Source organism: Klebsiella sp. GB_Kp056 (genome assembly GCF_040064755.1).
Classification (GTDB): Bacteria; Pseudomonadota; Gammaproteobacteria; order Enterobacterales; family Enterobacteriaceae; genus Klebsiella; species Klebsiella quasipneumoniae.
Map to the genome: position 1 here is coordinate 1 of NZ_JBEAJA010000038.1, position 113,148 is coordinate 113,148.

General features: G+C 56.7%; 111 protein-coding genes, 2 tRNA genes, 1 rRNA gene and 1 pseudogene (1 of these 115 only partly in view). 64 read left to right on the forward strand and 51 right to left on the reverse strand.

From position 1 onward, the window contains the following. Positions 1-90 precede the first annotated feature (90 nt). Positions 91-206, forward strand: a 5S ribosomal RNA gene (gene rrf, locus ABLV52_RS05335). Between the two features lie 220 nt (positions 207-426). Here rrf and ABLV52_RS05340 read toward each other — a convergent pair. From ABLV52_RS05340 to ABLV52_RS05350, 3 genes are all read right to left on the reverse strand, one after another. After that, positions 427-648: a membrane protein gene (locus tag ABLV52_RS05340; RefSeq protein ID WP_004206262.1), complete on the reverse strand. Its 222-nt coding sequence runs from the start codon at positions 646-648 to the stop codon at positions 427-429. Positions 649-940: 292 nt separating this feature from the next. Next, positions 941-4,051: an efflux RND transporter permease subunit gene (locus ABLV52_RS05345; RefSeq protein WP_023291164.1), complete on the reverse strand. Its 3,111-nt coding sequence runs from the start codon at positions 4,049-4,051 to the stop codon at positions 941-943. A gap of 12 nt (positions 4,052-4,063) precedes the next feature. Beyond that, positions 4,064-5,203, reverse strand: coding sequence for an efflux RND transporter periplasmic adaptor subunit (locus ABLV52_RS05350; RefSeq protein WP_348890123.1), 1,140 nt, complete (start codon positions 5,201-5,203; stop codon positions 4,064-4,066). Positions 5,204-5,579: 376 nt separating this feature from the next. On the opposite strand from ABLV52_RS05350, the gene envR reads away from it, so the two are divergent. After that, the gene (gene envR, locus ABLV52_RS05355) at positions 5,580-6,233 is read left to right on the forward strand and encodes an acrEF/envCD operon transcriptional regulator (protein WP_023291162.1); all 654 of its coding nucleotides are present in this window, start codon (positions 5,580-5,582) and stop codon (positions 6,231-6,233) included. An 84-nt stretch (positions 6,234-6,317) separates the two neighbouring features. Here the strand turns inward: envR and fis are convergent, their stop codons facing one another. The 10 genes and pseudogenes from fis to msrP form a co-directional block, all read right to left on the reverse strand. Next, positions 6,318-6,614 (reverse strand): DNA-binding transcriptional regulator Fis, encoded by a 297-nt coding sequence (fis, locus tag ABLV52_RS05360; protein WP_000462905.1) that lies wholly within the window; start codon positions 6,612-6,614, stop codon positions 6,318-6,320. Continuing rightward, positions 6,596-7,604, reverse strand: a pseudogene (gene dusB / locus ABLV52_RS05365) (tRNA dihydrouridine synthase DusB). The gene fis and the pseudogene dusB overlap by 19 nt, the downstream one beginning before the upstream one ends. A gap of 357 nt (positions 7,605-7,961) precedes the next feature. After that, complete coding sequence (gene prmA, locus ABLV52_RS05370; RefSeq protein ID WP_004144971.1) at positions 7,962-8,843, reverse strand: 50S ribosomal protein L11 methyltransferase; 882 nt, start codon at positions 8,841-8,843, stop codon at positions 7,962-7,964. 11 nt (positions 8,844-8,854) lie between these two features. Continuing rightward, the gene (gene panF / locus ABLV52_RS05375) at positions 8,855-10,306 is read right to left on the reverse strand and encodes a sodium/pantothenate symporter (RefSeq protein WP_348890159.1); all 1,452 of its coding nucleotides are present in this window, start codon (positions 10,304-10,306) and stop codon (positions 8,855-8,857) included. Further along, positions 10,296-10,538, reverse strand: coding sequence for a DUF997 family protein (locus ABLV52_RS05380; protein WP_004206253.1), 243 nt, complete (start codon positions 10,536-10,538; stop codon positions 10,296-10,298). The genes panF and ABLV52_RS05380 overlap by 11 nt, the downstream gene beginning before the upstream one ends. A 110-nt stretch (positions 10,539-10,648) precedes the next feature. Next, entirely contained in the window at positions 10,649-11,998 is a 1,350-nt protein-coding gene (accC, locus tag ABLV52_RS05385) for an acetyl-CoA carboxylase biotin carboxylase subunit (protein WP_004174096.1), read from the reverse strand. A gap of 10 nt (positions 11,999-12,008) precedes the next feature. Then, positions 12,009-12,476: an acetyl-CoA carboxylase biotin carboxyl carrier protein gene (accB, locus tag ABLV52_RS05390; RefSeq protein ID WP_004206250.1), complete on the reverse strand. Its 468-nt coding sequence runs from the start codon at positions 12,474-12,476 to the stop codon at positions 12,009-12,011. Positions 12,477-12,498: 22 nt separating this feature from the next. Continuing rightward, positions 12,499-12,951, reverse strand: coding sequence for a type II 3-dehydroquinate dehydratase (gene aroQ, locus ABLV52_RS05395; protein WP_023291159.1), 453 nt, complete (start codon positions 12,949-12,951; stop codon positions 12,499-12,501). A gap of 232 nt (positions 12,952-13,183) precedes the next feature. After that, positions 13,184-13,783, reverse strand: coding sequence for a protein-methionine-sulfoxide reductase heme-binding subunit MsrQ (gene msrQ, locus ABLV52_RS05400; RefSeq protein ID WP_050534350.1), 600 nt, complete (start codon positions 13,781-13,783; stop codon positions 13,184-13,186). Beyond that, on the reverse strand, positions 13,783-14,784 hold the full coding sequence (gene msrP, locus ABLV52_RS05405; protein ID WP_348890125.1) for a protein-methionine-sulfoxide reductase catalytic subunit MsrP: 1,002 nt from the start codon (positions 14,782-14,784) through the stop codon (positions 13,783-13,785). The genes msrQ and msrP overlap by 1 nt, the downstream gene beginning before the upstream one ends. 230 nt (positions 14,785-15,014) lie before the next feature. Here msrP and ABLV52_RS05410 point away from each other — a divergent pair, with 230 nt between their 5' ends. The 9 genes from ABLV52_RS05410 (at position 15,015) to tldD (ending at position 27,556) form a co-directional block, all read left to right on the forward strand. Further along, entirely contained in the window at positions 15,015-15,206 is a 192-nt protein-coding gene (locus ABLV52_RS05410) for a hypothetical protein (RefSeq protein WP_032429221.1), read from the forward strand. 79 nt (positions 15,207-15,285) lie between these two features. Next, on the forward strand, positions 15,286-17,226 hold the full coding sequence (csrD, locus tag ABLV52_RS05415) for an RNase E specificity factor CsrD (protein ID WP_044524921.1): 1,941 nt from the start codon (positions 15,286-15,288) through the stop codon (positions 17,224-17,226). A 305-nt stretch (positions 17,227-17,531) separates the two neighbouring features. Then, entirely contained in the window at positions 17,532-18,575 is a 1,044-nt protein-coding gene (mreB, locus tag ABLV52_RS05420) for a rod shape-determining protein MreB (RefSeq protein ID WP_002918653.1), read from the forward strand. A 70-nt stretch (positions 18,576-18,645) separates the two neighbouring features. Beyond that, on the forward strand, positions 18,646-19,638 hold the full coding sequence (gene mreC, locus ABLV52_RS05425; protein WP_004206242.1) for a rod shape-determining protein MreC: 993 nt from the start codon (positions 18,646-18,648) through the stop codon (positions 19,636-19,638). Continuing rightward, positions 19,638-20,126, forward strand: a complete 489-nt coding sequence (mreD, locus tag ABLV52_RS05430) for a rod shape-determining protein MreD (protein ID WP_002918648.1) — start codon at positions 19,638-19,640, stop codon at positions 20,124-20,126. Before mreC ends, mreD begins: the two co-directional genes overlap by 1 nt. A gap of 7 nt (positions 20,127-20,133) precedes the next feature. Then, positions 20,134-20,715 (forward strand): nucleoside triphosphate pyrophosphatase, encoded by a 582-nt coding sequence (locus ABLV52_RS05435; protein WP_023291155.1) that lies wholly within the window; start codon positions 20,134-20,136, stop codon positions 20,713-20,715. Between the two features lie 2 nt (positions 20,716-20,717). Next, complete coding sequence (gene rng / locus ABLV52_RS05440; protein ID WP_004206239.1) at positions 20,718-22,187, forward strand: ribonuclease G; 1,470 nt, start codon at positions 20,718-20,720, stop codon at positions 22,185-22,187. Between the two features lie 37 nt (positions 22,188-22,224). Continuing rightward, complete coding sequence (gene yhdP, locus ABLV52_RS05445) at positions 22,225-26,022, forward strand: AsmA2 domain-containing protein YhdP (RefSeq protein WP_348890126.1); 3,798 nt, start codon at positions 22,225-22,227, stop codon at positions 26,020-26,022. A gap of 88 nt (positions 26,023-26,110) precedes the next feature. Then, entirely contained in the window at positions 26,111-27,556 is a 1,446-nt protein-coding gene (gene tldD, locus ABLV52_RS05450; protein ID WP_004206236.1) for a metalloprotease TldD, read from the forward strand. A gap of 35 nt (positions 27,557-27,591) precedes the next feature. Here the strand turns inward: tldD and aaeR are convergent, their stop codons facing one another. Continuing rightward, positions 27,592-28,521 (reverse strand): HTH-type transcriptional activator AaeR, encoded by a 930-nt coding sequence (gene aaeR / locus ABLV52_RS05455; protein WP_002918641.1) that lies wholly within the window; start codon positions 28,519-28,521, stop codon positions 27,592-27,594. A gap of 131 nt (positions 28,522-28,652) precedes the next feature. Here aaeR and aaeX point away from each other — a divergent pair, with 131 nt between their 5' ends. The 4 genes from aaeX (at position 28,653) to ABLV52_RS05475 (ending at position 32,124) form a co-directional block, all read left to right on the forward strand. Further along, a complete protein-coding gene (aaeX, locus tag ABLV52_RS05460) occupies positions 28,653-28,856 on the forward strand; it encodes a p-hydroxybenzoic acid efflux pump operon protein AaeX (RefSeq protein WP_002918640.1) in 204 nt (67 codons plus the stop codon). Positions 28,857-28,863: 7 nt separating this feature from the next. Next, positions 28,864-29,796: a p-hydroxybenzoic acid efflux pump subunit AaeA gene (gene aaeA / locus ABLV52_RS05465; protein ID WP_023291152.1), complete on the forward strand. Its 933-nt coding sequence runs from the start codon at positions 28,864-28,866 to the stop codon at positions 29,794-29,796. Between the two features lie 5 nt (positions 29,797-29,801). Next, entirely contained in the window at positions 29,802-31,769 is a 1,968-nt protein-coding gene (gene aaeB, locus ABLV52_RS05470) for a p-hydroxybenzoic acid efflux pump subunit AaeB (protein ID WP_023291151.1), read from the forward strand. Positions 31,770-31,848: 79 nt separating this feature from the next. Then, positions 31,849-32,124 carry a barstar family protein gene (locus ABLV52_RS05475; RefSeq protein WP_002918629.1) on the forward strand — a complete coding sequence of 92 codons (276 nt, stop codon included), beginning with the start codon at positions 31,849-31,851 and terminating at the stop codon, positions 32,122-32,124. Positions 32,125-32,174: 50 nt separating this feature from the next. Here the strand turns inward: ABLV52_RS05475 and yhcN-B are convergent, their stop codons facing one another. From yhcN-B to argR, 3 genes are all read right to left on the reverse strand, one after another. Further along, complete coding sequence (gene yhcN-B / locus ABLV52_RS05480; protein WP_002918627.1) at positions 32,175-32,441, reverse strand: DUF1471 family stress response protein YhcN-B; 267 nt, start codon at positions 32,439-32,441, stop codon at positions 32,175-32,177. Between the two features lie 99 nt (positions 32,442-32,540). Next, entirely contained in the window at positions 32,541-32,804 is a 264-nt protein-coding gene (gene yhcN / locus ABLV52_RS05485) for a peroxide/acid stress response protein YhcN (RefSeq protein WP_017899932.1), read from the reverse strand. A 375-nt stretch (positions 32,805-33,179) separates the two neighbouring features. Next, positions 33,180-33,650, reverse strand: a complete 471-nt coding sequence (argR, locus tag ABLV52_RS05490; RefSeq protein WP_002918625.1) for a transcriptional regulator ArgR — start codon at positions 33,648-33,650, stop codon at positions 33,180-33,182. Between the two features lie 414 nt (positions 33,651-34,064). On the opposite strand from argR, the gene mdh reads away from it, so the two are divergent. After that, positions 34,065-35,003, forward strand: a complete 939-nt coding sequence (gene mdh, locus ABLV52_RS05495) for a malate dehydrogenase (RefSeq protein ID WP_117132943.1) — start codon at positions 34,065-34,067, stop codon at positions 35,001-35,003. 136 nt (positions 35,004-35,139) lie between these two features. On the opposite strand, the gene degS is transcribed toward mdh, so the two are convergent. From degS to zapG, 3 genes are all read right to left on the reverse strand, one after another. Then, positions 35,140-36,198, reverse strand: coding sequence for an outer membrane-stress sensor serine endopeptidase DegS (gene degS, locus ABLV52_RS05500; protein ID WP_002918568.1), 1,059 nt, complete (start codon positions 36,196-36,198; stop codon positions 35,140-35,142). Between the two features lie 87 nt (positions 36,199-36,285). Further along, entirely contained in the window at positions 36,286-37,653 is a 1,368-nt protein-coding gene (gene degQ, locus ABLV52_RS05505; RefSeq protein ID WP_348890128.1) for a serine endoprotease DegQ, read from the reverse strand. 174 nt (positions 37,654-37,827) lie between these two features. Then, positions 37,828-38,226 (reverse strand): Z-ring associated protein ZapG, encoded by a 399-nt coding sequence (gene zapG, locus ABLV52_RS05510; protein WP_012540461.1) that lies wholly within the window; start codon positions 38,224-38,226, stop codon positions 37,828-37,830. A 190-nt stretch (positions 38,227-38,416) separates the two neighbouring features. Here zapG and zapE point away from each other — a divergent pair, with 190 nt between their 5' ends. The 7 genes from zapE to ABLV52_RS05545 all read left to right on the forward strand — a co-directional run bounded on the left by zapE (position 38,417) and on the right by ABLV52_RS05545 (position 42,924). After that, on the forward strand, positions 38,417-39,544 hold the full coding sequence (gene zapE / locus ABLV52_RS05515) for a cell division protein ZapE (RefSeq protein WP_023291141.1): 1,128 nt from the start codon (positions 38,417-38,419) through the stop codon (positions 39,542-39,544). Between the two features lie 266 nt (positions 39,545-39,810). Further along, positions 39,811-40,239 (forward strand): 50S ribosomal protein L13, encoded by a 429-nt coding sequence (gene rplM / locus ABLV52_RS05520; protein WP_002918559.1) that lies wholly within the window; start codon positions 39,811-39,813, stop codon positions 40,237-40,239. A gap of 15 nt (positions 40,240-40,254) precedes the next feature. Continuing rightward, positions 40,255-40,647, forward strand: a complete 393-nt coding sequence (rpsI, locus tag ABLV52_RS05525) for a 30S ribosomal protein S9 (RefSeq protein ID WP_000829818.1) — start codon at positions 40,255-40,257, stop codon at positions 40,645-40,647. Positions 40,648-40,704: 57 nt separating this feature from the next. Beyond that, positions 40,705-40,989: a hypothetical protein gene (locus ABLV52_RS05530; protein WP_136070768.1), complete on the forward strand. Its 285-nt coding sequence runs from the start codon at positions 40,705-40,707 to the stop codon at positions 40,987-40,989. After that, entirely contained in the window at positions 40,959-41,597 is a 639-nt protein-coding gene (gene sspA / locus ABLV52_RS05535; protein WP_002918467.1) for a stringent starvation protein SspA, read from the forward strand. The genes ABLV52_RS05530 and sspA overlap by 31 nt, the downstream gene beginning before the upstream one ends. 3 nt (positions 41,598-41,600) lie before the next feature. After that, on the forward strand, positions 41,601-42,095 hold the full coding sequence (gene sspB / locus ABLV52_RS05540; protein WP_002918465.1) for a ClpXP protease specificity-enhancing factor: 495 nt from the start codon (positions 41,601-41,603) through the stop codon (positions 42,093-42,095). Between the two features lie 124 nt (positions 42,096-42,219). Beyond that, positions 42,220-42,924: an N-acetylmannosamine-6-phosphate 2-epimerase gene (locus tag ABLV52_RS05545; RefSeq protein WP_348890130.1), complete on the forward strand. Its 705-nt coding sequence runs from the start codon at positions 42,220-42,222 to the stop codon at positions 42,922-42,924. A 55-nt stretch (positions 42,925-42,979) separates the two neighbouring features. On the opposite strand, the gene gltD is transcribed toward ABLV52_RS05545, so the two are convergent. Both gltD and gltB read right to left on the reverse strand, forming a co-directional pair. After that, entirely contained in the window at positions 42,980-44,398 is a 1,419-nt protein-coding gene (gene gltD, locus ABLV52_RS05550) for a glutamate synthase subunit GltD (protein WP_032454181.1), read from the reverse strand. Between the two features lie 9 nt (positions 44,399-44,407). Beyond that, positions 44,408-48,868: a glutamate synthase large subunit gene (gene gltB, locus ABLV52_RS05555; RefSeq protein WP_044524842.1), complete on the reverse strand. Its 4,461-nt coding sequence runs from the start codon at positions 48,866-48,868 to the stop codon at positions 44,408-44,410. A gap of 673 nt (positions 48,869-49,541) precedes the next feature. Between gltB and ABLV52_RS05560 the strand changes: the two genes are divergently transcribed. Next, on the forward strand, positions 49,542-50,477 hold the full coding sequence (locus ABLV52_RS05560) for a TIGR01212 family radical SAM protein (protein ID WP_023291137.1): 936 nt from the start codon (positions 49,542-49,544) through the stop codon (positions 50,475-50,477). A gap of 52 nt (positions 50,478-50,529) precedes the next feature. Here the strand turns inward: ABLV52_RS05560 and ABLV52_RS05565 are convergent, their stop codons facing one another. Both ABLV52_RS05565 and ABLV52_RS05570 read right to left on the reverse strand, forming a co-directional pair. After that, positions 50,530-51,813: an MFS transporter gene (locus ABLV52_RS05565; RefSeq protein WP_023291136.1), complete on the reverse strand. Its 1,284-nt coding sequence runs from the start codon at positions 51,811-51,813 to the stop codon at positions 50,530-50,532. A 76-nt stretch (positions 51,814-51,889) separates the two neighbouring features. Beyond that, positions 51,890-52,906, reverse strand: a complete 1,017-nt coding sequence (locus tag ABLV52_RS05570) for a Zn-dependent oxidoreductase (RefSeq protein WP_348890132.1) — start codon at positions 52,904-52,906, stop codon at positions 51,890-51,892. Positions 52,907-53,203: 297 nt separating this feature from the next. Here ABLV52_RS05570 and uxuA point away from each other — a divergent pair, with 297 nt between their 5' ends. The 4 genes from uxuA (at position 53,204) to mtgA (ending at position 58,365) form a co-directional block, all read left to right on the forward strand. Beyond that, positions 53,204-54,268, forward strand: a complete 1,065-nt coding sequence (gene uxuA, locus ABLV52_RS05575; protein ID WP_323110870.1) for a mannonate dehydratase — start codon at positions 53,204-53,206, stop codon at positions 54,266-54,268. A 148-nt stretch (positions 54,269-54,416) separates the two neighbouring features. Further along, on the forward strand, positions 54,417-56,756 hold the full coding sequence (arcB, locus tag ABLV52_RS05580; RefSeq protein ID WP_064155360.1) for an aerobic respiration two-component sensor histidine kinase ArcB: 2,340 nt from the start codon (positions 54,417-54,419) through the stop codon (positions 56,754-56,756). A gap of 233 nt (positions 56,757-56,989) precedes the next feature. Continuing rightward, the gene (elbB, locus tag ABLV52_RS05585) at positions 56,990-57,643 is read left to right on the forward strand and encodes an isoprenoid biosynthesis glyoxalase ElbB (protein ID WP_060589657.1); all 654 of its coding nucleotides are present in this window, start codon (positions 56,990-56,992) and stop codon (positions 57,641-57,643) included. Further along, entirely contained in the window at positions 57,640-58,365 is a 726-nt protein-coding gene (gene mtgA / locus ABLV52_RS05590) for a monofunctional biosynthetic peptidoglycan transglycosylase (RefSeq protein ID WP_348890133.1), read from the forward strand. Before elbB ends, mtgA begins: the two co-directional genes overlap by 4 nt. A 63-nt stretch (positions 58,366-58,428) precedes the next feature. Here mtgA and npr read toward each other — a convergent pair whose 3' ends face one another. The 11 genes from npr to ABLV52_RS05645 form a co-directional block, all read right to left on the reverse strand. Beyond that, on the reverse strand, positions 58,429-58,701 hold the full coding sequence (gene npr, locus ABLV52_RS05595; RefSeq protein WP_002918431.1) for a PTS phosphocarrier protein NPr: 273 nt from the start codon (positions 58,699-58,701) through the stop codon (positions 58,429-58,431). Then, a complete protein-coding gene (rapZ, locus tag ABLV52_RS05600) occupies positions 58,698-59,552 on the reverse strand; it encodes an RNase adapter RapZ (RefSeq protein WP_004206208.1) in 855 nt (284 codons plus the stop codon). The genes npr and rapZ overlap by 4 nt, the downstream gene beginning before the upstream one ends. Positions 59,553-59,597: 45 nt before the next feature. After that, positions 59,598-60,086: a PTS IIA-like nitrogen regulatory protein PtsN gene (ptsN, locus tag ABLV52_RS05605; protein WP_004144926.1), complete on the reverse strand. Its 489-nt coding sequence runs from the start codon at positions 60,084-60,086 to the stop codon at positions 59,598-59,600. A 69-nt stretch (positions 60,087-60,155) separates the two neighbouring features. Continuing rightward, a complete protein-coding gene (gene hpf / locus ABLV52_RS05610; RefSeq protein WP_004206206.1) occupies positions 60,156-60,443 on the reverse strand; it encodes a ribosome hibernation promoting factor in 288 nt (95 codons plus the stop codon). Between the two features lie 22 nt (positions 60,444-60,465). Continuing rightward, positions 60,466-61,899, reverse strand: coding sequence for an RNA polymerase factor sigma-54 (gene rpoN, locus ABLV52_RS05615; RefSeq protein WP_004206204.1), 1,434 nt, complete (start codon positions 61,897-61,899; stop codon positions 60,466-60,468). 47 nt (positions 61,900-61,946) lie between these two features. Further along, positions 61,947-62,672: an LPS export ABC transporter ATP-binding protein gene (gene lptB, locus ABLV52_RS05620; RefSeq protein WP_004206203.1), complete on the reverse strand. Its 726-nt coding sequence runs from the start codon at positions 62,670-62,672 to the stop codon at positions 61,947-61,949. 6 nt (positions 62,673-62,678) lie between these two features. Next, a complete protein-coding gene (lptA, locus tag ABLV52_RS05625) occupies positions 62,679-63,224 on the reverse strand; it encodes a lipopolysaccharide ABC transporter substrate-binding protein LptA (protein ID WP_002918415.1) in 546 nt (181 codons plus the stop codon). Next, entirely contained in the window at positions 63,193-63,768 is a 576-nt protein-coding gene (gene lptC / locus ABLV52_RS05630) for an LPS export ABC transporter periplasmic protein LptC (protein WP_002918413.1), read from the reverse strand. Before lptC ends, lptA begins: the two co-directional genes overlap by 32 nt. After that, a complete protein-coding gene (gene kdsC / locus ABLV52_RS05635) occupies positions 63,765-64,331 on the reverse strand; it encodes a 3-deoxy-manno-octulosonate-8-phosphatase KdsC (protein ID WP_072420650.1) in 567 nt (188 codons plus the stop codon). The genes lptC and kdsC overlap by 4 nt, the downstream gene beginning before the upstream one ends. 14 nt (positions 64,332-64,345) lie before the next feature. Beyond that, positions 64,346-65,332 carry an arabinose-5-phosphate isomerase KdsD gene (gene kdsD, locus ABLV52_RS05640; RefSeq protein WP_348890134.1) on the reverse strand — a complete coding sequence of 329 codons (987 nt, stop codon included), beginning with the start codon at positions 65,330-65,332 and terminating at the stop codon, positions 64,346-64,348. Positions 65,333-65,346: 14 nt separating this feature from the next. Next, on the reverse strand, positions 65,347-66,324 hold the full coding sequence (locus tag ABLV52_RS05645; RefSeq protein WP_023291127.1) for a calcium/sodium antiporter: 978 nt from the start codon (positions 66,322-66,324) through the stop codon (positions 65,347-65,349). A gap of 209 nt (positions 66,325-66,533) precedes the next feature. Between ABLV52_RS05645 and mlaF the strand changes: the two genes are divergently transcribed. From mlaF to murA, 7 genes are all read left to right on the forward strand, one after another. Beyond that, positions 66,534-67,346: a phospholipid ABC transporter ATP-binding protein MlaF gene (gene mlaF, locus ABLV52_RS05650; RefSeq protein ID WP_004206196.1), complete on the forward strand. Its 813-nt coding sequence runs from the start codon at positions 66,534-66,536 to the stop codon at positions 67,344-67,346. A gap of 7 nt (positions 67,347-67,353) precedes the next feature. Next, on the forward strand, positions 67,354-68,136 hold the full coding sequence (gene mlaE / locus ABLV52_RS05655; protein ID WP_004150949.1) for a lipid asymmetry maintenance ABC transporter permease subunit MlaE: 783 nt from the start codon (positions 67,354-67,356) through the stop codon (positions 68,134-68,136). 4 nt (positions 68,137-68,140) lie between these two features. Then, positions 68,141-68,692, forward strand: a complete 552-nt coding sequence (gene mlaD, locus ABLV52_RS05660) for an outer membrane lipid asymmetry maintenance protein MlaD (RefSeq protein WP_004206195.1) — start codon at positions 68,141-68,143, stop codon at positions 68,690-68,692. An 18-nt stretch (positions 68,693-68,710) separates the two neighbouring features. Continuing rightward, positions 68,711-69,346, forward strand: a complete 636-nt coding sequence (gene mlaC / locus ABLV52_RS05665; protein ID WP_023291126.1) for a phospholipid-binding protein MlaC — start codon at positions 68,711-68,713, stop codon at positions 69,344-69,346. Beyond that, positions 69,346-69,636 (forward strand): lipid asymmetry maintenance protein MlaB, encoded by a 291-nt coding sequence (mlaB, locus tag ABLV52_RS05670; RefSeq protein ID WP_023291125.1) that lies wholly within the window; start codon positions 69,346-69,348, stop codon positions 69,634-69,636. Before mlaC ends, mlaB begins: the two co-directional genes overlap by 1 nt. A 136-nt stretch (positions 69,637-69,772) precedes the next feature. Beyond that, positions 69,773-70,027: a BolA family iron metabolism protein IbaG gene (ibaG, locus tag ABLV52_RS05675; RefSeq protein ID WP_004144910.1), complete on the forward strand. Its 255-nt coding sequence runs from the start codon at positions 69,773-69,775 to the stop codon at positions 70,025-70,027. 53 nt (positions 70,028-70,080) lie between these two features. Further along, positions 70,081-71,340 (forward strand): UDP-N-acetylglucosamine 1-carboxyvinyltransferase, encoded by a 1,260-nt coding sequence (gene murA, locus ABLV52_RS05680; protein WP_023291124.1) that lies wholly within the window; start codon positions 70,081-70,083, stop codon positions 71,338-71,340. A 54-nt stretch (positions 71,341-71,394) separates the two neighbouring features. On the opposite strand, the gene sfsB is transcribed toward murA, so the two are convergent. Beyond that, a complete protein-coding gene (gene sfsB, locus ABLV52_RS05685; RefSeq protein WP_004206189.1) occupies positions 71,395-71,667 on the reverse strand; it encodes a DNA-binding transcriptional regulator SfsB in 273 nt (90 codons plus the stop codon). A gap of 197 nt (positions 71,668-71,864) precedes the next feature. Next, a complete protein-coding gene (ispB, locus tag ABLV52_RS05690) occupies positions 71,865-72,836 on the reverse strand; it encodes an octaprenyl diphosphate synthase (RefSeq protein ID WP_023291123.1) in 972 nt (323 codons plus the stop codon). Between the two features lie 260 nt (positions 72,837-73,096). Here ispB and rplU point away from each other — a divergent pair, with 260 nt between their 5' ends. The 4 genes from rplU to cgtA all read left to right on the forward strand — a co-directional run bounded on the left by rplU (position 73,097) and on the right by cgtA (position 75,939). After that, positions 73,097-73,408, forward strand: coding sequence for a 50S ribosomal protein L21 (rplU, locus tag ABLV52_RS05695; protein ID WP_002918379.1), 312 nt, complete (start codon positions 73,097-73,099; stop codon positions 73,406-73,408). Positions 73,409-73,428: 20 nt separating this feature from the next. Beyond that, complete coding sequence (rpmA, locus tag ABLV52_RS05700; protein ID WP_002434222.1) at positions 73,429-73,686, forward strand: 50S ribosomal protein L27; 258 nt, start codon at positions 73,429-73,431, stop codon at positions 73,684-73,686. Between the two features lie 93 nt (positions 73,687-73,779). Then, on the forward strand, positions 73,780-74,745 hold the full coding sequence (locus ABLV52_RS05705) for a DMT family transporter (protein ID WP_004206187.1): 966 nt from the start codon (positions 73,780-73,782) through the stop codon (positions 74,743-74,745). 15 nt (positions 74,746-74,760) lie between these two features. After that, a complete protein-coding gene (gene cgtA, locus ABLV52_RS05710) occupies positions 74,761-75,939 on the forward strand; it encodes an Obg family GTPase CgtA (RefSeq protein ID WP_004206186.1) in 1,179 nt (392 codons plus the stop codon). A gap of 52 nt (positions 75,940-75,991) precedes the next feature. Here cgtA and dacB read toward each other — a convergent pair whose 3' ends face one another. Further along, positions 75,992-77,425 (reverse strand): serine-type D-Ala-D-Ala carboxypeptidase, encoded by a 1,434-nt coding sequence (gene dacB / locus ABLV52_RS05715; RefSeq protein WP_060589659.1) that lies wholly within the window; start codon positions 77,423-77,425, stop codon positions 75,992-75,994. A 235-nt stretch (positions 77,426-77,660) separates the two neighbouring features. On the opposite strand from dacB, the gene greA reads away from it, so the two are divergent. After that, a complete protein-coding gene (gene greA, locus ABLV52_RS05720) occupies positions 77,661-78,137 on the forward strand; it encodes a transcription elongation factor GreA (RefSeq protein ID WP_002918375.1) in 477 nt (158 codons plus the stop codon). A 152-nt stretch (positions 78,138-78,289) separates the two neighbouring features. Here greA and yhbY read toward each other — a convergent pair whose 3' ends face one another. Then, complete coding sequence (gene yhbY, locus ABLV52_RS05725; RefSeq protein WP_002918374.1) at positions 78,290-78,583, reverse strand: ribosome assembly RNA-binding protein YhbY; 294 nt, start codon at positions 78,581-78,583, stop codon at positions 78,290-78,292. A 123-nt stretch (positions 78,584-78,706) separates the two neighbouring features. Between yhbY and rlmE the strand changes: the two genes are divergently transcribed. The 7 genes from rlmE (at position 78,707) to ABLV52_RS05760 (ending at position 84,846) form a co-directional block, all read left to right on the forward strand. After that, the gene (rlmE, locus tag ABLV52_RS05730) at positions 78,707-79,336 is read left to right on the forward strand and encodes a 23S rRNA (uridine(2552)-2'-O)-methyltransferase RlmE (RefSeq protein WP_008806638.1); all 630 of its coding nucleotides are present in this window, start codon (positions 78,707-78,709) and stop codon (positions 79,334-79,336) included. 99 nt (positions 79,337-79,435) lie between these two features. Further along, positions 79,436-81,370 (forward strand): ATP-dependent zinc metalloprotease FtsH, encoded by a 1,935-nt coding sequence (gene ftsH, locus ABLV52_RS05735; RefSeq protein ID WP_004206183.1) that lies wholly within the window; start codon positions 79,436-79,438, stop codon positions 81,368-81,370. 96 nt (positions 81,371-81,466) lie between these two features. Beyond that, complete coding sequence (gene folP, locus ABLV52_RS05740; protein WP_182962423.1) at positions 81,467-82,315, forward strand: dihydropteroate synthase; 849 nt, start codon at positions 81,467-81,469, stop codon at positions 82,313-82,315. Beyond that, positions 82,308-83,645, forward strand: a complete 1,338-nt coding sequence (gene glmM, locus ABLV52_RS05745) for a phosphoglucosamine mutase (protein WP_004206179.1) — start codon at positions 82,308-82,310, stop codon at positions 83,643-83,645. Before folP ends, glmM begins: the two co-directional genes overlap by 8 nt. Before the next feature lie 229 nt (positions 83,646-83,874). Next, complete coding sequence (secG, locus tag ABLV52_RS05750; protein ID WP_002918369.1) at positions 83,875-84,204, forward strand: preprotein translocase subunit SecG; 330 nt, start codon at positions 83,875-83,877, stop codon at positions 84,202-84,204. 9 nt (positions 84,205-84,213) lie between these two features. Continuing rightward, positions 84,214-84,300 (forward strand) — tRNA-Leu (locus tag ABLV52_RS05755). A 297-nt stretch (positions 84,301-84,597) separates the two neighbouring features. Next, a complete protein-coding gene (locus ABLV52_RS05760; RefSeq protein WP_072420646.1) occupies positions 84,598-84,846 on the forward strand; it encodes a hypothetical protein in 249 nt (82 codons plus the stop codon). Positions 84,847-84,888: 42 nt separating this feature from the next. Here the strand turns inward: ABLV52_RS05760 and ABLV52_RS05765 are convergent, their stop codons facing one another. The 3 genes from ABLV52_RS05765 to argG form a co-directional block, all read right to left on the reverse strand. Then, positions 84,889-85,440 carry a YfaZ family outer membrane protein gene (locus tag ABLV52_RS05765; protein WP_032454172.1) on the reverse strand — a complete coding sequence of 184 codons (552 nt, stop codon included), beginning with the start codon at positions 85,438-85,440 and terminating at the stop codon, positions 84,889-84,891. A gap of 348 nt (positions 85,441-85,788) precedes the next feature. Further along, positions 85,789-86,418, reverse strand: coding sequence for a helix-turn-helix domain-containing protein (locus ABLV52_RS05770; protein WP_348890137.1), 630 nt, complete (start codon positions 86,416-86,418; stop codon positions 85,789-85,791). A 172-nt stretch (positions 86,419-86,590) separates the two neighbouring features. Further along, the gene (argG, locus tag ABLV52_RS05775; RefSeq protein WP_004144895.1) at positions 86,591-87,934 is read right to left on the reverse strand and encodes an argininosuccinate synthase; all 1,344 of its coding nucleotides are present in this window, start codon (positions 87,932-87,934) and stop codon (positions 86,591-86,593) included. A 307-nt stretch (positions 87,935-88,241) separates the two neighbouring features. Here argG and ABLV52_RS05780 point away from each other — a divergent pair. The 12 genes from ABLV52_RS05780 (at position 88,242) to mtr (ending at position 101,942) form a co-directional block, all read left to right on the forward strand. After that, positions 88,242-88,318, forward strand: a tRNA-Met gene (locus ABLV52_RS05780). A 208-nt stretch (positions 88,319-88,526) separates the two neighbouring features. Further along, on the forward strand, positions 88,527-88,979 hold the full coding sequence (gene rimP, locus ABLV52_RS05785; protein WP_002918364.1) for a ribosome maturation factor RimP: 453 nt from the start codon (positions 88,527-88,529) through the stop codon (positions 88,977-88,979). 27 nt (positions 88,980-89,006) lie between these two features. Next, positions 89,007-90,494 carry a transcription termination factor NusA gene (gene nusA, locus ABLV52_RS05790; protein WP_002918252.1) on the forward strand — a complete coding sequence of 496 codons (1,488 nt, stop codon included), beginning with the start codon at positions 89,007-89,009 and terminating at the stop codon, positions 90,492-90,494. A 24-nt stretch (positions 90,495-90,518) separates the two neighbouring features. Beyond that, positions 90,519-93,209 (forward strand): translation initiation factor IF-2, encoded by a 2,691-nt coding sequence (infB, locus tag ABLV52_RS05795; RefSeq protein WP_023291117.1) that lies wholly within the window; start codon positions 90,519-90,521, stop codon positions 93,207-93,209. A gap of 102 nt (positions 93,210-93,311) precedes the next feature. Then, a complete protein-coding gene (gene rbfA, locus ABLV52_RS05800; RefSeq protein ID WP_002918248.1) occupies positions 93,312-93,713 on the forward strand; it encodes a 30S ribosome-binding factor RbfA in 402 nt (133 codons plus the stop codon). After that, positions 93,713-94,657 carry a tRNA pseudouridine(55) synthase TruB gene (gene truB / locus ABLV52_RS05805; RefSeq protein ID WP_023291116.1) on the forward strand — a complete coding sequence of 315 codons (945 nt, stop codon included), beginning with the start codon at positions 93,713-93,715 and terminating at the stop codon, positions 94,655-94,657. The genes rbfA and truB overlap by 1 nt, the downstream gene beginning before the upstream one ends. A gap of 147 nt (positions 94,658-94,804) precedes the next feature. Then, positions 94,805-95,074 (forward strand): 30S ribosomal protein S15, encoded by a 270-nt coding sequence (rpsO, locus tag ABLV52_RS05810; RefSeq protein ID WP_002918244.1) that lies wholly within the window; start codon positions 94,805-94,807, stop codon positions 95,072-95,074. A gap of 242 nt (positions 95,075-95,316) precedes the next feature. Further along, a complete protein-coding gene (gene pnp, locus ABLV52_RS05815; protein WP_023291115.1) occupies positions 95,317-97,452 on the forward strand; it encodes a polyribonucleotide nucleotidyltransferase in 2,136 nt (711 codons plus the stop codon). A gap of 108 nt (positions 97,453-97,560) precedes the next feature. After that, positions 97,561-98,445 carry a lipoprotein NlpI gene (gene nlpI, locus ABLV52_RS05820; RefSeq protein ID WP_004206169.1) on the forward strand — a complete coding sequence of 295 codons (885 nt, stop codon included), beginning with the start codon at positions 97,561-97,563 and terminating at the stop codon, positions 98,443-98,445. Positions 98,446-98,549: 104 nt separating this feature from the next. After that, positions 98,550-98,630 carry a protein YrbN gene (yrbN, locus tag ABLV52_RS05825; RefSeq protein ID WP_085903200.1) on the forward strand — a complete coding sequence of 27 codons (81 nt, stop codon included), beginning with the start codon at positions 98,550-98,552 and terminating at the stop codon, positions 98,628-98,630. Then, entirely contained in the window at positions 98,623-100,554 is a 1,932-nt protein-coding gene (gene deaD / locus ABLV52_RS05830) for an ATP-dependent RNA helicase DeaD (protein ID WP_348890139.1), read from the forward strand. Before yrbN ends, deaD begins: the two co-directional genes overlap by 8 nt. A gap of 143 nt (positions 100,555-100,697) precedes the next feature. Further along, a complete protein-coding gene (mtr, locus tag ABLV52_RS05835; RefSeq protein WP_032454170.1) occupies positions 100,698-101,942 on the forward strand; it encodes a tryptophan permease in 1,245 nt (414 codons plus the stop codon). A 44-nt stretch (positions 101,943-101,986) separates the two neighbouring features. Here mtr and ABLV52_RS05840 read toward each other — a convergent pair whose 3' ends face one another. The 3 genes from ABLV52_RS05840 to ABLV52_RS05850 form a co-directional block, all read right to left on the reverse strand. Then, positions 101,987-102,994: an LLM class flavin-dependent oxidoreductase gene (locus ABLV52_RS05840; protein WP_017899898.1), complete on the reverse strand. Its 1,008-nt coding sequence runs from the start codon at positions 102,992-102,994 to the stop codon at positions 101,987-101,989. Positions 102,995-103,137: 143 nt separating this feature from the next. Further along, positions 103,138-104,016: a U32 family peptidase gene (locus ABLV52_RS05845; protein ID WP_023291112.1), complete on the reverse strand. Its 879-nt coding sequence runs from the start codon at positions 104,014-104,016 to the stop codon at positions 103,138-103,140. Positions 104,017-104,021: 5 nt separating this feature from the next. Beyond that, on the reverse strand, positions 104,022-105,017 hold the full coding sequence (locus ABLV52_RS05850; protein ID WP_004206164.1) for a peptidase U32 family protein: 996 nt from the start codon (positions 105,015-105,017) through the stop codon (positions 104,022-104,024). Positions 105,018-105,238: 221 nt separating this feature from the next. Between ABLV52_RS05850 and ABLV52_RS05855 the strand changes: the two genes are divergently transcribed. Continuing rightward, positions 105,239-105,763: an SCP2 domain-containing protein gene (locus ABLV52_RS05855; RefSeq protein ID WP_002918231.1), complete on the forward strand. Its 525-nt coding sequence runs from the start codon at positions 105,239-105,241 to the stop codon at positions 105,761-105,763. Beyond that, on the forward strand, positions 105,757-106,260 hold the full coding sequence (locus ABLV52_RS05860; RefSeq protein WP_023291110.1) for an N-acetyltransferase: 504 nt from the start codon (positions 105,757-105,759) through the stop codon (positions 106,258-106,260). Before ABLV52_RS05855 ends, ABLV52_RS05860 begins: the two co-directional genes overlap by 7 nt. Here the strand turns inward: ABLV52_RS05860 and ABLV52_RS05865 are convergent. Then, positions 106,247-106,537 carry a GIY-YIG nuclease family protein gene (locus ABLV52_RS05865; RefSeq protein ID WP_074186135.1) on the reverse strand — a complete coding sequence of 97 codons (291 nt, stop codon included), beginning with the start codon at positions 106,535-106,537 and terminating at the stop codon, positions 106,247-106,249. The genes ABLV52_RS05860 and ABLV52_RS05865 overlap by 14 nt on opposite strands. Before the next feature lie 49 nt (positions 106,538-106,586). On the opposite strand from ABLV52_RS05865, the gene ABLV52_RS05870 reads away from it, so the two are divergent. Continuing rightward, entirely contained in the window at positions 106,587-107,030 is a 444-nt protein-coding gene (locus ABLV52_RS05870; RefSeq protein ID WP_023291108.1) for a YhbP family protein, read from the forward strand. On the opposite strand, the gene ABLV52_RS05875 is transcribed toward ABLV52_RS05870, so the two are convergent. Continuing rightward, the gene (locus ABLV52_RS05875) at positions 106,992-107,528 is read right to left on the reverse strand and encodes a type 1 glutamine amidotransferase domain-containing protein (RefSeq protein WP_004206160.1); all 537 of its coding nucleotides are present in this window, start codon (positions 107,526-107,528) and stop codon (positions 106,992-106,994) included. The genes ABLV52_RS05870 and ABLV52_RS05875 overlap by 39 nt on opposite strands. A gap of 128 nt (positions 107,529-107,656) precedes the next feature. Here ABLV52_RS05875 and ABLV52_RS05880 point away from each other — a divergent pair, with 128 nt between their 5' ends. Beyond that, positions 107,657-108,304 carry an NAD(P)H-binding protein gene (locus ABLV52_RS05880; RefSeq protein WP_348890141.1) on the forward strand — a complete coding sequence of 216 codons (648 nt, stop codon included), beginning with the start codon at positions 107,657-107,659 and terminating at the stop codon, positions 108,302-108,304. 75 nt (positions 108,305-108,379) lie between these two features. Further along, a complete protein-coding gene (locus tag ABLV52_RS05885) occupies positions 108,380-109,420 on the forward strand; it encodes a permease (RefSeq protein ID WP_023291106.1) in 1,041 nt (346 codons plus the stop codon). 120 nt (positions 109,421-109,540) lie between these two features. Here ABLV52_RS05885 and dolP read toward each other — a convergent pair whose 3' ends face one another. The 4 genes in view from dolP to ABLV52_RS05905 are tightly spaced (at most 25 nt apart) and all read right to left on the reverse strand, a layout consistent with a single transcriptional unit that may run on beyond the window. Further along, complete coding sequence (dolP, locus tag ABLV52_RS05890) at positions 109,541-110,116, reverse strand: division/outer membrane stress-associated lipid-binding lipoprotein (protein WP_023291105.1); 576 nt, start codon at positions 110,114-110,116, stop codon at positions 109,541-109,543. 9 nt (positions 110,117-110,125) lie between these two features. Then, entirely contained in the window at positions 110,126-110,716 is a 591-nt protein-coding gene (gene diaA / locus ABLV52_RS05895; RefSeq protein ID WP_072046048.1) for a DnaA initiator-associating protein DiaA, read from the reverse strand. 25 nt (positions 110,717-110,741) lie between these two features. After that, positions 110,742-111,128 carry a YraN family protein gene (locus ABLV52_RS05900; RefSeq protein WP_044524830.1) on the reverse strand — a complete coding sequence of 129 codons (387 nt, stop codon included), beginning with the start codon at positions 111,126-111,128 and terminating at the stop codon, positions 110,742-110,744. After that, positions 111,086-113,148, reverse strand: partial view of a penicillin-binding protein activator gene (locus tag ABLV52_RS05905; protein ID WP_050533704.1) — the 3' portion only. Its footprint extends 46 nt past the window's final position; the window shows 2,063 of its 2,109 coding nt (coding positions 47-2,109); the start codon falls outside the window, past its right edge; it ends in the stop codon at positions 111,086-111,088. Before ABLV52_RS05905 ends, ABLV52_RS05900 begins: the two co-directional genes overlap by 43 nt.

Below are 113,148 nucleotides of genomic sequence, written 5' to 3' on the forward strand. Positions count from 1 at the left end.
CGCACCCTTGGTAAGGGTGAGGTCCCCAGTTCGACTCTGGGTATCAGCACCACTTTTTAGGTTAAAGTTCGGCACGTTGTAAAGAATTTGCCTGGCGACAATAGCGCGGCGGTCCCACCTGACCCCATGCCGAACTCAGAAGTGAAACGTCGTAGCGCCGATGGTAGTGTGGGGTCTCCCCATGTGAGAGTAGGGAATCGCCAGGCATCAAATAAAGCAGAAGGCCCAGTCGAAAGACTGGGCCTTCTGCTTTTGTGTTATCTGTTGATAAGCAGTCCTGCCGCCAGGGGGAAACCCGTCAAAGCCGATTTGCGCGTAATGCAGCAAGGGACAGTGAGTTTGTTTGTTCGGTTGTCATGTGGATGATGCGCAGAAGAGCAGATACAGGTTCGACGCTAGCCCCTGTATCTGCTGGTCGGGGGAGAATTAGCGGGTCAGCGCGACGATCCCTAACGTGAGGCCGGCTACCGCGGCGGCGCCCCCAGCGATCGCGCCTGCGGTGTCCCAGTTGTCTTCTGTTGTGCCTTTCATACAGGTATTGGTGTGGACTAAGCGGCCTTGCGAGTCATACACCGGCACGCAGGGAGAGTCATGGGCACAGCCTGCCAGCAGAGAGGCCAGCAGCGCCACGATTAAATACTTTTTCATGATATTACCTCTGGATAATCCGCAGGGTTGTACTGAGAGCCAGTGCAGAACGGAATGGCTTATTTTATCACCGCGGATTGTCCGGCCCGGATGCCGAAATCATCTCAATATATGAGCCACGTAAATATCGTGAAGATAAGCAGGGGAATATGCAGAAAAGATGGAGAGAACGATCGTATCCCATCGCTGCCGCGCGCGATAGCGGTTGTCAGATAGCGGTAAGCTGTAGTGGTTGCTCATATACCAGGCGAAAAAAAAGCGCCCGCAGGGGCGCCTTTAATACCAGGCCGGGTTATTCAGCGTGCCGGGTAAAACGTCGTCTGACGACCACAAAGAAGACCGGAACAAAGAAGATCGCCAGCAGTGTCGCGGTTAGCATCCCGCCCATGACACCGGTACCCACCGCATTCTGCGCCCCGCTGCCGGCACCATGGCTAATCACCAGCGGCATGACCCCGAGAATAAAAGCCAGAGAGGTCATCAGAATGGGTCGCAGGCGCATCCGCGATGCCTCCAGGGTTGCTTCAATGATCCCTTTCCCTTCTTTCTCCATCAGATCCTTGGCGAATTCGACGATCAGGATCGCGTTCTTCGCCGACAAACCGATCGTGGTCAGAAGGCCTACCTGGAAGTAAACGTCATTATTCAGCCCACGCAGCGTGGCGGCTAACAGCGCGCCGATCACACCCAGCGGAACCACTAGCATGACTGAGAACGGAATCGACCAGCTCTCATACAGCGCCGCCAGGCACAGGAAGACGACAATCAGCGAGATGGCATAGAGCGCGGGAGCTTGGTTGCCGGAAAGGCGTTCCTGGTAAGACATCCCGGTCCAGTCGTAACCAATACCGCTCGGCAGTTTACTGGCCAGCGCTTCCATCAGCGCCATGGCTTCCCCGGTACTCTTGCCCGGCGAGGCTTCACCGAGGATCTCCATGGAGGGTAAACCGTTGTAGCGTTCCAGACGCGGCGAGCCATATATCCAGCGCGAAGTGACGAAGGCGGAGAACGGAACCATTTCGCCATTGGCGCTACGAACATACATATTGTTAATGTCGCTCGGCAGCATACGGAAATGGGCATCAGCCTGGACGTACACTTTCTTGACGCGACCACGGTCAATAAAGTCATTGACGTAGTACCCGCCCAGCGCAGCGGATATAGTTTCATTGATATCGGAGAGCGATACGCCCAGCGCCTGCGCTTTTTCCTGGTCGACATCCAGTTTGAACTGCGGCGTATCTTCCAGCCCATTAGGCCGTACCCGTACCAGCTGATCCGGATGCTGTTTCACCATGCCCAGCAGTTGATTGCGCGCCTGCGTCAGGGCAGTATGACCTAGCCCGCCCTGGTCGATCAGCTCAAAGTCGAAGCCGGTGGCGGTACCCAGCTCAATAATGGCAGGCATGTTGAACGGGAAAACCATGGCGTCTTTGATCTGGCTGAAGGCCACGGTGGCTCGCTTGATGATGGACTCCACGCTGTTTTTATCACCGCTGCGCGCTTCCCATGGTTTCAGACTGACAAACGCCATGCCGGAGTTTTGTCCCTGGCCGCTGAAGCTGAAGCCGTTAACGGTAAAGACGCTTTCGACGTTAGCCTTCTCGTTATGCAGATAGTAGTCGGTCACGGTATCCAGCACTTTCTGAGTCCGCTCCTGGGTAGCGCCGGAAGGCAGCTGGATCATGGTCAGGAAGACCCCCTGGTCTTCATCGGGTAGAAAGGATGTCGGAAGACGCATAAACAGCACGGCCATTCCCACGACGATCAGCAGATAGATCACCAGGTAACGGCCGGTTCCACGCAAAATACCGCTGACGCTGTTGGTGTAGTGGTTAACGCTCTGGTCAAAACGGGCGTTAAACCAGCCGAAAAATCCTTTTTTCTCATGGTGTTCAGCTGAGGCTGGCTTCAACAACGTGGCGCAGAGCGCTGGCGTCAGCACCAGGGCAACCAGCACGGAGAGCGCCATGGCGGAAACGATGGTGATCGAAAACTGGCGATAAATCGCGCCGGTGGAACCGCCGAAGAAGGCCATCGGCACGAAAACCGCAGAGAGCACCATGGCGATACCCACCAGCGCCCCCTGGATCTGCGACATCGACTTTTCCGTCGCTTCTTTTGGCGAGAGCTTCTCCTCAACCATCACACGTTCGACGTTTTCCACCACCACAATGGCGTCATCGACCAGCAGACCTATCGCCAGCACCATACCAAACATCGTCAGGGTGTTGATGGAGTAGCCAAACATCGACAGTACCGCGAAGGTACCCAACAGCACGACGGGCACGGCAATGGTCGGAATGAGCGTAGCGCGCATGTTCTGCAGGAACAGATACATGACAAGGAAGACGAGAATAATCGCTTCAAAGAGCGTTTTGACCACTTCGTGAATAGAGATTTTGACGAAAGGGGTCGTATCGTACGGATAGACCACCTTCATTCCCTGGGGGAAGTAAGGCTGCAGTTCGGCCAGCTTCGCTTTAATCGCGGTGGCAGTATCCAGCGCGTTGGCGCCGGTCGCGAGCTTAATACCCAGACCAGAGGCGGGCTTACCGTTAATTCTGGCGACGACATTGTAGTTCTCTCCGCCCAGCTCAACGCGGGCGACATCTTTCAAATGGACGACAGAACCATCGGCATTGACCCGCAGCGTGACCTTGCCAAACTCCTGCGGATCTTTAAGCCGCGTCTGGGCAATGATCGACGCGTTCAACTGCTGGCCTTTCAGCGCTGGCGTACCGCCCAGCTGGCCGGCGGCAATCTGATCGTTCTGAACCTGCAGCGCATTGATGACGTCCACCGGCGTCAGGTTGTATTTGTTCAGCAGGTTGCCATCCAGCCAGATGCGCATGGCGTACTGCGCGCCGAACAGCTGTACATCGCCCACACCGTTGAGTCGGCTGATGGGATCTTTAACATTAGAGGCGACATAGTCGGAAATATCATCCTGGGTGGTGACCGGGTTATCAGAGATAAAGCCGGCCACCAGCAGGAAGCTGCTGCTGGACTTCTCTACGCTAATTCCCTGCTGCTGGACTTCCTGAGGCAGCAGCGGGGTGGCCAGCTGCAGTTTGTTTTGCACCTGCACCTGGGCGATATCCGGATCGGTGCCGGACTTAAAGGTAAGCGTGATGGTTACTGAGCCGGCGGAATCGCTGGTCGACGACATATACATCAGGTTGTCGATACCGTTCATGTTCTGCTCAATAACCTGAGTGACCGTGTCCTGCACGGTCTGAGCATCCGCACCGGGATAGGTGGCGGAGATCGCCACCGCAGGGGGCGCAATCGTCGGATACTGCGCTATCGGCAGCTGGAGAATGGCCAGACCGCCGGCAATCATCATGATGATGGCCAGCACCCAGGCAAAGACCGGTCGATGGATAAAAAACTTAGACATGGCTGGGTATCCTTATTGCGCGACCGGTGCCGCACGCTCCACTTCTGCTTTAACGGTGACGCCGGGACGGACTTTCTGTAAGCCGCTGACAATCACCTTATCGCCCGGCTTCAGCCCGCTGGTGATAAGCCACTTATCGCCCACGGCCTGGGAAGCCACCACTTGACGGGTTTCAACCTGATTTTTGTCATTCACCAGCATGACGGAGGCATCGCCCCGCGGCGTTCGAGTCACCCCCTGCTGCGGCACCAGGATGGCCTGCGGATCGGTGCCTTCATCGATGCGGGCGCGGACGAACATCCCCGGCAGCAGGACATGCTGCGGGTTAGGGAAGATAGCGCGCAGGGTAATTGAACCTGTACTTTCATCGACAGTGACGTCGGAGAACTGCAGCGAACCCTTAAGCGGATAGGCCTGACCGTTCTCCATCAGCAGTTCAACGCTTTTGGTGTCGCCGCCGCGTTGCAGGCTTTCCTGCTTAAGGCGCATGAAGTCATTGCTGGATTCCGTCACGTCGACGTAGATCGGATCGAGCTGCTGGACGGTGGCCAGGGCATCTGACTGACCGTTGGTAACCAATGCCCCCTCGGTGACGCTCGATTTACCGATGCGTCCGCTAATGGGAGAGGTCACTTTGGTGTAGGCCAGGTTGATGCGGGCGCTTTCCAAGGAGGCTTTGGTAGCGATGACGTCGGCATCGGCCTGGCGGGCGGTGGCCACCGCCTGATCGTATTCCTGTTGACTGATATACTTGGTACCCAGCAGCGGAACGTAGCGTTTCACCGTCAAGTGGGCGATGGCGGCTGCGGCTTCGGCTTTTGCTTCATCGCCCTTGGCGCTGTTCCACGCCGCCTGGTAGGTTGCCGGATCGATCTGATAGAGCGACTGGCCTGCTTCGACATCGCTTCCTTCAACAAAGTTACGCTTCAGGATAATACCGCTTACCTGAGGGCGGACTTCCGCCACGCGAAAAGCTGAAGTTCGGCCTGGCAGTTCGGTGGTGACCGACAGCGGCGCGCTGTTCACGACATGGACCGTCACCTGCGGCGCCTGGGCATGGGGTTGCGGATTGTCCGAATTATCGCAGCCGGTAAGCAATAAGGCCGAGATAATTAAACCGGATAAAAGTGTCACTCTGGCGTGAGTAGTCATGGCGGTTCCTTATAGATTACGTGCCAAATTCGGCGGCGAATCTGTGAAAGAAAGAGGGAATTAAAAAGCAGTTTGCCATCCTACAAATAAACGCCGCTGGATGTAAGGGATAGTTATTTTGGGACAATCAGCAAGGCACGCAAAAACAAAAAAACGCGCTGCCTTTTTATTCTGTTTACCTTAATTGTAAAACTTAATAAATAGACATCAATTCTGTGAATGAGTTATTTATTAATATTGATTTAGGTAATTTATTTGACGATGGCGTCAGAATTAACTTGTCTGCATTTTTGCTAAAAAATATTCCATGACAAATGTTAGGTTAAGCGATCTTCAGAAAATCCTAAATATCCTGTCTGGCGGGAAGGGGGCTTGTATGGCAAGAAAAACGAAAGAAGAGGCGCTACGCACGCGGCAGCTCCTGATTGAGTCCGCGATCCAGCAGTTCGCTCTGCGGGGGGTGACCAACACGACCCTGACGGATATTGCTGATGCGGCGGGAGTGACCCGCGGCGCCGTCTACTGGCATTTTGCCAGTAAGACCGAGCTGTTTAATGAAATGTGGCAGCAGCAGCCACCGCTCAGGGATTTGATTCAGCATAGCCTCGCAACAGAGAATGAACAGGAGCCTTTAAATGCGTTGCGCGAGCGGTTTATTACCGGGCTCCGCTATATTGCTGCGAATCCTCGCCAGCGCGCGCTGATGCAAATTCTTTATCAGCGCTGCGAGTTTGCCAATGATATGCTTTCGGAAAATGAAATTCGCCAGCGCATTGGCTTTAATTATTCGCTCATCGGCGGCATGCTGCAGTGCTGTGTGCGTAACAATATATTGCCAGCCGAAACAAATATTGAAGTGATATTAATTGTTTTACACAGCGCCTTTTCCGGACTAATTAAAAACTGGCTGCTCGATCCGCAACGCGTCGATCTTTATCAGCAGGCGCCTGCGCTGGTGGATAATATTATGGCGGTAGTCTGTGCTGCTCGTGTATCGGAGACGCCGGTACTGCGGGCGGTGAATCAGTAATGTGTCCCGCTGCCGCAGGTAATAAAAAAGGCGCTTCCCCATGCCGAAGAGCGCCTTTTATATCAAGCAAGCAACTGACTAGTATCAGTTCATGCCGTATTTTTTCAGTTTTTTACGCAGCGTACCGCGGTTGATGCCCATCATCAGGGCAGCGCGGGTCTGGTTACCACGGGTGTATTGCATCACCATGTCCAACAGGGGCTGTTCAACTTCAGCCAGTACCAGCTCATACAGGTCATTCACATCCTGACCGTTCAGTTGAGCAAAATAGTTCTTCAGTGCCTGTTTAACCGAGTCACGCAGGGGCTTTTGAGTTACCTGATCCTGAGAGTTAACGGTAGAAACGGTCAGTACGTCAGAATTTACGCGTTGTTCGAACATAGTTCTGTCAGCTCTTTATTTCTATTACGCAAAATTTTCGAAGTATGCCTCCAACGCCTCCAGCTGTTCGCTGGCATCCTCAATGGCGTTGAATGTGCGCCGAAACTGGTCATCTGGAGCATGTTCCTGAAGATACCAGGAGACGTGTTTACGCGCGATTCGGTACCCTTTTGCCTGACCATAAAAGTCATGCAATTCCCGAACGTGCGCACAAAGCAAGCGCTTGACCTCTGCCAGCGGCAGCGGGGGCAGCAGCTCTCCAGTGTCCAGATAATGCTGGATTTCCCGAAAGATCCAGGGTCTTCCCTGAGCTGCACGGCCTATCATCAGGGCATCAGCCCCTGTATAGTCGAGCACAGCTCTGGCTTTAAGCGGGTCAGTAATGTCGCCATTCGCGATAATCGGAATGGAAACTTTCTGCTTAACTGCCCGAATACTGTCGTACTCAGCGTCTCCGTTAAACAAGCAGGCGCGGGTGCGTCCGTGAATAGTCAGAGCCTGAATGCCACACTCTTCGGCCAGTTGGGCAATCTCTACGCAGTTACGGTGTTCCGGTTCCCAACCGGTGCGAATCTTGAGAGTCACAGGAACGTCCACCGCATTCACGACCGCCGTCAGGATCGACTTCACCTGGTCGGGGTACTGCAAGAGGGCTGAACCTGCAAGCTTGCGATTCACCTTTTTCGCCGGGCATCCCATATTGATATCAATAATCTGGGCGCCGCTTTCCACGTTAATCCGCGCGGCGGCAGCCATCTCTTCCGGCACGCTACCGGCGATTTGCACGGTACGAATACCGGGCTCATCAATATGCACCATCCGTAAACGGGACTTGTCGCTCTCCCACACCTGTGGGTTAGAGGACATCATCTCGGAAACGGTTAAACCCGCTCCCATCTCGTAGCACAGCGTCCGGAATGGTCTGTCAGTAATGCCAGCCATGGGCGCTGCGATCAGGCGATTTCTGAGCTGGTGGTGTCCGATGCGCATGAGTTAAGAAATGACCATACTGTGACTGCAAGGCGGCGTATATTACGCATTTTTTGCACGAGATGAAAGGCCAAACTTTGAGCAATCCTCTGTTGCAGATCAATGAATCCGGGACTAACGTAAAAGGAATGAATAAATACTTATATTAATCATTGATTTAATGGATGATGGATAATTTGTGTCCATTTATAAAATCATAAAACTTCTCGATTTTTCTTAGACAAACTCGCTACCAGGCGATATAAAACGCTGTTTTTATAGCCAAAAAAGTGCTCTGTAGTGCGATCTGCCTCTCATTTCCTGGCATTATTTGGTGGCTACTGGAAACAAAAATGCGGCCCACAGGCCGCATTGCGCTTAGTTTTTCCGGCCGGTGATCCGGCACCACTCCTCTTTCTCGACCACCGGGTCAAGGGTGAAGAGATCGGCGTAGGCTTCACAGACGCTCTCCGCCTGGCTGGCAAGGATGCCGGAAAGTCCCAGCAAACCGCCTGAAACGGGCAGGACGCTGATTAACGGCGCCAGCTCACGTAACGGGCCAGCCAGGATATTGGCGACCACGACGTCGGCTTTCATCGACTCCGGCTGGTCCTGAGGAAGATAGAGCTCCAGACGCTCAGAGACGCCGTTACGCTGCGCGTTATCGCGGCTGGCCTGAATAGCCTGCGGGTCGATATCAATGCCGATCGCTTTTGCGGCCCCCAGCTTCAGCGCGGCAATCGCCAGGATGCCGGAACCGCAGCCGAAATCAATGACCGTTTTTCCGTTGAGGTCGAGTCCATCGAGCCACTGCAGGCACAGGGATGTCGTCGGGTGCGTGCCGGTACCGAAGGCCAGACCCGGATCGAGCATCACGTTGACGGCATTTTCATCCGGAACGTCGCGCCAGCTCGGGCAGATCCACAGCCGCTCACCGAAACGCATCGGATGGAAGTTATCCATCCATTCCCGCTCCCAGTCTTTATCTTCCAGCTGCTCGATCTTATGCGCGAAGCCGGCGCCCAGCAGCGGGTGCTGCTCCAGTTGGGCAACGACCGCTTTCATATCGGTTTCGGCATCGAACAGGCCGATCACGTCGGTATCGCCCCACAGCCGGGTTTCCCCGGGCAACGGCTCAAATACCGGCGTATCGTGCGTATCCTGGAAGGTGATCGAGACCGATCCGGCCTCCATCAGCGCATCGCTAAGATCTTCAGCGTTCGCGCCGGTGGTATTTAGTTTCAGTTGGATCCATGGCATAGCAAAACTCTTTATTTATCAGTAGTCAAAATAGGTGGCTGTGGTGCGGGACGGCCGAAACGGTTCCCTGCCACAAACGCCAGTAAACTCAGCAGCAGCGCGGGAACGATCGGGTGGAAGCCGAGAAACTGCACTTTCAGCGTGGCAAGTACGGCATACAGCACGCCGCCCACGATCATCGCGCTCAGCGCGCCAGCCGCGTTAGCACGTTCCCAATACAGGCCCAGTACCAGCGGCCACAGGAAGACGGCTTCCAGGCCGCCGAAGGCCAGCAGATTCAGCCAGATAATCATCTCCGGCGGTCGCCAGGCCGCGAGCAGCAGCAGAACACCCAACAGGAGCGTGATGCCGGCGGACATGCGTTTTAGCCGCTTTTCGTTAGTCGCCTGATCCGGACGCCAGTTCAGATACAGATCCTTGATGATCGTAGCGGAACTTTGCAGAAGCTGGGCATTGATCGTCGACATAATCGCCGCCATCGGCGCGGCCAGAAAGATCCCTGCCGCAAAGGGCGGGAGCACTTTGACCATCAGCGTCGGGATCACCAGATCCGGTACGGTTAAGTCGGGGAGCACCGCCCGACCTAACGCGCCGGCCAGGTGCATGCCAAACATCAGGATCGCCACTACGATGGTGCCGATCATAATGCCGCGATGCACGGCTTTGCTGTCTTTGTAGGAGATACAGCGAACGGCGGTATGCGGCAGGCCAATGACGCCGAAGCAGACCAGCACCCAAAACGAGGCCATAAAGGTTGGCGAGAGGATATCTTCCGCCCCCTGCGGGGACACCAGCTTGATGTCGATCGACTGCAGAGTCTCTACCGCATGGCCAATCCCGCCGGCGGCGTGGATCACCCCCACCAGCAGCACGATCGTGCCGATCAGCATCACCATGCCCTGCATGGTATCGTTGAGCACGCTGGCGCGAAAGCCGCCATAGGCGGTATACAGCGCGATGCTGATGCCGAAGATCAGCAGACCGGTATCGTAGGGAATACCCGCAGCTGTCTCCAGCAGGCGGGCGCCGCCGATAAACTGGACGGTCATGGCGCCAACGAAGGCTACCAGCAGGCTCAGGCTGGCCAGCCAGACCAGCAGACGGCTCTGGTAGCGCGCAAACAGCATGTCATTGAGGGTGACGGCATTATAACGACGCGCAAGAATGGCGAATTTTTTTCCCAGTACGCCCAGCGACAGCCAGATGGCGGGGAGCTGGATCATCGCCAGCAGTACCCAGCCCAGGCCGTATTTATAGGCGGCGCCGGGTCCGCCGATAAATGAGCTGGCGCTGATATAGGTGGCGGTTAGCGTCATGGCCAGCACGAAGCCGCCCATCGAGCGGCTGCCGAGAAAGTACTCATTAAGAAAGCTTCCTGAGGCGCGTTTTCTCATGGCGTAAAGGGATAAGCCGAACACCACTACCAGATAGGCGATCAGGGGAATAATGACCTCAAACTGCATCATCGTCCTCCAGAGGAATGTCGCGGAAAACCAGTTTGACCATCGCCCAGCACAGCAGAATAAACAGCAGCGGAACCAGCAGGCAGGCCATTTCAAACCAGTGGGGCAGGCCGGTAAAACCGATAGCCACCCCCGGCAGATAGGCGGCGGCCAGCCAGGCGGCAAGATAGAGAAGGGTCAGCCACAGCGCCCAGCGCGCTTCTTTGTGGGCCTGAACAAAGCGTTTGTCCATTTTTTGTCCCTTGAGGATAAAGAAAGCGGGGATTGTACCGCATGGTATAGATGAGGAGAGAGAAAAAGAAAAAAGGCCGGAAAATCCGGCCTTTTGCTGAGAGAGCAGAATTATTTTTCCTGCAAGCCGAGTTTTTTCTCCAGATAGTGGATGTTGGTGCCACCATGCTGGAAGTTCTCGTCGCTCATAATGCGCATCTGCAGATCGACGTTGGTCTTGATGCCATCGATGATCAGCTCCTGCAGCGCATTCTTCATGCGGGCAATCGCCACGTCACGGCTTTCGCCGTAGCAGATCAGTTTGCCGATCATGGAGTCATAGTACGGCGGTACGGTGTAGCCGGCGTAAATATGGGACTCCCAGCGCACGCCAAAGCCGCCCGGCGCGTGGAAACGGGTAATTTTACCCGGGCTCGGCAGGAAGGTGTTCGGGTCTTCGGCGTTGATACGGCATTCCACCGCATGGCCGCGAACCACCACTTCATCCTGCTTGATGGACAGCGGCTGGCCGGCTGCGATACGCAGCTGCTCTTTGATCAGGTCAACGCCGGTGATCATTTCAGTTACCGGATGCTCTACCTGGATACGGGTGTTCATTTCAATGAAGTAGAACTCGCCGTTTTCGAACAGGAACTCAAAGGTACCCGCCCCGCGGTAGCCGATATCGACACAGGCTTTCGCGCAACGCTCGCCGATGTAGCGACGCAGTTCCGGAGTGATGCCCGGCGCCGGCGCTTCTTCGACCACTTTCTGGTGACGACGCTGCATGGAGCAGTCACGTTCAGCCAGATAGATAGCGTTGCCCTGACCGTCCGCCAGTACCTGAATTTCAATGTGACGTGGGTTTTCCAGGTATTTCTCCATGTAGACCATATCGTTGTTGAAAGCCGCTTTGGCTTCCGCTTTGGTCATGGAGATGGACTGGGCCAGTTCAGCGTCGCTGCGCACAACGCGCATACCGCGACCGCCGCCGCCGCCGGAGGCCTTGATGATCACCGGATAGCCGATGCGTTTAGCATGGGCGCGGTTAGCGTCCATGTCGTCGGTCAGCGGGCCGTCAGAACCAGGTACGGTCGGGACGCCGGCTTTTTTCATGGCGGTGATCGCGGACACTTTGTCGCCCATCAGGCGGATAGTGTCGGCTTTCGGGCCGATGAAGATAAAGCCGGAGCGCTCAACCTGCTCAGCAAAGTTGGCGTTCTCGGAGAGGAAGCCATACCCCGGGTGAATCGCTACCGCGCCGGTGATCTCAGCGGCGCTAATGATAGCTGGGATGTTCAGATAGCTTTTTACGGACGGAGCCGGACCGATACAGACCGTCTCATCCGCTAACAATACGTGTTTTAGATCGCGATCCGCGGTGGAATGCACAGCAACGGTCTTGATGCCCAGTTCTTTACAGGCACGAAGGATGCGCAGTGCGATCTCGCCACGGTTAGCGATGACAATTTTATCCAGCATGTTCGCCTCGTTACTCGATAACTACCAGCGGCTCGTCGAATTCTACCGGTTGGCCGCTTTCGATCAGAATGGCTTTCACCACGCCGGCTTTGTCGGCTTCGATCTGGTTCATCATTTTCATCGCTTCGACGATGCACAGGGTGTCGCCCACGTTAACTTTCTGGCCAACTTCCACAAACGCTTTCGCGTCCGGGCTTGGCGTACGATAGAAAGTACCAACCATCGGGGAACGTACGATGTGACCACTGATTTCCGCTTTTGCCGGCGCTTCTGCTGCTGCAGCTGGCGCGGCAGCCGCGGCGGCAGGTGCCTGAGGCTGCATCATCGGCGCAGCATAAGCCTGCTGCATAACCGGATAGCTTGCGGCCGGTGCAGAGCGGCTGATGCGAACAGACTCTTCGCCTTCAGAAATTTCCAGTTCGGAGATACCTGATTCTTCAACCAGCTCGATCAGTTTTTTAATCTTACGAATATCCATGAGTGGGTTCCGTACTCTTTGTTTAGTGTGATTGTGACAGGCGTTTTACCGCCGTCTGTAAAGCGTATGAATAGCCGTCCGCCCCCAGTCCGCAGATGACGCCAGCGGCGACATCTGACAGATACGAATGCTGGCGGAAGGGTTCGCGTGCATGCACATTGCTCAGGTGAATCTCGATAAACGGGATGTTCACGGCAAGCAAAGCGTCACGGATTGCTACGCTGGTATGCGTGAACGCGGCCGGATTAATCAGGATATAGTCCACGTTGTCTTTAGCCTGATGAATTCGGTCGATTAACGCATGCTCCGCGTTGGACTGCAGGTGATCCAGGCTCACATTCAGCGCCGCCGCTTCAGATGTTAAATGGTTAACAATCTCCGCCAGCGTGAGCGGACCATACTTCTCAGGCTCGCGGGTACCGAGCATGTTAATGTTTGGACCATTCAAAAGCAAAATGTGAAACTTCTTTGCCATCGTGTGGCGATCTCCTGCCATTTTCGGGTAAAAAACAACATATACCTTCAATGCGCCCTTGTCACCTTTTCAGGGTCAGAAAACCCCGTCAGGAAAGCCAAAGTCGCACATTATAACGATTTCGTAGCAATTGGCAGCTAAATACTGGTCTTATCAGGGAAGATTATCAACCGCTATCTTAAAAAGAGTCACGGTTGATAAAGGATCTGCGGGAAACTGCACATTACGGGATTCAGCGCCACCACTGGCGGAACTTCTTGTAACGCCATGCCAGCAGCGCCACTGCCAGCAGGGCATAAATGATGGGCTGCGGCGAGAGGATCTTCACTGACCACAGGTAGTGAATCGGCGCGAGGATCGCCACCAGATAGACGAAGTTGTGTAAAAGTTGCCAGCGGCGGCCCAGTTTTCGCTGCATCGCCTGCGTCGACGTCACCGCCAGCGCCAGCAGGAGCGCCCAGCTGACCATGCCTAACGTCAGATAGGGGCGGTTGATAATCTCCGAGCCCAGCAGCGCCAGATTGTTAATGCCCAGCTCCAGCAGGGTATAGCTGGTCAGGTGCAGCGTCGCCCAGGCGAAACACCATAAACCTAACAGGCGACGAACGCGAATCAATAATGGTTGTTTCGCATAGCGCGCCAGCGGGGAGACCAGCAGCGTCGCCAGCAGAAACTTCAGCGCCATCCTGCCGGTAAAATGCTGGATATCCTTGGCCGGATCGGCGCTAAAGTAGCCCTGATGTCCGGCCCAGAATAGCCAGACCAGCGGCAAAAAACCCGCCAGATGAAGTAAAACCTTCAGCCAGGCGATCTGTTTGACGGTGAAACGCACTAGAAGTTCTCCCGCAGATTCATGCCGCGATACAACGACGCCACCTCGTCGGCATAGCCGTTAAACAGCAGGGTTGGCTGACGCTTGACATCGAGTACGCCGCCGGCGCCGATAAACCGCTCGCTGGCCTGCGACCAGCGGGGGTGATCGACGTGCGGATTGACGTTGGCGAAGAAGCCGTATTCGTCCGGTGCCGCCAGGTTCCAGGTGGTCGGCGGCCGCTCGCGGGTCAGTTCAATGCTGACGATGGATTTAATGCCTTTGAAACCGTACTTCCACGGCACAGTAAGGCGGACCGGCGCGCCATTTTGCGGCGGCAGCGCTTTGCCATACACCCCGACGGTGAGCAGCGTCAGCGGATGCATCGCTTCATCCAGCCGCAGCCCCTCCACGTAAGGGTAAGCCAGCCCCCCGCCGATAAACCGATCTTTCTGCCCGGGCATTTGATCCGGAGCATAGAGGGTTTTGAAGGCCACATAGCGCGCATTGCTGGTGGGCTCCACCAGCGCCAACAGCTTATGCAGCGGGAAGCCGACCCAGGGGACCACCATCGACCAGGCTTCCACGCAGCGCATACGATAAATACGCTCTTCCAGCGGGAAGCGTTTGGTCAGATCGTCATGGTCGAGAGTCAGCGGCTTCGCCACCTCACCGCCGATGGTCAATGTCCAGGGATCGGTGCGCAGGCTACCCGCGTTCGCCGCCGGATCGGCTTTATCGAGGCCGAATTCATAAAAGTTATTGTAGCCGGAGACTTTATCTTCCGGGGTAAGCGTCAGCTTAGCCTGCCATTCAGCGGGTTTAGCAAAGTCCAGGGCTTTGCCCGCCGGGGCTGGCGGACGGTCATGGCCTTTAAACCAGTCCAGCAGGTCGGCCTGCGCGGCGGCGGGAAGCGAAAGGGCGGTCGCGCTGATGCCCAGCACTTTCAGCACCTGGCGCCGCTGGAGCATAAAAACGGATTCGGCCGTGACGTCGGCTTCCGTCAGTTTTTTTCTTTTCATGGTGTCCTCCGTCATGCGTTTCCTTAAGCATGACGGAGGCGGCGATGAATCGCGAATATGTCACGAAAAATTGCACATTAGGAGCATGAGCCGCCGCCGAAGCAGGGGCGCGGTCGTCCAGGAATCATCGGAAAGTGGCGCAAGACGTTTCCTTTACCGCGCCTGACCCGGCATCTTTAGCAGGGAAAAAAGCGGACGGGAGGCTGGCAGGACGGAAAATCGGCAATAATGTGCGCCGCTGGCGCGGGTTTGCCATCCAGCGTCTAAAATTAAAGCGCTTCTGGCGCAGGCCGCAGGCGGGCGGCGATTGGCAAATTTTTTCTGCCGACTATACTCGCTATCGGCATACTTTCGCCGATAATACGCATTCCATTGCCAGACTCGCCATCTTTGATAGTATGCGTCGCGCTTTAAAAGGTTAATGCTAGCGTCAAGGCGCGCGCCGGCACGGGAGCCTGATGGTTCATCGGGCAGTCATTCACTCGCGGAGTTAACACAGGGATGCGATTAACGACGAAGTTCTCAGCCTTTATCACGCTGCTAACTAGCCTGACCATCTTTGTCACGCTGATTGGCGCTTCGCTGAGTTTTTACAACGGCATTGAGAACAAGGTCGAAAACCGGGTTCAGGCGGTGGCGACCATGCTGGATAACCGGCTCATCACCACCTCTTTTGATAAGCTTGAGCCGCAGCTGGATGAGCTGATGACGCCGATAGAGATCGTGCATATCGATTTCATGCTTAACGGTAAACCGCTCTACAGCCACTCCCGAACCGACAGCTATCGCCCGCTTGGCAGTCATGAGCAATTCCGTGAGATCACGGTCCCGTCGTTGAAACATCCCGGTATCTCTCTGCATCTGGTCTACGTTGACCCGATGGTGAACTATTTCCGTTCGCTGTCGATTACCGCGCCGCTGTCGATCTCCATCGGCTTCATGGTGGTGATTATTTTCTTCGCCGTCCGCTGGATCCGCCGCCAGCTGGCGGGTCAGGAGCTGCTTGAGCTTCGTTCCACGCGTATCCTGAGCGGCGAGCGCGGGCCGCAGGTGCGCGGCTCAGTCTATGAATGGCCTGCCAGCACCAGTAGCGCGCTGGATATGCTGCTGTCGGAGCTGCAGTTTGCCAGCGATCAGCGCAGCCGGATGGATACGCTGATTCGCTCCTATGCGGCACAGGATTCTAAAACCGGGCTGAATAATCGCCTGTTTTTTGACAATCAGCTGGCCACGCTGCTGGAAGATCAGGAGAAGGTGGGGGCGTACGGCATCGTGATGATGATCCGTCTACCGGAGTTTGATCTGCTACGGGACAACTGGGGGCGGGCGGCGGCCGAAGAACATTACTTCACGCTTATCAACCTGCTCTCTACCTTTATTATGCGTTACCCTGGCGCGCTGCTGGCGCGCTATCACCGTAGCGACTTCGCTGTGCTGCTGCCGCACCGCACGTTAAAAGAGGCGGATAGTATCGCCGGGCTGCTGCTGAAGGCCATGGACGCGCTGCCTCCGACGCGGATCCTCGATCGTGACGATATGATGCATATCGGCATCTGTTCTTTCCGCAGCGGACAATCGGCGGCGCAAGTGATGGAACATGCAGAAGCGGCAACGCGCAACGCGGTGCTGCAGGGCAGCAACAGCTGGTCGGTCTATGACGATACCCTTCCGGAGAAAGGCCGCGGCAACGTTCGCTGGCGGACGCTGATCGAACAGATGCTGAGCCGCGGCGGGCCGCGGTTGTACCAGAAGCCCGCCGTCACCCGCGACGGTCGGGTGCATCACCGTGAACTGATGTCGCGGATGTACGACGGTAAAGAAGAGGTAATTGCCGCCGAGTACATGCCGATGGTGCTGCAGTTTGGCCTGGCGGAGGAGTATGACCGCCTGCAGGTGACGCGCCTGCTGCCGTTTTTAGGCTTCTGGCCCGAGGAGAATCTGGCGCTGCAGCTGTCGGTGGAGTCGCTGATCCGTCCGCGTTTCCAGCGCTGGCTGCGCGATGCTCTGATGCAGTGTGAAAAATCGCAGCGTCAACGGATTATTTTTGAACTTGCTGAGGCAGATGTTTGTCAATATATCGGCCGTCTGCAGCCGGTTATGCGGTTGGTTAACGCGCTTGGCGTTCGGGTGGCGGTGGTTCAGGCAGGGTTAACCCTGGTGGGAACCAGCTGGATCAAGCAGCTGGATGCGGAGCTGATCAAACTGCATCCGGGCCTGGCGCGCAACATCGAAAAGCGCAGCGAGAACCAGCTGCTGGTGCAAAGCCTGGTGGAAGCCTGTAAAGGCATGCCTATGCAAGTTTTTGCGACGGGCGTACGCAGCCGCAGCGAGTGGCTGGTACTGTCCCAATGCGGTGTCACGGGCGGGCAGGGGGAATTTTTTGCCGCCTCACAGCCACTTGACACAAATGTGAAAAAATATTCGCAAAGATACTCGGTTTGATCTGCCGTTTAGCGTGATTTCACGTAGAATAACGCGCGCCATCGTGAAGGGGGTGTGCTTGTCTACCTGCCGGATCATCGCAATGTAAATGCCAGTGACCCTCCTTTGACAGGTTACAAATTCAGGCGTGGAGCGCTGCTGAAGATTTCAGCAATGAACGGAGTCGGAAAAATTTGTAACAAAGGAAATGAACTGCACTAATTTTCACCGCAGCAGGTGATTTTTGCGCCTTGTCGCTGCTGCGTGTGGTTGGTAAAGTAAGCGGATTTTGTTTTCCGCCCCAGCTTTCAGGATTATCCCTTAGTATGTTAAAAAAATTTCGTGGCATGTTTTCCAATGACCTGTCCATTGACCTGGGTACCGCGAATACCCTTATTTACGTAAAAGGACAAGGCATCGTATTGAATGAGCCTTCCGTGGTGGCCATTCGTCAGGATCGTGCCGGATCGCCGAAAAGCGTCGCCGCCGTGGGTCATGAAGCGAAGCAGATGCTCGGCCGTACCCCGGGTAATATCGCGGCGATTCGCCCGATGAAGGACGGCGTTATCGCTGACTTCTTCGTGACGGAAAAGATGCTGCAGCACTTTATCAAACAAGTGCACAGCAACAGCTTTATGCGCCCGAGCCCGCGCGTACTGGTCTGCGTGCCGGTTGGCGCCACCCAGGTTGAGCGTCGTGCTATCCGTGAATCCGCGCAGGGCGCTGGCGCTCGCGAAGTGTTCCTGATTGAAGAACCGATGGCGGCCGCGATCGGCGCTGGCCTGCCGGTTTCTGAAGCGACCGGTTCCATGGTGGTGGATATCGGCGGCGGTACCACCGAGGTAGCGGTTATCTCCCTGAACGGCGTGGTTTACTCTTCTTCCGTGCGTATCGGCGGCGACCGCTTCGACGAAGCCGTCATCAATTACGTGCGTCGTAACTACGGCTCCCTGATCGGTGAAGCGACCGCTGAGCGTATCAAACATGAAATCGGTTCGGCTTACCCGGGCGATGAAGTGCGTGAAATTGAAGTGCGCGGCCGTAACCTGGCGGAAGGCGTTCCACGCGGCTTCACCCTGAACTCAAACGAAATTCTTGAAGCGCTGCAGGAGCCGCTGACCGGCATCGTGAGCGCGGTCATGGTTGCCCTTGAGCAGTGCCCGCCGGAACTGGCGTCTGACATCTCCGAGCGCGGGATGGTTCTCACCGGCGGTGGTGCGCTGCTGCGCAACCTGGACCGTCTGTTAATGGAAGAAACCGGTATTCCAGTCGTGGTTGCTGAAGATCCGCTGACCTGCGTAGCGCGTGGCGGCGGCAAGGCGCTGGAAATGATCGACATGCACGGCGGCGACCTGTTTAGCGAAGAGTAGTCAGCCTGAAGGTCCGGGGTGGCTTCCGCGCTGCCCCTGGTCTTTACTGACACGAGAATACGCATAGCCTATGAAGCCAATTTTTAGCCGTGGCCCCTCGCTACAGATTCGCCTTATTCTGGCGGTGCTGGTGGCGCTTGGCGTGATTATCGCCGACAGCCGCCTGGGTACGTTCAGTCAAATCAGAACGTACATGGATACAGCCGTCAGCCCTTTCTACTTTGTCTCTAATGGTCCCCGGGAACTGCTTGACAGCGTATCGCAGACGCTGGCTACCCGTGACCAGCTCGAACTGGAAAACCGCGCGCTGCGTCAGGAGCTGTTGCTGAAAAACAGCGATCTGCTGATGCTGGGCCAGTACAAGCAGGAGAATGCGCGCCTGCGTGAACTGCTTGGCTCGCCGCTGCGCCAGGACGAGCAAAAAATGGTGACCCAGGTCATCTCAACGGTCAACGACCCCTACAGCGATCAGGTGGTTATCGATAAGGGCAGCGTCAACGGCGTCTACGAAGGCCAGCCGGTTATCAGTGATAAAGGCGTGGTGGGGCAGGTCGTAGCCGTGGCGAAAATGACCAGCCGGGTACTGCTGATCTGTGATGCCACCCATGCGTTGCCGATCCAGGTCCTGCGTAACGACATTCGCGTCATTGCCGCCGGTAACGGCTGCACCGACGACCTCCAGCTTGAGCATCTGCCGGCAAATACCGATATTCGCGTCGGCGATGTGCTGGTGACCTCCGGTCTGGGCGGTCGTTTCCCGGAAGGGTACCCGGTTGGGGTTGTCTCTTCAGTAAAACTGGACACCCAGCGCGCCTACACGGTGATCCAGGCGCGTCCGACGGCCGGTCTGCAGCGTTTGCGCTATCTGCTGCTGCTGTGGGGCGCCGATCGCAATGGCGCTAACCCGATGACCCCGGAAGAGGTCCATCGGGTGGCTAACGAACGCCTGATGCAGATGATGCCGCAGGTGTTGCCTGCGCCGGATGCGATGGGGCCGCAGATGCCGGCGCCCGCCACCGGGCTGACGCCGTCTCAGCCGTCGCAGCCTGCAGGGGGGCAATAGTGGCAAGTTACCGTAGCCAGGGACGCTGGGTTATCTGGCTCTCGTTTCTTATCGCGCTATTGCTGCAAATTATGCCCTGGCCGGCGGACATCAGCGTTTTCCGGCCCAACTGGGTATTATTGATCCTGCTGTACTGGATCCTCGCGCTGCCGCACCGGGTGAATGTGGGAACGGGCTTCGTGATGGGGGCTATTCTTGATCTCATCAGCGGCTCGACGCTGGGCGTTCGCGCGCTGTCCTTAAGCATCGTCGCCTATCTGGTGGCGCTGAAGTATCAGCTGTTCCGTAACCTGGCGCTGTGGCAACAGGCGCTGGTGGTCATGCTGTTATCCCTCGCCGTGGATATCATTGTTTTCTGGGCAGAGTTTTTAGTGATCAACGTCTCTTTCCGTCCGGAAGTATTCTGGAGTAGTGTAGTAAACGGTATCCTCTGGCCATGGCTCTTCCTGCTGATGCGTAAAGTGCGTCAGCAATTTGCAGTGCAATAAGGTTGATATGACAACTCTGTATCTTGCTTCTGGTTCCCCGCGTCGGCAGGAACTGCTGACTCAGCTTGGTCTCGCGTTCGAGCGTCTGGTTCCTGGTATCGAGGAGCAGCGCCAGCCGCAGGAGAGCGCGCAGCACTATGTCGTGCGCCTGGCGCGCGAAAAGGCGCAGGCCGGGGTGGCGCTGGCATCGCGGGATTTGCCGGTTTTGGGAGCGGATACGATTGTTATTTTGAACGGCGAAGTGCTGGAAAAACCGCGCGACGCCGAACACGCTGCAGCGATGCTGCGCCTGCTTTCTGGCCAAACCCATCAGGTCATGACCGCGGTGGCGCTGGCGGATAAGCAGCAGACGCTGGATTGTCTGGTGGTCACGGAAGTGACCTTCCGGCCGCTCAGCGAGCAGGATATCGCCGATTATGTGGCCAGCGGCGAGCCTTTAGATAAAGCAGGTGCATACGGTATTCAAGGGTTGGGTGGCTGTTTCGTCAGGAAGATTAATGGCAGCTATCACGCCGTAGTCGGCTTACCGCTGGTGGAAACGTATGAGTTGCTCAGTAACTTTAACTCACTGCGTAAAGAAAAGGGATAAAGATGACGGCTGAATTATTAGTGAACGTAACGCCATCCGAAACGCGCGTTGCGTATATTGATGGCGGTATTCTGCAGGAAATCCATATTGAGCGTGAAGCGCGACGCGGAATAGTAGGCAATATCTACAAAGGTCGTGTTAGCCGAGTGCTGCCGGGAATGCAGGCGGCTTTTGTAGATATTGGTCTGGATAAGGCGGCGTTCCTCCACGCCTCCGATATCATGCCGCATACCGAGTGCGTTGCCGGTGAGGAGCAAAAGCAGTTTACCGTGCGCGATATTTCGGAGCTGGTGCGCCAGGGCCAGGACCTGATGGTCCAGGTGGTTAAAGATCCGCTCGGCACCAAAGGCGCGCGTCTGACCACCGATATTACCCTGCCTTCCCGCTATCTGGTCTTTATGCCGGGCGCCTCCCACGTGGGGGTCTCTCAGCGCATTGAAAGCGAAGCCGAGCGCGAGCGGCTGAAAAAGGTCGTGGCAGAGTACTGCGACGAGCAGGGCGGATTTATCATTCGCACCGCCGCGGAAGGCGTTCACGAGCAAGAGATGGCCGCCGATGCCGCCTATCTTAAGCGCGTATGGACCAAGGTGATGGAGCGCAAAAAGCGCAACCAGACCCGCTATCAGCTGTACGGCGAGCTGGCCCTGGCCCAGCGCGTGCTGCGTGATTTTGCCGACGCGCATCTCGACCGGATTCGCGTCGATTCGCGGCTGACCTACGAGGCGCTGCTCGAATTTACCGCCGAATATATCCCGGAAATGACCAGCAAGCTGGAACACTACAGCGGCCGTCAGCCGATATTCGATCTCTTTGACGTTGAGAACGAAATTCAGCGCGCGCTGGAGCGTAAAGTCGAGCTCAAGTCCGGCGGGTATCTGATCATCGACCAGACCGAGGCGATGACCACCATCGATATCAACACCGGGGCGTTTGTTGGGCACCGCAATCTTGACGATACTATCTTCAATACCAATATCGAAGCCACCCAGGCGATAGCCCGCCAGCTGCGTTTGCGTAATCTCGGCGGCATTATCATCATTGATTTCATCGACATGAACAATGAAGACCATCGCCGGCGGGTGTTGCACTCCCTGGAGCAGGCCCTCAGTAAAGACCGGGTGAAGACCAGCATCAACGGTTTCTCCCAGTTGGGTCTGGTGGAGATGACCCGTAAACGCACCCGCGAAAGCGTGGAGCATGTGCTGTGCAACGAATGCCCGACCTGCCACGGACGCGGAACGGTAAAGTCCGTGGAAACGGTATGCTATGAGATTATGCGTGAGATCGTTCGCGTGCATCATGCTTATGATTCCGATCGCTTCCTGGTCTATGCTTCCCCTGCGGTGGCGGAAACCCTGAAAGGGGAAGAGTCGCATGCGCTGGCGGAAGTGGAGATCTTTGTCGGCAAGCAGGTGAAGGTACAAATTGAGCCGCTCTATAATCAAGAGCAGTTCGATGTGGTTATGATGTAAGACACTGCGTCATTGTGCGGCTGACAAGGAGAGAGGCGTGAGGCGACTGCCCGGGATTTTATTGCTCACCGTGGCAACACTGATTGTTATCGTCGCGCTGCTGGTGAGTGGCTTGCGTCTCGTGTTGCCGCAGCTCGATGCCTGGCGTCCGCAGCTGCTGGAGAAGATCTCCTCTCTCACCGGCACGCCGGTGGATGCCTCGCAGATCGCCGCCAGCTGGCAAACTTTTGGCCCAACATTAGATGTCCGCGATATTCATGTCGGGCTGAAAGATGGCGGGACAATGGCGGTCAAGCGCGTGACCCTGGCGCTGGACGTCTGGCAGAGTCTGTTGCATATGCGCTGGCAGTTCCGCGATCTCACCTTCTGGCAGCTGCAGATCCATACCAATACCCCTATTCAGACCAATGACGGCGGTGAAAGCCTGAAAACCGACCGCGTCAGCGATCTCTTTTTACGTCAGTTCGACCACTTTACTCTGCGCGACAGCCATCTGAGCTTCCTGACTATTTCCGGTCAGCGGGCGGAGCTGGCGGTCCCGCAGCTGACCTGGCTGAACGGCAGGAACCGTCACCGCGCCGAGGGGCAGCTCAGCCTTTCCAGTCTCACCGGCCAGCATGGCGTCATGCAGGTGCGGATGGATCTCCGCGATGAGGATGGCCTGCTGAACAAAGGCCGGGTCTGGCTGCAGGCTGACGATATTGACGTCAAGCCCTGGCTGGGCCGCTGGATGCAGGACAATATCGCCCTGAAAAGCGCCCGCTTCAGCCTCGAAGGCTGGATGACCATTGAAAAAGGCGATGTGGCCAGCGGCGACGTATGGTTGAAAAAAGGGGGCGCCAGCTGGCAGGGGGATAGCGAGGTTCATCACCTGTCAGTGGATAACCTGACGGCGCATCTCTCCCACGACAAGCAGAGCTGGGGCTTCTACATTCCCGATACGCGGATCGCGATCGACGATAAACCCTGGCCAAGCGGCGCGCTGGCGATGGCGTGGCTCCCGGCGCAGGATGTCGGTGGCGACGGTCATCAGCGTAGCGATGAATTACGTATTCGCGCCAGCAACTTAGCCCTCAGCGGCCTGAGCGGACTGCAGCCGTTTGCCGATAAGCTGGCGCCTTCATTGGGCGAACTCTGGCGCACCACGCAGCCCAGCGGCAAAATCAACCTGCTGGCTCTCGATATTCCCCTGCAGGCGACGGAGAAAACGCGCTTTCAGGCGCAGTGGAGCGATCTGGCGTGGAAGCAGTGGAAACTCCTGCCGGGAGCGGAACACTTTTCCGGCAGCCTGAATGGCAGCGTTGAGCATGGGGAACTGCGCGCCCGCATGACGAAGGCGCTGATGCCTTATACCGGTGTTTTCCGGGCCCCGCTGGAGATCGCCGCTGGCGAAGCCACCCTCAGCTGGGTGAAAAATGACAAAGGGTTCATGCTTGATGGCCGCGATATTGACGTGCAGGCGACGGGGGTACGCGCCCGCGGCGGCTTCCGCTATCTGCAACCGCAGGGGGACGATCCCTGGCTGGGCATTCTGGCGGGGATCAGCACCAACGATGGCGGCCAGGCGTGGCGTTACTTCCCGGAAAACCTGATGGGCAAAGCGCTGGTGGACTATCTCAGCGGCGCGATTAAAGCCGGACAGGCCCGCGATGCGACGCTGGTGTATGGCGGCAACCCACATCTGTTCCCGTATCCGCACAACGAAGGACAGTTCCAGGTTTACGTCCCGCTGAAGAATGCCACTTTCGCTTTTCAACCGGACTGGCCGGCGCTGACCGGGTTGAATATCGACCTTAATTTTATCAACAGCGGCCTGTGGATGCGGGCGGAGAAAGCGATGCTCGGCAACGTGACCGCCAGCAATCTCGATGCCGCGATCCCGGATTACGCGCAGGAAAAACTGCTGATTGATGCCGATATCAAAGGCCCGGGGAAAGAGGTGGGACCTTATTTCAACACCACGCCGCTGAAAGAGACCCTGGGAGCGGCGCTGGATTCCCTGCAGCTGGATGGTGATGTAAGCGCTCGCTTACATCTGAACATTCCCCTCGATGGCGAAATGACCACCGCGAAAGGCGATGTGCATCTGCAGAATAACAATCTGTTTATCAAACCGTTAGATACCACGCTGCAGAATCTGAGCGGTAATTTCAGCTTTGTGAATGGCGATCTTAATAGTCAAACGTTGAGCGCGACCTGGTTTAATCAGCCGCTGAACCTCAATTTTTCCACCCGCGAAGGCGAAAAAGCGTTTCTGGTGGATGTCGGGATGAACGCCAGCTGGCAACCGTCGCGCACCGGGCTGCTGCCGAAAGCGGTTAATGAGGCGCTGAGCGGTAGCGTTCCGTGGGAGGGTAAAGTCGCTATCGAACTGCCGTACCATGGCAATGCCAGCTATAAGGTTGATATCAATGGCGATCTGAAGAATGTGAGCAGTCACTTACCTTCCCCGGTCAACAAGCCCGCTGGCGAACCCCTGCCGGTCAAAATTAACGTTGCCGGCGGTCTGAGCAGCTTCGACCTGACCGGATCCGTTGGCGCGAAGAATCATATCAACAGCCGCTGGTTGCTGAACCGTAAGCTGACGCTGGACAGAGCGATCCTTACGACGGACAGCAAAGGACCCTCTCCGCTGCCCGACCAGCCCGGCGTTGAGCTCAATCTGCCGCCGATGGATGGCGCGCAGTGGCTGGCGCTGTTCCAGAAGGGCGCGGCGAATGAAGTCAGCAGCAGCGTCCTCTTTCCACCGCGCATTGTGCTGCGTACGCCGTCGCTGGCGCTGGCCGGCCAGCAATGGAACAACCTGAGTCTGATGTCGCAGCCGGTCACCGGCGGTTCACAGGTTGAGGCGCAGGGGCGCGAGATCAACGCCACCCTGACGATGCGCGACAATGCCCCGTGGCTGGCAAATGTGCGTTATCTCTATTTCAACCCGGCCAGCGCCAGCGGCAAGGGCGGAACGGAGAACGTGGCCTCGCAGGCGGAGACGCGGCTGGATTTCCACGGTTGGCCCGATCTGCAGCTGCGCTGCGCGGAATGCTGGCTGTGGGGGCAAAAATATGGCCGTATCGACGGCGATGTGGCGATCAAGGGCGATACCTTAACGCTCTCCAATGGCCTGGTGGATACCGGGTTTGGCCGGCTGACGACCGACGGCGTGTGGGTTAACGCCCCTTCCGGGGTGCGCACCTCGCTGAAAGGCAGACTGCATGGCAATAAAACGAATGAATTTGCGGATTTCTTTGGCGTTTCCACACCGGTGAAGGATTCGCCGTTTGATATCGACTACGATCTGCACTGGCGCGCGCCGCCCTGGTCACCCGATGTCGCCTCGCTCAATGGGATCATTAAAAGCCACCTCGGCAAGGGTCAGTTTACCGACCTGAGTACCGGACACGCAGGCCAGCTGCTGCGTTTGCTGAGCGTCGATGCCCTGCTGCGCAAACTGCGCTTCGACTTCAGCGATACCTTTAGCGAAGGATTTTACTTCGACTCGATTAACAGTACGGCCTGGATTAAGGATGGTGTACTGCATACCGATGATACGCTGGTGGATGGCCTGGAGGCGGACATTGCCATGAAAGGGTCGGTTGATCTGGTGCGTCGTCATCTGGACCTGCAGGCGGTGGTGGCGCCGGAGATCTCCGCGACCGTCGGTGTGGCGGCGGCCTTCGCCGTCAACCCGATTGTCGGCGCGGCGGTGTTTGCCGCCAGCAAGGTGCTGGGGCCGCTGTGGAACAAAGTCTCGATACTGCGCTATCGCATCACCGGCCCGATTGACCAGCCGCAGATCAATGAAGTGCTGCGCCAGGCGCGCAGCAACAAAAAGCAATGATTTGACGATTGCCGGGAATTGCCGCAATCTCAATAGATAGCCTTCTGTATTTCCGCCTGTCAGGCGGCAACAAACGAGTAGCATAACGATGAGTCTGAACCTGGTAAGTGAACAATTACTGTCGGCAAATGGCCTGAATCATCAGGACCTGTTTGCCATTCTTGGTCAACTGACCGAGCGCCGCCTCGATTACGGCGATCTCTATTTTCAGTCGAGCTATCACGAATCCTGGGTTCTGGAAGACAGCATCATTAAAGATGGGTCGTACAATATCGACCAGGGCGTAGGCGTGCGCGCCGTCAGCGGCGAAAAAACGGGCTTTGCCTACGCTGACCAGATCAGCAAGCTGGCGCTGGAGCAGAGCGCCCAGGCGGCGCGGACCATTGTGCGCGAGACTGGCAATGGCAAAGTACAGACCCTCGGCGCCGTAGAGCACAGCGCCCTCTATACCAGCATCGACCCGCTGCAGAGTATGAGCCGGGAAGAGAAGCTGGATATTCTCCGCCGGGTAGACAAAGTCGCCCGCGCGGCGGACCAGCGCGTGCAGGAGGTTTCGGCCAGCCTGAGCGGGGTCTATGAGCTGATTCTGGTGGCCGCCACCGACGGCACTCTGGCCGCCGACGTTCGTCCGCTGGTGCGCCTCTCGGTCAGCGTGCTGGTGGAAGAGGACGGCAAACGCGAGCGCGGCAGCAGCGGCGGCGGCGGGCGTTTTGGCTATGACTATTTCCTCGCCTCTCAGGAGGGCGAAGTACGGGCCGACGCCTGGGCGAAAGAAGCGGTGCGCATGGCGCTGGTTAACCTCTCGGCGGTCGCCGCCCCGGCGGGGATGCTGCCGGTGGTGCTCGGCGCCGGCTGGCCTGGCGTCCTGCTGCACGAAGCGGTTGGTCACGGCCTGGAAGGCGATTTCAATCGTCGCGGCACCTCGGTCTTTAGCGGCCATATGGGGGAATTAGTCGCCTCTGAGCTGTGCACCGTCGTGGACGACGGCACCATCGTCGACCGTCGTGGCTCGGTGGCCATCGATGACGAAGGCACGCCGGGTCAATACAATGTGCTGATCGAAAACGGCATCCTGAAAGGCTACATGCAGGATAAACTCAATGCGCGTCTGATGGGCGTCGCGCCGACCGGCAACGGCCGCCGTGAATCCTATGCCCATCTGCCGATGCCGCGTATGACCAACACCTATATGCTGGCGGGCCAGTCCACGCCGCAGGAGATTATCGAGTCGGTGGACTACGGTATCTTCGCGCCTAACTTCGGCGGCGGGCAGGTGGATATCACCTCCGGTAAGTTTGTCTTCTCCACCTCCGAGGCCTATCTGATCGAAAAAGGCAAGGTCACGAAGGCGGTGAAAGGCGCTACACTGATCGGCTCCGGGATTGAGACTATGCAGCAGATTTCGATGGTGGGTAACGATCTGCGTCTGGATAACGGCGTCGGCGTCTGTGGCAAAGAGGGCCAGAGCGTGCCGGTGGGCGTTGGCCAGCCGACCCTGAAGGTCGATAACCTCACCGTCGGCGGCACTGCCTGATCCTGAGCGGGTTCCCGGCGTCGCCGGGAACCGCTTCAGCGGGCGATCCCTCTGCCGTGCATCCCCTGATAGATCTTCGCCACGTCGACAAAATACTCCGTCAGATAATTGATACAGACCTGCACTTTCAGCGGCAGTTTATCCTTTTCGGTGTACAGGGCGTAGACCGGACGCGGATCGGACTGGTAGCTCGGCAGCAGGATCTCAAGCTCACCGCGATTGATCTCTTCGATCGCCCACATCAACGGCACATAGGCGATACCCACCCCGGCGGTCAGCCAGCGCACCAGCGTCATGGGGTCATTGGTCACAAAGCGCCCCTGCGGGGTCAGGCGGGTTGAGATCCCTTCCGGCGCGATAATGACAAACTCATTGTCCGGCCGCACGCTATATTCCAGCCAGGCATGCCCGGCAAGATCGGCCGGTTTCTCAGGATTGCCAGCCTGCGCCAGATAGCTTTTCGCGGCGCATAACACCATCGGCATTGAGCCCAGACGGCGGGAAAAAAGACTGGAATCCTGCAGGGCGCCCACGCGGATCACCACGTCAAGACCGTCGGCGATCAGGTCCGGCGCAGGTATGCCGGTGACCAGATTGACGGAGAGCCCGGGGTATTCTTTCAGCATTTTCGCCGTTATGCGCGCCAGAACATTCTGTGCCATAGTTGAAGAGCAGCCGATACGCAGCGTTCCGATGGGGGTGTTGTTAAATGCGTATAATTGCTCATGGACATCCTGTGCTTCAAACAGCATCCTACGGCAGCCCTGATAGTAAATTTTACCCGCTTCCGTTAAGCCAAGGCTGCGGGTGCTGCGGTTGAGCAGCTTCACCTGCAGTTCATCTTCCAGTTTGGCGACGGTCTGACTGATCGAGGAAACGCTCATCTGAAGCTGGCGGGCCGCTGCGGTGAAGGAACCTAATTCGACCACTTTGGCGAAAACGGACATGCGCTTTAATCGTTCCATTATTCACTCTGGCTTAAAAGTGATTTAGATCACACATTGTAGATAATGCGGCAATCGTTACGTTAATATATTGTTAGCTACATAATAAACGCATCTGCTCACTACCTGTACGCTTCTTATTCAAGGTCATCATGAGTCTGTTTCCTGTCATCGTGATTTTCGGCTTATCGTTTCCGCCGATCTTCTTCGAGTTGCTTTTGTCGCTGGCCATCTTCTGGCTGGTGCACCGATTGCTGGTTCCGACCGGCATTTACGATTTTGTCTGGCACCCTGCACTGTTTAATACGGCGCTATATTGCTGCCTTTTTTATTTGATATCGCGCTTGTTCGTTTGAGGTTGATGTGAAAACACTAACAAGAAATATCCTCCGTACCGCTATTACCGTGATACTGGTCATTTTGGCCTTCGTGGCGATTTTCCGCGCCTGGGTTTACTACACCGCCTCGCCGTGGACGCGGGATGCGCGCTTTAGCGCCGACATTGTGGCCATTGCTCCCGACGTCTCCGGGCTGATTTCCCAGGTAAACGTCAAGGATAACCAACTGGTTAAGAAAGACCAGGTATTGTTCGTTATTGACCAACCCCGTTACCAAAAAGCGCTGGCGCAGGCGGAAGCCGATGTCGCCTACTACCAGACCTTAGCCCAGGAAAAACGTGTCGAAGCCGGTCGGCGTAATAAGCTTGGCGTCCAGGCGATGTCGCGGGAAGAGATTGACCAGGCGAACAACGTGCTGCAGACCGTTGAGCATCAGCTGGCGAAAGCGGTGGCCAGCCGCGACCTGGCCAGACTGGACCTGCAGCGCACGGAGATTCGCGCCCCCGCGGATGGCTGGGTGACCAACCTTAACGTCTATACCGGGGAATTTATCACCCGCGGCTCCACGGCGGTGGCGCTGGTGAAAGAGAATACATTTTACGTCATGGCCTATCTGGAAGAGACCAAACTGGAAGGCGTCCGCCCTGGATACCGGGCGGAAATTACCCCGCTTGGCAGCAGCAAAACCATTAAAGGCACGGTGGACAGTATCGCTGCGGGGGTAACCAACGCCAGCAGCAGCAGCGACTCGAAAGGGATGGCTTCGGTGGATTCCAACCTTGAATGGGTGCGTCTGGCGCAGCGTGTGCCGGTTCGTATTCGCCTTGACCACCAGCAGGGGAATCTGTGGCCATCGGGCACGACGGCGACGGTGGTGATCACCGGTAAAGAAGACCGTGATACCAGCCAGGCCAACTTCTTCCAGAAACTGGCTATGCGCCTGCGCGAATTCGGTTAATCGCTATGGGGACATATACTATTGCTCCCCAGCATCTCCGCTTTGCTATTAAGCTTGCATGCGCGGTGGTGTTGGCGCTGTTCGTCGGCTTCCATTTTCAGCTCGAAACGCCGCGCTGGGCGGTGCTGACCGCGGCGATTGTCGCCGCTGGCCCGGCCTTTGCCGCCGGGGGAGAGCCGTACTCCGGCGCGATCCGCTATCGCGGCATGTTGCGTATTGCCGGGACCTTTATTGGCTGTATTGCGGCGCTGGTCATCATCATCCTGATGATCCGCGCCCCTCTGCTGATGATGCTGGTCTGCTGCCTGTGGGCCGGGTTTTGTACCTGGGTTTCGTCGCTGGTCAAGGTCGAAAACTCCTATGCCTGGGGGCTGGCCGGATACACCGCGCTGATTATCATTATTACCATCCACACCGATCCGATGCTGGCGCCGCAGTTTGCCGTTGAGCGCTGCAGCGAAATCGTCATCGGGATTGTCAGCGCCATCGTCGCCGATCTGCTGTTCTCCCCGCGTTCGATTAAAAAAGAGATCGACCTTGAACTGGATAACCTGCTGATTGCGCAGTATAAGCTGATGCAGTTATGCGTTGCGCACGGCGAAAAAGATGAAGTGGATCAGGCCTGGGGAGCGTTGGTGCGTCGCACCACGGCGCTGGAGGGAATGCGCAGTAACCTGATTATGGAGTCCTCTCGCTGGGCTAAGGCGAATCAACGCCTGAAGGCGATCAATACCCTCTCGCTAACGCTTATCACCCAGGCTTGCGAAACCTACCTGATTCAGAACTCGCGCCCGGAAATGGTGACGGACGACTACCGCGAGCTGTTCGCTGAGCCGGTTGAGACGGTGCAGGATGTTCACCAGCAGCTGAAGCGTATGCGTCGCTTCCTGACCTGGAAAGGCGAGCATAATACGCCGGTCACCATCTACAGCTGGGTAGGCGCAGCCACCCGTTACCTGCTGCTTAAGCGTGGCGTGGTGGGCAACACCAAAATCAGCCGCATCGAAGACGGTGTATTGCGCGGCGAAACGGTGGTTAAAGTGGAGTCCGCCGAGCGTCACCACGCGATGGTGAACTTCTGGCGTACCTCCGTCTCCTGTATCCTTGGGACGCTGTTCTGGCTGTGGACGGGCTGGACCTCAGGTAGCGGCGCGATGGTGATGATTGCCGTGGTTACCGCGCTGGCGATGCGCTTGCCTAACCCGCGAATGGTGGCGATAGACTTCCTCTACGGTACTCTGGCGGCGTTACCGCTGGGTACCCTGTACTTTCTGGTGATCATGCCGGCGACGCAGCAGAGTATGCTGTTGCTTTGTATCAGCCTGGCGGCGATGGCGTTTTTTATCGGTATCGAAGTGCAGAAAAGGCGCCTCGGATCGCTGGGGGCGCTGGCGAGCACCATCAACATTCTGGTGCTGGATAACCCGATGCAGTTCCAGTTCAGTCAGTTCCTCGATAGCGCGCTGGGGCAGATCGTCGGTTGTTTCCTCGCCCTGATGGTTATTCTCATTGTCAGGGATAACTCCCGGGCAAGAACCGGTCGGGTGCTGCTGAACCAGTTTGTCTCCGCGGCGGTCTCTTCGCTGACCACCAACTCGGCGCGTCGCAAAGAGAATCATCTGCCCGCGCTCTATCAGCAGCTGTTTTTATTGCTCAACAAATTCCCTGGCGATGTCGCCCGTTTCCGTCTGGCGTTGACGTTAATCATTGCCCACCAGCGCCTGCGCGACGCGCCCGTGCCGGTGAATGAGGATCTGTCGGCGTTCCATCGCCAGCTGCGACGTACCGCGGATCATGTTATCTCCGCCGGGAGCGATGATAAGCGTCGGCGCTACTTTACCCGGCTGCTGGCGGAGCTTGATGTTTATCAGGAGAAGCTGCGGGTCTGGGAGGCTTCGCCGCAGGTGACCGAGCCGGTACGGCGACTGGTTGAGATGTTGCACAAGTACCAGCATGTGCTGACCAGCAGTTAACCCATAAACCGACGCCCAGGCGTCGGTTTTTTTATCGCTATACTTAACGGCGACAGGAAGAGAAGCGGGAGGGGCTGCCATGACCACCTATACGTTTGATTTTGACGAAATCGCCGAGCAACAGGATTTCTACCGGGAGTTTTCCCGCACCTTCGAGCTGGCACAGGATAAGGTCAACAACCTTGATTCGCTATGGGACGCGGTGACCGGTGGGCTGCTGCCGCTGCCGCTGGACATTGAGTTCATCCATTTAAATGACAAGCAGCGTCGGCGCTTTGGGGCGTTAATTTTATTATTTGATGAAGCAGAGGAAGAGCTGGAGGGGGAGTTACGTTTTAACGCCCGGCAGGCATAAAAAAGCCCCCGGCAGGCGGGGGCAAGTCGTCGAAATAAGACGACGAGGGTTTATTTGTACAGCTCAGCGGTGGCGTGCCAGCTATCGCCGGTACGTGCTTCAATAATACGGTAGCTGCTGGCGCCTTCTTTCTCGGCTTTAGCGGCCAGTTCCTGACGCATATCCATTGGCGCACTACCTACCTGGGAAACCGAGATGGTGCCCATGGACTGCAGGTTCTGGGCTTGCTCAGCGTTCACTTGCTGAACGGCCGCGCTAGCGCCGAAAGAGAGAAGGGAAGCCAGGCCAAGGGATGCGATGATCATTGCGCGTTTCATAATCTTTACTCCAGTCTTTGTTTTTCCGCGGCGGGGCGATGAATGAGGCCGGGCCGCGGTAGAGAATTTTTGTCGGGTTAATCGTTGACGATCTAAAACTTATTTATACAGCTCAGCAGTGGCATGCCAGTGGTCACCAGTGCGGGCTTCGATAATGCGGTAAGAAGAAGCCCCTTCTTCCTGCGCTTTTTTGTTCAGCATTTCATGCATATCCATCGGGGAAGAGGCTACCGCGCCGACGGAAACTGTACCGATGGCCTCGCGGCCCTGGGCTTGCTCGCTGTTGATAACATCAGCGGCGAAAGCGCCAAACGACATGACGGACAGGATGCTGAGAGCTGCTACAGTGGTTTTGATTTTCATGATGTTCACCTCGTCGAATCTTTTTGTTGAGGGTCTTTGTTTCGTGACCCTCATCACAAAAACAAGTATACACTAATCACCAAAAATATTAATACCATGCTAATTGTTTTGTGCGTTAATAGTTACAATAAATTGCGCTTTTTATAACCGATAAGAATTAAAAATGACGAGTCACAGACAGAGATAAGTTTTATTTCTAATAAAATCATAAAGGTATACGATTTTGATCTTTCGTGCGTTTTAGGCGTTTCCCTTACGTAAAAGAACGTATAGACAGGCTAAATCACACGAAATGTTAAATTTTTGTTGAGTTGAAAGGGGGGAGAGGGAGAGAAGAGGGGGAATCACCCTCTGACGGTTGCCAGAGGGGAATGCTCAGAGTTCCTGTTCGAACAGCACCAGGATAGCGTCGTGCAGATCTTTCACTGTGAAACCGCGCGCTGGCGTGGTGAAGATGGTGTCATCCCCGGCGATGCTGCCAAGAATACCTTCCGCCTTGCCCAGCGAGTCGAGAAGACGGGCGATCAGCTGCGCTGCCCCGGGGCTGGTGTGAATCACCACGACGGCATCGTTATAATCGATATCCAGCACCAGATTTTTCAGCGGGCTGGAGGTGGTCGGCACGCCAAGCTCGGCAGGCAGGCAATAGACCATTTCCATTTTGGCGTTACGGGTACGAACCGCGCCAAATTTGGTGAGCATGCGGGAAACCTTCGATTGGTTGATATTCTCGAAGCCTTCTTCCTGCAGCGCCTGGACGATCTCTCCCTGCGAGCTGAATTTCTCTTCTTTAAGCAGCGCTTTAAACGCTTTAACCAGTTCTTCTTGTTTTGCCGAACTTCGCATAAGTCACCCAGATTATGGTGGTAAAATCAACATCATTATGCATAACCGTGAATTTTTATGCAAATAATCCGCGAGGGGATAGGTCAATAATGTTATGAAGGGGGCATATTTTAGCAAAAAAACCGTATAAGGAACATGTTCTCATCACAACGCTTAAAGGCATGTAAAAGTAAATGAAATGTTATTGAGTTGGTGTTGTTTTGCGCAACTGGCTGGGTGTATTGTAACCAATAGTCGATCCGGTACTTCGCTTTGCTGGATGGTCAGTCAGGAAGCATAAAGTGCGCCGCTGTTCTATTGCTACGCACAATAATGCATTCTTCAGCCATAATCATTGTAATTGTTCATCTTGTGAATTAAGGTCCAGGCGACGGAATAACGAAAGACTAAATTAACCATAATAAGGAGTTTAGGATGAAAGTTGCAGTCCTTGGCGCTGCCGGTGGTATCGGCCAGGCGCTTGCCCTACTACTTAAGACCCAACTGCCTTCAGGTTCAGAGCTCTCGTTGTACGACATCGCTCCGGTTACGCCGGGCGTGGCGGTAGATCTAAGTCATATCCCCACAGATGTAAAAATTAAAGGATTTTCCGGTGAAGATGCTACCCCGGCGCTGGAAGGCGCTGATGTGGTGCTGATCTCCGCGGGCGTAGCGCGTAAGCCCGGCATGGATCGTTCCGACCTGTTTAATGTGAATGCAGGTATCGTTAAGAACCTCGTGCAGCAGATAGCCAAAACCTGCCCGCAGGCCTGCATCGGCATTATTACCAACCCGGTGAACACCACCGTGGCCATCGCCGCCGAAGTGCTGAAAAAAGCCGGCGTGTACGATAAAAACAAACTGTTCGGCGTGACTACGCTGGACATCATCCGCTCCAATACCTTTGTGGCGGAGCTGAAAGGTCAATCGGCAACCGAGGTGGAAGTCCCGGTTATTGGCGGTCACTCCGGGGTCACCATTCTGCCTTTACTGTCACAGATCCCGGGCGTCAGCTTTAGCGATCAGGAAGTGGCCGATCTGACTAAACGCATTCAAAACGCCGGTACCGAGGTCGTGGAAGCGAAAGCGGGCGGCGGGTCGGCGACCTTGTCGATGGGTCAGGCGGCTGCGCGCTTTGGCCTTTCTCTGGTTCGCGCCATGCAGGGAGAAAAAGACGTAGTGGAGTGCGCCTACGTGGAAGGCGACGGCCAGTATGCGCGTTTCTTCTCTCAGCCGCTCCTGCTGGGGAAAAACGGCGTAGAAGAGCGTCAGTCTATCGGCAAACTCAGCGCCTTTGAGCAGCAGGCGCTGGAAGGCATGCTGGACACCCTGAAGAAAGATATCGCGCTCGGCGAAGACTTCGTCAACAAGTAACCTCGCACGCTCAAAAAAGCCGGAACTGTTGTTCCGGCTTTTTATTGTCTTGCATTCATGATGACCGGGTTTTTGGTCAGATTCCCGGCCGGTCCGGTATTTAGCGATTAACGTGGCTCCCCAAACGGGGAGCCGCTTAGTTGGTGGCCGGGTATTCCTGGACGGCGATATGGAGCGTGATTTTCTTATCATCACGCATGATGACCACCGGAATTTCCGAACCCGGGCGGATCTCGGCCACCTGATCCATCGTCTCCAGCGCGGAGACCGCGGGTTTGTCATTCACGGAGATGATCACGTCGTTGGCGCGGATCCCCGCCTGCGCGGCCGGTCCGTCCGGTGCGACATCGTTAACGACGATCCCCTGGATCTGATCGATCCCGCCGCCCTGCGCGTGCAGCGGGGCGATCTCCCGGCCGCTAATGCCGATATAGCCGCGGATCACACGGCCATCCCGGATCAGCTTGTCCATAATTTTGGTCGCTAACTGGAACGGGATCGCAAAGCCAATGCCTTCAGGCGTTTCGCCGTCGTTGCTCTTGTCAAAGGAGAGGGTGTTAATCCCCATCAGCTCGCCGAGGGAGTTCACCAGCGCCCCGCCGGAGTTACCGTGGTTGATCGAGGCGTCAGTCTGCAGGAAATTCTGGCGGCCGGTGGGGTTGAGGCCAATGCGCCCTGTGGCGCTGATGATCCCCTGGGTGATGGTCTGTCCCAGGTTATAGGGGTTGCCAATCGCCAGCACCACATCGCCGATGTGCGGCGTGCGTTTCGGGTTGATCGGGATCACCGGCAGCCCGCCGGTAGCGTTGATCTTCAGCACCGCGAGGTCGGTCAGGGAATCGGAGCCTACCAGCAGCGCTTCGAAGACCCGGCCGTCCTGCAGAGCGACGATAATCTGGTCGGCATCGTTAATCACATGCTTGTTGGTCAGGATATAGCCGCGCTGGTCCATGATCACCCCGGAGCCAAGCGTCAGCTGATTATGGCTGGTGCTGTTCAGGGCGCGGTTATAGACGTTCACTACGGCGGGCGCGGCGCGGCGTACGGCGGCGTTATAGCTCGCCGGGGAGTCGTCTGCCGTATCGTTCTGGGTGGTCGGCGCTAGCTGCCACTGGCGCAGCGAGGGCATCAGGGCCAACAGCAGGCCCCCGACAAGCAAACCGATGAGTACTGAACGTAATAACTTTCCAGGCATGATGCAGATATCGTTAATGAATGGTCAGGCGCAGCATAGCATGAGTTGTCCGGACATCGCACATGGCGGCGATGTCCGGGGAGACAATCAGCGCAGCAGCAGATAGATGCTTTCGTTGCCGCGGATCACGTTCAGGGCGATGACCGGCGGTTTGCCTTCGAGCACTTTGCGTAATTCGGCAATCGAATGAATACGCTCGCGGTTAAGGCCAATGATAATGTCATCCTTATGCAGGCCGACCTGGGCGGCGGCGCTGCCTTTATCGACATTATCGATCACCACCCCTTTGGTGCCATCTTTCATCTGACCGTCGCTGAACGAGGCACCCTGCAGAGCCGGGATAATCAGCTCAGCGCTGGCGGTGGAGGAGGTGCTCTTATCCAGCGTCACTTCGACATCGACCGGTTTTCCCTCGCGCAGCAGGCCCAGTTTGACTTTGGTCCCCGGCTCGGTGGTGGCGATCCGCGAGCGCAGTTCGGCAAAACTATTCAGCGGCTTGCCGTTCAGGCTAACGATGACGTCGCCGGATTTGATCCCCGCTTTGGCGGACCCGGAGTTTGGCAGCACTTCACTGACGAAGGCGCCGCGCTGAACGTTGAGGTTCATCGCCTTGGCGATATCGGCGCTCATTTCCATGCCTTTAATGCCCAGCAGGCCGCGCTTGATTTCGCCAAACTGAATGAGCTGGTCGGCGAGGGTTTTCGCCATGTTGCTCGGGATGGCGAAGCCGATGCCGATGCTGCCGCCGCCCGGCGCCAGGATCGCGGTGTTGATCCCGATAAGCTCGCCGTTGAGGTTCAACAGCGCGCCGCCGGAGTTGCCGCGGTTGATGGAGGCATCGGTCTGGATGAAATTCTCCAGCCCTTCAAGGTTCAGGCCGCTGCGGCCAAGGGCAGAGATAATGCCGGAGGTGGCGGTCTGACCAAGGCCGAACGGGTTGCCGACGGCGACGGCGAAGTCGCCGACGCGGAGTTTATCGGAGTCAGCAATGGCGATTTGCGTCAGGTTTGACGGCTTAATCAGCTGCAGCAGAGCAATGTCGCTCTGTTCATCGCTACCGACCAGTTTGGCATCAAATTCACGACCATCGTTCAGCTGGACGCTGATCTTCTGCGCCTGATTGATGACGTGGTTATTGGTCAGCACGTAGCCTTTCGCTGCGTCGATAATGACGCCGGAGCCAAGCCCTTCGAACGGCTGCGCCTGTTCTTGCGGGGCGTTATCGCCAAAATATTTCTTCAGCTCTTCCGGCATATTGAGCGTCGGCGAGGCAGTGCCTTCCACCTGGACGCTGACTACCGCCGGCAGGACCTTTTCCAGCATCGGCGCCAGGCTTGGTAACGCGCCCTGGCCGGGCACCTGAGTCGGTAAGGATGCTGCTGCCGGAGGCAGAACCGACAACGATAACCCAATGCTTAACGCTAACGCACTCAACAGCAAAGTCTGTTTCTTCATTAGATGCTGGCTCTCGTAACCTGAGGTGTATGGAAAAATGTCCTGAATAACCTGATGTTATTGAATTTTTGCGCAGGTAACAATGTGGGGACTGGTTTAAATTGTAGCCGGGAAGTGGGGGAAGGAGCGGGCGCGATGGGCGCGCCCGGAGAATATTTTATCAGAGGCGATTGTTTAATCGCGTTTTGCGCCACCGCGCAGTAATCCGGATGCGCCTTCGGAGTAGTCGCGCGGCATCTGGACCGGCGCCTGATCGTTGCTGGCTTCAGACTCTTCCAGGCGGTTGCGGAACGGGTTGGCGTCTGCCATGGAATCCGGCAGCAGGTTGTTAGAGCTTTTCGCCATATGCTGATACAGCTGACGGTAGTCGTGCGCCATGTTATCCAGCAGCTCGGCGCTGCGCGCAAAATGGCTGACCAGCTCTTCACGGTACTCTTCAAGCTCGGCTTTATTCTTTTCCAGTTCGAACTGCAGCGCCTGCTGCTGGCGCAGTTTGCGGTTGCCGAAACGCATGGCGACGGCACCAATGATGATACCGACGACTAACCCAATTAGCGCGTATTCCCAGGTCATGAACATCTCCCGTTGTATTGTGGTTCCGTAGGGTGGCTCTTAGGCTCTCCGCCTGCGCCCGATAGTGCCACTATAACCGCTAATTCCACAGAAGTGGAATCCTGGCGTATCATCGCGTAGTGTAGAACGGCCTTTTTTTCGTCAATCGTGAGCTTCGACATCACGGTTTTCAAGGAATAACAATTAGATCATGCAAAGCCTGTCTCCAACATCGCGTTACCTTTCAGCCCTGAAAGAGGGCAGCCATCAACCCGACGACGTCCAGCAAGAAGCGGTGAGCCGCCTCGATACCATTTACCAGGAACTGCAGACTCAGCCCGCGCCCGTCGCGTCAGGCGGCGGTTTGCGCGCGAAATTCGGCAAACTGCTGGGTAAGCGCGAACCAGCAGCCGAGGCGGCGCCCGTCCGCGGCCTGTATATGTGGGGCGGCGTGGGGCGGGGGAAAACCTGGCTGATGGACCTGTTTTACCAGAGCCTGCCGGGCGAGCGTAAGCAGCGCCTGCATTTCCATCGCTTTATGCTGCGGGTGCACGAAGAGCTGACCACCCTGCAGGGCCATAGCGACCCGCTGGACATTGTCGCCGACCGCTTTAAAGCGGAAACCGACGTGCTCTGTTTCGACGAGTTTTTTGTCTCCGATATAACCGACGCCATGCTGTTGGGCGGGCTGATGAAGGCCCTGTTCGCCCGCGGCATCACGCTGGTGGCGACCTCCAATATTCCGCCGGATGAGCTCTATCGCAATGGCCTGCAGCGCGCCCGTTTTCTGCCCGCTATCGACGCCATCAAGCAGCATTGCGATATTATGAACGTCGATGCCGGCATCGATTATCGCTTGCGTACCCTGACCCAGGCGCACCTGTGGCTGTCGCCGCTGAATAACGACACCCGCGAACAGATGGATAAACTGTGGCTGGCGCTGGCCGGCGCGCCGCGCGCTGCCGGGCCGACGCTGGAGATCAACCATCGCGAGCTGCCGACCCTCGGCGTGGAAAACCAGACGCTGGCGGCGTCGTTCGCCACGCTGTGCGTGGATGCCCGTAGCCAGCATGACTATATCGCGCTCTCCCGCCTGTTCCACACCGTGATGCTGTTCGATGTGCCGGTGATGACCGCGCAGCTGGAGAGCGAAGCCCGGCGCTTTATCGCCCTGGTGGATGAGTTCTATGAGCGCCACGTGAAGCTGGTGGTCAGCGCGGCGGTGCCGCTGTACGACATTTATCAGGGAGAGCGGCTGAAGTTTGAGTTTCAGCGCTGTCTGTCGCGTCTGCAGGAGATGCAGAGCGAAGAGTACCTCAAGCGCCCGCATATGCCCTGACAGGATACTTTTTCCCGGTGAATTCAGGGCCGCAGGGCCGCCCCGGGAGCTGCCTGAAAAATCTCATAAAGGGGTCGATCTTTGACCCCGACTTCTCTATAATCTTGCGACCCCACGTTACGAGAAGGTTTTTTTCCCGAAACTTTCTATGTGCCGGCATAGGCTATTCGAAGGGGTAGGTTTGCTGGACAATGTCGTGTGAACCTCAACTGACTAAACGTTTGGGTGTTCACCAACGTGTAACTTATTATTTGGGTAAGCTTTTAATGAAAACTTTTACAGCTAAACCAGAAACCGTAAAACGCGACTGGTATGTTGTTGACGCGACCGGTAAAACTCTGGGCCGTCTGGCTACTGAACTGGCTCGTCGCCTGCGCGGTAAGCACAAAGCGGAATACACTCCGCACGTTGATACCGGTGATTACATCATCGTTCTGAACGCAGAAAAAGTTGCTGTTACCGGCAACAAGCGCGAAGACAAAATGTACTACCACCACACCGGCCACATCGGTGGTATCAAAGAAGCGACCTTTGAAGAGATGATTGCCCGCCGTCCTGAGCGTGTGATTGAAATCGCGGTTAAAGGCATGCTGCCAAAAGGCCCGCTGGGTCGTGCTATGTACCGTAAACTGAAAGTTTACGCGGGTAACGAGCACAACCACGCGGCACAGCAACCGCAAGTTCTTGACATCTAATCGGGATTATAGGCAATGGCTGAAAATCAATACTACGGCACTGGTCGCCGCAAAAGTTCCGCAGCTCGCGTTTTCATCAAACCGGGCAACGGCAAAATCGTTATCAACCAGCGTTCTCTGGAACAGTACTTCGGTCGTGAAACTGCCCGCATGGTAGTTCGTCAGCCGCTGGAACTGGTCGACATGGTTGAGAAACTGGATCTGTACATCACTGTTAAAGGTGGTGGTATCTCTGGTCAGGCTGGTGCGATCCGTCACGGTATCACCCGCGCTCTGATGGAGTACGACGAGTCCCTGCGTTCTGAACTGCGTAAAGCTGGCTTCGTCACTCGTGACGCTCGTCAGGTTGAACGTAAGAAAGTCGGTCTGCGTAAAGCACGTCGTCGTCCGCAGTTCTCCAAACGTTAATTGTTTTCTGCTCACGCAGAACAATTTGCGAAAAAACCCGCTCCGGCGGGTTTTTTTATGGATAAAACGGCTGTTATCCACAAGCTTACCGCCGGTTCTTGCCACTTTTTCAGCATTTCCAGAATCCCCTCACCACAACGTCTTCAAAATCTGGTAAACTATCATCCAATTTTCTGCCCAAATGCTGGTGATTGTTCATTTTTTGTTTTATTCGTGAACGAAGGTGACATCGCGCTACTGGGGTTTTTACATCTGGCCGGCCATGAGTGGCTGGCAGCAGTACAAAATTCTGAATATACCTGGAGGTTTTCATGGCTGTCGCTGCCAACAAACGTTCGGTAATGACGCTGTTTTCTGGTCCTACTGACATCTATAGCCATCAGGTCCGCATTGTGCTGGCCGAGAAGGGTGTCAGTTTTGAGATAGAGCACGTGGAGAAGGACAACCCGCCTCAGGATCTGATTGACCTCAACCCGAATCAAAGCGTACCGACGCTGGTGGATCGTGAGCTCACTCTGTGGGAATCCCGCATCATTATGGAATACCTGGATGAGCGTTTCCCGCACCCGCCGTTAATGCCGGTTTATCCGGTGGCGCGTGGCGAAAGCCGTCTGTATATGCAACGTATCGAGAAGGACTGGTATTCGCTGATGAACACCATCCAGAGCGGTACCGCAGCGCAAGCTGATGCTGCGCGTAAGCAACTGCGTGAAGAACTGCTGGCCATCGCGCCGGTGTTCACCCAGAAACCTTACTTCCTGAGCGATGAGTTCAGCCTGGTGGATTGCTACCTGGCGCCGCTGCTGTGGCGTCTGCCGGTTCTCGGTGTGGAGCTGGTTGGCGCAGGCGCGAAAGAGCTCAAAGGCTATATGACTCGCGTATTTGAGCGTGATTCCTTCCTCGCCTCTTTAACTGAAGCCGAGCGTGAAATGCGCCTCGGTCGGGGCTAAATAATGGATGTATCACAGCTGACGCCGCGTCGCCCGTATCTGCTGCGGGCGTTTTATGACTGGCTGCTGGATAACCAGCTGACGCCGCATCTGGTGGTGGATGTCACGCTGCCTGGCGTGCTCGTGCCGATGGAGTATGCGCGCGACGGGCAAATCGTTCTCAATATTGCCCCGCGTGCGGTAGGTAATCTTGAGCTGGCGAACGACGAAGTGCGCTTCAACGCGCGCTTTGGCGGCGTGCCGCGCAACGTATCTGTCCCGCTGGCTGCGGTACTCGCCATCTATGCCCGTGAGAACGGCGCCGGCACGATGTTTGAACCGGAAGCGGCCTATGACGAAGACGTCAGCAGCCTCAACGATGATGACGTCGCGCCTGAGAGTGAAAGCGAAACGGTGATGTCGGTGATTGATGGCGATAAGCCCGATAATCACGACGACGATCCTGACGACACGCCGCCGCCACGCGGCGGTCGCCCGGCGCTGCGCGTGGTGAAGTAAATCCCTTCTCTGACAGGCCCTGCGGGGCCTGTTTTTTTGTCTGTCCGCTTTGTTAACTCTGCCACAAACGAGGCGCCCCATGGCTGGTACTGTCATCGCCACAGGTAGCTTTCAGGGAGCCGACATGTCTTTACTCGCACAACTGGACCAGCGTATCCGTCACCATGGCGGATTAATTGTCTCCTGCCAGCCGGTGCCGGGCAGCCCGCTGGATAACCCCGCCATCGTCGCGGCGATGGGGCTGGCGGCGGAGCAGGCGGGGGCGGTGGCGCTGCGCATAGAAGGTCTGGCCAACCTGCAGGCCGTTCGTCCGTTAGTGACGGTGCCTGTTATCGCGCTGATTAAGCGCGATCTGCATGATAGCCCGGTGCGTATTACGCCGTGGCTTGAGGATGTGAGTGCCCTGGCGCAGGCAGGGGCCGATATCATTGCGGTTGACGGCACGCGGCGTCAGCGTCCGGCCTCTGTCGCATCGTTGTTGGCGGCAATTCACCGCCAGGGGAAAAATGCGATGGCAGATTGTTCCTCTCTCGACGATGCCCTTGAATGCTGGCAATTGGGCTTCGATATGGTTGGCACCACCCTCTCAGGCTATACCGCAGAGGAGACACCGGCCGAGCCGGATCTGGCGCTGGTGAAAAGCCTGAGCGCCGCGGGCTGCAGAGTAGTCGCTGAGGGACGCTACAATACGCCTGCGCAGGCGGCTGAGGCAATGCGCTGCGGCGCGTGGGCGGTGACCGTCGGCTCGGCGATCACCCGCTTAGAACATATCTGCGGCTGGTATAATACGGCGCTGAAAGCGGCGGTTTGCCCGGCGAATGGGCAATAAAAAAGCCCGATGTCGTTAACCATCGGGCTTTTATGCGCTGAGACTCCGGGCCTAATCAGACTTCAAGGTAGTTGAGGATCCCGTCAGCCGCTTTACGTCCTTCCGCAATCGCGGTGACCACCAGGTCGGAACCGCGAACGATATCGCCACCGGCGAAGATTTTCGGGTTGCTGGTCTGGAAGGCGTTCTCGCTGCCTTCCGGCGCAATGATGCGGCCCTGGGAGTCCAGCTCGACGCTGTGCTTCGCCAGCCACTCCATGCTGTGGGGACGGAAGCCAAACGCCATGACGACGGCGTCTGCCGGCACCACGTGCTCAGAGCCGGCGACGATCTCCGCGCGACGGCGGCCTTTCGCATCCGGCTGGCCCATCTCGGTGCGCGCCATCTTCACGCCGCACACTTTGCCGTTGGCATTCACTTCCACGCCCAGCGGCTGGACGTTGAACTGGAACTCAACGCCTTCCTCACGCGCGTTTTTCACTTCGCGTTTTGAACCCGGCATGTTCTCTTCGTCACGACGATAGGCGCAGATCACGTGCGCCGCATTCTGACGGACGGAGGTACGTACGCAGTCCATCGCGGTATCGCCACCGCCGAGAACGACCACGCGTTTGCCTTCCATGCTGACGTAGGGCTCATCGGCGGTTTCGCCAAAGCCCATGATCTGCTTGGTGTTGGCGATCAGGAACGGCAGCGCGTCGTAGACGCCCGGGGCGTCTTCATTGTCCAGCCCGCCGCGCATCGACTGATAGGTGCCGACGCCGAGGAACACGGCATCGTACTCTTTCAGCAGGTCGTCGAGCTGCACGTCGCGGCCCACTTCGGTATTGAGTTTGAACTCAATGCCCATGCCGGTGAAGATCTCCCGGCGGCGGGTCATCACCTCTTTTTCCAGCTTGAACGCCGGGATACCGAAGGTCAGCAGGCCGCCGATTTCCGGATGGCGGTCAAACACCACCGCCTTGACGCCGTTGCGGGTCAACACGTCGGCACAGGCGAGGCCCGCCGGGCCAGCGCCGATGATCGCGACGGTTTTACCGGTCGGTTTCACACCGGAGAGATCCGGACGCCAGCCCATCTCGAATGCCTTATCATTGATATAGCGTTCGATGTTGCCGATGGTCACCGCGCCGAACTCATCGTTCAGCGTACAGGAGCCTTCACACAGGCGGTCCTGCGGGCAGACGCGCCCGCAGACTTCCGGCAGGGTGTTGGTCTGGTGCGACAGCTCAGCCGCCTCAAAAATACGCCCCTCGTTGGCCAGCTTCAGCCAGTTCGGGATGTAGTTATGCACCGGGCACTTCCACTCGCAGTACGGGTTGCCGCAGGAGAGGCAGCGATCCGCCTGCGCCTTGGCCTGGCCTTCTGAAAACGGCTCGTAAATTTCCACAAATTCAATTTTACGGATCTTCAGCGGTTTCTTTGGCGGATCAACGCGCTGCAGGTCGATAAATTGATAAACGTTCTGACTCATCTTAACCCCTTACTGCGCCTGCACCCGCAGCTCAGCTGCGGAACGACTACGGTGACCCAACAGTGCTTTAACATCGCTGGACTTCGGTTTAACCAGCGCAAACTTCGCGGAGAAGGCCGGCCAGTTGGCGAGGATCTCTTCGCCGCGTTGCGAACCGGTAAGCTGCACGTGCTCGGTGATTAAACCGCGCAGGTGCTCTTCATGGATGGCCAGAGAGTCAACGTCCAGCACTTCCACCAGCTCCGGGTTCACGCGTTTACGGAAGTCGCCATCTTCATCCAGGACATAGGCAAAGCCGCCGGTCATCCCTGCGCCAAAGTTGACGCCGGTTTTACCGAGCACGCAGACGATACCGCCGGTCATGTATTCACAGCCGTTGTCGCCGATGCCTTCCACCACGGTGATGGCGCCGGAGTTACGCACCGCGAAACGCTCACCTGCGCGGCCTGCGGCGTACAGACGACCACCGGTCGCGCCGTACAGGCAGGTGTTGCCGATAATGCTGGCTTCGTGGCTGCGGAAAGCGGAGCCCACCGGCGGACGAATGGCCAGCAGACCGCCCGCCATGCCTTTGCCGACATAGTCGTTGGCGTCGCCCGTCAGATGCAGTTCCACGCCGCCGGCGTTCCACACGCCGAAGCTCTGGCCCGCGGTGCCGCTAAAGTGAGCGACGATCGGGTCGCCCGCCAGTCCCTGGTCGCCATGGGTCTGGGCGATATACCCGGACAGCGAGGCTCCCACGGAGCGGTCGGTATTGCGGATATCGAACCAGAACGTTTTGCTCTGCTTTTCATCCACGTACGGTTTCGCCTGCTGCAGCAGCTGGGCGTTGAGCACGCCGTTATCGAACGGCGGGTTATTTTCGGTGCAGTACAGCGCTTTGCCAGGATGCGGCTCTGCGGTCTCCAGCAGTTTACCCAGATCCAGTTTCTGCTGCTTGGCGGTGAACCCATCCAGCTCTTTGAGCAGATCGGTGCGGCCAATCAGATCCACCAGGCGCTTGACGCCCAGCTGGGCCATCAGCTCGCGGGTTTCACGGGCGATAAATTCAAAGTAGTTGGTCACTTTGAACGGCAGACCGTGATAGTGGTTCTTACGCAGTTTGTCATCCTGGGTCGCCACGCCGGTCGCGCAGTTGTTCAGGTGGCAAATACGCAGGTATTTACAGCCCAGCGCCACCATCGGGCCGGTACCGAAACCGAAGCTTTCCGCGCCGAGGATCGCCGCTTTGATGATATCGAGGCCGGTTTTCAGGCCGCCATCCACCTGCAGACGGATCTTATGACGCAGGCCGTTAGCGACCAGCGCCTGCTGGGTTTCCACCAGACCAAGCTCCCACGGACAGCCGGCATATTTCACGGAAGAGAGCGGGCTCGCCCCGGTGCCGCCGTCGTAGCCGGCGATGGTGATCAGGTCGGCATAAGCTTTGGCTACGCCGGTGGCGATGGTGCCCACGCCCGGTTCAGAAACCAGTTTGACCGAAATCATCGCTTTCGGGTTGACCTGCTTGAGGTCGAAAATCAGCTGCGCCAAATCCTCGATAGAGTAGATATCGTGGTGCGGCGGCGGGGAGATCAGCGTCACGCCCGGTACCGAATAGCGCAGTTTGGCGATGTACGGAGTGACTTTATCACCCGGCAGCTGGCCGCCTTCACCCGGCTTCGCGCCCTGGGCGACTTTGATCTGGATAACGTCGGCATTGACCAGATAGGCTGGGGTGACGCCGAAGCGGCCGGACGCCACCTGCTTGATGCGCGACACTTTATTGGTGCCGTAGCGCGCCGGGTCTTCACCGCCTTCACCGGAGTTAGAGAAGCCGCCGATGCTGTTCATCGCTTCCGCCAGCGATTCGTGCGCTTCCGGACTCAGGGCGCCGATCGACATCGCTGCGGTATCGAAGCGTTTGAACAGCTCCTTCGCCGGCTCCACGTCGTCGATGCTGATGGCGTCTTCGCCCGGGTTGAGCGCCAGCAGATCGCGCAGCGTGGCCGCCGGACGTTCGTTAACCAGCTTCGCGTATTGTTGATAATCGCTGTACTCGCCGCTCTGCACAGCCTGCTGCAGGGTACGCACCACGTCCGGGTTGTAGGCGTGATATTCGCCGCCGTGAACGTACTTCAGCAGACCGCCCTGAGCCAGCGGCTTGCGCGCCAGCCAGGCGCGTTTCGACAGATTCAGCAGGTCCTGCTGGAAATCGTCGAAGCCGGCGCCGCCGATGCGACTGACCACGCCCTGGAAGCAGAGATCGGAGACATCGCGATGCAGACCGACCGCTTCGAACAGCTTCGAGCAGCGGTAGGAGGCGATGGTCGAGATCCCCATCTTGGACATGATCTTATACAGACCTTTATTGATACCGTTGCGATAGTTCAGCATCACCGCACGGTACGGTTTATCGATAGCTTTGCTGTCGACCAGCTTCGCCAGCGTTTCATAGGCGAGGTACGGATAGATAGCTGTCGCGCCGAAGCCCAGCAGTACGGCGAAGTGATGCGGATCGCGGGCGCTGGCGGTTTCAACGATGATGTTGGCATCGCAGCGCAGACTTTTATCGACCAGACGGGTCTGGATCGCGCCAACGGCCATCGGCGCCGGCACCGGCAGGCGGTCTTTGGCGATGTTGCGGTCAGAAAGAACCAGCAGCACGGTACCATCGCGTACCATTTGCTCCGCTTTGTCGCACAGGGCCTTCACCGTCTCGCTGAGGGAAGCCTCTGCCGGGTTGAAGGTGATGTCGAGGACGTCGGCACGATAGTGCTCTTCTTCCATCGTCGTCAGCTGTTTGAAATCGGAGTACAGCAGGATCGGCGATTTGAAGCTCAGACGATGCGCCTGGCCTTCCGCTTCGCAGAAGACGTTCATTTCGCGCCCGATGCTGGTGGCCAGCGACATGACGTGCGCTTCACGCAGCGGATCGATAGGCGGGTTCGTCACTTGGGCGAACTGCTGACGGAAATAATCGTAGATAATGCGCGGCTGGCTGGAAAGGACGGCGAAAGGCGTGTCATCGCCCATTGAGCCGACCGCTTCCTGGCCATTTTCGCCGAGCACGCGCAGCACCGAGTCCAGCTCTTCCGCGCTGTAGTTAAACTGTTTCTGGTAGCTGGCCAGCAGATCGTCGTCCAGCTGGCGGCTGCCAACCTCTTCGTCCGGCAGATCTTCAAATGGCACCAGGCGACGAACGTTTTTCTCCATCCACTCTTTATACGGATGGCGGCTCTTCAGATCGTCATCGGTTTCCGCTGAGTGCAGAATGCGTCCGGCACGGGTATCGATAACCATCAGCTCGCCCGGACCCACGCGGCCTTTCTCAACCACTTCGTCCGGCTGGTAGTCCCAGATGCCGACTTCAGAGGCGCAGGTGATGAGCTTATCTTTGGTAATGACGTAGCGCGCCGGGCGCAGGCCATTACGGTCGAGGTTACAGGCCGCGTAGCGACCATCGGACATGACGATACCCGCCGGGCCGTCCCATGGCTCCATATGCATGGAGTTAAAGTCGAAGAACGAACGCAGCTCCGGATCCATATCCGGGTTGTTCTGCCAGGCTGGCGGCACCAGCAGACGCATGGCGCGCACGATGTCCATCCCGCCGGCCAGCAGCAGCTCCAGCATGTTGTCCATTGAACTGGAGTCGGAGCCGGTTTCGTTAACGAACGGCGCGGCGTCGTGCAGGTCCGGGATCAGCGGGGTCTGGAACTTATAGGTACGGGCGCGAGCCCACTGGCGGTTGCCGGTGATGGTGTTGATTTCACCGTTGTGCGCCAGGTAGCGGAACGGCTGCGCCAGCGGCCAGCGTGGTACGGTGTTGGTGGAGAAGCGCTGGTGGAACAGGCAGATAGCCGACTCCAGGCGCAGGTCCGCGAGGTCCAGGTAGAAGCGCGGCAAATCCGCCGGCATACACAGACCTTTATAGATGTTGACCAGGTTGGACAAGCTACAAACGTAGAAATCTTTGTCTTCCTGCAGGCGTTTTTCAATGCGACGACGCGCAATAAACAGACGACGCTCCATATCGCGCGGGCGCCAGCCAGCCGGGGCGTTAACAAAGATTTGCTCAATACGGGGCAGCGAGGAGAGGGCGATTTCACCGAGCACGCCTTCGTTGGTCGGCACATCGCGCCAGCCAACAATCGACAGGGTCTCAAGCTGAAGTTCTTCTTCAACGATGCGGCGTGCCGCTTTCGCCAGTTCAGGATCTTTATTCAGGAACAGCATCCCAACGGCGTAGTTTTTGGCTAAACGCCAGCCGCGCTCTTCGGCAACGATGCGGAAGAAACGATCGGGTTTTTGCAGCAGCAGACCGCAACCGTCGCCGGTTTTACCATCGGCAAGGATTGCGCCACGGTGCTGCATGCGGGCCAGTGCGTGTATCGCGGTTCGCACTACCTTGTGGCTAGGTTCGCCTTCTATGTGGGCGATCAGGCCGAAACCACAGTTATCCCTCTCAAGGGATTTGTCGTACAACATATCAGTGAACCTCCCCAGGCTCTACGGACCCCCTCCGATACCGATTGCGCACAGGCACAGAAAGAGCATGGCGACGGGGTTTGCACCTCGCATTCGCCCTCTTTAAATCCTTTTTGCATCGGTACACAAGTTTGAGGACTTGCTGTTAAGAGGGAATCTCAATTACTGCATAAATATGATGAGCAGAGTGCTCATCCAGAAAGCTTCCAGCGGATTCCCAACTTATCGGGAATCCACACTTACGTCAAATGGCAATCTTATTAATACAAAAATGTGCTATACAGGCGTTAACTTTTTGTTTTTAAAATAAATAATGCCATTTTTTATGCTTTGGATACGTCCGCAGAGGGTAAGACTAGTGTGATCTGTCTCACTGTGCGCGCGGCTTTGCATTACCGATCTGCGCTGAAATATATTTCATTATTAGCATATTTGACTGCTATAAATTTATGTGGTGGATATTAATACTGTTTTTTACCATAAAGTAGATTAGGGCTGCGCGATGATGAAATATAAGGAAAACTCATTACCCTGTGGGTGAATGAAATTGCAGTAATCATGATTGTTTATGCAATGAAGCGGGGCGCCGCGCTGACGATTGATCCAGGTCATCGCCGTCGGTGACGAAAAGTGGCAGGCTTGGCCCCCATTGTTGAGGCCGGTCTATCAGATTATGCAGTTACAGAAATTAGTCAATATGTTTGGTGGGGATCTTCTGCGCCGCTATGGCGAAAAGGTCCATAAGCTAACGCTGCACGGCGGTTTTAGCTGCCCGAACCGCGACGGTACGCTGGGCCGTGGCGGCTGCACTTTCTGTAACGTGGCCTCGTTTGCGGATGAAGCCCAGCAGCATCGATCCATCGCCGAACAGCTCGCCCATCAGGCGCAGCTCGTTAACCGGGCAAAGCGCTATCTGGCCTATTTTCAGGCCTATACCAGCACCTTTGCTGAAGTGCAGGTGCTCCGCTCGATGTATCGCCAGGCCGTCAGCGAGGCGAATATCGTTGGCCTCTGCGTCGGCACCCGCCCGGACTGCGTGCCGGAGGCGGTTCTCGACCTGCTCAGTGAATACCACCAGCAGGGGTATGAGGTATGGCTGGAGCTGGGGCTGCAGACTGCGCATGATAAGACCCTGCACCGCATTAACCGCGGGCATGATTTCGCCTGTTACCAGCGTACCGCGCGTCTGGCGCGTGAGCGCGGACTGAAGGTTTGCGCGCATCTCATTGTCGGCCTGCCCGGGGAGACCCAGGAGCACGGCCTCGAGACGCTGGAGCGGGTCGTGACCACCGGCGTGGATGGCATCAAGCTGCACCCGCTGCATATCGTTAAAGGCAGCATTATGGCAAAAGCATGGCAGGCCGGTCGTCTCGATGGCATCGAACTGGAGGCGTATACCGTCACCGCCGGGGAGATGATCCGCCACACCCCGCCGGAGGTGATCTACCATCGCATATCGGCCAGCGCCCGTCGGCCCACGCTGCTCGCGCCGCTGTGGTGCGAAAATCGCTGGACCGGAATGGTTGAACTGGATCGCTATCTGAATGAGCAAGGCGCTCAGGGTTCGGCGCTGGGCCGCAGCTGGGTCGCGCCCCAGGCGGTGAAATAGTCTCAGAGGATGCCCGGCGTGATGACTGCGCCGGGCATGGTATTGCTGTCGACTATGCCTGACTGGCTTTCATTGTCACGCGTGGCGTTTTGATCACGAACAGTACCAGCAGGGCGCCGAGCGCGGCGATAGTGCCGGCGAGGACAAAGGCGCTGTCGAATTTACCGGTAGACTGCACGATATAGCCGGTGACAATCGGCCCCACGATGCCGGAGACGCTGCCGATAAGGTGGATAAAGCCGCTGGTGCCGCCGACGCGGGATTTATGCACCACGTCCTGGATAATCGCCCAGTAGATCGCTCCGGTGACATAGAGGAAAAAGATGGAGACCGACATCAGCAGAACGGCAGGAACGACGCTGCTGACGGTACCGGCAAGCCCCACACAGATGGCGGCCATCAGCAGACATACCACCAGCACAATTTTGCGCGACAGCAGCAGGCGTCCGGTGAGTTTAAAAATTTTATCGGAAATATAGCCCCCCAGCGCCAGGCCGACAAAGCCGACTATCCATGGGATCATGGTGGTGAGGCTCATCTGTTTAATATCCAGATGGTGCTGCTGAACCAGATAGGACGGGAACCAGCTGAGGAAGAAAAACAAAATATAGTTGTAGCAGAAGAATGCAAAGGCCGTTACCAGAATAATAGGCTGCTTGAGATAATAACCCAGTGAGTGAGCGGTTTGATTTTCTACGGTTTCCAGGGCGTCCTCCTCTTGCTTCATTTTATTAATGAGCATGAGCTCTTCCTGACTGACATGCTTATGTTTGTCAGGCGAGTTGGCGGCAATAAAAAACCACACGACCATCCACACAATACCGATGGCGAAAATAATCATAAACGCCGGGCGCCAGCCGAATGCGAGGGCCAGATAACCGACGATGGGGCCGGCAACCGCGCCGCCCAGCGGAGAGCCGGCGCTGAGCAGCCCTACGGCGGTAGCCGCTTGCTTCTTAGGAAACCAGCCGTTGATCATCTTGTTCGCCGACGCGCAAATCGGGCCTTCAGCCATCCCGAAGAGAACGCGCAGCATCAGCATGGAATAAAAGCCGGTGGCAAAGGCGGTTAAGCCGCAAAATAGCGACCACATCCCCACCGCCAGCCCCAGGACCAGCGTTGCGCCAAACTTATCCACGGCCAGACCGCCAATAAAATTAAATACCGCGTAGCCGAAGAAAAAACTGCCGAAAATAATACCAAACTGTTCGGCGTTTAGCGCCAGATCCTTTTCAATCATCGGTACCGTAATGGATAACGCCACCCGGTCCAGATAATTAATCATATATACTAAAAATAATAACAGGACGATAATCCAGCGGATATTTTTTCCCATGATGACACCGTGATGAGTATGTTATTGAGCTCTGGGGCGACGGATATCAATATTCACGTCGCCCGTTATTTAGTATTTACCCCAGCTGCAGTAATACCTTGCAGCAGGTTTTCCGATCGTTGGCAAAAATCTCCATAGCCTCTTTTACCTGCTCCAGCGGCATGCAGTGGGTGATTAACGCCTCAGGCTGGATAAGGCCTTTCTCCATCCAGTCGATGACCAGCGGAAAACGTCCGCTGTTCAGCCGGGAGGAGAAAATGGAGATCTCTTTACTGGTGATGCTTTGCTGGGTGAGGGTGGACGCCTCGCCGGAGAAGCCGAGTATGCCGATGCGTGCGGCGGGAGAGGCGAGGAGAATGGCCTCCTGAAGGATCGCCGGGTGGCAGGCGGCATCGATGATCAGCGTGGGGGCTATCTGCCGCTGCGCCAGCTGTTCCGCCAGCGGCTGGTGAGTGTTATCCAGCGTCAGATCGGCGCCATTGTCCCGCGCCATCTGCAGACGTTCGGCAATGCGGTCCACGACGATCACCTGCTTAACGCCATACACCCCCTTCAGCGCCTGGATCACCGTCAGACCCATCGGACCTGCGCCGTAGATCAGGGCGATATCCTGCGCCGTGGGCTGCAGCTGGGCGGTAATGTTTGCCGCAATGGTAAAAGGCTCAACCATCGTCGCCTGACGATCGCTGATGGCTTCCGGAATGCGCCAGGCGTTTTTCGCCGGCACGCAGGCGTAGTCGCTGAATCCGCCGTCGCGGTGAACCCCGATGACCTGGAGCTGCGCACAGACATTCGGCCGCCCCACCGAGCAGGGATAACACTGGCCGCAGCTGACGACAGGGTCGACCGCGACGCGCTCGCCGATGCGTGCCGGAGAGACCTGTTCGCCGACGGCATCGATGATGCCGAAGAATTCATGGCCGATCACGCGGGGATATTTCGCGAAGGGGTTATGGCCCTGATAGATATGCACATCGGAACCGCAGATCCCGGCAAAGGCGATTTTCACCCGGACTTCGTGGGCGCCCGGAGCGGGAACCGGACGTGATTCGATGTTCAGTTGGCCTGGCTCTTTGACAACGACGCTTCTCATTTCTGTTCCTTCCCTTGTCTGTTTTCTGAACAAATATCGTGACTTTTATTACCATACAAGTATGCAATTGATCATAACTAGCTCTGGATCACATTTGGCGAAGGTCGTCAGAAAAAGCCCGGCAATGATTAATCTATTGAAATAAATTGAGAAAAATTATGAATGTAGCGAAAGCGACCTCACCGGCGAGCCGGTCAGCAGGAATGTGATCGCCATCACGACAGTTAAGGCTCAATCAATTATGATTACTGGTATGGTAGTAGGGTGAAATTAAACTATGTTGAGCAGGTGATGACGATGCAGATGACAATGCGCTGGTTTGGACCAGAGGAAGATAAGGTTTCATTAGAGCATATACGCCAGGTCCCCGGCGTGGAGGGGGTGGTCGGCGCGCTCTATGACGTCGCGGTGGGCGAGGTATGGCCGAAGGATAAAATTGAGCGTCTGGTCAGCCAGGCCCATGCCGCAGGCCTGAAAATGGAGGTAATAGAGAGCGTCAACATCCATGACGATATCAAAATCGGCCTCCCTTCTCGTGACCGCTATATTGCCAACTATCAGCAGACCATTCGCCACCTTGCCCGCTTCGGCGTCAAAGTCATCTGCTATAACTTCATGCCGGTGTTCGACTGGATGAAGACGGATATGAACTACGTCCTGCCGGATGGCTCGTTGACGATGGCTTTTGAGAAGAAAGATATCGATAAGCGGCTGGAAGACGTGGTGAAGGAGGTGCTTGAGAATTCAAACGGCTTCGCGTTGCCGGGCTGGGAGCCGGAACGGCTGGCGGAAGTGCAGACCCTGTTTGCCAAATATAGCGCGGTGGATGACCATAAGCTGCGGGAGAACCTGGTCTATTTTCTGCAGGCGGTGATCCCGGTTTGCGAAGAGGTGGGCGTGAAAATGGCGATCCACCCTGACGATCCGCCGTACTCGATATTTGGCCTGCCGCGGGTGGTCAAAAACCGCGACGATCTGGACTGGATCTGCCGGGCTGTCGATTCACCCGCCAACGGCATCACCCTCTGCACCGGCTCGATTGCCGAAGATCCGGATAACGACGTATACGCTATTCTGGCTGAGTTTACCCGCCGCAAGCGGATCCATTTTGCCCACGTCCGCAATATTAAACTGATGCAGGATAAAGACTTTTACGAGTGCGCCCATCCGTCAGAATACGGCTCCCTGGATATGTACAAGGTGATGCAAGCGTTGCACGACAACGGCTTCGACGGCTATATACGCCCGGATCATGGCCGCTTTATCTGGGGAGAGACCGGACGCCCGGGCTATGGTTTATACGATCGCGCACTCGGGGTGACCTACCTCAAAGGTCTCTGGGAGGCGCTAAGCAAGCGCTAACCCCTTCCTGACCATGCCTCTTTTTCGCGGCTGGTTCGCCTCGGCGGCCAGCCGTCATATCGGCTCCTTCCCGCATTTTTTGCACAACTTACAGCGCATTGCTCAGAATTGAGTATTATTGTGCGGAGTTGTCGTGAAGGAATCCCCTATGAAGCAAATTCGTATGCTGGCGCAGTATTATGTCGACCTGATGATGAAGCTGGGTCTGGTCCGCTTTTCAATGCTGTTGGCACTTGCGCTGGTGGTGCTGGCCATCGTGGTACAGATGGCGGTCACCATGGTGCTGCATGGCCAGGTTGAAAGCATCGACGTTATCCGCTCTATCTTCTTCGGTCTACTGATCACCCCGTGGGCGGTCTATTTTCTCTCGGTGGTGGTGGAGCAGCTTGAAGAGTCCCGCCAGCGTCTTTCGCGGCTGGTGGAGAAACTGGAGGAGATGCGTGAGCGCGATCTGAAGCTGAACGTGCAGCTGAAAGACAATATCGCACAGTTGAATCAGGAGATTGGCGAACGTGAAAAGGCGGAAGCCGAGCGTGAGACCACCCTCGAGCAGCTGAAGATCGAGATGAAAGAGCGTGAAGAGACGCAGATCCAGCTCGAACAGCAATCCTCCTTTCTGCGCTCTTTCCTCGATGCCTCCCCGGACCTGGTCTTCTACCGCAATGAGGATAAAGAGTTTTCCGGCTGTAACCGGGCGATGGAGCTGCTGACCGGCAAAAGCGAGAAACAGCTGATCCACCTCAAACCGCAGGATGTCTATAGCGAAGAGGCGGCGGAAAAGGTGCTGGAAACCGATGAGAAGGTGTTCCGCCACAATGTATCGCTGACCTATGAGCAGTGGCTGGACTATCCCGATGGCCGTAAAGCGTGCTTCGAAATCCGCAAGGTCCCGTACTACGATCGCGTCGGTAAGCGTCGTGGTCTGATGGGCTTCGGACGCGATATCACCGAACGAAAACGCTATCAGGACGCCCTCGAACGCGCCAGCCGGGATAAAACCACCTTCATCTCCACCATCAGCCATGAGCTGCGTACCCCGCTGAACGGGATTGTCGGGCTGAGCCGAATTTTGCTGGATACCGAACTGACCAGCGAGCAGGAAAAATACCTGAAAACCATCCATGTCTCAGCGGTGACGCTGGGGAATATCTTCAATGATATTATCGACATGGATAAAATGGAGCGCCGTAAGGTGCAGCTCGATAACCAGCCGGTGGACTTCACCAGCTTCCTTGCCGACCTGGAAAACCTTTCCGGTCTGCAGGCGCAGCAGAAGGGACTGCGCTTTGTGCTGGAGCCGAGCCTGCCGCTGCCGCACAAGGTGATCACCGATGGCACCCGCCTGCGGCAAATCCTGTGGAATCTTATCAGCAACGCCGTGAAGTTTACCCCACAGGGCGGAGGGGTGAACGTCCGCGTGCGCTATGACGAAGGCGATATCCTGCACTTCGAAGTGGAAGACTCCGGGATTGGTATTCCTGAAGCGGAGCAGGACAAAATATTCGCCATGTATTACCAGGTCAAAGACAGCCACGGCGGCAAACCCGCCACCGGCACCGGGATTGGCCTTGCCGTATCGCGTCGCCTGGCGCGCAATATGGGCGGCGATATCAGCGTCACCAGCCAGCCGGGTAAAGGGGCGACCTTTACGCTCACCGTCCATGCGCCTGCCATTGCGGAAGAAGTGGAAGATACGCTGGCGGAAGACGACATGCCATTACCGGCGCTCAACGTCCTGCTGGTGGAAGATATTGAGCTCAACGTCATTGTGGCGCGCTCGGTGCTGGAAAAGCTGGGCAACAGCGTGGATGTCGCGATGACCGGCAAAGCCGCGCTGGAGATGTTTGAGCCTGGCGAGTACGACCTGGTGCTGCTGGATATCCAGCTGCCGGATATGACGGGACTGGATATTTCTCGTCAGCTAAAACAGAATTTTGCCGCGGATGAGCTGCCGCCGCTGGTGGCCCTGACCGCCAACGTGCTGAAGAATAAGAAAGAGTATCTGGATGCCGGCATGGACGATGTGCTGAGCAAGCCGCTATCGGTGCCGGCGCTGACGGCCATGATTAAAAAATTCTGGGATGCGCCGGAAGAGGAGGCGCAGGAAGCGCCGGCGACCGATCGGCATAAAGCCGATGCGGTGCTGGATACCGATATGCTTGAGCAATATATCGAACTGGTGGGACCGAAGCTTATCAACGATGGCCTCGCGGTGTTTGAGAAGATGATGCCGGGCTATATGTCCGTCCTTGAGTCTAATCTCACCGCCCGGGATCAAAAAGGGATCGTTGAAGAGGGGCATAAGATCAAAGGGGCTGCGGGCTCTATTGGCCTGCGCCACATCCAGCAGCTGGGTCAGCAGATCCAGACGCCGGACCTGCCTGCCTGGTCTGATAATGTCGCTGAATGGGTTGAAGAGATGAAATCCGAGTGGCAAAACGACGTGGCGGTTCTGAAGGCGTGGGTGGCGAAGGCCGGGAAAAAATGACCCCGGACAGACCGGGGTGCGCGAATACTGCGCCAACACCAGGGAACTGGTGGTTGAGCCAGTGTGATTTGAGTGATGTTGTTACGTGGCGCAACCTGAGAAGTGGATTGCTCGCTCATTAAGATAGCAAAGCTTAACTAATTTGTTACATGAATCAGTAAAATATGTGAAGCATAGCGAGTAAATCGACATTTTTGACTGGTTTCAGCGAGTTGCATGAAGGAGCGAAGGCGATGAAAAAAATTGGTGTGGTACTGAGCGGCTGCGGCGTGTACGACGGCAGTGAAATTCATGAGGCAGTGATTACCCTGCTGGCGATCGCGCGCAACGGCGCGCAGGCGGTCTGCTTTGCGCCCGATAAACCGCAGCGCGACGTCATCAACCATCTGACGGGCGAACCGTTGACCGAGCAACGCAACGTGCTGGTTGAAGCGGCGCGCATCGCCCGCGGCGACATCCTGCCGCTGGCGCAGGCGCGTGAGGAGACGCTGGACGCGCTGATCGTCCCCGGCGGCTTCGGCGCGGCGAAAAACTTAAGCAGCTTCGCCGCCGAGGGCAGCGAATGCGAGGTGGACCGCGACCTGCGGGCCCTGACGCTGGCGATGCATCAGGCCGGCAAGCCGCTGGGCTTTATGTGCATCGCTCCGGCGCTGCTGCCGAAGATCTTTGCGTTTCCGCTGCGAATGACTATCGGGACCGATCTCGACACCGCCGATGTGGTGGAGGAGATGGGGGCGGAGCATGTGCCTTGCCCGGTCGACGACATCGTGGTGGATGAAGAGAACAAAGTGGTTACCACTCCGGCGTATATGCTGGCGGAGAATATTGCGCAAACCGCTACCGGGATCGAAAAACTGGTCGCCCGCGTGCTGGCGCTGAGCGCATGAAGCTCCGCATTGCGCCCTTCGCGCTGCTTAAACGACTGGCGCTGCGTCTGCTGCTGATCGCCGCCGTCTTCTGGGGCGGGGGGATCGCGCTGTTTAGCGTGCTGCCGGTGCCCTTTTCGGCGGTCATGCTTGAGCGGCAGGTTAGCGCCTGGCTGTCCGGAGATGTCCACTATCTGGCGCACTCCGACTGGGTCGCCATGGATAACATCTCCCCGTGGATGGGGCTGGCGGTGATTGCCGCCGAAGATCAGAAGTTCCCGGAACACTGGGGGTTTGACGTCCCGGCGATAGAAAAGGCGCTGGCGCACAATGAGCGTCACGATACCCGCATTCGCGGCGCATCAACGCTGTCGCAGCAGACGGCGAAAAACCTGTTTCTGTGGGATGGACGTAGCTGGCTGCGCAAGGGGCTGGAAGCCGGGTTGACCGTCGGCATGGAAACCGTGTGGAGTAAAAAGCGGATCCTGACCGTCTACCTGAATATTGCTGAGTTTGGCGATGGGATTTTTGGCGTGGAAGCGGCCGCCCAGCGCTATTTTCATAAGCCCGCCAGCCAGTTGACGTCGGGGGAAGCGGCTCTGCTGGCCGCGGTGCTGCCAAACCCGATCCGCTATCGCGCCGACGCGCCTTCGGGCTATGTGCGCAACCGCCAGGCCTGGATCTTACGTCAGATGCGACAGCTGGGTGGGGAAGGGTTCATGCGTGAGCATAAGCTCTATTAGCGAGTTAATCCGGCGCCGGGGCTGGTACAGTCGCCAGTCGTCCGTCGCCGGGAAGCATCACGTTTAATCTTCGTCAAACCCGGCATTAAACAGGGCAATCACCGCGGCGAGGGCTTCCACTTCCTGCGGACCACTGGCCTCCACCTCTATCTGCCGTCCTTTCGCCGAGTCCAGCATCAGCAGGGCAATGACGCTGTTGGCTTCCGCCTCCGTGCCTTCATCGTTGCGCAGCAACACCTCGGCATCGAAATTCTGCATCAGTTCGAACAGCTTCATCGCCGGGCGGGCGTGCATGCCCAGCTTATTGGTGATTTCAACGGTCTGCTTTACGGTCATGATTTACGTTTTTCCAGCGTCCGATGACGAGACTGTACGTTTTTGCCGCGCGAGCGGAAGTAGTCAGCCAGTTGTTCAGCAATATAAACCGAACGATGTTTACCGCCGGTACAGCCAATGGCCACCGTCAGATAGCTGCGATTGTTGGTCTCCAGCATCGGTAACCATAGCTCAAGATAGCTCCGGGTCTGGTAAATAAAGTTGTGCACTTCGGTGTGCCGATCGAGGAAGGCGGCCACCGGTTTATCCAGACCGGTCATAGGACGCAGCTTCGGATCCCAGTGCGGGTTTGGCAGAAAGCGCACGTCAAAGACGTAATCGGCATCGATCGGGATACCGTGCTTAAAGCCGAAGGATTCGAAGACCATGGTCAGTTCGCGTTCACGTTTACCCAGCAGCCGGGTGCGCAACATTTCCGCCAGCTCGTGAACCGACATCTCCGAGGTATCGACAATCAGGTCGGCCCGCGAGCGCAGGGGCTCCAGCAGATCGCTCTCTTCGTCGATGGCGCTTTCCAGCGACAAATTCTTGCTCGACAGCGGATGCAGGCGACGGGTGTCGCTGTATCGACGGATCAGCGTGTTGCGATCGGCATCGAGAAACAGCAGCTGCGGCGAAAAGCACTCCGGCAGGTTTTTCATGGCCTGCTCGAAGATCTCCGGTGATTCCGGCATGTTCCGCACGTCGATGCTGACGGCCGCCGAAATATTGCGGTCAGCCAGCGACCGTGCCAGATCGGGCAGCAGCACGACCGGCAGGTTATCCACGCAGTAAAAGCCCATATCTTCCAGCGCTCGCAGAGCGACGGATTTACCCGAGCCCGAGCGGCCGCTGACGATCATCAGTACCATGTACCGTTTCTCCTCAGTACGATAAAGGATAAGGTGCGACTGCCGTTATGCGTCATCGCTGCTTCCTGCTTCGGTGATGATCTCATACAACTCTTCATCGCTCTGCGCCGCGCGCAGGCGACGACAAATCGCTTTGTCGGCCAGCCGTTTGGCCACCAGGGAGAGCGTATGCAGGTGGGTTTTTGTCTGATCGGCCGGCACCAGCAGCGCGAACAGCAGGTCGACAGGCTGATTGTCGATCGCGTCGAAGGCGATGGGGGTTTCCAGCTGGACAAAAACGCCGACAGCACGCAGCGTATCCTCTTCCAGTTTTCCGTGGGGAATGGCGATACCATTGCCAATCCCGGTACTGCCCATTTTTTCGCGGGTGAGGATCGCTTCGAACACCACCTGCGGCGGCAAACTTAACTGTTTGGCGGCCAGTTCGCTAATGATTTCCAGAGCACGCTTCTTGCTCTGGCAGTGAACCTGGCTACGGGTACATTCCTGGTTCAGGACGTTGCTCAGTTGTAGAGCCGAATCGTTGTTCATCATAATTTCACCTGAGCGCCCCGCGCCCGTCGCCGATGTTCACTGACGGCGGACGCAGGGGGGCCCGGACAATTAGTGTTGTTTTAGTTTATCTTTATGCTTCGTTAACTGCCTTGCCAGCTTGTCGATAAGACCATCGACAGCCGCATACATATCCTGCCCTTCCGCACTGGCATGGATTTCGCCACCGTTGACATGCAGATTCGCGTCCGCAATTTGCGTCACTTTCTCTACTTTTAACACAATATAGACCTGATTGATCCGGTCGAAAAATTGTTCCAGCTTGCTGAACTTCGCCGTGACGAAGTCGCGCATCGCGGGAGTGATCTCGACGTTGTGTCCTGTAATGTTGAGCTGCATAGTGTCTTCCTTATCGGTTGTGTCAGACCAGTTGTTTACGCTGGTTTGACGGCGGGATGGATAAAGACTCTCTGTACTTCGCGACAGTGCGGCGCGCGACCATGATACCCTGCTCGGACAACATGGAGGTGAGCTTACTGTCGCTCAACGGCTTCGCGGGGTTTTCCGCGGCGATGAGTTTCTTCACCAGCGCGCGAATCGCCGTCGACGAGGCTTCGCCGCCGCCTTCGGTATTAACATGGCTGGAGAAGAAATACTTCAGTTCAAAAATACCGCGCGGACTGTGCAGATATTTTTGCGTGGTGACACGGGAAATCGTCGATTCATGCATCTCGACGGCCTGGGCGATATCGGCCAGCACCATCGGCTTCATATACTCTTCACCCTGTTCGAAAAAAGCCTGCTGCTGTTCTACGATGCAGCGGCTGACGCGAAGCAGGGTATCGTTGCGGCTTTCAAGACTTTTGATCAGCCAGCGGGCTTCCTGAAGATTGCTGCGAATGAACTGGCCGTCGGCGTCATTGCGGGCGCTGTTGCCCATTGCCGCATACTGCTGATTAATTTTCAGCCGTGGAATGCTGTCGGCGTTGAGCTCCACGGTCCAGCGGCCGCTGACCTTGCGCACCAGCACGTCGGGAATGACATATTCCGGTTCGCTGGTTTGAATGGACTGGCCAGGACGGGGATCCAGGGACTGGATCAGATTTACCGCCTCTTTCAGCACCTCTTCTTTCAGGCGGGTCACCCGCATCAGAGTGCGGAAATCATGGTTGGCCAGAAGATCGAGATGATCGCTGATAATCAGCCGGGCCTCTTCCAGCCATGGCGTCTCTTTGGCGAACTGCGAGAGCTGGATCAGCAGGCAGTCGCGCAGATCTTTCGCCGCGACGCCAACCGGATCGAAACGCTGGATGCGCTTCAGGACGGCTTCCACTTCTTCGAGGCCGATCTCCTCATCGCCGATGCTGTCGACGATATCTTCAATCTGAACGGTGAGGTAGCCTGTATCGTCGACGGCGTCGACAATGGAGGTGGCGATGGCGCGGTCGGTATCGGTGAAGGGCGTCAGCTCGACCTGCCACATCAGGTAATCCTGCAGCGTCTGGGTGGTCTCGCCTTGATAAACGGGGAGTTCGTCGTCCTGATAGTCCACGCCGTTGCCTGACGGCGTACCGGCGGTATAGATTTCATCCCAGCTGGCATCGAGAGGAAGCTCGTCGGGCATCTCTTTTTGCTCAAGCGCGTCGACGGTATCGAGAGACTCGCGGTCCTCCACCTCTTTCGCCTCTACCTCGTCGTGAAGATCGGTTTGCTCAAGCAACGGGTTACTTTCCAGCGCTTGCTGGAGCTCTTGCTGGAGTTCTAACGTGGACAACTGCAGCAAACGAATCGCCTGCTGCAGCTGCGGCGTCATGGCAAGCTGTTGGCTAAGCCTTAATTGCAAACCTTGCTTCATGTTCAGGGTAAATATCTCCGGCTAAAACGTCTGTAACCTCTACCCTATCAGAGTCTGAAGTCTTCCCCAAGATACACGCGCTTAACCTGCTCATCTTCGAGGATCTGCTGCGGTGTACCATGAGCGATAAGGTGTCCCTGACTGACAATATACGCGCGTTCGCAGACGGCGAGCGTCTCTCTGACGTTATGATCGGTAATCAGTACGCCGAGGCCGCTGTCGCGCAAATGCTCAATGATGCGTTTGATATCGATAACCGAGATCGGATCCACGCCGGCAAAGGGTTCATCCAGAAGAATAAATTTCGGGTTTGCCGCCAGCGCGCGAGCGATTTCGACGCGGCGGCGTTCGCCACCGGAGAGCGCCTGACCGAGGCTGTCGCGCAGGTGCTCAATATGAAACTCTTCCATCAGCTCTTTGGCGCGATCTTCCCGCTGTTCGCTGCTCAAATCGTCACGGATCTGCAGGACCGCCATCAGGTTGTCATAGACGCTCAGGCGACGGAAAATCGAGGCTTCCTGCGGCAGATAGCCGATCCCCCGGCGCGCGCGCGCGTGCAGCGGCAGCAGGCTGATGTCTTCGTCATCAATGATGATATTGCCCGCGTCGCGCGGCACAATCCCGACCACCATGTAGAAGGTGGTGGTTTTACCGGCGCCGTTGGGGCCGAGCAAGCCGACAATCTCCCCCGAGTTAACGGTGAGACTGACATCTTCCACCACGCGGCGGCCTTTATACGCTTTAGCGAGATTCTTCGCAGTTAAGGTTGCCATAACGGATTAGTTACTCTTCTTTTGCTGGTTGCCGCTTTTGTCCTGCAGCTCGGACGGCACCAGAACGGTGGTGACGCGTCGACCTTTGTCGCTGAAGGCCTGCATTTTTTGCTCTTTCACCAGATAGGTGATCTTGTCGCCCTTGATGTTGCTGTCGAGCTGTTCAAGGTACGCGTTGCCGGTCAGCACGACGTAATCGTTCTGCAGCTCATAGCGCATTTTCGACGCCCGGCCTTTTACCGGTTTGCCGTTATCCTGCATCTGGTAGAAGGTGGCCGGGTTACCGAAACCTTCGATCACCTCTTTGCCTTTTTCATTGCCCGGACGGGTGACTACCACTTTATCAGCGTTAATCTTGATCGTCCCCTGAGTCACGACCACGTTACCGGTGAAGGTGACGACGTTGCCCTGCATATCCAGCGACTGCTGATCGGATTCGATATGGATCGGCTGATCGGTATCGCCCGTCTTGGCGAGGGCCGGCAGGCTGGCGGCCAGTAACGCGCCGGCGAGCGCAATCTTAAGGCTGAGTTTGTTTGTTCTGAATTTCATAAGAGGTTCTCACCTTTTCAATCAGCTCGGCATTTTTGCTGCGAAGGTTTCCACGCATTTTCAGGCCGCTGGAATTAAATGTGGTGCCGTATAACGTCACCATGTCATCGGAGGTAACGTCCTGCGTTACCAGATTTATCTGGGCGTTATCCGTCGTAATTTTGCGCAGTTGAGAGTCTGGCGCGAGCGCATTCACCTCAACATGCCCGTAAAGATAGAGCATCCGGTCATTTGTCAGCTTCGCTTTATCAGCCCTGACTGACCAGGTCGGCACCTTATTGGTATCAAAGGTGGTCATCACCGGTTTGGTAAACCAGGAGACCTCCTGATCGGAAAAATACTCCACGTGCTCGGCGATCAGCCGATAGCTCAGGGCGCCTTCCGGACTGTACACCACGGTGTCAGTGTGTTCGCTTTTATACGTCGGGTCGTTGGGATTGACCTCCGGCTGGGCCGTGTCGTCCGTATTCGCCAGATTCAGGCCGATGAGGATCAGCGCAAGCAGCGACAGTAAAATGATAACCCAACGTCTGGTTTTACTCATATTGATTGCCCTTTGGCCTCATCCAGCTTGCCCTGCGCCAATAGTAACAAATCGCAGACTTCGCGTACCGCGCCGCGTCCGCCATTAATCCGGGTGATGTAATCGGCGCGCGGCAGCAGCAGCGGATGCGCATCCGCGACGGCGACGCTGAGGCCCACTTCGGCCATCACCGGCCAGTCAATCAGATCGTCGCCGATGTAGGCGACTTCCTCTGGCCGCACGCCCAGTTTGTCAATGAGATCGCGGAACGCCAGCAGCTTGTCCGACTGCCCCTGATACAAATGCGTAATGCCCAGCGTCTGACAGCGATCTTCTACCAGTTTAGCTTTTCGTCCGGTAATAATCGCCACTTCAATGCCAGAGGTCAGCGCGCAGCGGATACCATAGCCATCGCGGACGTTGAACGCTTTCAGCTCCTCGCCGTGATTACCCATATAGATAAGCCCGTCGGATAATACACCGTCGACATCGAGGATCAGTAGACGGATCTTAGCCGCGCGATCGAGAAACGTCTGGCTTACCGGCCCATAGCAGGTCGCTAACTGAGCATCAGCATTATTCATTATTTTTTCCTTACTTACACTACGCCCGCGCGCAGGAGATCGTGCATATGTACCACACCCAGCAGATGGTCGCCATCGGCAACCAGCACGCAGGTGATATGACGGGATTGCATCAGGTTTAGCGCATCCACCGCGAGGGTGCCGGGACGGATGCGGATCCCTCCCCGGGTCATGACGTCGGCAATGCTGGCATCGCGCATATCGACGCCGGTGTCGAAGACCCGGCGCAGGTCACCGTCGGTAAAGATACCGATGATGTTCATGTCGTCATCGCAGATAGCGGTCATACCTAAATTTTTACGAGTGATTTCCAGCAGCGCATCGCGCAGGGTGGCCTGCAGGCCGACGTGCGGGATCTCATCACCGGTATGCATAATATCATTGACGCGCAGCAACAGCTTACGACCGAGTGCGCCGCCCGGATGCGAGAGAGCGAAATCCTCAGCGGTAAAGCCGCGAGCCTCCAGCAGGGCGACGGCGAGGGCATCGCCCATCACCAGCGCGGCGGTGGTGCTGGAGGTGGGGGCCAGCCCTAATGGACAAGCCTCTTTCGGCACTTTCACGCACAGATGGATATCCGCCGCGCGCGCCATGCTGCTTTCAGGCCGGCTGGTGATGCAGATAAGCTTCACCTGCTGGCGTTTCAGGACCGGGATCAGCGCGAGGATTTCGTTCGATTCGCCGGAGTTCGACAGCGCAATCACCACGTCCTGCGGCGTAACCATGCCCAAATCGCCGTGCGCGGCTTCGCCAGGGTGGACAAAAAATGCCGACGTGCCGGTACTGGCGAAGGTTGCCGCCATTTTGCGGCCGATATGACCGGATTTGCCCATCCCCATCACCACGACTTTCCCGCCGCAGCGGAAAATCGTTTCGCAGGCGCAGGTGAAATCTTCATTTATATATTGATCGAGCTGGGCCAGACCTTCACGTTCAATTTCCAGCACCTGACGGCCGGCCTGTTGAAAGTCAAAATCCGTGGGCAAATCTATTTGCGACATGATGTTATCCCGAGTCATTCAACGAAGAGCGGCGCTGTCCAGAACAGCATCGCCAACCAAACCACAAAACCACCGACCAGCAGCGCGCCAACCAGTCGTCCCGGCTGCTGCCTACGGCGCCAGCACAGCACCGCGAAGATCAGGCTGACCAGCAACATCACGCCATAGTCGCGGGTAAAGGCTTCCGCCGCAAAGGCTCCCGGCGCGATCAGCGCCGGCAAACCCAGCACCAGCGCAATATTGAGGATATTCGCGCCGATGATATTGCCGATGGCAATGTCATCTTCCCCTTTGCGCGCCCCGGCGATGGCGGTGGCCAGCTCCGGCAGGCTGGTGCCTATCGCCACTACCGTCAGGCCGACGGTCAGTTCGCTGATGGCAAAATAGTTTGCCAGCACCGTGCTGTTATCCACCACCATGCGGGTGGCCATCGGCATGACGATCATCGCCACCCCTAACCACAGCAGAGCGACCGGCAGCGACCCTTCACGCGGCAGTTCCGCCAGCTGTTCGCGGGTCAGGCTATCGCTTCCCTGGCGTTCCGCCAGACGGGCGATCTTGATGGTGAACAGCAGCCATAGCAGCGCCAGCGCCAGTAAAAACAGGCCGTCGAGACGGGACAGTTGACCATCATAGAGCACCAGCCCCGCCAGCACGCTGACCAGCAACATTAGCGGTAATTCGCGGCGCAGAATATCAGAATGCACGGTAAATGGCCTGAGTAAGGCAGCCAGACCGAGGATCAGGAGAATATTGGTGATATTGGAGCCGAGCGCGGTGCCCACCGCCAGATCGGTCTGCCCATGCAGCGAGGCCGCGGTGGAAACCATGATCTCTGGCAGGCTGGTGCCAATACTCACCACCGTCATACCGATGATCAGCGGCGGGATCCCCAACATGCGACAAAGGATGGATGCGGCATAGACCAGACGATCGGCGCTGTAGACAACCAGCAATAAACCAATAATTAACAGAGCCGTCGCTAAGAGCATCTAAAGTCCTTTCTTCAGGTATAATCGTCGCCTCGCTGGGTTATCCCTACGCAGCGTAACGAATTCTTAATTTTGACTTTATGCGTGCCAAAAGTAAAACAAATGCCAGCTTTCGCTAACCTGTGCAGGTAAGATTCTGTAAAAATGTTGTGATTGTGGCGTAAGAAAGGGCGATGCTTGCCCATCAGGTGCTTAGTAAGGATGATTTTATGAGCCAAACTCAGGCGAATTTAGTTGAAGTGCGCGGTATCCGCTTTTCTCGCGGCGATCGCGTGATCTTCGACGACATCTCGCTGTCGGTGCCGCGCGGTAAAATTACTGCGATTATGGGACCTTCGGGGATCGGCAAGACTACCCTGTTACGCCTGATCGGCGGACAGATCCCGCCGGACAGGGGAGAGATCCTGTTCGATGGCGAGAACGTGCCGCAGATGACCCGTTCACGTCTGTACACGGTGCGTAAGCGGATGAGCATGCTGTTCCAGTCCGGGGCGCTGTTTACCGACCTCAATGTTTTTGACAACGTCGCCTACCCGCTGCGCGAACATACGCATCTGCCGCCTGCGCTGCTGCATACGACGGTGATGATGAAGCTGGAGGCGGTGGGGCTGCGCGGTGCGGCGAAGTTAATGCCCTCCGAGCTTTCCGGCGGCATGGCGCGCCGCGCCGCCCTGGCGAGGGCCATCGCCCTGGAGCCGGATCTCATTATGTTCGACGAACCGTTCGTCGGGCAGGATCCCATCACCATGGGCGTGCTGGTGAAGCTGATTTCTGAACTCAACAGCACGCTGGGCGTCACCTGCATCGTGGTTTCGCATGATGTGCCTGAGGTGCTGAGCATCGCGGACTATGCGTATATCGTGGCGGATAAAAAGATTGTCGCCCACGGCAGCGCCCAGTCGCTACGGGAGAATGCCGACCCTCGGGTTCGTCAGTTCATTGATGGTATTGCCGACGGTCCGGTGCCGTTCCGTTATCCGGCTGGCGACTATCACCATGATTTATTAGGCATAGGGAGTTGAGCGACTGATGCTGTTTAATGCGCTGGCCGCGCTAGGCCATCGCGGTATTAAAACCACCGCGACCTTTGGACGCGCCGGATTAATGCTGTTTAACGCCGTTGTCGGCAAACCAGAGTTTCGCAAGCACGCGCCGCTGCTGGTTCGTCAACTCTACAACGTCGGCGTTCTGTCGATGCTGATTATCATTGTATCGGGCCTGTTTATCGGTATGGTGCTCGGACTGCAGGGTTATCTGGTCTTAACCACCTACAGCGCAGAGACCAGTCTTGGCATGCTGGTGGCGCTGTCGCTGCTGCGCGAGCTGGGGCCGGTGGTCGCCGCGCTGCTGTTTGCCGGTCGCGCCGGGTCGGCGCTGACCGCCGAGATTGGCCTGATGCGGGCCACGGAACAGCTCTCCAGTATGGAGATGATGGCGGTGGATCCGCTGCGCCGCGTCATTTCTCCCCGTTTCTGGGCCGGCGTCATTTCGCTGCCGCTGCTGACGATTATCTTCGTCGCGGTGGGGATCTGGGGTGGCGCGCTGGTGGGCGTGAGCTGGAAGGGCATTGACGGTGGTTTTTTCTGGACCGCGATGCAAAATGCCGTCGACTGGCGAATGGATCTGGTGAACTGCCTGATTAAGAGCCTGGTATTCGCCATTACGGTAACCTGGATTGCGTTATTCAATGGTTATGACGCTATCCCCACTTCCGCCGGGATTAGCCGGGCGACTACGCGCACCGTGGTGCATGCGTCGCTGGCGGTTCTGGGGCTGGATTTTGTGCTGACTGCGCTGATGTTTGGGAATTGAGTTCATGCAAACGAAAAAAAATGAAATCTGGGTAGGGGTGTTCTTACTGGTGGCGCTGCTGGCGGCGCTGTTTGTCTGCCTGAAGGCTGCAAACGTCACCTCGTTACGTACCGAGCCGACTTACCGTCTTTACGCGACCTTCGATAATATCGGCGGCCTGAAAGCGCGCTCGCCGGTGCGCATCGGCGGTGTGGTTGTTGGCCGCGTGGCGGACATCACCCTCGACCCGAAAACCTATCTGCCGCGCGTGGAGCTCGATATTGATGAGCGCTACAACCATATCCCCGATACCAGTTCGCTGGCGATCCGCACCTCTGGCCTGCTGGGCGAGCAGTATCTGGCGCTGAACGTCGGTTTTGAAGACCCGGACCTCGGGACGACTATCCTTAAAGACGGCGGTACTATCCAGGACACCAAGTCCGCCATGGTGCTGGAAGATCTGATTGGTCAGTTCCTTTATAACAGCAAGGGCGGCGACAATCAGAATTCTGGCAATGATAAGGCCGAGGCAGAAGGTCATACTGACGCGACGCCGGCAGCCGGCACGACGCATTAATTTCAGGAGAAATACGATATGTTTAAACGCTTACTCATGGTCGCCATGCTGGTGATTGCCCCGCTGACCGCGGTCCAGGCGGCAGACCAGTCCAATCCGTATAAGCTGATGAATGAAGCGGCGCAGAAAACCTTCGATCGCCTGAAGAATGAACAGCCGAAGATCAAGGCCAACCCTAACTATCTGCGCGACATCGTCGACCAGGAGCTTCTGCCGTATGTGCAGGTGAAGTATGCCGGCGCGCTGGTGCTGGGCCGCTATTACAAAGAAGCCACCCCGGCGCAGCGTGAAGCCTATTTTGCCGCCTTCCGTGAATACCTGAAGCAGGCCTATGGCCAGGCGCTGGCCATGTACCACGGTCAGACCTACCAGATTGCCCCTGAACAGCCGCTGGGCAGCGCGACCATCATTCCAATCCGCGTCACCATCCTCGACCCGAATGGCCGTCCGCCGGTACGTCTCGACTTCCAGTGGCGTAAAAACACCCAGACCGGCAACTGGCAGGCCTACGATATGATCGCAGAAGGGGTCAGCATGATCACCACCAAACAAAATGAGTGGAGCGATCTGCTGCGTACCAAGGGCGTTGATGGCCTGACCGCGCAGCTGAAAGCGATCTCCGCTCAGCCGATCACCCTGGAACAGAAAAAATAATGAGCGGGCAGCTGAGCTGGACTCGTGATGGCGAGACGCTGGCGCTGCACGGAGAGCTGGATCAGGATCTGCTGGTCCCGCTCTGGGAGGCACGCGCCCAGGCGACGGCGGGGACAGCGATCATCGATCTCAGCCAGACCACGCGCGTGGACACGGCGGGCCTGGCGCTGTTAGTGCATTTTGTCGCGCTGATTCGCCGCCAGGGCCGGGAAGCGCAGCTGATCGGCAAGAGCGAAAATCTGCAAACGCTGGTCGGTCTTTACAACCTGCCTGCTGATATGATCCCATAATCTTTTCAGTGCCTTAGCGCTGAAGCTATTCCGAAAGCCCCGGCAATCTTTTCGCCGGGGCTTTTTGCTTGTTTAAGACCGCGCCACTTTCCTCTAAGATGTTGGGCTGTTTTCACTATCAGATAAATTTGAGCCCATGGAAAATCATGAAATTCAGACCGTGCTGATGAACGCACTCCCCCTCCAGGAAGTCCACGTCTCTGGCGATGGCAGCCACTTTCAGGTTATTGCTGTGGGTGAGATGTTCGATGGCATGAGTCGGGTTAAAAAGCAGCAGAGCGTCTACGCGCCGCTGATGGAATATATTGCTGACAACCGCATCCATGCGCTGTCGATCAAGGCCTTTACTCCGCAGGAGTGGGCGCGAGACCGCAAACTAAATGGCTTCTAAGCTGTGGGGGATCCCCTGCAGCGTATGTGAATTTTTAATAGAGAACAGAATCAATGGATAAATTCCGTGTTCAGGGGCCGACTCGCCTTCAGGGCGAAGTCACCATCTCCGGTGCAAAAAACGCCGCCCTGCCAATCCTCTTTTCCGCGCTGCTTGCCGAAGAGCCGGTAGAGATCCAGAACGTACCTAAGCTGAAAGACATCGATACCACCATGAAGCTGCTGAGTCAGCTGGGCGCGAAGGTAGAGCGCAATGGTTCGGTGTGGATTGACGCCGGCCCGGTCGATGTATTCTGTGCTCCGTACGATCTGGTGAAAACCATGCGCGCCTCCATCTGGGCGCTGGGCCCGCTGGTGGCGCGTTTCGGTCAGGGACAAGTCTCTCTGCCTGGCGGCTGCGCCATCGGCGCGCGTCCGGTCGATCTGCATATTAGCGGGCTGGAACAGCTGGGCGCCGAGATCAAACTGGAAGAAGGTTATGTTAAAGCCTCGGTCAATGGTCGTCTGAAAGGCGCGCATATCGTGATGGATAAAGTGAGCGTCGGCGCCACTGTCACTATCATGAGCGCAGCGACCCTCGCCGAGGGGACGACGATTATCGAAAACGCCGCTCGCGAGCCGGAGATCGTCGATACCGCGAACTTCCTTAACGCGCTGGGCGCAAAAATCAGCGGCCAGGGCACCGATCGCATCACCATCGAAGGCGTGCAGCGTCTGGGCGGCGGCGTTTACCGCGTTCTGCCGGACCGTATTGAAACCGGGACCTTCCTGGTTGCCGCAGCCATTTCCGGCGGCAAGATCCTCTGCCGTCACGCGCAACCAGATACCCTGGACGCCGTACTGGCGAAGCTGCGCGACGCCGGAGCGGACATCGAAACGGGCGAAGACTGGATCAGCCTTGATATGCACGGCAACCGTCCGAAAGCGGTTAACGTGCGTACCGCGCCGCATCCGGGCTTCCCGACCGATATGCAGGCCCAGTTCACGCTGCTCAACCTGGTCGCGGAAGGGACCGGCGTGATCACCGAAACGATCTTTGAAAACCGCTTTATGCACATTCCGGAACTGATCCGTATGGGCGCCCACGCGGAGATCGAGAGCAATACCGCGATCTGTCACGGCGTGGAGCAGCTTTCGGGCGCGCAGGTGATGGCGACCGATTTGCGTGCCTCGGCGAGCCTCGTGCTGGCAGGTTGTATCGCTGAGGGAACCACCATCGTCGATCGCATCTATCATATCGATCGTGGCTATGAGCGTATCGAAGACAAACTGCAGGCGCTGGGTGCCAATATTCAGCGCGTGAAAGGCGAGTAACCGCATCCTGTCAGGGCCCGGGCGTCTATCCCGGGTCCTTGTCGAACAATCACATCACTTGTCCATCTTCTTTTGACGCATCATCTGCGTTCTGTCGATAAACTCATGCGTTACCGGATCATGGTAGCGTGACGGCCAGATGACCCACGGCTGTGTATCCAGCGCCGTGGCGATGATTAATTCGCCTTTCGGCCAGGGGCGGGTCAGGGCGTTCGCCAGCGTTGAAGAACTCAGACCGTGCCGTCGCGACTCTGCCGCCAGCGATGTTCCCCGTTTACGTAATCCCGCAACAATATCTGCGGGATGCCAGTCGATGAACTTATCCATAAATTCTCCTGGTGATAAAGATCCTGATCGGCCCATATGGGCGACGGGGACACTATACCCGCGCACCAGGTAAGGTTCTAACAAGTTCTGTTAAAGCGCCGGAATATTCAGAATGTATCAAGGTATCCGGAAATTTACGGTAGGGAATGGGTTTTTACTGGAACTTTCCCGCGCATTGCGCGGGAAGGGGGAGGGGATTAATGATCGCGCTGAACCGCGATATGCGCCAGCCCGATCAAGGCTTCACGCCAGGGGGTGTCAGGGAGAACCTGCAGCGCGGCAATCGCTTTGTCAGCTTCTTCTTCGGCACGTTTCTGCGTCCATTCCAGCGAACCGCAGGCAGCCATCGTTTCCAGGACGGCATCCAGCAGATGGCGGCCGTTGCCCTGCTCGATTGCCCCGCGAATCATCGCCGATTGATCGGCGGTACCATGGTGCATGGCGTGCAGCAGCGGTAGCGTCGGTTTGCCTTCGTTGAGGTCGTCACCGACGTTTTTACCAAGCCGCTCTCCGTCGGAGCTGTAATCGAGTAAATCGTCGATCAGCTGGAAAGCGGTGCCGAGATAGCGGCCATAATCCTGCAACGCGCGCTCTTCTTCCGCAGTGCAGTCGGCCAGTAATCCCGCACACTGCGAGGCAGCCTCAAACAGACGCGCCGTCTTGCTGTAGATGACGCGCATGTAGTTCTCTTCCGTGATATCCGGGTCATTGACGTTCATCAGCTGCAGCACTTCGCCTTCGGCAATGACGTTCACCGCTTCCGACATGACCTCGAGGATCTTCAGCGAGCCCAACTGGGTCATCATCTGAAAGGCGCGGGTATAGATAAAATCGCCGACCAGCACGCTGGCGGCATTGCCAAACGCCGCATTTGCCGTGGCTTTGCCGCGACGCATATCAGACTCATCGACGACGTCGTCATGCAGCAGGGTGGCGGTATGAATAAATTCAATCAGCGCAGCAATGGTGACATGCGCGCTCCCCTGATAGCCCACCGCGCGGGCGGCGAGCACAGCAATCATCGGGCGAATGCGTTTGCCGCCGCCGCTGACGATGTAATAGCCTAACTGATTGATAAGCTGAACATCGGAGTTGAGTTGCTCAAGAATCGTCGCATTGACACCCGCCATATCTTGCGCGGTTAACTCATTGATTTTTTCTAAATTCATCGCAAAAGCCGGGCCAAATGTCCTGTTACCATGAATCCAGGTGGGATCACAGAAGGATTAAGACAGAATTAAAAGAAGTTATGATTGTACTGAAAAATTGCCGTAGATAAACGTTGTCGTGAAAGTTGTGTTTTTTTTCTGCATTGATCGCTAATCGCTCTTGTCAAAGGCTCGCGTTTTGCGTAATATTCGCGCCCTATTGTGAATATTTATAGCGCACTCTGAATCACACGAAGAGGTGCGCGGAAGCGGAGTTTTATATGTACGCGGTTTTCCAAAGTGGTGGTAAACAACACCGAGTAAGCGAAGGTCAGACCGTTCGCCTGGAAAAGCTGGACATCGCAACTGGCGAAGCTGTTGAGTTCGCTGAAGTGCTGATGATCGCAAACGGTGAAGAAATCAAGATCGGCGTTCCTTTCGTTGAGGGCGGCGTAATCAAAGCTGAAGTTGTTGCTCACGGTCGTGGCGAGAAAGTTAAAATCGTTAAGTTTCGTCGTCGTAAACACTATCGTAAGCAGCAGGGCCATCGTCAGTGGTTCACTGATGTGAAAATCACTGGCATCAGCGCCTAAGACCTGAGGAGTAGATTTAAATGGCACATAAAAAGGCTGGCGGCTCGACTCGTAACGGTCGCGATTCAGAAGCTAAACGTCTGGGCGTAAAACGTTTCGGCGGTGAAGCAGTTCTGGCAGGTAGCATCATCGTTCGTCAACGTGGTACCAAATTCCACGCTGGCACCAACGTTGGTTGCGGCCGTGACCACACTCTGTTCGCTTTGACTGACGGTAAAGTCAAGTTCGAAGTTAAAGGCCCGAAAAACCGTAAATTCATCAGCATCGTTGCTGAATAAGTTTTTCGCGTCCCGGTAACGGATGAAAGCCCCGCAACACGTTGCGGGGCTTTTTACATTCGTCTACCGGAAAATTTTTGCAGGGAAACAGGCATGAAGCAGCAGGCTGGGATTGGCATTATTCTGGCGCTTACCACCGCGATGTGTTGGGGAGCGTTGCCGATTGCAATGAAGCAGGTTCTTGAGGTGATGGCGCCGCCAACGGTGGTGTTTTATCGCTTCCTGATGGCCAGTATTGGTCTTGGCGCGATCCTCGCGATCAAAGGCAAACTGCCGCCGCTGCGAATTTTTCGCAAGCCGCGCTGGCTGGTCTTATTAGCGATTGCCACCGGCGGCCTGTTCGGTAACTTCATCCTGTTCAGTTCTTCCCTGCAGTATCTCAGCCCCACGGCTTCTCAGGTCATCGGCCAGCTATCGCCGGTAGGCATGATGGTGGCTAGCGTCGTGATTCTGAAAGAGCGTATGCGCGGCACCCAGGTGGTGGGCGCGTTGATGCTGCTCAGCGGGTTGGTGATGTTCTTCAACACTAGCCTGATTGAAATCTTTACCCGCCTGACAGACTACACGTGGGGGGTAATTTTCGGCGTTGCTGCCGCCACGGTGTGGGTAAGCTACGGCGTCGCGCAAAAGGTGTTATTGCGCCGTCTGGCATCACAGCAGATACTATTTTTGCTGTACACTTTATGTACGATTGCATTACTGCCGCTCGCTGAGCCTGGGGTGATATCCCGGTTAAGCAGCTGGCAACTGGCATGCCTGATTTTTTGCGGGCTGAATACCCTGGTCGGCTACGGGGCGCTGGCGGAAGCCATGGCGCGCTGGCAGGCGGCGCAGGTCAGCGCGTTAATCACTTTGACGCCACTGTTTACGCTACTGTTTTCTGATTTATTATCAATGGCCTGGCCCGATGTTTTCGCCAGACCGATGTTAAACCTGATTGGTTATCTCGGTGCGTTTGTCGTGGTTGCGGGCGCGATGTATTCCGCCATCGGTCATCGTCTTTGGGGACGTTGGCGTAAGCGAGAGGCGGTAGTACCGCTGCCCCGCTCAGGCGAATGATTTACGGAGAGTAAAATGAAGTTTGTAGATGAAGCAACGATCCTGGTCGTAGCAGGTGACGGCGGCAATGGTTGCGTAAGCTTCCGCCGCGAAAAATATATTCCGAAAGGCGGCCCGGACGGCGGCGATGGCGGTGACGGCGGCGATGTCTGGCTGGAAGCGGACGAAAACCTGAATACCCTGATCGACTACCGTTTTGAAAAATCTTTCCGCGCCGAACGCGGGCAGAATGGCCAGAGCCGCGACTGTACCGGTAAGCGTGGTAAAGACGTGACGGTAAAAGTGCCGGTCGGGACCCGGGTTATCGACCAGGGCACCGGCGAGACCATGGGCGATATGACCAAACACGGTCAGCGTCTGATGGTGGCGAAGGGCGGCTGGCACGGTCTGGGCAACACCCGTTTTAAATCATCCGTTAACCGTACGCCGCGTCAGAAGACCATGGGTACGCCGGGTGATAAGCGCGACCTGCAGCTGGAGCTGATGCTGCTGGCGGACGTCGGAATGCTGGGGATGCCGAACGCCGGTAAATCCACTTTCATCCGTGCGGTCTCCGCCGCCAAGCCGAAAGTGGCTGACTATCCGTTTACCACCCTGGTGCCAAGCCTGGGCGTGGTGCGTATGGACAATGAGAAGAGCTTTGTGGTCGCCGATATCCCGGGGCTGATTGAAGGCGCAGCGGAAGGCGCAGGCCTCGGCATCCGCTTCCTCAAGCACCTTGAGCGCTGCCGCGTATTGCTGCACCTGATCGACATCGAGCCTATCGACGGTTCCGATCCGGTTGAGAACGCGCGCATCATCATCGGCGAGCTGGAGAAATACAGCGAGAAGCTGGCCTCCAAACCGCGCTGGTTAGTCTTTAACAAGATTGACCTGATGGACAAAGCGGAAGCCGAAGCTAAAGCGAAGGCGATTGCTGAAGCGCTGGGTTGGGAAGAGAAATTCTACCTGATCTCCGCCGCCAGCCAGCAGGGCGTAAAAGATCTGTGCTGGGACGTGATGACCTTCATCATCGAAAACCCCATCGTGCAGGCGGAAGAAGAGCAGAAGCCGGAGAAAGTCGAGTTTATGTGGGACGACTATCACCGTCAGCAGCTTGAAGAGGCCGAAGCCGAAGTGGAAGATGACGAAGACTGGGATGACGACTGGGACGAAGACGACGAAGAAGGCGTTGAATTCATCTACAAACGTTAATCCTGACTTCTCTGGATCAAAAAGGGCCGCATCTGATGCGGCCCTTTTGTTTTTAGTTGTTCTGGTACAAATCTTTATAAAGCCGGCTTTCAAAGCGCACCAACGGTATGCGGCGGTTACGCTGATCGGCTGGTTCCACGGCGTAGCCGGAGAGGTATTGAACGAAGGCCACCTTTTGCCCGCTGGCGGTAGTGATGAAGCCCGCAAGGTTATAAACCCCCTGCAGCGACCCGGTTTTCGCCGAGACTTTGCCATCGACGCCCGCCTGATGGAGGCCGGCGCGATACTGCAGCGAGCCGTCATGGCCCGCCAGCGGCAGCATAGAGATGAAGTTGAGCTCGGTGTCGTGCTGGGCGATATACTGCAACACCTGCATCATGGTCGCCGGGGCGATCAGGTTGTGGCGCGACAGGCCAGAGCCGTCGGCGATGATGGTGTTGCCGAGATCAACCCCAGCCTGTTGACGCAGGATCTGACGTACGGCATCGGATCCTGCCCGCCAGGTCCCTGGTACGCCGAACCGGGCATGACCGATGGTACGAAAAACGGTATCCGCAATCATGTTGTCGGATTTTTTCAGCATGATCCGCAGCAGATCGTGCAGCGGCGCCGACTGGGTGGTGGCTAATACCGTGCCGGGCTCATTGGCCAACGTCTGACGCAGCAGCGTGCCGCTATAGGCGATCCCCGCCTGCTTCAGCTCCGCTTTAAGGATCGCCCCGGCGTAGCTGGCGGCATCCTGTATCGCGAAGGCCAGCGGCAGCGGTTCGCTACGCTGCGGCAGGCAGCCGGTGAGGGTATAGCGATTGAGGTCGCCCGGCACCACGTCCAGTTCGCAATACTGGGCTTCCGATGAGCCACGCGCCAGGGTGCGAACCTGACTGAACATGGTGACCGGATAATAGGAGGCGACGCGAATGAAGGCGAGATCGCCCGGCTTCTGCGCGCTATACAGCGAGACCGAGAAGCAGTTGCGGTCGACAATCGCCGCCGCAGGTGGAGCGCTGAAGCATTGCGTCAGGTCGTTCCACGGCCACCCCGGCGCTTTATCATGGCTGGCGAAGACCGAGGTATCGATAAGCACATTGCCGTCGATACGCTGCACGCCAGCTTTTTTCAGCGTCGCCACCATGTTGCGAATATCCTGCCGCTTCAGCGTCGGGTCGCCGCCGAAGCGGGCGATCAGATCGCCTTTCAGCACGCCGCCGTCCAGTGAGCCTTTGGTTTCCAGCGTGGTGGTGAAACGAAAATCGGGACCCAGCTGCAGCAGGGCCGCCAGCGCGGTGATGACCTTTTGCGTACTGGCCGGAAGCGCCATTTGCTGGCTGTGATAGTCGATTTCCGGCGTCGATGCGCCGACCTTTTGCGCCATAAAGGCAAGGTTCGCACCGGCGGGAAGCTGGGTGATGTACTCGTCAATATTCGCCGCCTGAGCGCTAAGCGCTATACCGGCAGTCAATCCGATGATAAATCTGGGAAATCGCATAATCTCGCGCTAACAACCTGAAGCCAGGCCGTCATACTACGGTGCAACGCCCAGTAAAGTAAACGATGACCCATAATGAACTTCGGGGTAAAATACCTATCAAATGAAAAATTGCTGCTGACCTGGGGAGTGTTTCCCGGGTCGGTTTCTTTTTGCTCGTGTCCTGCCCGTGGACAGGACAGGTGGCGGAGCGGAGCTATCCGTTTCCTGAAGGAATGATAAAGAGGTATAACTAATGCAAGCGATTCCGATGACCTTACGTGGCGCTGAAAAACTGCGCGAAGAACTGGATTATCTGAAGTCTGTGCGTCGTCCTGAAATCATTGCCGCTATTGCTGAGGCCCGTGAACACGGCGATCTGAAAGAGAATGCCGAGTATCACGCCGCGCGTGAACAGCAGGGCTTCTGCGAAGGGCGTATCAAGGATATCGAAGCGAAGCTGTCCAATGCGCAGGTTATCGATATCACCAAAATGCCGAACAATGGCCGGGTGATTTTTGGCTCTACTGTCAGCGTGCTGAACCTCGATACTGACGAGGAACAGACCTACCGTATCGTGGGCGATGACGAAGCTGATTTTAAGCAGAATCTGATCTCCGTGAACTCGCCGATTGCCCGTGGTCTGATCGGTAAAGAGCAGGATGACGTCGTGACTATCCGTACACCGGGTGGGGAAGTGGAATACGAAATTACCAAGGTTGAATACCTGTAAGGCGTATTTCCCGCTACGATGTTTATAGATTGTAAAGAAAGGAAAAAGGCCGCATAGCGGCCTTTTATCAACGTCACGAGCATGGCATTTTGCTCGCCTGGCCACAGAAATCCCTCGTTTTACACAAAGTTGTGTCGGGATTGAGGATATTCTTAGCGTGGCAGCGAGATTTTACGCTCTGGCGTTGGGCGGTACAGAACCAGCGTTTTACCGATGACCTGTACGTTACAGGCGCCGGTTTCGCGCACGATGGCTTCCACGATCAAGGCTTTAGTTTCGCGATCTTCTGAGGCGATCTTCACCTTGATGAGTTCATGGTGCCCTAACGCTTGTTCGATCTCGGCCAGTACCCCTTCGGTCAAACCATTGTTGCCAAGCATAACTACCGGCTTGAGCGGATGTGCCAGACCTTTCAGGTGCTGTTTTTGTTTAGTACTCAGATTCATCGTATTTTTTTGCTTACGTTGGGATTGAAAACGGGTCATTCTACCGCCATCTCCCATATATCGCCAAACTACCGCGTCGATTTTTACGCAGTAAAGTACGATGAACCCGAACGGGAATGTTAAATGACAGGTAAAAAGCGTTCTGCCAGCTCAAGCCGCTGGCTTCAGGAACACTTTAGCGATAAATATGTTCAACAGGCACAGAAAAAGGGGTTACGTTCCCGTGCCTGGTTTAAACTTGATGAAATACAGCAAAGTGACAAAATTTTTAAGCCGGGGATGACGATAGTTGACCTCGGCGCTGCTCCCGGGGGCTGGTCGCAGTATGCGGTCACGCAGATCGGCAACAGCGGCCGCATCATCGCTTGCGATCTTTTACCAATGGATCCAATCGTTGGTGTGGACTTCCTTCAGGGCGACTTTCGTGATGAATTAGTCCTGAAAGCGTTACTTGAGCGAGTAGGCGACAGTAAAGTACAAGTGGTCATGTCCGATATGGCGCCGAATATGTGCGGAACACCGGCGGTGGATATTCCCCGGGCGATGTATCTGGTAGAACTGGCGCTTGAAATGTCTCGTGATGTATTAGCGCCAGGTGGTAGTTTTGTAGTGAAGGTGTTCCAGGGCGAAGGCTTCGATGAGTATCTTCGAGAAATTCGCTCCCTGTTTACGAAGGTCAAAGTTCGTAAGCCGGACTCTTCCCGCGCTCGTTCGCGTGAAGTGTATATTGTAGCGACCGGGCGTAAACCATAACCGGCAGATTTCAAATGAAAGTTTGAAAGAAACTGGATATAGCGTATCCTGACGCTGTTTTTAACACAGTTGTAATAAGAGGTTAATCCCTTGAGTGACATGGCGAAAAACCTAATACTCTGGCTGGTCATTGCCGTTGTGCTGATGTCAGTATTCCAGAGCTTTGGGCCCAGCGAGTCGAATGGCCGCAAGGTGGATTATTCTACCTTCCTGCAAGAGGTCAATCAGGACCAGGTTCGCGAAGCGCGTATCAACGGACGTGAGATCAACGTTACCAAGAAAGATAGTAACCGTTACACGACTTACATTCCGGTTAACGATCCGAAGCTGCTCGATAACCTGTTGACTAAAAACGTCAAAGTTGTTGGTGAACCACCAGAAGAGCCAAGCCTGCTGGCTTCCATCTTCATCTCCTGGTTCCCAATGCTGCTGTTGATCGGCGTCTGGATCTTTTTTATGCGGCAAATGCAGGGCGGCGGCGGAAAGGGCGCGATGTCCTTCGGCAAAAGCAAAGCCCGTATGCTGACGGAAGATCAGATCAAAACCACTTTTGCTGACGTTGCCGGGTGTGACGAAGCGAAAGAGGAAGTCGGCGAACTGGTGGAATACCTGCGTGAGCCGAGCCGCTTCCAGAAACTGGGCGGTAAGATCCCGAAAGGCGTCCTGATGGTCGGTCCTCCGGGTACCGGTAAAACGCTGCTGGCGAAAGCGATCGCTGGCGAAGCAAAAGTGCCGTTCTTTACTATTTCCGGTTCTGACTTCGTAGAAATGTTCGTCGGTGTTGGTGCATCCCGTGTGCGTGACATGTTCGAACAGGCTAAGAAAGCAGCGCCTTGCATCATCTTCATCGATGAAATCGACGCCGTCGGCCGCCAGCGTGGCGCCGGTCTTGGCGGTGGTCACGATGAACGTGAGCAGACCCTGAACCAGATGCTGGTTGAGATGGACGGCTTCGAAGGTAACGAAGGTATTATCGTTATCGCGGCGACTAACCGTCCGGACGTTCTTGACCCCGCGCTGCTGCGTCCGGGCCGTTTTGACCGCCAGGTGGTGGTTGGCCTGCCGGATGTTCGCGGTCGTGAGCAGATCCTGAAAGTGCATATGCGTCGCGTTCCGCTGGCGCCGGATATCGATGCGGCAATCATTGCTCGCGGTACCCCTGGCTTCTCTGGTGCGGACCTGGCCAACCTGGTCAACGAAGCGGCCCTGTTTGCTGCCCGCGGCAACAAACGCGTCGTATCGATGGTTGAGTTCGAAAAAGCGAAAGACAAAATCATGATGGGTGCGGAACGCCGCTCCATGGTGATGACGGAAGCGCAGAAAGAGTCCACCGCTTACCACGAAGCGGGCCACGCGATTATCGGTCGTCTGGTGCCGGAGCACGATCCGGTGCACAAAGTGACGATTATCCCGCGCGGTCGTGCGCTGGGTGTGACCTTCTTCCTGCCGGAAGGCGATGCGATCAGCGCCAGCCGTCAGAAACTGGAAAGTCAGATCTCCACCCTGTACGGCGGTCGTCTGGCGGAAGAGATTATCTACGGTCCGGAACATGTTTCTACCGGCGCGTCTAACGACATTAAAGTGGCGACGAACCTGGCGCGTAACATGGTGACCCAGTGGGGCTTCTCCGACAAACTTGGTCCGCTGCTGTACGCGGAAGAAGAGGGTGAAGTGTTCCTCGGCCGCAGCGTCGCGAAAGCGAAGCATATGTCCGATGAAACCGCGCGTATCATCGACCAGGAAGTGAAATCGCTGATTGAGCGTAACTACGGTCGTGCTCGCCAGCTGCTGAACGACAACATGGACATTCTGCACGCGATGAAAGATGCGCTCATGAAGTATGAGACCATCGATGCGCCGCAGATTGACGACCTGATGGCTCGTCGCGATGTTCGTCCGCCAGCGGGTTGGGAAGAACCCGGTTCTTCTAACAACTCTGACAACAATGGCACGCCTCGTGCGCCGCGTCCGGTCGATGAACCGCGTACGCCGAACCCGGGCAACACCATGTCAGAGCAGCTGGGCGACAAATAAGCTGCCGCTGTTGATGTCTTGTTTTAACCTTAAAACCCCGGGGCGCCCGCTCCGGGGTTTTTCTTTTTTAACCTCTTCAGTCTCAGGGATTTTGTGATGAAACTTGTAGCCCAGGGCTCAACCCTCGATCTCTCTCACCCCCACGTGATGGGTATTCTTAATGTGACGCCTGACTCCTTCTCCGATGGCGGCGCCCATAATTCGCTGATTGAGGCGGTGAAGCATGCCAATCTGATGATCAACGCCGGGGCGACCATCATTGATATCGGCGGTGAATCGACGCGGCCAGGGGCGGCTGAGGTTAGCGTGGAAGAGGAGCTTGCGCGGGTGATCCCGGTGGTGGAGGCTATCGCCCAGCGCTTTGAGGTGTGGATCTCCGTGGATACCTCCAAAGCGGAGGTTATCCGCGAATCCGCCCGGGCAGGGGCGCATATCATTAACGATATTCGTTCGCTGACCGAACCCGGCGCGCTGCAGGCTGCGGCGGACACCGGGCTGCCGGTGTGTCTGATGCATATGCAGGGACAGCCGAAAACCATGCAGGAGGCGCCGAAGTATGAGGATGTCTTCGCCGATGTGGAGCGCTTTTTTAATGAACACATCGTGCGCTGCGAACAGGCAGGGATCGCAAAAGAAAAATTGCTGCTCGACCCGGGATTCGGTTTCGGTAAAAATCTCACCCACAATTATCAACTGCTGGCCAGGCTGGGAGAGTTTCATCACTTTGGTCTGCCGCTGCTGGTCGGTATGTCGCGTAAGTCGATGGTAGGTCAGTTGCTGAACGTCGGGCCGTCGGAACGGCTGAACGGCAGCCTGGCGTGTGCCGTCATTGCAGCAATGCAGGGCGCGCAGATTATCCGCGTCCATGATGTCAAAGAAACGGTAGAAGCGCTGCGCGTGGTGGAAGCCACTCTCGCCGCTAAGGGAAAAAAACGTTATGAGTAACCGCAAGTATTTTGGCACCGATGGTATTCGTGGCCGCGTCGGCGATGCGCCGATCACTCCGGAATTTGTGCTTAAGCTCGGCTGGGCGGCGGGCAAAGTGTTAGCGCGTCACGGCTCGCGTAAAATTATCATCGGCAAGGATACCCGTATTTCGGGCTATATGCTGGAATCGGCGCTGGAAGCCGGGCTTGCGGCAGCGGGGCTCTCTGCGTCGTTCACCGGGCCAATGCCAACGCCGGCGATCGCCTACCTGACGCGCGCCTTTCGCGCCGAGGCGGGGATCGTCATCTCCGCTTCACATAACCCCTTCTACGACAACGGCATCAAGTTCTTCTCCATTGAGGGCACCAAGCTGCCGGATGATGTGGAAGAGGCGATTGAAGCCGAAATGGAGAAAGAACTCACCTGTGTGGACTCGGCTGAGCTGGGTAAAGCCAGCCGCATCGTCGATGCCGCGGGCCGCTACATTGAGTTTTGTAAAGGCACCTTTCCTAACGAACTGAGCCTCTCCACGCTGAAAGTGGTGGTGGACTGTGCGCACGGCGCAACCTACCACATCGCGCCCAATGTTTTCCGCGAGCTGGGCGCCCAGGTTATCGCGATGGGCTGCGAGCCTGACGGCCTCAACATCAACGAAGAGGTCGGGGCCACCGACGTGCGGGCGCTGCAGGCGCGCGTGCTGGCGGAAAAAGCCGATTTGGGCATTGCCTACGATGGCGATGGCGATCGGGTGATCATGGTTGACCACGAAGGCAATAAAGTCGATGGCGACCAGATCCTCTACATCATCGCCCGGGAAGGGCTGCGTCAGGGACAGCTGCGCGGCGGCGCCGTCGGTACGCTGATGAGCAATATGGGCCTGGAGCTGGCGCTCAAGCAGCTGGGCATCCCGTTTGCCCGCGCTAAGGTGGGTGACCGCTATGTGCTGGAGATGCTCCAGGAAAAAGGCTGGCGCATCGGTGCGGAAAACTCCGGCCATGTGATCCTGCTGGATAAAACCACCACCGGCGATGGCATCGTCGCCAGTTTGCAGGTGGTTGCGGCGATGGTACGTAACCACATGAGCCTGCATGACCTGTGCAGCGGCATGAAGATGTTCCCTCAGCTGCTGGTGAATGTGCGCTTTACCGAGGGCAGCGGTAACCCTCTGGAGAATGAGCATGTCAAAGCGGTGACCGCAGAAGTGGAAGCGGCGTTAGGTAAGCGTGGCCGCGTCCTGCTGCGTAAATCGGGTACGGAACCGCTGATCCGCGTCATGGTGGAAGGCGAGCATGAAGATCAGGTGCACGAGTTTGCGCATCGCATCGCCGAAGCGGTAAAAAGCGTCTAAGCTTGTCGGCTAAGTGGTTAAAAAGGCGGCGCTTGCCGCCTTTTTTATGATCGAATACCGGCTTTTTGCTGTTTTTTTCTGCAGTTGATACAATGTGTCGAAATTGCCCTTGCGAAGGTCATTCGCTTTGGTTAGTATTCACACCCGCTTCAGTGGGAAACGTTAAAACGTCCCGCTTTATTGGTCGAAGCACTTGGTATGCGGCGAATCCGCAAGGAACAGGTTGATTATGTACGAAGCTCTTTTGGTTGTTTTCCTTATTGTAGCGATTGGCCTCGTAGGTCTGGTTATGCTGCAGCAAGGTAAAGGCGCTGATATGGGAGCCTCCTTCGGTGCAGGCGCTTCCGGCACACTGTTTGGGTCCAGCGGTTCTGGTAACTTCATGACCCGTATGACCGGCATCCTGGCTGCGCTGTTCTTCATCATCAGTCTGGCGCTGGGTAACATCAACAGCAACAAGACCAGTAAAGGAAGTGAGTGGGATAACCTGAGCGCGCCGAAAACAGAGCAAACTCAGCCAACTGCGCCGGCTCAGCCGACCAGCGATATCCCGCACTAAGTATTCTGTACCGAGGTGGTGGAATTGGTAGACACGCTACCTTGAGGTGGTAGTGCCCTAACGGGCTTGTGGGTTCGAGTCCCATCCTCGGTACCAATATTCCAGAAAAAAGACGCTGAAAAGCGTCTTTTTTTGTTTTTATCCCCGCCGGTCATTTATTAATAAACATCTCTTCACTGGCTCCCGCCTTTTACTGTCGTTAAAGTCGCCACGTCTAATCAACAGAGGTGAAGTGACACAATGAACAAGATCGGGTTGCTTATCGTCGCCGGCGCGCTCGGTTTAGCGGGATGCAGTTCAACATCGCCATCCAAAACGGTGGAGACGATTAATGCGCTAACCGTACCGGTATCATACAGTGAGCCTGGCGTTGCAGCGAACAATGCCCAGGCGGTGACGCGCTATTTCCAGGACAATACGGCACTGATTGGCCGCCTTAACCATTCATTGAAAAGCCATTATCTGCAGGATGTTGAGCGCCGCGATGTGTTCGACAGACACAGCGAGGCGTATCAGGTGTATGGCGCTCTGACCCGCCTGGAGCAGATGGCGTCTATGAATGAGGTTTACCGCAAAGAGAATAATGTTGCTGGCCTGCAGGAGATTAACCGCGTACTGAAAAGCGTGCCGCAGGCCAGTTAAGAATGAAGCAGGGACTGCCGGATGGCAATCCCTGTGCATGGATTAAAAGCGGAAGTTAACCCCGGCGTAGGCCCCGTCGGCGAGGGTGTTGTCGCGATGGCCGTCTTTCCCCGCCATATCGATATATCGATAGCCTGCTTCGATATTCAGCGACGGCAGCACGTTAAGGCGTACCCCGGCATTGGCCTCCACATAATCATCGACGCCGCTGGACATCGAGTCCGGCGAGTAATAGCCCTCACCGAAGAGCGTGAAGTACTGGCCGAGAGGGAGCTCTGCTCCGCCACCCGCGGCGATGGCGTAGCCTTCATCCCCATCTTTAGGGTTCAGATAGATGCCTTTACCGCCCAGCGTCATCAGGAAAGGCCCGAGGTTGAAGTTATAACCCATACCCAGTCCAATGGTGTCGCCGTCATTGTCACTATGCGCCCACTGGGTATTGAACGTCATTCCAGGTTCCCCGGCGCCAAAGCTGGCAGACAGATTGGTAAACTCGCTACCGGCTTCACCATGCAGATTAACGGATGCGCAGGCGGCGCCGCTGGCCCCCACAGCGATCATCAGGGCTACCATTTTTGGAGCAATAGACTTCATTGTTGAATTCCTTCAGATAAAAAAAAGCCCGATACGGGTGTTCGGGCAAAATTAACGGGTTTTTGGATCTCATCGTTATGGTCGAGCAGGCGGTAGGAGAGGGGATCAACTCCCGCTACCGCTGCTCACGCCTGGCCGATTGCCGGCGGCATATCCTGCACCTGCGCAGGCCCGGCGATGCACGCCTTGTATGGCTGTCTGCTGGTCGTGCCCGGCACAGGATGTCCTCCGGTAACTCAGGTAGTTAGCTTAAAATTATTTTTTTGTTACCGTTAGCGTTTATTGGTTTAAATTTAAACAACTTCAGCTGTGAGATGAATAGCCACAAATGACAGAGGTTGGCGCGAGTCAGAATTTTTCAGGAAGTGAGGCAATGCTTTGTAAATAACCCCCCCGGGCAAAGGCAATATAACCGCCTTTCTTTAAGGCTGACAAGACATTAAGAATACTGCTGCGTGAGAGATGAGTCCGGTCCTGAATATATTCAAGAATAGATACGCGCTGTCGTGTCTCTTCAGTTAAGAGCATCATTTCCAGCAGATGGTTACGGATCACCGAATAGGTTCGCTGTTGCAAGACCAAATCGTCACGATACACCATATACGAGGTATGATAGGCCAGCAGGATTGTCACTTCTTCCCACAGATTATGCTGACGAAATAGCGCCGACGCCAGATCGGAGTCGATACGCAGCAGCTCGGATGAGACCTCTGCACGCAGGCTATGACTGCGGCTGGGCTGCAGCATTTCCGCCACGCCGAAAAGGTGGGGTTCATAGACGGTCACCATCAAGAGCCTGTCGGAATTACGAATAATCGACAACTCGCCTTTTTTAAAAATAAAGAGCTGGGTTTTGCCTTTATATTCCCACGTGAGTCTTTTTCTGGCGATCGCGTTAACGGGCGTCGCGTGTGGCTCAAGCACATCGATCAATCGGTCAATGGCCTTCTGCGGCCTGATAGGCGGTTTAATATTCATGATGTTTATCACCAGATACGAATTAATCAATTGAGGATATTATAGTCAACAATTTTGCTGACCAGGCGATAAGGAAATAATGCCTCTTTTCGAATTTTCTGGTGCGGACTGGTAACAAAAAATAAAAAAGCCGGCGGAGAGCCGCCGGCAGAGAGCAAACATCGTCAGGCGATTATTTGCCTTTGTTTTCCAGATTTTCAACCTGCGGTAAACCCGTCGCTGAGGAGGCGCTCAGCAGGCCAGACTGCGCGTAGCCGAACAGCTTCTCGCGGGTATCGGTGATATCCAGATTACGCATGGTCAGCTGGCCGATACGGTCTTCAGCGGTAAACATGGAATCGCCTTTTTCCATGGTCAGACGCTCTGCTTTATAGGTCAGGTTGTCTGATACCGTATTGAGGATCGAGTAGTCGTTGCCGCGACGCAGCTCAAGGGTGACTTCGCCGGTGATCTGGCTGGCGACCCAGCGCTGCAGCGAATCACGCAGCATCAGCGCCTGGGAATCGAACCAGCGGCCCTGATACAGCAGACGGCCCAGCTGGCGACCGTGAGCGTGATATTGCTCAATAGTATCTTCGTTATGAATACCGGTCAGCAGACGCTCATAAGCGATATGCAGCAGCGCCATCCCCGGGGCTTCATAAATGCCGCGGCTTTTCGCTTCGATAATCCGGTTTTCGATCTGGTCGCTCATGCCCAGGCCGTGACGACCGCCGATGCGGTTGGCTTCCAGCATCATCTCGACGTCATCGGCGAAGGTTTTGCCATTAAGCGCTACCGGGTGACCCTGCTCAAAGCGTACGGTGACCTCTTCCGCAGGGATCTTCACGTTTTCGTCCCAGAACTTCACGCCCATAATCGGGTTGACGATCTTGACGCTGGAATTCAGAAACTCCAGATCTTTCGCTTCGTGGGTAGCGCCGAGCATGTTGGAGTCGGTGGAATAGGCTTTCTCGACCGACATCTTGTAGTCAAAGCCGCAAGCGATCATAAATTCGGACATTTCGTGACGGCCGCCGAGTTCATTGATGAAATCGCTGTCCAGCCACGGTTTGTAGATCTGCAGTTCAGCGTTGGTCAGCAGGCCGTAGCGATAGAAACGTTCGATATCGTTGCCTTTATAGGTGCTGCCATCGCCCCAGATGTTGACGCCGTCTTCTTTCATTGCCGCTACCAGCATGGTGCCGGTGACCGCGCGGCCCAGCGGCGTGGTGTTGAAGTAGGTCAACCCGCCGGTGGTGTTATGGAAAGCGCCACACTGAATCGCGGCGATCCCTTCTGCGACCAGCTGTTTGCGGCAGTCGATCAGACGGGCGCCTTCGGCGCCGTACTCTTTCGCGCGGCGCGGAATAGCATCGTAATCGTCTTCGTCCGGTTGACCCAGGTTAGCGGTATATGCATAAGGCACGGCGCCTTTTTTGCGCATCCATAACAGCGCGGCGCTGGTATCCAGTCCACCAGAGAAAGCGATACCAATACGTTGACCAACCGGGAGATGCTTGAGAATCGTCGTCATAAAATAAAACCCTGCTCGATAGACTGTGGTGAGTTCGACTCAACAACCTTAACTGCATTTTTATGCATTAATTGTGAGTATTCATTTAACCATCTTTTACTGGTGACAGGAAGGGCTTCATCATCTTTTTGCTAAAAAAGCCTGAAATACCAGCACAAACGGCAATCGGGGGCGATAAAATGCATGTTGACAAAATATACTAATTGTCGTTACAATTCATCCCGATTTTATGTCCCGTCTTCGGTACCAAATCCCAGCAGTATTTGCGTCTTTTGCTCAAAAAGAGTAAAATATGCCACGTTTCAGGCGCGGGGTGGAGCAGCCTGGTAGCTCGTCGGGCTCATAACCCGAAGGTCGTCGGTTCAAATCCGGCCCCCGCAACCACTTTCCCATTAAGTACTTTTTCAAATATACTGTGAGGACTAGGTGTCCTTCGTAGCCGAATTTGAAAGAATTCTTGCGGAAGGTGTTCCAGATCGCCATGGCGATCTCAGGGTTCAGTTATCTAAAGCCCCGATTTATCGGGGTTTTTTGTTATCTGACTTCAGAATAACTGGGCTATACGCCCTTTTTTTATGTCTTGGGGGTGGGTTTGTCCACATTAGAGCAAAAATTGACAGAGATGCTCACTGCGCCGGTTGAAGCGCTTGGCTTTGAGCTGGTCGGCATCGAATTTATTCGCGGTCGCACATCCACACTGCGCATCTATATTGATAGTGAAGATGGCATCAACGTTGATGATTGTGCTGATGTGAGCCACCAGGTAAGCGCCGTCATGGATGTCGAAGACCCGATCACTGTCGCTTACAACCTGGAAGTCTCTTCGCCTGGTCTCGACCGTCCGATGTTCACCGCCGAACACTATCAACGTTTCACTGGCGAAGAAGTTGCGCTGGTGCTGCGCATGGCGGTTCAGAACCGTCGCAAATGGCAGGGCATTATCAAAGCGGTAGACGGTGAAATGATCACGGTAACCGTCGAAGGCAAAGATGAAGTGTTCGCGCTGAGTAACATCCAGAAGGCGAACCTGGTTCCCCACTTTTAACAGTCTGGATTGAGGTGAAAGGCCCCGATGAACAAAGAAATTTTGGCTGTTGTTGAAGCCGTTTCCAACGAAAAAGCGCTGCCGCGTGAGAAAATTTTCGAAGCGCTGGAAAGCGCGCTGGCAACGGCCACCAAGAAAAAATACGAACAAGAGATCGACGTTCGCGTTGAAATCGACCGCAAGAGTGGCGATTTCGACACTTTCCGTCGCTGGCTGGTTGTAGAAGAAGTCACCCAGCCGACGCGCGAGATCACGCTGGAAGCCGCGCGTTTCGAAGATGAAAGCATGAACGTCGGCGACTACGTCGAAGATCAGATTGAATCTGTCACCTTCGACCGCATCACCACCCAGACCGCTAAACAGGTTATCGTGCAGAAAGTTCGCGAAGCCGAGCGCGCGATGGTGGTCGATCAGTTCCGCGAGCACGAAGGTGAGATCATCACCGGCGTGGTGAAAAAAGTGAACCGCGACAACATCACTCTGGATCTGGGCAACAACGCTGAAGCCGTGATCCTGCGTGAAGATATGCTGCCGCGTGAAAACTTCCGTCCGGGCGACCGCATTCGCGGCGTACTGTACGCCGTCCGTCCGGAAGCGCGTGGCGCCCAGCTGTTCGTGACCCGTTCCAAACCTGAGATGCTGATCGAACTGTTCCGCATCGAAGTGCCGGAAATCGGTGAAGAAGTGCTGGAGATCAAAGCGGCAGCTCGCGATCCGGGCTCTCGTGCCAAAATCGCGGTGAAAACCAACGACAAGCGTATCGACCCGGTTGGCGCTTGCGTCGGTATGCGCGGCGCGCGCGTGCAGGCGGTATCCACCGAGCTGGGCGGCGAGCGTATCGATATCGTCCTCTGGGATGATAACCCGGCGCAGTTCGTGATTAACGCTATGGCGCCGGCAGACGTCGCGTCCATCGTGGTGGATGAAGATAAACACACCATGGATATCGCGGTAGAAGCGGGCAACCTGGCGCAGGCGATTGGCCGTAACGGTCAGAACGTCCGCCTGGCCTCGCAGCTTAGCGGCTGGGAACTCAACGTGATGACCGTTGACGATCTGCAGGCTAAGCACCAGGCGGAAGCGCATGCCGCTATCGATACCTTCACCAAATATCTCGATATTGATGAAGATTTCGCGACAGTGCTGGTTGAAGAAGGCTTCTCCTCACTGGAAGAGCTGGCCTATGTGCCGATGAAAGAACTGCTGGAAATCGACGGTCTGGATGAAGCCACCGTTGAAGCACTTCGTGAGCGTGCGAAAAACGCACTGACTACGCTGGCGCTGGCTCAGGAAGAAAGCCTGGGAGATAACAAACCTGCCGATGATCTGTTGAATCTCGAAGGTCTGGATCGTGCCCTGGCATTCAAACTGGCTGCCCGTGGTGTTTGTACGCTGGAAGATCTCGCCGAGCAGGGCGTTGATGACCTGGCTGATATCGAAGGGATGACCGACGAGAAAGCTGGCGAGCTCATCATGGCCGCTCGCAACATTTGTTGGTTCGGCGACGAAGCGTAATAAACTGTAGCAGGAAGGAACAGCATGACAGATGTGACTATTAAAGCGCTGGCCTCAGAGATTCAGACCTCTGTGGATCGCCTGATACAGCAATTTGCTGACGCAGGCATCCGCAAAACGGCTGATGATTCTGTGACCTCGCAAGAGAAACAAACTTTGTTGACGCACCTGAACCGTGAGCACGGTTCGGCGCCAGACAAGCTGACGTTACAGCGTAAGACGCGCAGTACGTTGAATATTCCAGGTACCGGTGGAAAGAGTAAATCGGTACAAATCGAAGTCCGCAAGAAACGCACCTTTGTGAAACGCGATCCGCAAGAGGCTGAACGCCTGGCCGCGGAAGAGCAGGCGCAGCGTGAAGCGGAAGAGCAGGCCCGTCGTGAAGCTGAAGAAGCAGCGAAACGCGAGGCGCAATTAAAAGCTGAACGTGAGGCCGCAGAACAAGCTAAACGTGAAGTCGCTGATAAAGCGAAACGTGAAGCTGCGGAAAAAGACAAAGTGAGCAATCAACATACCGACGAAATGACCAAAACCGCCCAGGCTGAAAAGATCCGTCGCGAGAACGAAGCCGCGGAACTGAAGCGCAAATCGGAAGAAGAAGCACGCCGCAAACTTGAAGAAGAAGCGCGCCGTGTAGCGGAAGAAGCACGCCGTATGGCAGAAGAAAACGAAAAAAATTGGTCTGAAACTTCAGACAGCCCGGAAGACACCAGCGACTATCACGTCACCACATCACAGCATGCACGTCAGGCTGAAGATGATAACGATCGTGAAGTCGAAGGCGGCCGCAGCCGCAGCCGTAGCAGCAAAGCGGCGCGTCCGGCGAAGAAAGGCAACAAACACGCTGAATCTAAAGCCGATCGTGAAGAAGCCCGTGCGGCCGTTCGCGGCGGCAAAGGCGGTAAGCACCGTAAAGGTTCCGCTCTGCAGCAGGGCTTCCAGAAGCCGGCGCAGGCCGTTAACCGTGACGTCGTGATCGGCGAAACCATCACCGTTGGCGAACTGGCTAACAAGATGGCGGTGAAAGGTTCGCAGGTCATCAAAGCGATGATGAAGCTGGGCGCCATGGCGACCATCAACCAGGTCATCGACCAGGAAACCGCACAGCTGGTTGCCGAAGAGATGGGCCACAAAGTTATCCTGCGTCGTGAAAACGAGCTGGAAGAAGCGGTAATGAGCGACCGTGACACCGGCGCGGCGGCTGAACCGCGCGCACCGGTTGTGACCATCATGGGTCACGTTGACCACGGTAAAACCTCGCTGCTGGACTACATTCGTTCCACTAAGGTTGCCTCCGGCGAAGCGGGTGGTATTACCCAGCACATCGGTGCTTACCATGTAGAAACCGACAACGGCATGATCACCTTCCTGGATACCCCGGGCCACGCCGCGTTTACCTCCATGCGTGCTCGTGGTGCGCAGGCGACGGATATCGTGGTTCTGGTGGTGGCGGCAGACGACGGCGTGATGCCGCAGACTATCGAAGCTATCCAGCACGCCAAAGCGGCGCAGGTGCCGGTGGTGGTTGCGGTGAACAAGATCGATAAGCCTGAAGCCGATCCGGACCGTGTGAAGAACGAACTGTCCCAGTACGGCATCCTGCCGGAAGAGTGGGGCGGCGAGAGCCAGTTCGTCCACGTCTCCGCGAAAGCCGGTACCGGTATCGACGACCTGCTGGACGCGATCCTGCTGCAGGCTGAAGTACTCGAGCTGAAAGCGGTCCGTAACGGGATGGCGAGCGGCGCGGTGATCGAATCCTTCCTTGATAAAGGTCGTGGTCCGGTCGCTACCGTTCTGGTTCGCGAAGGTACTCTGCACAAGGGCGATATCGTTCTGTGCGGCTTCGAATACGGTCGTGTGCGTGCGATGCGTGACGAACTGGGTCGCGAAGTGCTGGAAGCGGGTCCGTCCATTCCGGTGGAAATCCTCGGCCTGTCCGGTGTGCCGGCTGCCGGTGATGAAGTGACCGTGGTTCGTGACGAGAAAAAAGCGCGTGAAGTGGCGCTGTATCGTCAGGGCAAATTCCGTGAAGTTAAGCTGGCGCGTCAGCAGAAATCTAAACTGGAAAACATGTTCGCTAACATGACCGAAGGCGAAGTTCACGAAGTGAACATCGTGCTGAAAGCGGACGTACAGGGTTCTGTCGAAGCGATTTCCGATTCCTTACTGAAACTGTCTACCGACGAAGTGAAAGTGAAGATCATCGGTTCCGGCGTAGGTGGTATCACCGAAACCGACGCCACCCTGGCTGCAGCATCCAACGCGATTCTGGTTGGCTTCAACGTTCGTGCCGATGCCTCTGCGCGTAAAGTTATCGAAGCGGAAAGCCTGGATCTGCGTTACTACTCCGTCATCTATAACCTGATCGACGAAGTGAAAGCGGCGATGAGCGGCATGCTGTCTCCGGAACTGAAACAGCAGATCATCGGTCTGGCTGAAGTGCGTGATGTCTTTAAATCGCCGAAATTCGGCGCCATCGCGGGCTGTATGGTTACCGAAGGGACGATCAAACGTCACAACCCAATCCGCGTGCTGCGTGACAACGTGGTTATCTATGAAGGCGAGCTGGAATCCCTGCGCCGCTTCAAAGATGACGTTAACGAAGTCCGTAACGGCATGGAATGTGGTATCGGTGTGAAGAACTACAACGACGTTCGCGTTGGCGATATGATCGAAGTGTTCGAAATCATCGAAATCCAGCGTAGCATCGATTAATCATCGGATGGCTAAGCCGCCGGGGAAGCGAAGCGCCACCCGGCAATCATTTTAAAAAGGGGCTTTAGGCCCCTTTTTTGTCTTTATTCTGGAGAATTTATTATGGCGAAAGAATTTGGTCGCCCGCAGCGCGTGGCCCAGGAGATGCAAAAAGAGATTGCTATCATCCTGCAGCGTGAAATCAAAGACCCGCGTCTGGGCATGATGACCACCGTTTCCGGTGTGGAAATGTCCCGTGACCTGGCCTATGCCAAGGTGTATGTCACCTTCCTCAACGACAAAGATGAAGCCGCAGTGAAAGCGGGCATCAAAGCGTTGCAGGAAGCCTCTGGCTTTATCCGCTCTTTGCTGGGGAAAGCGATGCGCCTGCGCATCGTGCCGGAGCTGACCTTCTTCTACGACAACTCACTGGTGGAAGGTATGCGTATGTCCAACCTGGTCACCAGCGTGGTGAAACACGACGATGAGCGTCGTGTGAACCCGGACGACAGCAAGGAGGACTGATGAGTCGTCCTCGTCGTCGCGGCCGCGACGTGCACGGCGTATTGCTGCTGGATAAGCCTCAGGGCGCCTCCAGCAACGATGTGCTGCAGAAAGTAAAGCGTATATATAACGCCAACCGCGCCGGACACACCGGCGCGCTGGATCCGCTGGCGACCGGTATGCTGCCGATCTGCCTTGGCGAAGCGACCAAGTTTTCCCAATACCTGCTGGACTCCGATAAGCGCTACCGCGTGATAGCTAAACTTGGCCAGCGCACCGATACCTCCGATGCCGATGGCCAGGTGGTGGAAGAGCGCCCGCTGACCTTTAGCGACGAACAGCTGGCGGCGGCGCTGGACAGCTTCCGCGGCGAGACGCAGCAGGTGCCGTCGATGTATTCGGCGCTGAAATATCAGGGCAAGAAGCTGTACGAATATGCCCGTCAGGGGATTGAGGTCCCGCGTGAAGCTCGGCCGATTACCGTTTATGAGCTGCTGTTTATTCGCCATGAAGGCGATGAACTGGAGCTGGAGATCCACTGCTCGAAAGGCACCTACATCCGGACGATTATCGATGATTTAGGTGAGAAGCTCGGCTGCGGCGCGCACGTGATTTTCCTGCGTCGCCTGGCGGTGAGCAAATACCCGGTTGAGCGGATGGTGACCCTCGAGCAGCTGCAGGCGCTGGTCGATCAGGCGGCGGCGCAGGATATTCCTGCCGCGCAGCTGCTCGATCCGCTGCTGATGCCGATGGACAGCCCGGCGTCGGACTATCCGCTGGTGACGATCCCGGAGACCTCCGCGGTCTACTTTAAAAACGGCAACCCGGTACGTCAGTCAGGCGCGCCGCTTAACGGGCTGGTGCGGGTGATGGAAAGCGAATCCGGCAAGTTTCTCGGCATGGGCGAAATTGACGATGAAGGCCGCGTGGCGCCGCGTCGTCTGGTGGTGGAATACCCGGCGTAAGCGCTTTTCTTGCGATAAAAGCCTGCTACGAGTAGAATATCGCCGCTTAACGTCCGCTAAAGTGTTTTAACATTTTCGGGCGTTGCATCAGGGGTCGCTGAATTAGAGATCGGCACCCTTTCTTTCTTTTAATTTTGGAGTTCTAAAATGTCTCTAAGCGTTGAAGCTAAAGCAAAAATCGTTTCTGAGTTTGGTCGTGGCGAAAACGACAGCGGTTCTACCGAAGTTCAGGTTGCACTGCTGACTGCACAGATCAACCACCTGCAGGGCCACTTTGCAGAGCACAAAAAAGATCACCACAGCCGTCGTGGTCTGCTGCGCATGGTTTCTCAGCGTCGTAAACTGCTCGACTACCTGAAACGTAAAGATGTTGCACGTTACTCTGCGCTGATCGAGCGTCTGGGTCTGCGTCGCTAATTCTGCGAGTTTCAGAAAAAGGGGCCTGACGGCCCCTTTTTTCGACCGGGCGGCAGCAATTCATTCAAAACTCATGTATTGTTGCTAGTAATGATCTTCATGCAGAGGTTCGCGCGGCTAATGAGAGGCTTCATCCGCAGGGGCGGGTAAAGGTTGTCATTAGTCGCGAGGATGCAGAGGATCGGGTCAATAGACGCTATGTCGTGGATATGGCGTGATTTATAGATAAAAAGGATAGAATTTTGCTTAATCCGATCGTTCGTAAATTCCAGTACGGCCAGCATACCGTGACCCTGGAAACCGGCATGATGGCGCGCCAGGCAACGGCCGCTGTGATGGTTAGCATGGATGACACTGCGGTATTCGTGACCGTAGTGGGCCAGAAAAAAGCGAAGCCAGGCCAGGACTTTTTCCCGCTGACGGTTAACTACCAGGAGCGTACCTACGCTGCCGGTAAAATCCCGGGTGGTTTCTTCCGTCGTGAAGGCCGCCCAAGCGAAGGCGAAACCCTGATCGCGCGTCTGATTGACCGCCCGGTTCGCCCGCTGTTCCCGGAAGGCTTCGTTAACGAAGTTCAGGTTATCGCCACCGTGGTTTCCGTTAACCCGCAGGTTAACCCGGATATCGTCGCGATGATCGGCGCTTCCGCAGCGCTGTCCCTGTCTGGTATTCCGTTCAATGGCCCAATCGGCGCCGCGCGCGTGGGTTACATCAACGACCAGTACGTACTGAACCCAACCCAGGAAGAGCTGAAGTCCAGCAAACTGGATCTGGTGGTTGCCGGTACCGAAGCGGCCGTGCTGATGGTGGAATCCGAAGCGGAACTGCTGAGCGAAGACCAGATGCTGGGCGCGGTGGTCTTTGGCCACGAGCAGCAGCAGATTGTTATTCAGAACATCAACGACCTGGTGAAAGAAGCCGGTAAACCGCGTTGGGACTGGCAGCCGGAAGCCGTCAACGAAGCGCTGAACGCGCGCGTGGCTGCGCTGGCTGAATCCCGCCTGAGCGATGCTTACCGTATCACCGACAAACAAGAGCGTTACGCTCAGGTTGATGTGATCAAATCTGAAACCATCGCTACGCTGGTTGCAGAAGATGAAACCCTGGACGCTAACGAACTGGGTGAAATCCTGCACGCTATCGAGAAAAACGTGGTTCGTAGCCGCGTGCTGGCCGGTGAGCCGCGTATCGATGGCCGCGAAAAAGATATGATCCGTGGTCTGGACGTTCGTACCGGCGTTCTGCCGCGTACTCACGGTTCCGCACTGTTCACCCGTGGCGAAACGCAGGCGCTGGTTACCGCGACTCTGGGTACCGCACGCGATGCGCAGAACATCGACGAACTGATGGGCGAGCGTACCGACTCCTTCCTGTTCCACTACAACTTCCCTCCGTACTCCGTAGGCGAAACTGGCATGGTGGGATCTCCGAAGCGTCGTGAAATCGGTCACGGTCGTCTGGCTAAGCGCGGCGTTCTGGCCGTGATGCCGACTATCGACGAATTCCCGTACACCGTTCGCGTGGTGTCTGAAATCACCGAATCCAACGGCTCTTCTTCCATGGCTTCCGTCTGTGGTGCCTCTCTGGCGCTGATGGACGCTGGTGTGCCGGTGAAAGCCGCCGTGGCGGGTATCGCCATGGGCCTGGTGAAAGAAGGCGACAACTTCGTCGTGCTGTCTGACATCCTCGGTGACGAAGACCACCTTGGCGATATGGACTTCAAAGTAGCGGGTTCCCGCGACGGTATCTCTGCGCTGCAGATGGATATCAAAATTGAAGGTATCACCAAAGAAATCATGCAGGTTGCATTGAACCAGGCTAAAGGTGCGCGTCTGCACATCCTGGGCGTGATGGAGCAGGCGATTAACGCGCCGCGCGGCGACATCTCTGAATTCGCACCGCGTATCCACACCATCAAGATCAACCCGGACAAGATCAAAGACGTTATTGGTAAAGGCGGTTCTGTTATCCGTGCCCTGACCGAAGAGACCGGCACCACCATCGAAATCGAAGATGACGGTACCGTGAAGATCGCAGCGACCGATGGCGACAAAGCACAACATGCTATCCGTCGTATCGAAGAGATCACCGCTGAGATCGAAGTTGGCCGTATCTACAATGGTAAAGTGACCCGTATCGTTGACTTTGGCGCGTTCGTTGCCATCGGCGGCGGTAAAGAAGGTCTGGTTCACATCTCGCAGATCGCCGACAAGCGCGTTGAGAAAGTGACTGACTACCTGCAGATGGGTCAGGAAGTACCGGTTAAGGTTCTGGAAGTTGACCGCCAGGGCCGTGTCCGTCTGAGCATCAAAGAAGCAACTGAACAGACTCCGTCTGCCGCAGCGCCGGAAGTTCCGGCTGCCGAGCAGGGCGAGTAAGGTTGCCGTTAGCCCTCCGCTTTTGCGGAGGGCGTTTTACGGGCAGGACGCCTCGTTTGCAGCCGGGGAACAGGACGTTCATCCAATCGTTGTCTTCGGGAGTGGGAAATGAAGCCTTTTTTGCGCTGGTGTTTCGTGGCGACAGCTCTCACGCTGGCAGGATGCAGTAGCACCGCCTGGCGTAAGGACGCCGTCCTCGCAGTACCATTGCAACCGACTTTACAGCAAGAAGTGATTCTGGCACGTATGGAACAAATTCTTGCCAGTCGGGCTTTATCCGATGACGAACGCGCACAGCTTTTATATGAGCGCGGAGTGTTGTATGATAGTCTCGGTCTGAGGGCATTAGCGCGAAATGATTTTTCACAAGCGCTGGCAATCCGACCCGATATGCCTGAAGTATTCAATTACTTAGGCATTTACTTAACGCAGGCAGGCAATTTTGATGCTGCCTATGAAGCGTTTGATTCTGTACTTGAGCTTGATCCAACTTACAACTACGCGCACTTGAACCGCGGTATCGCCCTGTATTACGGCGGCCGGGCTAAGTTAGCGCAAGATGATCTGCTGGCGTTTTATCAAGACGATCCCAATGATCCTTTCCGTAGCCTGTGGCTTTATATCGCCGAGCGTAAACTCGACGAGAAGCGGGCGCTTGAAGCACTCAGAGAGCGCTTAGACAAGTCGGACAAAGAGCAATGGGGATGGAACATTGTCGAGTTCTACCTTGGCGACATTAGCGAAAAAGAGCTGATGACTCGTCTGAAGGCAGACGCAACGGATAACACCTCGCTCGCTGAGCATCTCAGTGAAACCAACTTCTATTTAGGTAAGTACTACCTAAGTCTGGGGGACAAGGACAGCGCTACGGCACTGTTCAAACTGGCGGTCGCCAACAACGTACATAACTACGTTGAGCACCGATACGCATTGTTGGAATTATCGCTCTTGGGCCAGGAGCAAGATGACCTGGCAGAATCGGACCAGCAATAGCTGACGAACACATCAGCCCATAGTTTTTTGCTTGCCATCACCTTCGCGGGTGAGGGCGTTGTTGTTCGTTAATACACCTACTTTGAGCCGGTTCACACTTTTCAATGAAAATTACCGTAAATTTTCACGATGAGTTATGTAGACTGGCCGCCATTAATTTTGAGGCACACGTACTACATGGCTGAATTCGAAACCACTTTTGCAGATCTGGGCCTGAAGGCTCCTATCCTTGAAGCGCTTACCGATCTGGGTTACGAAAAACCATCTCCGATCCAGGCTGAGTGCATTCCGCATCTGCTGGACGGCCGCGACGTTCTGGGTATGGCCCAGACCGGTAGCGGTAAAACCGCAGCGTTCTCTTTACCGCTGCTGAACAACATCGATCCTGAGCTGAGAGCACCACAGATCCTGGTGCTGGCGCCGACCCGCGAGCTGGCGGTACAGGTTGCTGAAGCAATGACGGAATTCTCTAAACATATGCGCGGCGTAAACGTGGTTGCCCTGTACGGCGGCCAGCGTTATGACGTGCAGCTGCGCGCCCTGCGTCAGGGTCCGCAGATCGTTGTCGGTACCCCGGGTCGTCTGCTGGACCACCTGAAGCGCGGCACCCTGGACCTCTCTAAACTGAGCGGCCTGGTACTGGATGAAGCAGATGAAATGCTGCGCATGGGCTTTATCGAAGACGTAGAAACCATTATGGCGCAGATCCCGGAAGGGCATCAGACCGCGCTGTTCTCCGCCACCATGCCGGAAGCGATCCGTCGCATTACCCGCCGCTTTATGAAAGAGCCGCAGGAAGTGCGTATTCAGTCCAGCGTGACGACTCGTCCGGACATCAGCCAGAGCTACTGGACTGCCTACGGCATGCGTAAAAACGAAGCGCTGGTGCGTTTCCTGGAAGCGGAAGATTTTGATGCGGCGATTATCTTCGTCCGTACCAAAAACGCGACCCTGGAAGTGGCTGAAGCGCTGGAGCGTAACGGCTACAACAGCGCGGCGCTGAACGGCGACATGAACCAGGCGCTGCGTGAGCAGACCCTGGAGCGTCTGAAAGACGGTCGTCTGGATATCCTGATTGCGACTGACGTTGCAGCCCGTGGTCTGGACGTTGAGCGTATCAGCCTAGTGGTGAACTACGACATCCCGATGGATTCCGAGTCTTACGTTCACCGTATCGGCCGTACCGGTCGTGCGGGCCGCGCCGGCCGCGCGCTGCTGTTCGTTGAGAACCGCGAGCGTCGTCTGCTGCGCAACATCGAACGTACGATGAAGCTGACCATTCCGGAAGTTGAACTGCCGAACGCAGAGCTGCTGAGCAAACGTCGTCTGGAAAAATTCGCCGCGAAAGTCCAGCAACAGCTGGAAAGCAGCGATCTGGACCAGTACCGTGCGCTGCTGGCGAAAATCCAGCCGACAGCGGAAGGCGAAGAGCTGGACGTGGAAACGCTGGCTGCTGCGCTGCTGAAAATGGCCCAGGGCGAACGCTCGCTGATCGTGCCGCCGGATGCGCCGATGCGTCCTAAGCGCGAGTTCCGCGACCGTGACGATCGCTTCGAGCGTCGTGGCGACCGCAACGACCGCGCTCCGCGTGGCGATCGCGAAGATCGTCCGAAGCGTGAGCGTCGTGACGTAGGCGATATGGAACTGTATCGCATTGAAGTGGGTCGCGATGACGGTGTTGAAGTACGTCATATCGTTGGCGCGATCGCTAACGAAGGCGATATCAGCAGCCGTTACATCGGTAACATTAAGCTGTTCGCTTCTCACTCTACCATCGAACTGCCGAAAGGGATGCCGGGCGAAGTGCTGCAGCACTTTACTCGTACCCGCATCCTGAACAAGCCGATGAACATGCAGCTGCTGGGCGATGCGCAGCCGCGCACCGAACGTCGTGGCGGCGGTGAACGTCGTGAAGGCGGTCGTAGCTTCGGCGGTGAGCGTCGTGAAGGCGGTCGTGGCTTCGGTGGCGAGCGTCGTGAAGGTGGTCGTGGTGATGGTCGTCGTTTCAGCGGCGAACGTCGTGAAGGCCGTGCGCCGCGTCGTGACGATGCATCCGCGCCGCGCCGCGATGACTCTGCCGGTCGCCGTCGCTTCGGTGGCGATGCGTAATTAACGCAGCCCGCTAGCGTAAACTAAATAATACAGCCCCGATCGTTATGATTGGGGCTTTTTTTATTTCTTTTGTACTCGTGTACTGGTACAGTGCGTCACACCCATCGTGGGAAAGTTTTTTTGACTGGAGATTTCGGTAAATGGCGACACTAACCACTACGGCAACCCGTCCGTCCCTGTTTGGCGGCGTGGTGATCATCGGCGGCACGATTATCGGCGCGGGCATGTTCTCGCTGCCGGTGGTGATGTCCGGCGCGTGGTTTTTCTGGTCGCTGGCGGCGCTGGTCTTCACCTGGTTCTGCATGTTGCACTCCGGTCTGATGATCCTCGAGGCCAACCTTAACTACCGGATCGGCTCCAGCTTCGACACCATTACCAAAGATCTGCTCGGCAAGGGCTGGAACCTGGTCAACGGCGTGTCGATCGCCTTTGTGCTGTATATTCTGACCTACGCCTATATTTCAGCCAGCGGCTCGATACTGCATCATACGTTTAGCGAGATGTCGCTGAACGTACCGGCGCGGGCGGCGGGTTTTGGCTTTGCGCTGCTGGTGGCATTTATCGTCTGGATGAGCACCAAAGCGGTGAGCCGCATGACGGCTATCGTGCTTGGCGCCAAGGTGATCACTTTCTTCCTGACCTTCGGCAGTCTGCTGGGGCACGTCGAGCCGACGACGCTGTTTAACGTCGCGGAAAAGAACGCCTCCTATGCGCCATACTTGCTGATGACGCTGCCGTTCTGCCTGGCCTCGTTTGGCTACCACGGCAACGTGCCGAGCCTGATGAAATACTACGGAAAAGATCCACGTACCATCATCCGCTGCTTAACCTACGGTACGTTGCTGGCGCTGGGTCTGTACGTGGTCTGGCTGCTGGTGACGATGGGCAATATCCCGCGCCCGCAGTTTATCGACATCGCGCAGAAGGGCGGCAACATTGATGTGCTGGTGCAGGCCCTGAGCGGGGTGCTGAACAGCCGGAGCCTGGATCTGCTGCTGGTGGTGTTCTCTAACTTTGCCGTCGCCAGCTCGTTCCTTGGCGTCACGCTGGGGCTGTTCGACTACCTGGCGGATCTGTTTGGCTTTGACGACAGCGCGCTGGGGCGCTTTAAAACTGCGCTGCTGACCTTTATTCCGCCGATGATTGGCGGGCTGGTGAAACCCGATGGCTTCCTCTACGCTATCGGCTATGCCGGCCTGGCGGCGACGATCTGGGCGGCGATTGTACCGGCGCTGCTGGCTCGCGCCTCGCGTAAACGCTTCGGCAGCCCACAGTTCCGCGTATGGGGCGGAACACCGATGATTGTGCTGATCCTGCTGTTTGGCCTGGGCAATGCGGTCGTGCACATTCTGTCGAGCGTTAATCTGCTGCCGGTTTACCAGTAAGAGGCTTACCCGGTGGCGCGACGTCCACCGGGCCTGGATTTTGATTAACCCAACAATTCCTCTTTCACCTGCATCGCTAAATCGAAAGAATGCAGGCGCGCCTGGTGGTCGAAGATCTGGCCATTGACCATGATTTCGTCCGCCTCGGTTTCCCGCAAAATCGACTCCAGGCCGTGGCGGACTTTGGTTTTATCACCCACCAGCGACATGCGCAGCGCCTGCTGCACGCCATACTGCTCGGACGCTGACCACAGCTGATGCATATTTTCCACCGGCGGCGGCAGCTGTCCGGTTTCGCCGCGACGTAGCTTCACAAACGCCTGCTGCATGGAAGTGAAGAGAAACTCCGCATCGCGGTTGCTGTCGGCGGCGATGATATTAATGCACACCATGGCATACGGTTTTTCCAGCCGCGCTGAGGGCGTAAAGTTGCTGCGATACAGGTGCAGGGCCTGGAACAGCATATCCGGCGCGAAGTGCGAAGCGAACGCGAACGGCAGGCCGAGCTGCGCCGCCAGCTGGGCGCTGTAGAGGCTTGAGCCCAGCAGCCACACCGGAATTCGTTCGCCATAGCCAGGAACCGGGCGCACGTGCGGGTTCGGATCGCGGGCGTCAAACCAGTCCACCAGTTCCGCCACATCGCGCGGGAAGTTATCGACATCGCCGCTCATATGGCGACGCAGGGCGCGCATGGTGGGCTGATCGCTGCCCGGCGCGCGGCCAAGGCCGAGATCGATGCGTCCCGGGTAGAGCGTATTGAGCGTACCGAACTGCTCGGCAATCACCAGCGGAGAGTGGTTGGGCAGCATCACCCCGCCGGACCCCAGATGCAGGGTGGTGGTATTGGCCGCGAGATAGCCAATGAGCACCGAGGTCGCTGCGCTGGCAATGCCGACCATATTGTGGTGCTCCGCCAGCCAGTAGCGGTGATAGCCGCGCGATTCGGCCAGCCGGGCGAGATCCAGAGAGTGGGTAAAGGCTTCTTTAGCAGAAGATCCTTGCGGGATCGGCGCCAGATCGAGCACCGAGAACGGAACAGATTTGTCAGTCATAAAGGCTCACTTTGCTACAGCATCGTCATCAGATTGAAGGTCTTCTTCCAGCCTGGCGCATCCAGGACGCGCCAGCCAGAAAAGCTGCATCTTTAATAATGCATTAAAATCTGAGCACTGCTGTTAACAAAGTGAGCGGTTTATCAGGCCTGCAGCGCCAGCCCAGGCAGCCGTTTCCAGTAGCCGTTGCAATCGCTGTTGCCGGTGAGCGCCAGCGGCGCAGCGCCGTTTTCATTGGCGCGGAAGGCGTCGAGCATGGCGAAGGTCTCGTTGCCCATCGGCGACAGGCGCACCATATCCACCAGGCCGTGCATGGACGTCAGCTCATTGCCCAGGTTGTAGACATAGCCGCTCATGGTCTGGATACCGTTGAGCACGAACACCTGCTGGTTCTCCTGGGACAGCATGCTGCGCCCGGTTGGGTACTTGATGCAGCAGGTCTCGCACTCATCCTTTGGCCGATCTTCCGAGCGGGCGGTAAAGCAGCGGGCGGAATAAGCCAGCGGCAGATGGCCGTAGCTCAGCACTTCGACTTCAAACTGATTGCGAATACCCAGCTCTTCGCACTGGGTCAGTAAATTAGCCAGCCAGTCGCGGGAAAGCTCCACCGGCATGCACCAGCGCACCATACCTTGCTTAAGCAGCAGACGCAGAGTGACGGCGTTGTAGCAGTTCAGCGCATGCCCGGCGACGAACGGCAGCTTGCGTTCGGCGCAGAGGTTCACCACGCCCAAATCGCTGGCCTCAATCAGGAACTCACCGTTATCGACATAGCGCTTCAGCTCGCCCAGTTCAGAGGAGGCCTGCACCAGCGCGAGGGTAGACAGCACCACCTGCTTGCCGCTGCCGGCCAGCGCTTTCGCCATCTCGATCCAGTCGCCGACTTTGGTGGCGCGGCGTTTGCTGCACACCGCTTCGCCGAGATAAATGGTGTCGGCGCTGCAGTTTGCCGCCTGCTGGTAAAAATCTTCCAGCGTCTCTTTTGGCCAGTAGTAAAGCACCGGCCCTAATGAATATTTCATGTTTCTCACTGCCATTTACGGTGATAGGCGCCAAGGGTGGTTTGTGTCCCTTCGGACATGGAGCCAAGGGTTTCCATCCATGCGGATTGCGGCACGAAATTCTGCGGATCGGCTTTGCAGCGATCGATCGCCTGGCGCCAGACTTTCGCCACCTGGGTGACGTAGGCTGGGCTGCGCTGACGGCCTTCGATTTTCACTGAGGCGATATTGGCGGCCATCAGCTCCGGCAACAGTTCCAGAGTGTTGAGGCTGGTGGGCTCCTCCAGCGCGTGATAGCGCTCGCCATCGACCAGGTAGCGGCCTTTACACAACGTTGGGTAGCCCGCGTTTTCCCCATCCTGATAGCGGTCAATCAGCACCTCATTGAGACGCGATTCCAGCCCCTGCGGGGTTTGCTGCCAGCGCACGAAGCGCGCAGGCGAACAGGCGCCGACGGTGTTGGGCGATTCGCCGGTCAGGTAGGAAGAGAGATAGCAGCGGCCTTCCGCCATGATGCACAAGCTGCCGAAGGCAAAGACTTCCAGCGGCACCGGCGTGGCGCGGGCCAGCTGTTTCACCTGGTGAATAGATAACACCCGCGGCAGTACGACGCGCGCCACGTCGAAGTTGCGATGATAGAAGCGAATGGCCTCTTCATTGGTGGCGGAAGCCTGTACCGACACATGGCGTTCTATATGCGGATAGCGCTCCGCGGCGTACTCCAGCATGGCGATATCGGCCAGAATGAGCGCATCGGCGCCCAGCTGAGCCGCCATATCCACCGCGCGCTGCCAGCGGGCGTAGCCGTCGGGGTGGGCGAAGGTGTTGATGGCGATATGCAGCTTACGACGGTGCTGATGCACAAAGCTGACGGCTTCCTGCAGTTTCTTTTCGGTGAAATTAAGGCCGGCAAAGTGGCGGGCGTTGGTGTCATCTTTCAGCCCGATATAGACGGCATCGGCGCCGTTTTCGATGGCCGCCTTAAGCGCCGGAAGGTTACCGGCTGGGCAGAGCAGCTCCATAATTTTTCCTGAAAAATGCGGCCCGTCAGGGACGCTGAATGGTTAACGAGCAGGGATTTTAGTTAACCTTCTGGTGACAATTTTTGATTTGAGGCAGTTAAAAGTGTATTGGGGGCGCCAATAACTGGCTGCCGTCATCGCGTTTTTGTTGATTTACGCCGCTATGTTGTTTATGTGATATGGCACAATAGCGGCACAATTGCATTCATGGAGTAAAGCTTGTGTTGGATAAACTGCGTTCCCGGCTGGTCCACTTTGGCCCGTCTTTAATGAGCGTGCCGGTTAAGCTGGCGCCTTTTGCCCTCAAGCGCCAGGTGCTGGAGCAGGTGCTTAGCTGGCAGTTTCGCCAGGCGCTGGCGGAGGGTGAGCTGGAGTTTCTCGAGGGGCGCTGGTTAAGTATTCATGTGCGTGACATCGGTCTGCTGTGGTATACCTCGGTAGTCGATGGGCGCCTGGTGGTCAGCCAGCAGGCCGACGCCGACGTCAGCTTCAGCGCCGACGCCAGCGATCTGTTAATGATCGCCGCGCGCAAGCAGGATCCGGATACGCTATTCTTCCAGCGTCGTCTGGTTATTGAAGGCGATACGGAGCTGGGGCTGTATGTAAAAAATTTGATGGACGCCATTGAGCTCGAGCAGATGCCCAAAGCGCTGCGCGTGATGTTGCTGCAACTGGCGGATTTTGTCGAAGCTGGACTGAAGAGCCCGCAGAAACCTGAACAGACATCGGTAGGTGAGGCATGCTGATTCGAGTGGAAATTGGGATTGATGCACCGGGAATCGACGCGCTGCTGCGTCGTACCTTCGGCCGCGATGCCGAAGCGCAGCTGGTGCACGATCTGCGTGAAGATGGACTGATCACGCTGGGGGTAGTGGCGACGGATGATGAAGGCCAGGTGATCGGCTACGTTGCCTTCAGCCCGGTTGCGGTGGAAGGTGAAGAGCTGCAGTGGGTCGGCCTGGCGCCGCTGGCGGTGGATGAACGCTATCGTGGACAGGGCATTGGCCGGCAGCTGGTCTATGAAGGGCTGGATTCGCTGAATGAGTTTGGCTATGCCGCGGTGGTGACGCTGGGCGACCCGGCGTTATACCGTCGCTTTGGTTTTGAACCGGCCGCGCGCTTCGATCTCCGCTGCCGCTGGCCGGACAGCGCGGAGGCGTTCCAGGTGCATCGCCTGGCGGATGACGCCCTCGAAGGCGTCCACGGCCAGGTCGAATACAGCGACCACTTTAATCGTTTTTAAGCCTTGCCAGCAGGGTTTCAACGGTATCCTCTCCGGCAACGAGGCGCTCTTTTTCGCGCTTCGTTAGCTGCTTAATGCGGTATTCCAGCCGCAAAGCAAGTGAGTGTTCACCAACTTCATGACTAAAGGCCAGTCGCAGGTCGCCTTTGCCGCGCAACGCCTTCGCGCCTTTCCCTGCCTGATGCTGGCGAAAGCGGCGCTGCACATCGGTGGTGATGCCGGTATAGAGGCGATTATCCGCGGTTCGAATGAGATACAGAAACCAGCACACGGTCACAAAGTCACTATGGTAAGGTGTATGCACCATAGCATAACGGAGAAGAAAGATGGATACGCTTGCCGCCATTGGCCGCTGGCTGAGTAAACAGCACGTCGTTACCTGGTGCGTCTCCCGTGACGACGAGCTGTGGTGTGCGAATGCCTTTTACGTCTATGACCCGGATACCGTGGCCTTTTATCTGCTCAGCGAGGAGCACACCCGCCACGGCCAGATGACCGGCGAGCGGGCGAAGGTGGCCGGGACGGTCAACGGTCAGCCAAAAACCGTGGCCCTGATCCGCGGCGTGCAGTTCCAGGGCGAGATCCGTCGTCTGCGCGGCGACGAAGAGGCGCGAATGCGCCAGCGCTACGTCAAGCGCTTCCCGGTGGCCCGCATGCTGTCGGCGCCGGTCTGGGAGATTCGTCCGGACGAAATCAAGTTTACCGACAACACGCTGGGGTTCGGGAAAAAGCTACACTGGCGGCGCGATGCCGGCGCCGAGCAGGCGTAGCGCTTCGCGATTGAAGGCCGGCAGATCGTCCGGCGTTCTGCTGGTGACCAGCTGTTCGTTATCGACCACCACCTCCTGGTCGTAAAACTCGCCCCCGGCGTTTTTCACATCCACCACGATCGGTTTTACCGCCGTGAGCTTGCGCCCGCGGATCACATCGGCGCTGATCAGCAGCTGTGGGCCGTGGCAGATGGCGAAGACCGGCTTCCCGCCGTTGACAAAATCGCGCGTAAAGGTGACAAAGCGTTCATCCCCGCGCAGCTGGTCCGGGGAATAGCCCCCTGGCAGCAACAAGGCATCAAATTCACCCGGTGTGACGTCATCAATGGCCCGATCGATGGCGACCTCTGCTTCTCCCTGTTTACCCTTCACCGTCTTGCCAGCCTGCTTTTCGATCGTCACGACCTGATGCCCGGCGAGCTTAAACGCTTCGGCGGGAGAGGTAAATTCAGAATCTTCAAAGTCGTCGGTAATGAGCACGGCTATCTTTTTACTCATGCTTCCTCCGCTGTCTGGATGGTCAATGAGGTAATTCCATGATGATGGTGGATACTTACCTTGTAAGGTATTAAGCCTGGAACATGAGCGCGAAAGTGCAAGGCAGAGAATTCCGTAAAGGAGAATCAATGAGTCAGGTATTATTGACCGGCGCGACCGGGTTAGTTGGCGGTCACTTACTCCGGCTGCTGCAGAATGAACCCCGCATCAGCACCATCGCCGCCCCGACGCGTCGCCCACTGGCGCCGGCGGAAGGCGTGTTTAATCCGTACGATCCGCAACTGACCGATGCCCTGGCGCAGGTGGTCGACCCGGTCGACATTGTCTTCTGCTGTCTGGGAACGACGCGCCGGGAAGCGGGAAGTAAAGAGGCCTTTGTCCATGCCGACTTTACGCTGGTTGTTGATACGGCGCTGACCGGCAAACGGCTAGGCGCTCAGCATATGCTGGTGGTCAGCGCGATGGGCGCTAACGCCCACTCGCCATTTTTCTACAATCGGGTGAAGGGGGAAATGGAGGCGGCGCTGATCGAGCAGGGATGGCCGCGGCTGACCATTGCCCGGCCGTCGATGCTGTCAGGCGAGCGGGAAAAAAAACGGGCCAATGAGACCTTCCTCGAACCGCTGTTCCGACTCTTACCGGGGAACTGGAAATCCATTGCGGCCCGCGACGTGGCGATTGCCCTGCTGGAGGAGGCGCTGTCGCCCTCTCACGAAGGGGTGCAAATTCTGTCATCGTCCGAGCTGCGGGAGCGCGCCGCGCGGCAGGCGGAATAGCGGTTTGCAAACGCAGGCTTCCGGCGTAGTATTCACGGCTTCAATTCATATCCACATTTCTTGCTGGGGAATGCTATGGCTGGTCAGTCTTCATCTCAGGCGGCGTCACCATTTCAATGGTGGAAACCCGCGCTTTTTTTTCTCGTCGTGATTGTCGGCCTGTGGTTCGTCAAATGGCAGCCGTACTACGGGAAAGCCTTCACCGCGGCGGAAACCCACAGTATCGGTAAATCCATTCTCGCCCAGGCCGACGCTAATCCGTTAAAGGCGGCGTGGGACTACGCGATGGTTTACTTCCTTGCCGTCTGGAAGGCGGCGGTGCTCGGCGTGCTGCTCGGGTCGCTGATTCAGGTGCTGATCCCGCGCGACTGGCTGCTGCGCACCCTGGGGCAATCGCGTTTTCAGGGGACGCTGCTGGGGGCGATTTTCTCGCTGCCAGGCATGATGTGCACCTGCTGCGCCGCGCCGGTCGCGGCCGGGATGCGCAAACAGCAGGTGTCGATGGGCGGGGCGCTGGCGTTCTGGATGGGCAATCCGCTGCTCAACCCGGCGACATTGGTGTTTATGGGCTTTGTTCTGGGCTGGCAGTTTGCGCTGGTTCGCCTGGTGGCGGGCCTGGCGACGGTGCTGATTGTCGCAACGCTGGTGCAAAAATGGGTAAAAGAGGCGGCGACGCAGCCTGCCGTGGTGCCTGAAGCGCAACCGGAAGCGGCCCAGGGCGGTTTCTTTAGCCGCTGGCTGCGGGCGCTGTGGACGTTGTTCTGGAACACCATCCCGGTTTATATCCTCGCGGTACTGGTGCTGGGGGCGGCGCGCGTCTGGCTGTTCCCGCACGCCGATGGCGTGGTGGATAATACCTTGTTCTGGGTCATCGCGATGGCGATCGCCGGCTGCCTGTTTGTGATCCCTACCGCGGCGGAAATCCCGATTGTCCAGACGATGATGCTGGCAGGGATGGGCGTCGCGCCGGCGCTGGCGCTGCTGATTACGTTGCCGGCGGTGAGCGTGCCGTCGCTGATTATGCTGCGCAAAGCCTTCCCGGCCAAAGCGCTGTGGCTGACCGGCGGGCTGGTGGCGCTGTGCGGCGCGATTGTCGGTGCGCTGGCGCTGGTGTAGTGTGCTGTAAACGTACGGATAGCCGGATGGTGTGCCGGGCGGCGCTACGCCTAACCCGGCACATAACGAACAGGGGACTGCAGCCCGGCTAAGCGTAGCGCCAGCCGGGAAACTGCAGCTTTATTTGATGTAGGTAAAGGCGGTAGTCACCCGGGACACGCCGCTCACCCGGCTGGCGATATCCGCCGCCGCGCGGCCTTCACGGTCGGTCACCAGCCCCATCAGGAAGACTTCGCTGTTTTCCGTGGTCACCTTCACGTTCGAGGATTTGACCTGATCGGTGCCCAGCAGCTGCGAACGCACCTTGGTGGTAATCCAGGTATCAGAAGAGGCGGTGCCTAAACCAATCGGCTGGCCCTGGCGCACTTCGTTAAACACTTCCGTGGTTCCTTCCACGCCCATGGCGATTTGCTTGGCGCGGGCTGAGAGGTCCGGCGTCGGCGACTGACCGGTCAGCAGGACTTTGCCCTGATAAGCGGTAACGTTGATGCGGGCCTGTTTCTTAATCTGTTCATCTTTCGACAAGGCGCTATTGACGCGCAGTTCCAGGGTGCTGTCATCGACCTGGGTTCCCACCGTACGCGGGTCCGTTGCGGCTTTAGTGCCGACTGCTGCCGTTCCGACTACCGCGGCGGCAACGCAGCCCTGCAGCAGTAGTGCAGAAAGCAGGATGGCGAGGGGCGAGAGAGCCTTCATGTGTTCTCCTTAATCGTCCTGGTGTGGAAAAAGAGTGTTATCTATCAAATCGCACAGACAGTTGACGGTCAGCATATGCATCTCCTGGATACGCGCGCTGCGGTGCGAGGGGATGCGAATTTCGACATCCTGCTGACCTAACAGGCCCGCCAGCTCACCGCCGTCATAGCCGGTCAACGCGACGATGGTCATGTCGCGGGTCACGGCGGCTTCCACTGCCTTGACGATGTCCCGGCTGTTACCGCGCGTGGAGATTGCCAGCAGCACATCGCCGGCATGTCCCAGGGCGCGCACCTGCTTGGCGTAAATCTCGTCATGCAGGCGATCGTTAGCGATGGCAGTTAAGACCACATTATCGGTGTTTAGTGCAATGGCGGGTAAACCAGGGCGTTCCGTTTCAAAACGATTAATCATGCTGGCAGCAAAATGCTGTGCGTTGGCGGCGGAAGTGCCATTACCACAACAGAGGATTTTGTTGCCGTTGAGCAGGGAATGCACGAGCGTCATCGCCGCCCGGGAGATGGCGTCCGGGAGTGCTTCTGCTGCGGCAATTTGGGTTTGAATGCTTTCGGTAAAGCAGGCTTTGATTCTGTCGAGCACGGGATCCCTTACTTCTGGTATTACGCTATTCGCCAAAGGCGTTTTTTAGCCATTGGATGTCGTTTCCGGTGAAGGCTACCACATCGAAACGGCAATCCACAGTCTCAAAGCTCCCATTCTGTCGGCAGAGCCACAAACGGGCGGCTTTAAGGAGGCGTTGCTGTTTTTGCGGGGTGACGCTGGCCGCCGCGTCACCGTACAGGGCGCTGCGGCGGTAGCGCACCTCGACAAAGACGGTGACGGCGCCGTCGCGCATGATGAGGTCAATTTCGCCGCCACGCTCGCGGGCGTTGGCGGCGATAAAACGCAGGCCCTGGCCTTCCAGCCAGCGGCGAGCACGGTTTTCCCATGCGTCGCCGGTCTGTTTGCTTAGCTGGCCGGGACGATTTGTCCCTGCTGGTACTTGAGCCATGACAGTTTCCTGTTAATCACGCAGTCCTGAGTCGCCGTCAGATCGCCGGTATTCCCGTTCAGCTCGAAGCCCGGCGTCTGGCGCATTTGCGTGAAGTGGTTTGCCAGCGACCAGGCGTCAGCGCCCATCGCATACAGACGCGCCAGCGAGTAGTCATTGCGCACCGCAGACAGCGCCTGCTGCATCAGCGCCGGGTTGCTGCCAGCCAGCATCGGGATTTCGCTATACTGCAGGCCTTCCATCTCCAGACGGAAATCCGGACCGGCGGTGCCCTGCGCGCTGCGCGAGCTGGCGTACAGGGTGACATTGCTCTGGCTGCCGTTGCGCATCGCGATCATGGGTTTGATATAGCCAATCTGTTCCGGGGTGGCGAGGATGTAGGCCGCGTCGACGCTGCCGCCGCTGCTAACCGGCATCTCATCCGCACTGCCGAGGACGCTGTTCTGCGCTGATGGCAGGGTGGAGACCGGGGTGCCGCTCAGCGCAATGCCCCCTCCGCCGTTAACGCCGGCGCGCAGCTCCGCCGTGGAGCCAAAACGCTGCTGCAGAACGCTGGCGCCGCCCAGCTTCAGCCACTCGTCGGCAAACGCGCTGACCACACGATCGCCCAGCGCGCCGCGCGGAACCAGCAGCAACGGCGTCTGTTTGCCCTGTTGATGGATATGTCGGGCGGCGTCACGCGCTTCGTCTTCCGGCGACAGCGCGAAATAGCAGATATTAGCGCGGCCTTCGACCTTCTCCGGCTGGTTGAGCGCCAGCACGTTGAGCGGCGTATTGCTCTTGATAACATCTTCGACGTTCTCTTTCAGCAGCGGTCCGACGACGAGGGTGGCGCCGTCCTGCTGAGCCTGAGCAAGCAGCTGGCCGATCGGCTGGCTGGTGGTATCGTAAATTTTCAGTTCTGCAGAGGGGTTGGCGGCGGTGGCGACCACTGGCTGCGGCTGTGCGGCCGGGGCAGTGACCGGCTGGGTGGCCGGAGAGGCGGTGGTCTGCGGCGCGGCGACCGCTGCCGGGGCCTGAGCGGCCGGCTCCGCGGCTGGCGTTGCCTGGGTTTGCGCCGGGGCCTGCACCGGTTCAGCGCGACTTCCGGTAGCCGTAAGATCGGTAATTTCCGCCTGCGACGGGCTTACCACGTCATCATTACCGGACGCGTTCGCCGCCTGGGCGACCTGAGCGGGAACCGCGCTGCCCGTCACCGACGGCGCGCCGTTTTTGGCGGCTTCGAAGCCCTGCTGGATGGTACGGCCGAAGATCGACGCCTGGCCGTTCAGCGGCAGGAAAAGCGCAATCTTGTTGATGGAGGCGGGCTTATAGTTTTGCATGTTCACCAGCGCCGTCGGCAGCATTTTGGCGCCCGGGTTTTGCGGGTAGCGCGTCTGCCAGTCTTTGACGCCGGCTTTCAGCAGCGTGGGATCGTTGCGGTTGTCAAACCACATCCGCTGCAGATCCAGCCAGCCCTGGAGGGTATTTTCATCGGCATTGATCACCAGCGCATTGGCCTGATCCTGGGTCATCGCGGTCAGCGCTTGCCAGGTCGCGTCAATATTTTGCTGGCGCTGTTTGGCATCGCTCAGCAGCGGCTGCTGGGCGATTAAGGCGCGCAGCAGCGTAACCGATGGTTTACCCTGGCTGGCATCGATTTGCGCCTGCCAGTAGCGCGCCTGCTGAGGCTGCTCCAGGCTTGCCGGGTCAAGCTTAGCCAACAGCGTACGGGCCCCCTGATAGTCGTTCTGCGCCAGCTTCACTTCTATCGCCAGCAGTGACTGTTCACGGGCCTGGGTGCTGTCCAGGTTCGACGGCAGCTGGTTAAACAGGTCGATGGCCTGCTGCTTCTTTCCTTCCTGCAGCAGTGCACGAATGGCGAGTAATTGCCAGTTGGTCTTGCTATCATTCGTGCTTTGCTGCATCTGCTGCAAGTAGAAACTGGAGTTGGCCTGCGACGTACCCTGCATAAACGCCGTACTTTGATCCTGCGTGTGGGTGCCGCAGCCAGCAAAAAGAAGAGTAGCCAGCAATACGG

What these genes read in the sequence shown, in the direction of transcription:
- mreC (WP_004206242.1), top strand. Translation starts at nt 18,646, where the DNA reads ATGAAGCCAATTTTTAGCCGTGGCCCCTCGCTACAGATTCGCCTTATT.
- ABLV52_RS05560 (WP_023291137.1), top strand. Translation starts at nt 49,542, where the DNA reads ATGCAGTTACAGAAATTAGTCAATATGTTTGGTGGGGATCTTCTGCGC.
- ABLV52_RS05870 (WP_023291108.1), top strand. Translation starts at nt 106,587, where the DNA reads ATGGATACGCTTGCCGCCATTGGCCGCTGGCTGAGTAAACAGCACGTC.
- argR (WP_002918625.1), bottom strand. Translation starts at nt 33,650, where the DNA reads ATGCGAAGTTCGGCAAAACAAGAAGAACTGGTTAAAGCGTTTAAAGCG.
- cgtA (WP_004206186.1), top strand. Translation starts at nt 74,761, where the DNA reads ATGAAGTTTGTAGATGAAGCAACGATCCTGGTCGTAGCAGGTGACGGC.
- ABLV52_RS05530 (WP_136070768.1), top strand. Translation starts at nt 40,705, where the DNA reads ATGGATAAAACGGCTGTTATCCACAAGCTTACCGCCGGTTCTTGCCAC.
- yrbN (WP_085903200.1), top strand. Translation starts at nt 98,550, where the DNA reads ATGAAAATTACCGTAAATTTTCACGATGAGTTATGTAGACTGGCCGCC.
- dolP (WP_023291105.1), bottom strand. Translation starts at nt 110,116, where the DNA reads ATGAAGGCTCTCTCGCCCCTCGCCATCCTGCTTTCTGCACTACTGCTG.
- tldD (WP_004206236.1), top strand. Translation starts at nt 26,111, where the DNA reads ATGAGTCTGAACCTGGTAAGTGAACAATTACTGTCGGCAAATGGCCTG.
- ABLV52_RS05545 (WP_348890130.1), top strand. Translation starts at nt 42,220, where the DNA reads ATGTCTTTACTCGCACAACTGGACCAGCGTATCCGTCACCATGGCGGA.
- rapZ (WP_004206208.1), bottom strand. Translation starts at nt 59,552, where the DNA reads ATGGTACTGATGATCGTCAGCGGCCGCTCGGGCTCGGGTAAATCCGTC.
- fis (WP_000462905.1), bottom strand. Translation starts at nt 6,614, where the DNA reads ATGTTCGAACAACGCGTAAATTCTGACGTACTGACCGTTTCTACCGTT.
- rbfA (WP_002918248.1), top strand. Translation starts at nt 93,312, where the DNA reads ATGGCGAAAGAATTTGGTCGCCCGCAGCGCGTGGCCCAGGAGATGCAA.
- arcB (WP_064155360.1), top strand. Translation starts at nt 54,417, where the DNA reads ATGAAGCAAATTCGTATGCTGGCGCAGTATTATGTCGACCTGATGATG.
- accB (WP_004206250.1), bottom strand. Translation starts at nt 12,476, where the DNA reads ATGGATATTCGTAAGATTAAAAAACTGATCGAGCTGGTTGAAGAATCA.
- lptB (WP_004206203.1), bottom strand. Translation starts at nt 62,672, where the DNA reads ATGGCAACCTTAACTGCGAAGAATCTCGCTAAAGCGTATAAAGGCCGC.
- ABLV52_RS05565 (WP_023291136.1), bottom strand. Translation starts at nt 51,813, where the DNA reads ATGGGAAAAAATATCCGCTGGATTATCGTCCTGTTATTATTTTTAGTA.
- lptC (WP_002918413.1), bottom strand. Translation starts at nt 63,768, where the DNA reads ATGAGTAAAACCAGACGTTGGGTTATCATTTTACTGTCGCTGCTTGCG.
- panF (WP_348890159.1), bottom strand. Translation starts at nt 10,306, where the DNA reads ATGCAGTTTGAGGTCATTATTCCCCTGATCGCCTATCTGGTAGTGGTG.
- msrP (WP_348890125.1), bottom strand. Translation starts at nt 14,784, where the DNA reads ATGAAAAGAAAAAAACTGACGGAAGCCGACGTCACGGCCGAATCCGTT.
- nusA (WP_002918252.1), top strand. Translation starts at nt 89,007, where the DNA reads ATGAACAAAGAAATTTTGGCTGTTGTTGAAGCCGTTTCCAACGAAAAA.
- rpmA (WP_002434222.1), top strand. Translation starts at nt 73,429, where the DNA reads ATGGCACATAAAAAGGCTGGCGGCTCGACTCGTAACGGTCGCGATTCA.
- glmM (WP_004206179.1), top strand. Translation starts at nt 82,308, where the DNA reads ATGAGTAACCGCAAGTATTTTGGCACCGATGGTATTCGTGGCCGCGTC.
- ABLV52_RS05340 (WP_004206262.1), bottom strand. Translation starts at nt 648, where the DNA reads ATGAAAAAGTATTTAATCGTGGCGCTGCTGGCCTCTCTGCTGGCAGGC.
- rplM (WP_002918559.1), top strand. Translation starts at nt 39,811, where the DNA reads ATGAAAACTTTTACAGCTAAACCAGAAACCGTAAAACGCGACTGGTAT.
- ftsH (WP_004206183.1), top strand. Translation starts at nt 79,436, where the DNA reads ATGGCGAAAAACCTAATACTCTGGCTGGTCATTGCCGTTGTGCTGATG.
- rpsI (WP_000829818.1), top strand. Translation starts at nt 40,255, where the DNA reads ATGGCTGAAAATCAATACTACGGCACTGGTCGCCGCAAAAGTTCCGCA.
- accC (WP_004174096.1), bottom strand. Translation starts at nt 11,998, where the DNA reads ATGCTGGATAAAATTGTCATCGCTAACCGTGGCGAGATCGCACTGCGC.
- mreB (WP_002918653.1), top strand. Translation starts at nt 17,532, where the DNA reads ATGTTAAAAAAATTTCGTGGCATGTTTTCCAATGACCTGTCCATTGAC.
- sfsB (WP_004206189.1), bottom strand. Translation starts at nt 71,667, where the DNA reads ATGGATAAGTTCATCGACTGGCATCCCGCAGATATTGTTGCGGGATTA.
- ABLV52_RS05885 (WP_023291106.1), top strand. Translation starts at nt 108,380, where the DNA reads ATGGCTGGTCAGTCTTCATCTCAGGCGGCGTCACCATTTCAATGGTGG.
- ABLV52_RS05345 (WP_023291164.1), bottom strand. Translation starts at nt 4,051, where the DNA reads ATGTCTAAGTTTTTTATCCATCGACCGGTCTTTGCCTGGGTGCTGGCC.
- ABLV52_RS05380 (WP_004206253.1), bottom strand. Translation starts at nt 10,538, where the DNA reads ATGGACAAACGCTTTGTTCAGGCCCACAAAGAAGCGCGCTGGGCGCTG.
- ABLV52_RS05435 (WP_023291155.1), top strand. Translation starts at nt 20,134, where the DNA reads ATGACAACTCTGTATCTTGCTTCTGGTTCCCCGCGTCGGCAGGAACTG.
- nlpI (WP_004206169.1), top strand. Translation starts at nt 97,561, where the DNA reads ATGAAGCCTTTTTTGCGCTGGTGTTTCGTGGCGACAGCTCTCACGCTG.
- prmA (WP_004144971.1), bottom strand. Translation starts at nt 8,843, where the DNA reads ATGCCATGGATCCAACTGAAACTAAATACCACCGGCGCGAACGCTGAA.
- ABLV52_RS05840 (WP_017899898.1), bottom strand. Translation starts at nt 102,994, where the DNA reads ATGACTGACAAATCTGTTCCGTTCTCGGTGCTCGATCTGGCGCCGATC.
- ABLV52_RS05845 (WP_023291112.1), bottom strand. Translation starts at nt 104,016, where the DNA reads ATGAAATATTCATTAGGGCCGGTGCTTTACTACTGGCCAAAAGAGACG.
- zapG (WP_012540461.1), bottom strand. Translation starts at nt 38,226, where the DNA reads ATGACCTGGGAATACGCGCTAATTGGGTTAGTCGTCGGTATCATCATT.
- dacB (WP_060589659.1), bottom strand. Translation starts at nt 77,425, where the DNA reads ATGCGATTTCCCAGATTTATCATCGGATTGACTGCCGGTATAGCGCTT.
- ABLV52_RS05875 (WP_004206160.1), bottom strand. Translation starts at nt 107,528, where the DNA reads ATGAGTAAAAAGATAGCCGTGCTCATTACCGACGACTTTGAAGATTCT.
- murA (WP_023291124.1), top strand. Translation starts at nt 70,081, where the DNA reads ATGGATAAATTCCGTGTTCAGGGGCCGACTCGCCTTCAGGGCGAAGTC.
- folP (WP_182962423.1), top strand. Translation starts at nt 81,467, where the DNA reads ATGAAACTTGTAGCCCAGGGCTCAACCCTCGATCTCTCTCACCCCCAC.
- rpsO (WP_002918244.1), top strand. Translation starts at nt 94,805, where the DNA reads ATGTCTCTAAGCGTTGAAGCTAAAGCAAAAATCGTTTCTGAGTTTGGT.
- sspB (WP_002918465.1), top strand. Translation starts at nt 41,601, where the DNA reads ATGGATGTATCACAGCTGACGCCGCGTCGCCCGTATCTGCTGCGGGCG.
- greA (WP_002918375.1), top strand. Translation starts at nt 77,661, where the DNA reads ATGCAAGCGATTCCGATGACCTTACGTGGCGCTGAAAAACTGCGCGAA.
- ABLV52_RS05770 (WP_348890137.1), bottom strand. Translation starts at nt 86,418, where the DNA reads ATGAATATTAAACCGCCTATCAGGCCGCAGAAGGCCATTGACCGATTG.
- mtgA (WP_348890133.1), top strand. Translation starts at nt 57,640, where the DNA reads ATGAAGCTCCGCATTGCGCCCTTCGCGCTGCTTAAACGACTGGCGCTG.
- ABLV52_RS05350 (WP_348890123.1), bottom strand. Translation starts at nt 5,203, where the DNA reads ATGACTACTCACGCCAGAGTGACACTTTTATCCGGTTTAATTATCTCG.
- ABLV52_RS05880 (WP_348890141.1), top strand. Translation starts at nt 107,657, where the DNA reads ATGAGTCAGGTATTATTGACCGGCGCGACCGGGTTAGTTGGCGGTCAC.
- ABLV52_RS05645 (WP_023291127.1), bottom strand. Translation starts at nt 66,324, where the DNA reads ATGCTCTTAGCGACGGCTCTGTTAATTATTGGTTTATTGCTGGTTGTC.
- mlaD (WP_004206195.1), top strand. Translation starts at nt 68,141, where the DNA reads ATGCAAACGAAAAAAAATGAAATCTGGGTAGGGGTGTTCTTACTGGTG.
- rlmE (WP_008806638.1), top strand. Translation starts at nt 78,707, where the DNA reads ATGACAGGTAAAAAGCGTTCTGCCAGCTCAAGCCGCTGGCTTCAGGAA.
- degQ (WP_348890128.1), bottom strand. Translation starts at nt 37,653, where the DNA reads ATGAAGAAACAGACTTTGCTGTTGAGTGCGTTAGCGTTAAGCATTGGG.
- aaeR (WP_002918641.1), bottom strand. Translation starts at nt 28,521, where the DNA reads ATGGAACGATTAAAGCGCATGTCCGTTTTCGCCAAAGTGGTCGAATTA.
- kdsD (WP_348890134.1), bottom strand. Translation starts at nt 65,332, where the DNA reads ATGTCGCAAATAGATTTGCCCACGGATTTTGACTTTCAACAGGCCGGC.
- ABLV52_RS05765 (WP_032454172.1), bottom strand. Translation starts at nt 85,440, where the DNA reads ATGAAGTCTATTGCTCCAAAAATGGTAGCCCTGATGATCGCTGTGGGG.
- ABLV52_RS05570 (WP_348890132.1), bottom strand. Translation starts at nt 52,906, where the DNA reads ATGAGAAGCGTCGTTGTCAAAGAGCCAGGCCAACTGAACATCGAATCA.
- rpoN (WP_004206204.1), bottom strand. Translation starts at nt 61,899, where the DNA reads ATGAAGCAAGGTTTGCAATTAAGGCTTAGCCAACAGCTTGCCATGACG.
- deaD (WP_348890139.1), top strand. Translation starts at nt 98,623, where the DNA reads ATGGCTGAATTCGAAACCACTTTTGCAGATCTGGGCCTGAAGGCTCCT.
- mlaE (WP_004150949.1), top strand. Translation starts at nt 67,354, where the DNA reads ATGCTGTTTAATGCGCTGGCCGCGCTAGGCCATCGCGGTATTAAAACC.
- ABLV52_RS05900 (WP_044524830.1), bottom strand. Translation starts at nt 111,128, where the DNA reads ATGGCTCAAGTACCAGCAGGGACAAATCGTCCCGGCCAGCTAAGCAAA.
- mlaC (WP_023291126.1), top strand. Translation starts at nt 68,711, where the DNA reads ATGTTTAAACGCTTACTCATGGTCGCCATGCTGGTGATTGCCCCGCTG.
- aaeX (WP_002918640.1), top strand. Translation starts at nt 28,653, where the DNA reads ATGAGTCTGTTTCCTGTCATCGTGATTTTCGGCTTATCGTTTCCGCCG.
- ispB (WP_023291123.1), bottom strand. Translation starts at nt 72,836, where the DNA reads ATGAATTTAGAAAAAATCAATGAGTTAACCGCGCAAGATATGGCGGGT.
- sspA (WP_002918467.1), top strand. Translation starts at nt 40,959, where the DNA reads ATGGCTGTCGCTGCCAACAAACGTTCGGTAATGACGCTGTTTTCTGGT.
- envR (WP_023291162.1), top strand. Translation starts at nt 5,580, where the DNA reads ATGGCAAGAAAAACGAAAGAAGAGGCGCTACGCACGCGGCAGCTCCTG.
- aroQ (WP_023291159.1), bottom strand. Translation starts at nt 12,951, where the DNA reads ATGGCAAAGAAGTTTCACATTTTGCTTTTGAATGGTCCAAACATTAAC.
- ibaG (WP_004144910.1), top strand. Translation starts at nt 69,773, where the DNA reads ATGGAAAATCATGAAATTCAGACCGTGCTGATGAACGCACTCCCCCTC.
- mlaB (WP_023291125.1), top strand. Translation starts at nt 69,346, where the DNA reads ATGAGCGGGCAGCTGAGCTGGACTCGTGATGGCGAGACGCTGGCGCTG.
- yhcN-B (WP_002918627.1), bottom strand. Translation starts at nt 32,441, where the DNA reads ATGAAACGCGCAATGATCATCGCATCCCTTGGCCTGGCTTCCCTTCTC.
- yhbY (WP_002918374.1), bottom strand. Translation starts at nt 78,583, where the DNA reads ATGAATCTGAGTACTAAACAAAAACAGCACCTGAAAGGTCTGGCACAT.
- lptA (WP_002918415.1), bottom strand. Translation starts at nt 63,224, where the DNA reads ATGAAATTCAGAACAAACAAACTCAGCCTTAAGATTGCGCTCGCCGGC.
- mlaF (WP_004206196.1), top strand. Translation starts at nt 66,534, where the DNA reads ATGAGCCAAACTCAGGCGAATTTAGTTGAAGTGCGCGGTATCCGCTTT.
- hpf (WP_004206206.1), bottom strand. Translation starts at nt 60,443, where the DNA reads ATGCAGCTCAACATTACAGGACACAACGTCGAGATCACTCCCGCGATG.
- truB (WP_023291116.1), top strand. Translation starts at nt 93,713, where the DNA reads ATGAGTCGTCCTCGTCGTCGCGGCCGCGACGTGCACGGCGTATTGCTG.
- ABLV52_RS05850 (WP_004206164.1), bottom strand. Translation starts at nt 105,017, where the DNA reads ATGGAGCTGCTCTGCCCAGCCGGTAACCTTCCGGCGCTTAAGGCGGCC.
- npr (WP_002918431.1), bottom strand. Translation starts at nt 58,701, where the DNA reads ATGACCGTAAAGCAGACCGTTGAAATCACCAATAAGCTGGGCATGCAC.
- elbB (WP_060589657.1), top strand. Translation starts at nt 56,990, where the DNA reads ATGAAAAAAATTGGTGTGGTACTGAGCGGCTGCGGCGTGTACGACGGC.
- zapE (WP_023291141.1), top strand. Translation starts at nt 38,417, where the DNA reads ATGCAAAGCCTGTCTCCAACATCGCGTTACCTTTCAGCCCTGAAAGAG.
- ABLV52_RS05705 (WP_004206187.1), top strand. Translation starts at nt 73,780, where the DNA reads ATGAAGCAGCAGGCTGGGATTGGCATTATTCTGGCGCTTACCACCGCG.
- rplU (WP_002918379.1), top strand. Translation starts at nt 73,097, where the DNA reads ATGTACGCGGTTTTCCAAAGTGGTGGTAAACAACACCGAGTAAGCGAA.
- ptsN (WP_004144926.1), bottom strand. Translation starts at nt 60,086, where the DNA reads ATGATGAACAACGATTCGGCTCTACAACTGAGCAACGTCCTGAACCAG.
- mdh (WP_117132943.1), top strand. Translation starts at nt 34,065, where the DNA reads ATGAAAGTTGCAGTCCTTGGCGCTGCCGGTGGTATCGGCCAGGCGCTT.
- argG (WP_004144895.1), bottom strand. Translation starts at nt 87,934, where the DNA reads ATGACGACGATTCTCAAGCATCTCCCGGTTGGTCAACGTATTGGTATC.
- secG (WP_002918369.1), top strand. Translation starts at nt 83,875, where the DNA reads ATGTACGAAGCTCTTTTGGTTGTTTTCCTTATTGTAGCGATTGGCCTC.
- gltD (WP_032454181.1), bottom strand. Translation starts at nt 44,398, where the DNA reads ATGAGTCAGAACGTTTATCAATTTATCGACCTGCAGCGCGTTGATCCG.
- aaeB (WP_023291151.1), top strand. Translation starts at nt 29,802, where the DNA reads ATGGGGACATATACTATTGCTCCCCAGCATCTCCGCTTTGCTATTAAG.
- kdsC (WP_072420650.1), bottom strand. Translation starts at nt 64,331, where the DNA reads ATGAATAATGCTGATGCTCAGTTAGCGACCTGCTATGGGCCGGTAAGC.
- mtr (WP_032454170.1), top strand. Translation starts at nt 100,698, where the DNA reads ATGGCGACACTAACCACTACGGCAACCCGTCCGTCCCTGTTTGGCGGC.
- csrD (WP_044524921.1), top strand. Translation starts at nt 15,286, where the DNA reads ATGCGATTAACGACGAAGTTCTCAGCCTTTATCACGCTGCTAACTAGC.
- gltB (WP_044524842.1), bottom strand. Translation starts at nt 48,868, where the DNA reads ATGTTGTACGACAAATCCCTTGAGAGGGATAACTGTGGTTTCGGCCTG.
- rng (WP_004206239.1), top strand. Translation starts at nt 20,718, where the DNA reads ATGACGGCTGAATTATTAGTGAACGTAACGCCATCCGAAACGCGCGTT.
- uxuA (WP_323110870.1), top strand. Translation starts at nt 53,204, where the DNA reads ATGCAGATGACAATGCGCTGGTTTGGACCAGAGGAAGATAAGGTTTCA.
- yhcN (WP_017899932.1), bottom strand. Translation starts at nt 32,804, where the DNA reads ATGAAAATCAAAACCACTGTAGCAGCTCTCAGCATCCTGTCCGTCATG.
- infB (WP_023291117.1), top strand. Translation starts at nt 90,519, where the DNA reads ATGACAGATGTGACTATTAAAGCGCTGGCCTCAGAGATTCAGACCTCT.
- ABLV52_RS05475 (WP_002918629.1), top strand. Translation starts at nt 31,849, where the DNA reads ATGACCACCTATACGTTTGATTTTGACGAAATCGCCGAGCAACAGGAT.
- degS (WP_002918568.1), bottom strand. Translation starts at nt 36,198, where the DNA reads ATGCCTGGAAAGTTATTACGTTCAGTACTCATCGGTTTGCTTGTCGGG.
- ABLV52_RS05860 (WP_023291110.1), top strand. Translation starts at nt 105,757, where the DNA reads ATGCTGATTCGAGTGGAAATTGGGATTGATGCACCGGGAATCGACGCG.